The following is a 103,754-nucleotide window of genomic DNA, read 5'->3' as shown; positions in this document are numbered from 1 at the left end:
CGCCGCCTCCACGCCGGTTGCGAAGTCGACGCCAGAGAAGGTCTCGCCGACGTCGAAGGCGGAGCCGTCGCGGTTGTAGCTGCGGTGGTCCTCCGGAGCGAAGGTGGTCTCGGTCGTGTACCGGCCGCTGAGCAGGCCGGAGGCGAGCGGGACGCGGGCGAGGATGCCGACGCCGGCCTCGCGGGCGGCGGGCAACACCTCGTCGAGCGGCTTCAGGCGGAACGCATTCAGGATGATCTGGACGCTCGCGACGTTCGGGCGGGCGATCGCGGTGAGCGCCTCCTCAGTGCGCTCGACCGAGACGCCGTAGGCCGCGATCGCGCCCTCGGCCACGAGGGTGTCCAACGCGTCGTAGACCGCGTCGTCGGAGTAGACGGAGGTGGGCGGGCAGTGCAGCTGCACCAGGTCGAGGGTGTCGACGCGGAGGTTCGCGCGCGAGCGGTCGGTCCAGGCGCGGAAGTTCTCGAGCACGTAATTCGCGGGGATCTGCTCGGCGCGACGGCCCATCTTCGTGGCGACGACGACCTTCGCGTCCGGATGCGCTGCGCGGTAGGCGCCGATCGTGCGCTCGCTGCGGCCGTCGCCGTACACATCCGCGGTGTCGAAGAGGGTGACCCCCGACTCGACGGCGGCGTCGAGCACGGCGAGCGCGTCGGTCTCGGCGACGTCCCCCCAGTCGGCACCGAGCTGCCAGGTTCCGAGGCCGACGACGGAGACAGGGGCGCCGGTGCGTCCGAGGATTCGAGTGTCCATTGCTCCACCGTAGGTGCCGCCCGGGGAGCGGCGGACCCCCTTGCGCGTGCCCTAACGTCGAGGGCATGTCCCTCCTCGTGCTCGGTAGCGCCAACCTCGATCACGTCCACCGGGTCGCCCGCATCCCTGGGCCGGGAGAGACGGTACTCGCCCTCGACGCGCGCACTTTCCCCGGCGGCAAGGGGCTGAACCAGGCCGTCGCGGCGGCCCGCACCCAGCCGGGCACCGTCTTCGTCACGAGCCTCGGCCACGACTCCGCGGGCGACGAGCTCGCCGCAGTCCTCGACGCCGAGCCCCTGGAGCTGCGCGCGCGCCGAGGAGACGTCCGTACCGGCACCGCCCAGATCACCGTCGACGAGCGGGGGGAGAACGCGATCGTCGTCGACTCCGGCGCGAACGCCGCTCTGGTCGGGCTGACCGCGAAGGAGTCGGCGCTCGTCGCGGCGGCCGACGCCGTCCTCCTGCAGCTCGAGATCCCGACCGCGACGGTGACGGAGGCGGCCCGCGCCGCGCGCGCAGGCGGCGCCACGACGATCCTGAACGCCGCTCCGATCGGCCCGCTACCCGAGGAGCTACTGGCGGCGCTGGATGTGCTGATCGTCAACGAGCACGAGGCGCGCGAGCTCGCCGCCGACCGGGGCCTGGGCGGAGACGACGACGATGCACTCGCCGCGGCCCTCACCGCGCTGGTGCCGCTCGTGCTGGTCACACTCGGCTCCGACGGCGTCGTCGTGGCGGTCCGCGGCCGCTCGCCGATTCGCACCCCGGCCTTCCCGGTGGAGGCGGTGGACACCACCGGCGCCGGCGACACCTTCTGCGGCGCGTTCGCGGCCCGCCTCGCGGCGACCGGAGCCGATGACCCGGAGCACCTGGTCGCCCTCAGCCGCTGGGCGAGCGCGGCCGCTGCGATCTCGGTCACCCGGCACGGGGCTGCGGTCTCCGCGCCGACCGCGGCCGAAACGGAGGCGTTTCTCGCCGAGCGCCGCTGAGCGCTGCCGTCGATCAGTCGACCGCGGCGACCCGCACGCTCACCCGGGGCGATAACTGCGGATGCTCGCGGACGCACCACTCGCGCACCACGGCTCCGATCGCGCGCGCCACATCGGGCGCCGACGCCTCGTCCGTCACACAGAAGTCCACGGCCACCGCCACCTCCTCGCCCGCCACGCGGACCAGCACCGGAGCGGCGAAGGTCCCGCCGCTCGCGGTCCCGAGCGGCCCGACCACGACGCCCGTAGCGCTCAGCACCGCGGCCGCGTGAGCGAGCACGTCGCGCACCTCCGGCCGCGCGGGCACGAGCGCGGCGACACCGTCGAGGGCGCGCAGCTCTGCGGCGAGCGCCGTCACGGGATCAGCGGCCGACGCGGACTCGAGGCCGCTCACGACTCCTCCGGCCCGGGGACGTAGACGTCCTGCACGCGGACGTCGATCCTGACCACCCGCAGCTCGGTCTGGGTCAGCAGCCGCGAGTGCACGCGCTCGCGCACCTGCTGGGCGGCCTCGGCGATCGGGACGCCCCAGAAGACCGAGATCGTCAGATCCACCACGACCTCCGCGCCCGGTTCGGCGACGTCGCCCAACAGGCGGCAGCGGCCCACCAGCACACCGGCGACACTGTCGCCCGCCTCGCGCACCAGTCCGCGGACCGCGCCCTCAGTGATGGTGAGCAAGACGTCGGGCTGGACGCTCGCCAGCGGAATGTCGCGGCCGGCCCGCGCCTCGCGGCGCACCTGGGTCAGGATCGAGCCGAACCAGCTCTCGTGCGGAGCGGGCAGGCGCGCGGCGTCGTCGTCGATGAGCGCGCTGGAGAGAGCGCGCACCCGCTGGAGGGCGCGGAGCGTACGGCGGTGCTCGGGCGATTCCTCGATGACAGGGTCGTACGGCGAGCGCCCTCGGTCGAGGTAGTCGCTCAGCTCGTCGATGCCGATGCCGTCGCCCTCCTGGTCGGGCGCGGTCGGCAGCACGACATCGTGCTCCACCGCGCTCTCCTGCCCGTCGCCGGGACCCTGGTCCGCGTTCATCGCGTCTGCTCCCTCATCGCCAGTCCTCCATCGCCACGACCAGCGACTCGCGCGCGCGAGCGAGCTTGCCCCGCACGGCGGTCACCGTGAGACCGAGGTGATCGGCGATCTCGTGGTACGACTCTCCGCCGACCTCGCGCAGCAGCCAGCACTGTCGCTGCGACTCCGGCAGCTCAGAGAGGGCGTGCGCGAGCGCCCGCATGGCGCCGCTCTGCTCGGCGGCCTCGAAGGGGCCGGGCTCTCGCGACGCCGGGTGCTCCACGGCGTCGACGTCGTCGGTGGGGCGGCGCTGGCGCAGCAGGTCGACGCTGGCGCGGCTGACGATCCGCATCATCCAACTGCGCACGCTCGCCGGCTCCTTGAGCTGAGGCAGCTGCTCCCAGACCGTCATCAGGGCGTTCTGCACCGCGTCGGACGCGTCAGCCTGCGAGCCCGTGAACCGCCAGGCGTAGGCACGCAGGATCGACTGGTGCCGCTTGACGAGCACCTCGAAGGCGCGGACGTCGCCCTCGGCGGAACGCTCAGCGAGCAGCGCATCGCTCGCCGCTTCCAGTCCGGGCACGGCGCCTCCTCCCTGCTCTTGCAGCCTCGGGCCACTCTCAGGTGACGGTCAGGAAAAAGGTGATCCGACACCGTGACGAACGGCCTCCGGGCTCCGTCCCACCTATGAAAGCACAGCCCGAGCGGAATTCCGCCGGACTGAGAACCTCGGTCCGCCCCGTAGCGGCGGCCGCAGAGACGGTCAGGAGACACCATGAGCGACACCACGCGCACCCCCTCCACCCCCCGCGTCGACAAGGCGTCGGTCGATAAGACCTCCGTCGGCAAGACGTCGGTCGACACGGTCACGAGCCTCGGCGGCTCGCAGACCTCCGGTACTGCCCAGGGCACCACGGTCATCGACGACAGCGTCGTGGCTAAGGTCGCCGGCATCGCCGCCCGCCAGGTTCCCGGCGTCTTCGCCCTCGGTAACAACGCCGCCCGTGCCTTCGGCGCGATCCGCCAGGTCGTCGGAGGCGCCGACCACGCGCAGGGCGTCAGCGTCGAGGTCGGCGAGACCCAGGTCGCGGCCGACGTCACGATCGTCGTCGAGTACCCGGTTCCGATGCAGAAGGTGGCCGACTCCGTCCGCTCCGCTGTCTCCGAGGCCATCACCGAGCTGGTCGGCATGGCCGTCGCCGAGATCAACGTCGCGATCGTCGACGTGCACATCCCGGGCGAGGACAAGGACGACGAGGCCGCCGAGAGCCGCGTCCGATGAGCGACGTCCAGCGCCCCGCACCCGGTGGCCGCAGTACCGTCCTCGGCGTCGTGGTCGGCGCGGTCCTCGCCTTCGCGGCCCTGATGTTCGGCTTCTGGGGCTTCGTCCTCACCGCCGTCTTCATGGCACTGGGCATCGTGATCGCTCGCATCGCCGACGGCTCCCTCGACGTGCGCAGCCTCGTGGACGTGTTCCGCGGCCGCACTACCTCCCGCTAGGAGCCGCCGTGACCGCTCTCGACACGCCTTCCGCATCGCCGGTGGCGGGCACCGTCACCATCACCGTCCGCTCCATCGAGCGCGCGGCCGTCGCGATCGCGCACGAGGAGCTGGGCGTGGAAGTCTCGGCCATCCGCGTCCGCCTCTCGGACGATCACGGCGGCCTCGCGCTCGCGGTGACCGCCCCGGTCGTCCTCGAGTCCGGTGCCGTTCCCGCGGGCGGATCACTGCTCGAGCGCCTGCACGGCGACCGCGCCCGTATCGCCTCCCGGATGGAGGCACTGACCGGGCGCACCGTCAGCCGGATCGACATCCGGGTCACCGGCACCCGCACCCGGAGCACGAGGAGAGTCGTATGAGCCCGTCGGCCCCCACCACCCGCTACCGCCGCTACCTCCGCCGCGAGACCCATCGGTCTCGTTCGGCCGCGCAGATCGTCGTCCTGGTGCTGATCGCCCTGGTCGCCGCCTACGTCGGCACGGAGGCGGTTCTCGCCGTCCTCGGCGCCAGTGCTCTGCTCGCCACTCCCTCGGCGCTGCTCGGCGGGATCGTCGGAGTCGCGTCTCTTGCGAACACCGCTCTCATCGGGCTCGCGGTCGGCGCGGGCGTCCTCGCCCTCGTCCTGCTGGTGCTCGCGCTGGCGCCCGGCTCGCGTGCGCGCCACACCGTCGACAACGACCGCCTCGCCGTGGTCGTGGACGACGGCGTGATCGCCTCCGCGCTCGCCCGCACCGCCCGTACGGCCGCTCACTCCCGTCGCGAGGACACTCGCGCCTCGCTCGGTCGCCGCACGGCACTGGTCGACGTGACCCCCGCCTCGGGTATCGCCGTCGACCGCGATGCGGTGCAGAGTGCTGTCGACGACGAGCTCGGCCGCATCGCCGCCTCGCCCACCCCGCGCGCCACCGTCCGCATCTCGACGTCCGGGAGGATCTGATGACCACGAGCAACCGCTTCGTCAACCGCCTCGTCCTCTTCGTCGTGGGCCTCGTGCTCGCGGCCGTCAGCGTGGGGGCCGTCCTGATCGCCGTCGCGCAGCCGGTCCGTGACTCGATGCTCTCCTTCGCAGACGGCCAGGGCGCCGACCTGGTCTCGCGCCTCTCGCCAGAACAGGGCACCGCGTGGAGCGATGCGGCGGTCCTCTGGCCGCTCTACGCCATCGTCGGGATCTGCCTGCTCGGCATCGTCCTGGCGCTCGTGATGGCCTTCGCCCACGGCCGCGGCCGCACCACGACGGTCCTCCGCGAGGAGGCCGAGGACGGGCCTGCCGGCGGGATCGAGATTGCGACCGGCTTCGCCGAGGACGTGCTCGAGAACGCTCTCGCCGGACGCACCGAATTGCTCGATGTCACGGTCGCGGCCTACCGGCACGGCTCGGACACCGCGCTCAAGGTCCGGGTCCTCCCCCGCGCCGGGGTCTCGCCGCGGACCGTCGTCGACGCGGTGCATCACGAGGTGATCGCCCTCGACACCCTGCTGGGTGCTCGCCTGCCGGTTCTGCTCGAGATCGCGTCCAGCGCCCGGGCCGGGTTCTCGAAGGAGGATCGGGTCGCCTGACCCGCCACGCTCGTCGGTACCCACCGGCGGGCGATCATACGGAACAGACGCAGCCCTTGACGGGTGCAGACGACACGAATCGCAGCCGTGAATCGTGTCGGCAAGGCCAGGGAGGCCGTCGGCAAGCTGACCCACAGCGAAGGGGCCGTCACCGCATCAGCGGAGGCGGCCCCTTCGCTGTCACCGCATCAGATTCCCCAGAACGTGATCCGGGCGGCGGAGGCCGAGTCGATGCTCTGGTCGTAGTTGTCGGCGGTGTGCGAGGAGTAGAGGATCGTGTCGCCGTCGACTCTCGTCACAACGCCGGTGTGGTCCCAGTCGCCCGAGCCGTTCCAGTCGAACTGGACGATGTCGCCCGGCTTCACCAGGTTCCGCTCCGAGTTCGAGATCGGCGTCGCGCGCTCGGGATGCGCCTCGAGATAGGCGTGGAACGCGGTGGAGGACGCCCAGGCCGAGCTGTAACCGCGGGAGGAGGAGTAGCTCCACTCGCCGTCCATCTCCCAGCCGCGGGCGATCAGCGACTGCGAGGCGAAGTTGACGCAGTCGTTGCCCGGGATCACGCCGTACTGGGCTGAGTTGTCGTCGCTCCAGTAGGTGCGGAGGTAATCGAGCTGGGAGGCGAGGCGGCTCGCGTCGAGCGCGGCCTGCGCCTTCGCAGCCTCGATCGCCGGGTCGGGCGTGTAGGCGAAGGTGATCGCCGAAGCGACGACCTTCGTGCTGGCGAGCACGCCGATCGCGGCGGAGCCGGACGCGGCGGCGGGCCCGGCAGAGGCGGGCCCGGCGGCGGCGGGCCCGGCAGTGGCGCTCGCGGTCGGAGCGGCGAGGTCGGTCGAGGCCTGCGCCGTGGTACCCGCCGCGGAATCCGACGTGTCGACGGCGGGCTGCACCGCATCGGCGGGGGCGCCGTCGACGGTGACCGCGGCGGCGGAGTCGGTGACCGCGTCGAAGGTGATCGGGTGGCCGTCGGCGTCGAAGAAGGCAACCGGGACCTCGCCCGTCGCCTCGCCGTCCGCAGGCGGAGCCGTGACCGTGATCTGGTCCCGGTTCTCCACGGCCACACTGCCCTCGGCGTCGCCGAACCGAACCGTGGCGACCGCGTCGAGGTTCGCTCCCTCGAGCGTGACGCTGGTGCCGCCCGCGACGGTGCCGGAAGTGGTCGAGACGGAGCTGAGCACGACCCGCGCGGAGGCGGTGGTCGCGGGGAGCACGGCGACGCCGGCCGCCGTCGGGGGAGCGGACGCCGACGCGGACCCCGACTCAGCGGAGGAGCCTGCGCCGACCGTGAGGCTCAGGCTCGAGGCGACGGCCACGACGACGAGGCCGCCGGAGACGGCGAGCACCATCGTGCGCGGAGAGGGGCGAAAGGGGCGGACGAAGGAGGCGCCGCGGCGGGCGGACGCGGTGCGAGTCCGGTGCCCCTCAGCCTCGTGGCGGTCGCGGCGGGAGGCGAAGGACGCCTCGCCGGCGAGCTGCGGCCGGGCCGGGGCCGAGGGTCGCGCGGCGGTGGCGAGAGCAGCGGCGGGGCGGAGGCGACCCTCGCGCTCGCGCAGGTCACGACGGGTGAGCGGCGCTGCGGGGGTCTCGGGGTGGTCGGCGGGCAGGGCGGAGCGGGTGGAACGAGGGGGCACAGAGAGATCTCACGGTTCGGCGGCCCAGCGGGGGGACCGGGCTCGGGAGCAGGGGAAGCGGTGATGTCACCAGGCGGGGTGGGCGACCGGTATGACCAGCCTCCGAAATCGCTCCGAGTAACAGTACGGTAACGAGCGGCGCGTGTCACGCCCGGTCGTGTCCGTCTGTCACCACGAGACCGGCTAGGACGTGGTCCCCGGCGCGTAATCGGGCGCATCCGGAAGGCCGAAAGCTCGCTCGAGCGTCTCGATACCGGAGTCGTGCAGGTAGCCGGCGAGCGGGGTGCCGACATAGCGCAGGTGGTACGGCTCCGACTCGTACCCCGTGATCGAGGTGGTGTCCGGCTTGTACCGCACCAGGAAGCCGAACCGGTGCGCGTTCGCGCCGACCCACTGTCCCTCCGCAGTGTCAACCCAGCAGATCTCGAGCGCGCACTCTCCCGATGCTCCGACCACGTCCACCGCCCAGCCCGTCTGGTGCTCGCTGTGCCCCGGGCGCGCGCTGGTGGCATCCGCTCCCGCTTGCCCGCGCGAGGACACCCAGCCCGCGTAGACACGGACCTGCGTGTCGTAGGAGCGGTAGGCGCTCTGCACGGCGAGCGAGAGGCCCGCCTCACTTCTGGCCGCAGTGAAGAGCGAGACGAGGGCGTCGGCCGTGGCCTGGCGCATCGGCTGGCGGTTGACGTAAGGCACGTCGGGGAAGGTCAGGTCGGCCGGGACGTAGTCGACAGGCGAGAGTGTCCGGAGCTTGTTGACGACGACCCAGGTGCTCGCCGGATCATCGACGGACTGCGCGCCGAGGTCGATCCCCGAGGAGGAGGGCGTCGGGGTCGGCTTCGCAGCGGCGGTGGCCGAGGCGGTCGTCGTAGCGGTGGTGAGGGGCGACGGCGGCACGGGCGTCGACGACGGGGGCGCGGCGCCGTTCCCGATGGCGGCTCCCACGCCCAGCGCAGTCAGGCCCGCCGCCGCGGCGACTCCTCCGATGACTAGGGCTCGGCGGCGGACCGGGCGAGGGCCGGTCGGCTCGTTCTCGTTCAGCGTCATCCTCCGAGCCTAGACAGACCCGGTGTCACGGGCCCGGAACACAGCGGGCGAAAGCACCGGCGAGCGGATCTGTCCACCCATGCCCCTCCGCGCGAGAGGCGCATATCCTCTAAGGATTCACATAAGCGGACCCCTAGCTTGAGTGACAGACACGACTCCGCGTGCGACCGCCCCTTCCGGCCGCACGGCCCCCCGGAGTCGTCGACGAGAGGACACCATGCTCCGACCCCTCACTGCGCCTTCCGTTCCTCTCGCTGCACTCGCACGGACGCTCGAGCTCGGGGGCGACGACGACCTCACGACCGAGATCAGCGGAGTCACACTGATCGCCTCCGATGTCGAACCAGGCGACCTCTTCGTCGCACTGCCCGGCGTGAACCGTCACGGCACCGACTTCGTCAAGCAGGCCGCCTCGCGCGGGGCGGCAGCCGTGCTCACCGACGGCGCAGGAGCGGCGTCCGCCCGAGCGACCGGGTTGCCCGTCCTCGTGGTCGACCAGCCGCGCTCGCGACTGGGTGCGATCGCCTCCGCCGTCTACGGCACGGCTGAACGCTCCCCGGTGCTCCTGGGCGTGACCGGCACCAACGGCAAGACGTCGACCGTGCACATGCTCGAGGGGATCCTCCGCCAGCTCGGCGTCGTCCCGGGCTTGAGCTCGACAGCCGAGCGCCACATCGGCGATACGTCGGTGACCAGCGGTCTCACCACACCGGAGGCCACCGAGCTGCACGCGCTGGTCGCCCGAATGGAGGAGGAGGGCGTCGGCGCCGCAGCAATCGAGGTCAGTGCGCAGGCTCTCACCCGGCACCGCGTCGACGGCGTCGTCTTCGACGTCGCGGGGTTCACCAACCTCAGCCACGACCATCTCGACGACTACGGCGACATGGACACCTACTTCGGCGAAAAGGCGCAGCTCTTCCGGCCCGATCGGGCCCGCCGCGCCGTTGTCTCGCTCGATTCCCCCGCTGGTGCCCGCCTCTGCGAGGTCGCCGGCGTGCCGATCACCACGATCACCTCCGTCCCCGGCGTGGACGCCGACTGGACCGTGACCGTGCTCGAGCAGCAGTTCGGCCGCACCCGGTTCCGGCTCGAGAACCGCGAGGGCCGCGCGATCACGACGTCCGTCCCGATCATCGGCGTGCACATGGCGGCCAATGCCGGTCTCGCCATCGCGATGCTGATCGAAGCCGGCTGGCCAATCGGTGAGATCCGTGCCGCCCTGCACCGCGACGGCGGAGTGGACGCCTCCCTTCCCGGACGCACCGAGCGCGTCTCGGGCGAGCGCGGTCCCACGGTGTACGTCGACTTCGGCCACAGCGCCGACGCCTTCGCGCGCACACTCGAAGCGGTTCGCGAGGTCACCCCGGGTCGCGTGATCATGGTCTTCGGGGCGGACGGCGATCGTGATGCGCTCAAGCGTCCCGCGATGGCCGAGGCCGCGGTCCTGGGCAGCGACGCGCTGGTGATCACCGATCACCACCCGCGCTTCGAGGACCCGGCCTCAATCCGTCGAACCCTCGTCGACGCCGCCCGCGCTGCCCGCCCGGATGCCGAGCTCCACGAGGTCGACGACCCCAAGCGCGCCATCCGCGTCGCCGTCTCCCTGGCGCACGAGGGCGACGCCATCCTCTGGGCCGGTCCCGGGCACCAGAACTACCGCGACATCCTCGGTGTCCGCACCCCCTACTCCGCGCGAGCGGAGGCGCGTGCTGCGCTGCGCGAGGCCGGCTGGGCGGACGAGGCGGTCCCGGCCACGGCGTGACCCGCGACTCCGGCGGACCTGAGATACTGCTCAGGTTGATGGGACCCCCTGTCGCAAACTTCACACGCGATGTAACTTTGCGCAGCACGCAACGTTTGCGGCGGATTGCCGTGCCTGGACGCGTCCGCCAGACAAGGGGACCACCGTGGCCGACTCCGCCTCCGCTCCATCCGCCGCGACCGCGACGCCCTCCGGCGCCGTGATGTCGCACCGCCAGATCCTGTTCGTCATCTTCGGCCTGATGGCCGGGATGTTCCTTTCTTCGCTCGACCAGACGATCGTCGGCACCTCGATGCGCACCATCGCGGACGACCTCGACGGCCTCTCGCAGCAGGCGTGGGTGACCACTGCCTACCTGATCGTCTCGACGATCGCGACGCCCATCTACGGCAAGCTCTCCGACATCTTCGGCCGCCGGCCGCTCTACCTGATCGCGATCGTCCTGTTCCTGATCGGTTCGACTCTCGCGGGCTTCTCGACCTCGATGCTCGGCCTCGCCGGCTTCCGCGCCGTGCAGGGCCTCGGCGCCGGCGGATTGATGTCGCTCGCGCTCACCGTGATGGGCGACATCCTCCCCCCGCGCGAGCGCGCTAAGTATCAGGGCTACTTCCTCGCCGTCTTCGGCATCTCGAGCGTCGTCGGCCCCCTCATCGGCGGCCTGCTCGCCGGCACTCCCGAAATCCTCTTCATCACCGGGTGGCGCTGGGTCTTCCTGATCAACCTGCCGATCGGCGCCGTGGCGCTGTTCATCGTGGTCCGCTTCCTGCACCTCCCCAAGCCCGCCGGCAAGCGCTCGGTGCGGATCGACTGGTGGGGCGCCTCGCTCGTGGTCATCGCCGCCGGCCCGCTGCTGTTGATCGCGGAGCAGGGCCGGGAGTGGGGCTGGGGCTCGCCGATCGCCTGGGTCTGCTACCTCGTCGGCGCGCTGGGTATCGTCGGCTTCATCGCGGCCGAGCGGCTGATGGGCGACGACGCGCTGATCCCGCTCAAGCTCTTCCGCTCGCCCACCTTCTCGATGGCGACCGTGCTGGGCGTCCTGGTCGGCTTCGGCATGTTCGGCGGCATGATGGCGATCCCGCTGTACCTGCAGCTGGTCAATGGTGCCACGCCGACCGAGTCCGGCTTCCTGATGCTGCCGATGATCCTTGGCTTGATGATCGCCTCGATCGTCTCGGGGCAGATCATCTCGCGTACCGGCCGTTACCGGGCCTTCCCGATCGTCGGCACCTTCCTGATGTCGGCCGCGTTCCTCTACTTCAGCTTCGTGACGATCGACAAGCCCGTGATCTTCATGATGGGCGGGATGCTGCTGCTGGGCCTGGGGCTCGGGCAGATGATGCAGACCCTTACCCTGGCCTCGCAGAACTCGGTCGACGTGGCGAACATGGGAGTCGCGACCAGCGCCTCGACGTTCTTCCGACAGATCGGCGGCACGCTGGGCACCGCCGTCATCTTCTCGGTGCTGTTCAGCCGCATCCCCGAGACCATCGCCGCAGCGTTCAGGAACCCGGTGCTCTCGGCCGACCTGCAGCGGGCGGCCACCGACCCGGCCGTCGTCGCGGACCCGGCCAACGCCGACATCCTGAAGCTGCTCCAGTCGCAGGACACCGCGGCGATCGGCTCCGCTCTCGACGGAGACACCTCGTTCCTGAACACGGCGGACCGCGCCCTCTCTGCTCCGTTCCTGACCGGGTTCAACGACGCGACGGTGACCGTCTTCCAGGTCGCGCTGGGCGTCGTCCTGCTGGCCTTCGTGCTCTCGTGGTTCCTCAAGACCCCGCCGCTGCGGGCGAAGTCGGCCATGCAGGAGGCGCACGACCAGGCCGCCGAGGACAGCGCCGAGGAGCTGCGGCGCACCGATCCGCAGCTCGCCGCGCGCGCCGGTGCCGACCTGGCCGCTGGCAGCATCGAGCCGGACGTCCGAACGGATTCTGTCCCGACCGCCGGGCCGCGGGACGGGCACGGCGACCACCGCGGCTGAGCGTGCGGCGCCGACCGGTCGCCGCGCCTGGGTCCCCCTCCGAGGCATCGCCTTCGCCGCTCGGACACCGCGCTCATCGCGGTGTCCGGGCTCCTGGGCGGTGCCTCGCCGTCGTCCGGACCGAGATGTCTCAGGTTCCGGCGCGAGAGAGCGCTCCATCGGGGCCCTAGGATGGTCGAACCGCTGCCGAAGGAGTCCGCCATGAGCGCCGCCCCCACCCCCTCCCCCGTGACCCCGAATCTCTCGGAGCAGATCACGCGGGCCGACCGGCTCGCCACTCGCGACTGGCCCGCCGGCTTCCTCTGGGGATCCGCGACCGCTGCCGCCCAGGTCGAGGGCGCCGGGCACGAGGGCGGCAAGGAGGACAGCATCTGGGACGCGTTCTCGCGCGTGCCCGGAGCCGTCGCGAAGGGAGACACTCCCGAGGTCGCGGTCGACCACTACCACCGGATGCCCGCCGACGTGCAGCTGATGAAGGAGCTTGGGCTGGGGTCCTACCGCTTCTCGGTCAGCTGGTCGCGGGTGAAGCCCGGCGACCGCGCCGTGAACCCCGAGGGCCTCGACTTCTACTCCCGCCTGGTCGACGAGCTGCTCGGCGCCGGTGTGCTGCCGTGGCTGACCCTCTACCACTGGGACCTCCCGCAGGCCGTCGAGGAGACCGGCGGCTGGGCGAACCGCGACACCGCCGAGCGCTTCCGGGACTACGCCGAGGCTGTCTACGAAGGCCTCGGCGACCGGGTGCAGCACTGGACCACGTTCAACGAGCCGTTCTGCTCGACCCTGCTCTCGTACGGAGCAGGCGTGCACGCTCCCGGCGTCGTCTCGCAGCAGAAGGCCCTCGCCGCCGTCCACCACACGCACCTCGCCCACGGGCTGGCCGTCTCGACGCTCCGGCAGCTCGGCGCGCAGAACCTGGGCATCACGCTCAACCTCTCGAACGCCGTCCCCGACGACCCCGAGGACGAGGCCGACCTCGACGCCGCGCGCCGCTTCGACGCGCTCCAGAACCGCATCTTCCTCGACCCGCTGCTGCGCGGCGAGTACCCCGAGGACCTGCTCGAGGACGTCGCCGGGCTCGGCCTCGACGAGCTGATCGTGGACGGGGACCTCGACCTCATCTCGCTCCCGCTCGACTTCCTCGGCGTGAACCACTACCACGACGACAACGTCTCGGCCCACCCGCTGCCGGCCGGCGCCGAGGACTTCGCGCAGGCTACCGACCGCGAGGTCGGCTCCCCCTGGGTCGGCTCCGAGTTCATCACCTTCCCCTCGCGCGGGTTGCCGCGCACCGCGATGGACTGGGAGGTGAACCCGGACGGGCTGCGCTACCTGCTGACCCGCCTGGGCCTGGAGTACGAGAACCTTCCTCCGCTCTACGTGACCGAGAACGGCGCCGCTTACGATGACGTCGTGCTCGAGAACCGCGTCCCCGACGTGGACCGCACACAGTACGTGCTCGATCACGTCGAGAAGGTCGCCGACGCGATCGACCAGGGCGCCGACGTCCGCGGCTACTTCGTCTGGTCGCTCCTGGACAATTACGAGTGGGCGTGGGGCTACGAGAAGCGCTTCGGCATCGTGCGCGTCGACTACGGAACGCAGGAGCGGATCGTGAAGGACTCGGGCCTGGTCTACTCCCGACTGCTCGGCGGCAGCGCCGCGGCGACCCTCGGCTGACCCGTGAGTGAGGCGACGGGCATCCGCAGCGGGGGCCGCTCTCCCACCCTCGAGATGGTCGCGGCGCGGGCCGGAGTCTCGCGCGCGACCGTGTCGCGGGTGGTCAACGGGGCCCCGCAGGTCGCGGCCGAGATCGTAGCCGCCGTCCAGAAAGCCATCGGTGAGCTCGACTACGTGCCCAACCGCGCGGCCCGGATGCTCGCCTCGCGGCGCACGCAGTCGATCGCGCTGATCGTGCCGGAGTCGACAGCCCGAGTCTTCGCGGATCCGTTCTTCGCCGCGATCGTGCAGGGCGCCGCGATGCGCCTGGCCGACACCGACTACACGCTCTCGATGCTGATCGCCTCCGAGACCGACGGCGAGAAGACACGGCGCTACCTCCTGGGCGGCAATGTCGACGGCGCGCTCGTGGTCTCGCACCACTCGGGCGACCACTCCTACGCGGCACTCTCGGGCACGCTGCCGATCGTCTTCGGTGGGCGGCCGCTTTCGCCGGAGGAGCGCGGTTCCTACTTCGTGGACGTCGACAACGTCGAGGGCGCTGCCGTCGCCACAGCCCACCTGATCGAGCGCGGCCGGCGCAGGATCGCGACCATCGCGGGACCCGCTGATATGCCGCCCGGCGTGGATCGCCTGATCGGTTGGCGCGGCGCCCTGACCGACGCGGGCCTTGCCGACGACCTCGTCGAGTGGGGCGATTTCTCGCCCGCCAGCGGCACCGAGGCGATGCGCCGCCTCCTCGCCCGCGACCCCGACCTCGACGGCGTCTTCGCCGCAAACGACCAGATGGCGGTCGGCGCGTACGCCGCGCTGCGCGAAGCCGGACGACGGATCGCCGAGGACGTGTCGGTCGTCGGCTTCGACGACGACCTCTTTGCGCGAAACGCCGTGCCCGCGCTGACGACGGTGCGCCAGATCCCCGACGAACTCGGCGCCCGCATGATCGAGCTGCTGACCGCCCGGATCGAGGGCCTTCCCGTGGAGCACCGCACGCTGATGCCGACGACGCTCGTGGTGCGCGCGAGCAGCTGAGCCCTGCCCGCGAGACTCCAGAAGTTGTCGCAGTCGGCGTCGAGTGCGACAACTTCTGCGCTCTCGCGGGGACCGGTCGGTGGGGAGCGTCACGGTCGCCAGCCGTGGGCGTCGAGGGCAGCACGCAGCTCGGCGATTGTCCGAGCCCGGCCGCGAGCCAGACCCTCCGCGCGGACGACCACGACGATCCAGCCCGCGAGATGCAGGGCGAGGAGCCGCTCGCGGTCGCGGGAGAACTGCGCGTCGTCCGTCCGGTGCTGGCCGCCGTCGTACTCCGCCACAACCTTCCACCGTCTGAAGACCAGGTCGCCGATCGCCAGCAGGCGGCCATCGACTCTGATCTCGGCGTTCACCTCGGGCGCCGGCAGTCCCGCCTCCTGCACGAGCGCGCGAAGCAGCGTCTCCTTCCGCGAGGCGGCCCCCGTCGACGCGAGCTGCAGCGCCACCGTCAGCCCGCGTCGGCCTCGGCCGCCATGACCGGCCAGGCGGTCCTGCAGCTCCAGAAGCGTCACGAAGGGCCGAAGCTCGCCTCGGCGCGGAAACCGCGGTTCGAAGAGAAGGTGATCGGTGGCGGCGAGCAGATCACGCGCAGACAGCAGCGAACCGAGGGCGATCCACGTCGACGCCGCTCCCGTGACCGGGAGACCGTGCCGCTGGACTCTGTCGGTCTCCGCGAGGGTATGACCGATCACGCCCCGAGTCCTCGGGGGCCGGTGCGGCCTCGTCGCAGCGACGTGGATCGGATCGTCCTCTTCTGGTCGCGCCGGGAGCGGCACGCCCCACGCTTCGGCAGCGGTCAGGTGGGAGAAGAGCTGCCAGGGCCGAAGCCGGGGCAGGTAGGCGACGGCTCGTTCGAGATGCGTGACCGGCATCACGCGGGTGCGCACTCCGTGGAACGGGCTGGCCAGGGTAGGAGCGCGCAGCTGCGCATCCGTCGCCCCTGCGCGGAGCGCCGCGCGCCGGGTGAAAGCTCCGAGATCAGTACTGGACATGCCGCCACTCTGGCGCTCACGCCTCTCCCGCGGCGCCCGCACTCCACCATCAGTGGACGATCCGCCGATCCCGCCCCTGTGGAGGAGCGTTGCCCGCCGCCACTGTCCAAAAGTTGTCGCACTCGGCGCCGAGTGCGACAACTTTTGGACAGTGGGCGGAGGCCGCGCAAGGGCGGGGCCGAGCCCGCGTCAGAGGAAGAGGGGGGCCGGGGAGAGAGTGGCGAAGCGGCGGCGCATGACGGCGACCGCATCCGCGTGCTCGTCGACGAGGACGAAGCGGCGGCCCAGGGCGTGGGCGACCGCCCCGGTCGTACCCGAGCCGGCGAAGAAGTCGAGAACGGCGTCGCCCTCGCGGCTGGAGGCCTGCACAATGCGGCGGAGGATCCCCTCCGGCTTCTGCGTCGGGTAGCCGGTCTTCTCGCGGCCGGTCGGCGAGACGATGGTGTGCCACCAGACATCGGTCGGTCGCTTGCCGCGCTCGGCCTTCTCGGGGGTGACCAGACCGGGGGCCATGTACGGCTCACGGTCCACGGCCGCGGAGTCGAAGTGGTAGCCGCGTGAATCCTTCACGTAGACGAGGATCGTGTCGTGCTTGGTCGGCCAGCGGCGGGTGGCCTTCGCCCCGTAGTCGTACGCCCAGATGATCTCGTTCAGGAAGCACTCGCGGCCGAAGAGCGCGTCGAGCAGCACTTTGGCGTAGTGCGCCTCGCGGTAGTCGAGGTGGAGGTAGAGCGTGCCGTCATCGGCCAGGAGGCGCCATGCCTCGGCCAGCCGAGGCTCGAGGAACGACCAGTAGTCGTCGAAGTGGTCGTCGTAGCGGAGCAGGTCGCCGCGGATCCGCTCGTAGCTGCGCCCCTTGAAGCCGGCGATCGTGCCGGTGGCGGAGCGGACGGAGGTGGTCGAGGTCCGCACCTGCGCCCGGCCGGTGTTGAACGGCGGGTCGAGGTAGACGACGGTGAAGGCCCCGTCGGCGAGCTGCGGGAGGACCTCGAGGTTGTCGGCGTGGAACACTGCGCTCCGTGATTCCGGGACGCTGTCCGCGATCTGGATGGTCCTGGGCATCCGGCAATTGTGCCAGTGCGCGCGCGGCCGACGACACGCTCCGCGCGTCGCGGGCACTCGGCGGGGCACCGGGATGCTCCGGCGTAGAGTGGCGCGATGATCTCCGAGGTGCGCCACGACGAGGACTCGTCCCGCTACACGCTCTGGCTCGACGGTGAGAACGTCGGAGTGGTCGACTACGCCGTCCGCGGCCGCGACGTGGTGTTCCTGCACACCGAGATCGCTCCTGAGCATCGCCACGAGGGGCTCGGCGAGGCCCTCGTCGAGGCGGCTCTCGATGACGCACACGAGCGCTTCAACGGGCGCATCGTGCCGGCCTGCCCGTTCGTCGCCGAGTTCATCGCCGAGCACCCCGACTACCAGGAGCTCCTCGCCGGCTGAGCCGGGCTGAGCCGAGCCGAGTCGGGGAGCCGCCGCTCCCCTCCGACCCGCACGCCCGTCAGGGCACGCGCCGGAGCCACTCCGGAGTCGAGTACTTCGTCCGCACCAGCTCCTCGGCCGCCGCGTACTCCTCCTCGGTCAGCGTCCCCGGCTCGCCGCCGTGCAGCTGCACGAAGGTCGCCTTCATCCGCTCGATGATCTCGGCGCGACTGAGCCCGGTCTGGCTGCGCAGCGGGTCGACGCGCTTCACGGCGGAGGCGATGCCCTTGTCGGACAGCTTCTCGCGTCCGATCCGCAGTACCTGCACCATCTTCTCGGCGTCGATGTCGTAGCTCATGGTCACGTGGTGCAGCACCGCGCCGGAGCCCAGGCGCTTCTGCGCCGCTCCGCCGATCTTGCCGGAGGGCGAGGTGATGTCGTTGAGCGGTTGGTAGACCGCGTCGATCCCGAGCGACCGCAGCGCGCTCACCGCCCACTCGTCGAGGAAGGCGTAGGAGTCGGCGAAGGTCAGCCCCTGCACGAGGTCGCCGGGAACGTAGAGCGAGTAGGTGACGACGCTGCCCGCCTCCATGAACATCGCGCCGCCTCCGGAGATGCGGCGCACCACATCGACGCCGTACTTCGCCGCGTTGTCGAGGTCGACCTCGTTCCGCAGCGACTGGAAACTGCCGATCACGACGGCGGGTCGGTCCCACTCCCAGATCCGCAGCGTCGGTTCGCGGCGGCCCTCGCCCACCGCGGCGGTCAGCACCTCGTCGAGTGCCAGGTGGGTCGCCGGAGGAACGGCCCGGTCGTGCACGATCCGCCAGTCGTAGTCGCGCCAGCTGGTGGCCTGTTGCAGCGAGCGCCGGATCGCGACGGCGACGGCCTCGGGAGTGAAACCGAGGAGGACCGCATCGGCGGGGAGCGCCTGCCGGATGGCAGCGGCGAGGGACTTCGCGTCCGTCTCGACCGGGAGCCCGATGACCGCCCGGTCGATGTCGTCCAGTGCCGTGTCCGGCTCGAGGAAGAAGTCGCCTGCCAGCCGGAAACCGGCGAACCGTCCGTCGACCACGTCGAGGTCGACGACCACGAGCTTTCCGCCGGGGACCTTGTACTCGCCATGCATGACGCCAGCCTAGGCGCCGCTCGGTGCGGGGAAGCGCTCGCCCAGCCACTCCACCAGATCGGTGGTGACCTCGGCCCGGTTCAGCTCCTGGAAGAGTTCGTGCCGAGCCTCCGCGTAGACGCGCACCGAGACGTCCGTGTATCCCGCGCGGCGCCGGTAGGACCGGGCGAGCGCGCACACGGAGCGCTCGCCGCCGAGGGTGTCGTCGGCGCCCACCAGCAGCAGCAGCGGCAGCGGATGCGCGCGCCGGCGCTTCGGGCGCCCGACCAGCCGCAGGGTTTCGACCAGGCCGATCCGCTGCGCGAGCGGAGTGGTGAAGGTGAGCGGGTCGTCGTGGAACCGCTGCCAGACGTCCGGGTCGCGCGAGAGCCACTCGAGCCCCAGGCCGCCGGGAACGCGGTGCCGCTTCGTCAGGTCGCCCGCATTGATCCAGCCCGGGAGGCGGTAGGCCGTACCGCTGAGCACGAGCGCGGCGTAGTCGGCCGCGTGGTGGTCGATGATCCGCTGCGCCATCAGCGACCCCCAGGAGTGACCGAGCAGCACGATCGGCACGCCGGGGCTCTCCTCGGCGAGCAGCCGGGTCAGGCGGAGGATCGCCGCCTCCGTCGCGCGCAGGCCGCCCGGGCCCAGCAGTCCGAGCCGGGAGGAGTCGCCGCGGTGCTGCTGGAGCCCGGTCCGCCCGTGGCCGCGGTGGTCGTCCGCCGCGACGGCGTATCCCGCGGCGACCAGCGCCTTCGCCACCTCGAGGTAGCGCCCCGAGTGCTCGCCGACGCCGTGGGCGAGCTGCACGATCGCGCGAGGCGCGGGGTGCGGCCACCAGCGGTAGTGGATGGTGACGCCGAAGGCGTCCTCGAAGGTCCTGTCGACAGCGGCGTCGGTCATGCTGACCAGTGTGGTGCTCCGGCCGCTGAGCGCGAGGGACGCGCTGAGAACTGAGAAAATACTCATGATCCACCGGTGTGCACCCCGGTCGCCACTGCGGCTCGCTACCGTTTCCTCTGACGGGTTCCCCTGACGAGCGACCCCTACGACCGTCCCCCGACCCCCTTCTCGAGCGAGGCCAGCCCTTTCATGACCGTGTCGCCCCTGATCTGGACCCTGACGATCGTCTTTATCGTCCTGCTCCTTCTTTTCGACTTCTTCTTCCACGTTCGCAAGGCGCACGAGCCCACGCTGAAGGAGTCGGCGACCTGGTCGGCGCTCTATGTCGGCATCGCTGTGCTCTTCGGCCTCGGCGTCCTCGTGTTCGGCGGAGCGACTCCCGGCTCCGAGTACTTCGCCGGCTACATCACCGAGAAGGCCCTCTCGGTCGACAACCTGTTCGTCTTCCTGATCATCATGGCGAGCTTCAAGGTGCCCCGAGCCGACCAGCAAAAGGTCCTGCTCTTCGGCATCGTCTTCGCGTTGATCGCCCGCACCGGCTTCATCTTCCTCGGCGCCGCGCTGATCAACTCGTTCGCCTGGGTGTTCTACATCTTCGGCCTGATCCTGCTGCTGACCGCGTTCAACCTGGTGAAGCCGGGCGACGACCACGCCGGCGACAACGTGATGGTGCGCCTGGCTAAGCGGCTCTTCAAGACCAGCGACCAGTACGACGGCGACAGGTTCTACACCCGGATCAACGGCAAGAAGGTTCTCACGCCGATGATCCTCGTGATGGCGGCGATCGGCGGAACCGACATCCTGTTCGCCCTCGACAGCGTGCCGGCGATCTTCGGCCTGACCAGCGACGTGTACCTCGTCTTCACGGCGACTGCATTCTCGCTGCTGGGCCTGCGTCAGCTGTACTTCCTGATCGACGGCCTGCTCGACCGCCTCGTCTACCTCAGCATCGGCCTGGCCGCGATCCTCGCCTTTATCGGCGTGAAGCTGATCTTGCACGCGCTGCACGAGAACACCCTGCCGTTCATCAATAACGGCGAGCACGTGGACGTGTTCGAGATCGGCACCGGCCTCTCGCTCTCGGTCATCATCGGCGTCCTGGTGATCACCGTGATCGCCTCCCTGGTCAGCCCGAAGGGCCGCCGCATGGCCGCCGAGGCCGCCGAACGCCGCCGCGTGGCCGAGACCGCCGGAGCGGACGTCGACGCGACGCACTGACCCGCTGCATAACGAAGGCTGGGACGCCGTTCCAGGGCTGCAGGGCCCGGAACGTGCGTCCCAGCCTTCGTTGTGACGTCACCGAGCGCGGTACCGGTGCTCCGGGCGGCCGGTAGTGCCGTAGCTGAGGGTCATCTCGACGAGGCCGCGGCCCGCGAGGCCGGAGAGGTAGCGCTGGGCGGTGGCGCGCGAGATCCCGGCCCGCTCGGCCACGTCGAGGGCCGAGAGCTCGGCACCGGACTCAGCCAATCGCGCGAGGACCAACTGCTCAGTCGCCGAGCGTGACGGCTGCGCGGCGGAAGCGTCGCCCGAGTGCAGGATCCGCAGGGCCCGCTCCACCGCCTCCTGATCGGCCGCGCGGTCCTCCCGCAGCACGTTCCGAAACCGCACGTAGGCGTCGAGGCGTTCGCCGAGCAGCCGCGCCTCGAACGGCTTGATCAGGTAGCCGAGAGCCCCCGCGTGCAGGGCCCGACGCACCGTCCCCCCGTCGGAGGCGGCGCTCACCACGAATGCGTCGGTGTCGAGCTCCCGAAGCAGCGCGATCCCGCTCTGATCCGGCAGGTGGACATCGAGCAGCAGCAGGTCGGGGGCATGCTCGGCGACGGCCGCCCGCGCCGCCCGGGCCGTGTGTACCGGAGCCAGCGCGGTCAGACCCTGCCGCGCGTCCACCAGGTCCGCATGCAGCTGGGCAACCCGGAAGTCGTCGTCCACCACCAGCACTGTGCGCTCCTGCGCCGTGTCCGCGCTCACCAGTCACCCCCGTCCAGCTGCGGCGGCCTGACCGACCCGGGGAGCCGCGCGCAGAGCACGGCCCCCGACTCCGCCCCGCCTGCGTCCGCCAGCCAGACCTCGCCGCCGCGCCGAGCGGCCACCTCGCGGCAGAGCGGGAGCCCGAAGCCGCGCCCGTGCACCCGACCGTCGTCCGCGAGAGGGTCGCTCGCGCCCGACCGGTCAAACAGTGACTCCGGATCCACGACGCCGTCGCCGGAGTCGGCGACCGTCACGAAAAGAGCGTCGCCGTCGTCCAGCAGCTCGACCTCGACGAAACGCACGTCCCGCCGCCCCTCGACCGCCGCGCGCACCGCGTTGTCGACGAGGTTCCCGATCACCGTCGCGACGTCCTCCGGCTCGACAACGGTGCCGCGCACCAGCGTCTCCTCGCCGAGCGTCAGCAGCACGCCGCGCTCGGCCGCCTCGATCCCCTTCGCTCCGACGAGCGCCTGCAAGTACGGCTCCTGCAGCCGGTCGGCGTGCTGCACGGGGTACTTCAGCGGCCCGCGAGTCAGCACCTCGTCGAGGTAGTCGCGCGCCGAACCCGTCCGCCCCGCGTCGAGCAGGCCCGCGACCACGTGCAGGCGGTTGGCGAACTCGTGCCGCTGCACGCGGAGCGCGTTGGTCATCGCGCCGACCGCGTCCAGGCGCCGGCTGAGCGCGGCGAGGTCCGTGCGGTCACGGAGCACGACGACCACCCCCAGGTCGCGGTCGCCGCGGGTCACTCGGCGGATGTCGACGTAGACGATGCGCGAGCGGACCACGAACCCCTCCTCGCCGCCGGCCCGGGCCTGCTCCACGGAGTGCAGGGCGGCGCCGATCGCATCGGCCAGCGGAGTCGGCAGCTCCAGCGCGGCGAGCGGTCGCCCGTGCAGCGCCCGCCCGGTCGGGTCATCGGAGCCGAGGATTGCCGCGGCCCGTGCATTGCAGACGCCGACCCGCCCGTCGCGGTCGAGCGCGAGCACGCCCTCGTCGACCCCGTTGAGTACCGCGGCCTGGTCTTGGACGAGCGAGGTCAGCTCCTCCGGGGCGAGCCCGAGCGTCAGACGCAGCAGGCGGCGGCGGATGAACAGGGAGGCGACGGCGGCGAGCACGAGTCCGGCGAGCGCCGCGGCGAGGACCCCGAGCAGGGTGGTCGGCAGGTCGGTGAAGACACTGGAGCGCGCGAAGCCGATGCTGACCTCGCCGACGACCCGCTGCTCCCCCGCCGCGAAGACCGGTACCTTCGCCCGTGCCGACTCACCCAGCGTGCCGGTGCCCCAGGAGACGCTCTCGCGCCCGGCGAGCGCCTCGTCGGGGCTGGTCGAGACCCGCTCGCCGAGCCGGTCGTCGTCGGGGTGCGCGAGGCGGATGCCCTGGTCGTCGGTGATCACCACGAAGAGCGCGCCGGTGCGCTGCTCCACTCCGGCGGCGACCTCCTCCAGCGGGCCCTCGCGCAGCTCGGCGGCGTCCGGCGCGCCGGGCACAGCGGAGGAGGCGGCGACCGCGTCGCGCACGTCGGGGTCCTCGGCGACGGTGCGGGCGATGGCGAGCGCCGTCCCCTCCGCCTCACCGCGCAACTGCTGAACGCTGAGCGCCGTGACGAGGCCGGCGCAGACCAGGACGGCGGCCGAGACGGTGGCGAGTTGCAGGACGAGGACGTGCGTCGCGAAGCGCATCGCCCCTCCTCGCCGTCGTTGTGCGCAGAATGCGCAGAAGCCACACTATGCGCAGATGTCGCTGTAATGAGCGATACCGCGGCGAGGGCTCCGGGGCTGCCTAGGGTTTCCCCATCTCGCGTCCGGCTCTCCCGCCGAGCGCGGGCGGAGGCACCCGACGAAGGAGTCAGCTGTGTTGGTAGTACTCGGATTCACGATGATCCTGGCCTTCATGGCCCTGATCATGACCAAGCGGCTGACGCCGATGGTCGCCCTGATCGTCGTGCCGACGATCTTCGGCCTCTTCGCGGGAGCCGGTCTCGGCATCGGCGACATGGTGCTCGAGGCGATCGGCAACCTCGCGCCCACGGCCGCGCTGCTGATGTTCGCGATCATGTACTTCGGGATCATGATCGACGTCGGGCTTTTCGATCCGCTGATCCGCTTCATTGTCCGCGCGCTCGGCGACGACCCGGCGAAGGTCGTGCTCGGCACGGCGCTGCTCGCCGGCGCGGTCTCGCTCGATGGCGACGGCTCGACCACCTTCATCGTCACCACCGCCGCGATGCTGCCGATCTACCTCCGCCTGGGGATGAATCCGGTCGTGCTGACCTGCGTCGCGGGCCTGGCCAACGGCACGCTCAACATCGTCCCCTGGGGCGGACCGACGGTGCGCGCCGCCGCGGCCCTGCAGGTCTCGCCGAGCGAGATCTTCGTGCCGATGCTCCCCTCGCTCGCGGTGGGCCTGGCCGTCACCCTCGTCTTCGCCTGGTTCCTCGGCCTCGGCGAGCGCCGTCGCCTCGGCACGCTCGCGCTGGCTGAGCCGATGCTCGAGCAGGAGCTCGTCGGCGCCGGTCGCGGCTCCTCCTCCCGCTCCGGCGGAGCCCGCACGAGCGGCGGCCTGGCGGCGCTGACCGGAGGCATCCGCACCATCGCCCGGGAGCGTTTCTCCTTCCTCCGCGGCCCTCAGGCCCTGCGCGGGGCCCAGGTAGCGGTCGCCGCCCGCGTGCAGGCGGACGACGGCGACACTGCGATGGCCGACTCGATGCTGGACCCCGAGCGCGAGACGCTGCGCCCGACGCTGATCTGGGTGAACCTGGTCCTGACCCTCGCCGTGATGACGCTGCTCGTCGCCGACATCCTGCCGCTGCCCTACGTCTTCATGGTCGGCTCGGCGATCGCCCTGCTGATCAACTTCCCGACGATGAAGGACCAGGCGTCCGAGATCGTCAAGCACGCGCCCAGCATCGTCGGCGTCGTGTCGATGGTGCTCGCGGCGGGCGTGCTGATCGGCGTGCTCAATGGCACGGGCATGGTCGATGCGATGGCGGAGTGGGTCGTCGCGGTGATCCCGCCGGCTCTCGGCCCGTTCCTCGCCGTGATCACGGGCGTGCTGAGCATCCCGATGACCTTCTTCATGTCGAACGACGCGTTCTACTACGGCATCCTCCCCGTGCTCTCCGAGAGCGCAGCGAACTACGGCATCTCGCCGGTCGAGATGGCTCGCGCGTCGATCACCGGCCAGCCGGTGCACCTGCAGAGCCCGCTGGTGCCGGCGATCCTCCTGCTCGTCTCCCTCGCCGCAGTGAACCTCGGCGACCACCACCGCAAGGTGCTGTGGCGCGCGGTGATCGTCTCGCTGGTCATGCTGGCCGTCGGCGTGCTCGTGGGCTCGATCCCCTTCGGCTGACGACGAGCAGGCCCGAACGCTTCTGGCGGGATCGCGTGCTGCGGCGGGGTCCCGCCCGTGGGTGGACGCCGACGGCATCCGTCCTGCGGGGCCGCTACCGCAGCAGCGGCGCCAGGTTCTCGGTCCAGACGTCGGAGCCGACCTTGAGGATGAGGGCGCCGACGACGACGAGGAACGCGACGCGGATGAACCGGCTGCCGCGGGCCACGGCCATCCGGGAGCCGAGGTAGGCGCCCGCGACGTTCGCGACGCCCATCAGGAGGCCGAGCAGCCAGATCACGTGGCCGCCCGGCACGAAGTAGAGCAGGGCGCCGAGGTTGGTCGCGACGTTGACGATCTTCGCCTTCGCGCTGGCGAGCAGGAAGTCGTAGCCCAGCGCAGTGATCAGGGCGATGATCAAAAAAGTGCCGGTGCCGGGACCGATCAGGCCGTCGTAAAAGCCGATCAGGAGTCCGAGGACGGCCGCCGTGACGAGGTGCCGGCGGCCCGCGTGCTTGAGCACGGTGACGCTGCCGAGGGCCGGACGCGCGATCGTGACCACGGCGACGACGATGAGCGCAACGACGATGATCGGCTTGAACACCGTGGCCGGAAGCAGGCCGGCGAGCGTCGCACCACCGTAGCTGCCCGCGAGGGCGACCGCCGCCATCGGCACCGCGGTGCGCAGGTCCGGTCTCGCCCGGCGGTAGTAGGTGATCGCACTGGTGGTCGTGCCGAAGACCGACGCGAGCTTGTTCGTGGCGAGGGCCTGCACGGGAGAGATGCCGGGGACGAGCAGGAGGGCGGGGAGTTGGAGCAGGCCACCGCCGCCCACCACCGCGTCGATCCAGCCGGCCGCGAAGGCGGCAAGGATCATCAGCGCGAGAACGGGGAGGCCGAGATCCTCGGTGAAGGTCAGCATCGGGGGAATCCTACGGTGCTCCGACGCGTCACCGCGGAGCGATGCCCGCCCCTCCTACGCCTCCCGCGACCGCCCCGCAAGTCCTTGGGCGGCCCCGGCCCCGCGCCTACGGTCAGAGCATGGACGCACAGGACATCCGCTGGAACGACGAAGCCCGAGACAAGATCCTCGAGGACTCGGACAGAGTGCTCCGCGAGGCGGTACTCGACCTCGCGACGAGCAAGAAGGGTGAGCCCTGGGAAGACGTCTTCGCCGAGCTGAACGCGCGTCTGAAGGACCGCTTCATCGACTTCGAGCCCGGCCCGGACCTCCGCAAGTACGCCGAGGCCGTCTCCGCCGGGGAGATCGAGACCGGCTCGTGAGCGAGCACGACCGCGACGCGGCCCTCGACGACGAGATCACCTCGATCCATGCCCTCGGCGAGGGGCGCGTCGGCGAGACGGCTGGCCCGGAGGACGAGGACCACGAGCTCTCCCCCGAGCAGGACGCCCGGATCGAATCCGAGCTGAAGAATCGTGGCGGCGCGAGCTGATCGAGCCGCAGTATCTCGACCGAACGCGAGCGTCCAGCGGCGTCAGTGAAGCATGCCGGGCAATTCCGCCATCGAGGTGAAGACGGTGGCTCCCTCGGCTTCCAGCCACGAGGCGGGGGTCAGCCCGCCGGCGTAGCCGAAGACACGCATTCCTGCGGCGCGGGCGGCGCGGACTCCGTATTTGCTGTCCTCCACGACAACGCAGTTCTCCGGCTGGTGCCCCAACCGGTGAGCGGCGTGCAGGAAGATGTCCGGTGCAGGTTTGCCGTTGAGCACTTCCGAGGAGCTGAAGATGCGGCCCTCAAAGCGACGAAGGAGACCTGTGTGCCCCAAGGTCTTTCGGATCTTCTCGTGACTGCCGCTCGACGCAACGCAGGTTCGGAACTCGAGCTGGTCGAGAGCGGCCTCGATGCCGGGGACCGCCTGCAAATGGGCGTCGAAGGCCTCGTCGTACCACGGCTGGTACTTCTCTTCCCAGTCGAGCGGTAGCTTCCTACCCAGGTGCTCCTCGAGCTGCGAACAGAAGTGGGAAGCGGGTCTGCCGAGGAAGCGATCGACGACCTCCTCGGTGGACAGCTCCCAACCGAATTCTGCACAGATCCGCTTGTCGACCTCGACGGCGAGCACCTCACTGTCGACGAGAACTCCGTCGCAGTCGAATATCACGAGGTCGACGTGGTCAAGCATTGACATCCTTTACCCTTCCCTTAATTTTTCATTTCGTCGTGGATTTGCCGCACATGCATCAGCTAATATTGAAAGGGTGTCCACGGTTGTCCCGGGCCACATAATTCGATCATGCACCGCCAGGCGGACAGGGTGAAGCCCCGCGGTGAGCGCGCCGACAAGTTCGAAGTCTGAACCATCTCCGACAAAGATTGTTTCCGACGGAGTTGCGTTAAGCAAGGCAGCTGCCTGCTCAAAAATGGACGGCGCCGGCTTCATCCTTCCCGCTTCCGAAGAAAGTGTTATGGCCGCAAAAGAATCGGAAATACCCGAATCAGCGAGTAACGAGCGAACATCTGAACTGCAATTCGACACCAACCCGAGAAGCCGACCAGATCCGCTGATTTTTCCTAACTCTCTCGTGATTCTCGGCTGTGCAGCATAAAATTCTGCACCATGAATAGCGCGACGCGCAGCCAAGGCGTCGCGAACAGCAGTGCTCGACCATTTTTTATCTAGGTTCTGTGATAACTCGTCAAGGTATTGCTCGAGAGGCCTCGTCTCTCTTGCCTGCCGTGTTGCGTCCCAGGCCGTCCGTAATAACCTCGGATCCTCGTCGAGATGCTCGCAGAAAGCGTAGAATGCTTGCGCCTTCGTCGCTTGAGGTAGCGGGACTAATGTTTCCCATAGATCAAAGAGGATCCATTGAGCGTCGACTTCCTCCAAAAGCGATTGAACTGTGCGGGCAACCGGAATGACAGTTGGTGAATGCCACCGAGAATTATCGATGATAACATCCGCATGGTCCTGGGGGCGATTTTGCTGTAGAAAGAACCGTTGTCCCGGGATGTATTTTTCATGATACTTGCGTAGGACACTGAGTCCTTGATGTGGCACGTCCCTGCGATACGCTCGGTCGAGCATTTCCTGGGGCTCGACGTGCAGGAAAACCATGTAATCGATGAATTCCCGCACATCTTCTCGGAGTAAGAAGATTCCCTCGACTATCATGACGCCACCGGCGGCGACGACGTAATTCTTTTTTATGGAGAACGTATCGCTATCGAGGTCAAGGTGCTGAAGCTGAGCATTAAGCGTCCCCGTGTCGCGTAATGGTCGAAGAAGGCCGTCAATCAGCCGTTCCATGTCGATGCTTTTCTCGAGATACGCTTCTGATTCAGTGAGCCTTTCGTCGTAACGTATTTTTTTCGGGTTGTGAAAGTCATCGACGTGAACGATAGTAGCCGCAACCCCGGACTGAGCCAGCACTGCCTGCATCCGACTCGCCATCTGACTCTTGCCGGATGTATCTGGCCCGGTAATGCCGACAACTATTGGTGCGACATGAGTCCGTCTCTCGAAGACGCCGGCCAGGACCGCGTCGAAGGCAGGTATGGAAGTGCTCATGAGGGCCACCTCGTGGGACGCAGAATTTTCAGATGCTCACTCAGCCGAGTGGAGAGGTCTCGGTAAAGCTCTTGCCCATACTGAGCGTTGTCCTGGTACTCGGGCGGAGTCGGATCGAGCCGAAGCGCTGTGATGTCGTTTCGATGAGAGCCATCGATGAGAACTCGCCCTTGCCGATCTGCGGCGAGACGGAAAGGCGTGTCTGGCGCGCGAACCATCCGACCGGAGCTGTGCATAATTTTAGGAGTCCGGCCGACGTACCCGAGCGCCTGAACAATGAGTGCCGCCCGGTCATACAAATCGCGCTGATCTTGCAGCAAACTGATGGGCATCATTGAGACTTGAGAGATCTGCCCCTGAGACGCACGTAAGAAGATAGCCTTGGACTCATGTCGCAAGCCAGTATCCCGAAAGACATTTCCCGATGCACTGCACACTGCCGCGTCCGTCACCGGCACCTCTCGATTCAAATCCTGGTAAATACGAGCTTCCTCCCGCGAGGAGTAAAACAAGCGAGCTTTCGACCGTTGCAGTACCAAGATCTCTCGCTTTCCAAACTTTTGGGGAGCCCGCGCTCGAAGGGCCAGTAGGACGCGAAGGGCGGACATCGCAGAATGCGACGATCCGGCGACAACGATCGGCTTAGTAGGATGCATGTCAAGGGTGTCGAGCGTGCGCGCCTCTTCAGCCGGGTTGAGGAGATGTCCGGAGAGGATCGTTTTGTCGCGCCACATCTCGAGTGCTGGGTGGAGCAACTCATGTCGCCCTGTTGCGATCACGAGATGACGCGAGGTCAGCTCTTGTCCAGTGTCCAGCGTCACTCGAGGCGCGCCGCCGCAGACAACGATTTCTCGCCCCGCACACCCGGTCATAACCGCTTCCGCGGGAAGCGCTCCGGTGAGGACAGCGCCGACTCTGTCCAAGGCTGAAGCCAGCTGTCGAAGGTCGATTGGCCCTTTAGCGTTGGCGACTTTCCCTACGAGGTCGTCGCTGAGGAGGGGAGCAAAATCGGCCTTCAAATCAATATCTTTAAAGAATCTTGAGCCGATAGAAGTGCTTTGAATCGCGTAGCCGTGAAAATCACCACCCCCTACCCGGGTACGCTTCTCAACAATTCCGATGCGTCGCTTGAGCAACCAGGGGGCCGAGGCGAGGAACGTCGTCGTTCGAAAGCCACCTCCAAGGAAGAGGATTTCGAAATCTACGTCAGAAGTTGGCATGAGCTGCGAGGAGCCGTTCGAACCGGTCGCAGATGTCATCTGCTTGGGTCATCGTCAAGATGAGAGGCGGGCGGATCTTCAGGACGTTGCCGCGTCCGTACCGTGAAGTACGCATAATCAATCCGAAGTCCATCGCCTTTCGAGCAAGATCGTTGGTTAGGTCAACGTTCGGCGTTCCGTCTACGTCAGCGATTTCGATTCCGATCATCAGACCGACGCCTCTCACATCGTTAATCACCGCATATTTTCTTTTCATTTCGTTCAACCGCCCGAGGATACGGTCACCCGTCGCACGAACGTTAGCGAGGAATTCCTTATTGTCGATCACCTCGAGGGTCGCGATGGCCGCCGCCGCGGCCATGATATTAGAACCATATGTGAAGGAGTGCTGATCACTGGGCAGTCCGGCCATGTCATCGCTGGCGAGGATGGCCGCGACTTGCGCGCCGGAGCCGCCTAGACCTTTTGCGACCGTGATCGCATCAGGCTCAACGGCAAAATGTTCGGCCGCGAACATGCGGCCCGTCCGTCCTATGCCTGTCTGAATTTCGTCGAGAATCAATTTGACGCCAGTATCGTCGCAGAATTTACGCAACTTTTGGAAGTAGCCATCAGGCGGGACTATGTTGCCGCCGTTCCCGGAAATTGGCTCGACCATGAACGCCGCTACGCTTCCACTGCTGGCATACTCCATGAAGTCGTACAGGCGCTCGGTACATAGCGAGCCGCAGCTGGCTTTTTGCTGCCCATAGAAGCACCGGTGACAGTACGGATCGGGGACCTGAAGCGAGTTATGAAAAAGCGTCTGAAATGGCTCCCGGCGGAAAGCGTTGCCTGACATGCTCGTCATCATCATCGTCTGACCGACGTGCGCTCGAAAGAGCGTAATAACGTCTCGTTTTCCCGTTGCCCGCTGAGCCATCTTGATTGCGCCCTCGTTTGCTTCCGATCCACCGGCAACTTTAAGGTGCGTACGAGTAATGGACGCGGGAGCAAGGTCAGCGAGGCGCCGCGAGAGATGATTAATTTGATCTGTTTGGAAGCTGCTCGTGACGTGGATAAGTTGATCAGCCTGATCCTTAATCGCCTTGACGACGGCCGGGTGGGAGTACCCGAGACTCAGGTTGAAGGTCGCCGACGCACAATCGAGGAACGCGTTACCCTCGTCATCGAAGAGGTAAACGCCTTCTCCTCGGACCATCTTCTGCGCCGTAACTGGATAGTAGACAGCGCTTGGATCAGTTACCTGAGTATTTTCGATCGACAAAATTTTCTCACTTCCACGGTAAACTAATAACCGCCCCGGCAAGTAGAGCAGAACGCCGCGTGAGGCATGCCGCTCACGTTCCTCGACCCCTGGGCTAAATGTTCGACACGAACTTAGCAGGAGAAAATGAGGAAACCGCATCTGGCGCGCTTCGGCGCCTGATTGGCATTCGGCAGCGGGGTGGGCGACTGCACCCGTCCTGCTCGTGGCATAAGAGCAGACCTGCTGACTGGTGGCGAGGTGTCGTACCCGAGCGCGTGGCCCGCGGTATCCGCATCGCAGGGGCGGACTCTGGCACCGGCAAGGTCTCCGTTATTCAGGGCGCGACGTTTGTGACACCCCTGATCTCTCGGCGCTAGGGGTCCGGCGTCGCCCGCGTCCGACGGTAGTCCGCCCAGATCGAGGAAGAGCGCCTTAGCAGCCAACGGGCCGCAGCGGAACACGGAAGGCCCGCTCCCCGTCGAGGGAACGGGCCTTCCGGCTGTCTGGTGAGGACGGAACGTGCACCGACTACGCCGAGAGGCGCTCGTAGTCCGTGTAGCCCTCGGCTCCGCCGCCGTAGACCGTCTCCTGGACGACCTCGTTCTCGGGGTGCCCGCCCTGCCAGCGCTCGACCAGGTCGGGGTTGGCGATCGCCGGACGGCCGACCGCCACGGCGTCCGCGTGACCGTCGGTGATCAGCTCGGTCGCCTCCTCGCGGCTGGTCGGCGAGCCGAAGCCGCTGTTGGCGATGAAGACGCCGTCGAAGCGGGAGCGAAGGCTCTGGACCAGCTCGCCGGTCGGCTCGGCGTGCAGCACGCTGAGGTAGGCGAGCCCGAGCGGAGCGAGCCCGTCGACCACAGCCTCGTAGGTGGCGCGCACGTCGTCGGCGTCGGTCTCGACGACGTCCTGGATGTTGTGGGCCGGCGACAGGCGGATGCCGACGCGTCCGGCGCCGACCTCGTCGGCAATGGCGCGGGTGACCTCGAGCACGAACGCGGCACGCTCGGCCGGGGTCCCGCCGTACTGATCGGTGCGCACGTTCGAGACGGGCGAAAGGAACTCGTGCAGCAGGTAGCCGTTGGCGCCGTGCACCTCGACCCCGTCGAAGCCCGCGTCGATCGCGCGACGGGCGGCCGCGACGAACTCGTCCCGCACGATCGCCAACTCCTCGGTGCTCAGCGCGTGCGGCACCGGGAACGGCTTCTTGCCGGAGGGGGTGTGCACCTCGCCGTCGATGGCGACGGCGCTCGGGGCGACGATCCGCTCGGTCCCGGTGATCTCGATGTGCGAGACCCGGCCCGCGTTCATCAGCTGCATGACGATCCGTCCATCCGCGGCGTGCACGGCGTCGGCGACCGCACGCCAACCGGCCGCTTGCGCGTCCGTCTCGATGCCCGGCTGCCCGGCGTAGCCCTTCGACTCGGCGCTGGGGAAGACGCCCTCGCTGATCAGCAGGCCCATGCTGGCGCGCTGGGCGTAGTACTCGGCGACGATCGCGCCGGGCACCCCCTGCTCGTCGGAGCGCAAGCGCGTCATCGGAGCCAGGACGATGCGGTTGGCGAGATCGAGGTCGCCGGCGGTGAGGGGGGAGAACGGATCCACGGGATCGCCTTTCTAGGCAGCTGTCTCAGGAGCATCCCTGAGGGGGAGGCACGCGCACCTTGCGGCGCACTCCGAGCGTCAACCGCGAGCGGCGCGCGGCCATTCCTCCTCTCGGCGTTCTCCCATACCCCACACGAGGCACGCGGTCGACGGCCCGCCGCCTCCCGACCCACCTCGGACACCGGGGCTGTCTACACTCGGGAGGCGACGACGAAGGAGTGTGCGCGATGCCGGCGAGACCCCACCACCCCGTGAGTTCCCTGCGACTGCCGGCGCTCGTGGCCCTCCTGGTCGCCGCGACCCTTGCGCTGGTCCCGACGACCGCGGCGGTGGCCGAGTCGCCCGTCGCGTTCTCCTCCTCCCCTGTGCTCGACTCGGCCGGCGTGCTGAGCCCCGCTGAGACGACCGAGATCGAGCGGGCCTCGAGCGCCCTCAACAATCAGCACCGCGTGCAGCTCTTCGTCGCCTTCGTCGACACCTTCACCGATCCCTCCGACCGCACTGCTTGGGCCGATGAGACCGCAACGCGCAACGGGCTGGGCACCGACGACGTCCTGCTGGCCGTCGCGGTCGACGCCCGTCAGTACCAGGTGTCGGTGGCGCAGGGCTTCGCCCTCGACGAGGAGCAGGTCTCCTCGCTCCAGACCGACGACATCGAACCCAGGCTCGCCGCGGGCGACTGGGCAGGAGCCGCGGTGGCGGCCGCCGACGGCATCGGGCAGCGCCTGGACGCGCCCACCACCGGCGAATCCCTCGGCTCGGGACTGCTGATCGCGCTCGGGGTGCTCGCTGCCCTGGTCGTGATCGGACTCGTGGTGCTGTTCCTCGTCCGTCGCGCGCGGCGTCGCCGGGCCCAGGAGGCGGTGGAGGCCTCGATAGACGAGCTCGCCACCCGCGCGGGGTCGGCCCTCGTCCACACCGACGACGCCGTCCGCACCAGCGAGCAGGAGGTCGGCTTCGCGGAGGCGCAGTTCGGCGCCGACGCGACCGGCGCGTTCCGCGAGGCGCTGGTCACCGCGAAGCGCCTGCTCGGCGAGGCCTTCACCCTGCAGCAGCGGCTCGACGACGCGGAGCCGGAGACGGATCAGGAGCGCCGCGACGGCTACCAGCGCATCCTCCAGCTCTGCGCCGACGCCGAGCAGACCCTCGACGAGCGCGCGAGCGCCTTCGACGAGTTGCGCGACCTCGAGAAGAACGCCCCGCAGGTCGCCGCCGCACTCGCGGCCCGCGCCACCGAGGTCGGCGACCGCCTCCCCTCGACCCGCGCCCTGATCGCCGACCTCTCCGTCCGCTACGCGCCGACCGCGGTCGAGGACGTGAGCGACGACGCCGACCAGGCCGAGGACCGGCTCCGCTTCGCCCGTGACCAGCTCGCCGCCGCCCAGCAGGCGATGCAGGCCGGCGACTCCGGCCGCGCCGCCGTACTGCTACGCGCCGGGCAGCAGGCCGCCGAGCAGGCCTCGGGGCTCGCCGATGCCGTGGCCGCCCGCCGGGCCGACCTGCAGCGGGCGGAGGCGTCGCTCGCCGGCCGCCTCGCCGAGATCCGCGCCGACGTGGCGCAGGGTCGCGCACTCGCCGCGTCCGACGCTCCGGAGTCCGCCGCCCAGGCTCAGAACGTCGCCACCGCCGTCGCCTCGACCGAGGCCGCCCTCGACGGGGTCGAGCGCGCGGCCGGTTCTCAGCCGCACGACCCGCTCGCCCTCCTCGAGGCACTCGCCGCGGCCGACGCGACCATCGACGCGGCCGTCGGCGGGTTCCGCGACGCCCAGGCCCAGCGCGAACGCGAGCGGGCCGCCCTCGGCGCCGAGCTCACCGCCGCCCGCAGTCGCGTCTCGGCCGCCGAGGACTTCATCGCCGCCCGGCGCGGGGCCGTCGGCTCCGAGGCCCGCACCCGCATCGCCGAAGCCGCCCGCTCCGCCGAGTACGCCGAGCGGATGGCGACCATCGACCCGCGCGAGGCCCTCGCTTCGGCCCAGCGCGCCTCCTCCCTCGCCCAGCAGGCGCTGGAGCGGGCGCGCACCGACGCGGGCAGCTACTCCGCCCCGAATGCCGTCGGCAGCCCGTACGGCCACGGCACGGCGGGCGCCTTCCTCGGCGGGATCCTGGTCGAGTCGCTGCTGAGTGGGGGACGCAGCGGCGGCTACCGCTCGGGCGGCTTCGGCGGGGGCGGGCTCGGCGGCTTCGGCGGGGGCGGCTCGTCCCAGCGCTCCGGCGGCGGCGGGTTCGGCGGGGGACGCAGCGGAGGCGGACGTCGCGGCGGCGGCGGCGGACGCTTCTGATCCTCCCGCCGCACCACGGCTCACCATCCCGGCACCACCTACGACACAAGGAGAGACATCATGGCTCAGAGACAGTCGATCTTCGGCCGCATCGCGCAGCTCGCGAAGGCCAACATCAATGCGCTCCTCGACCAGGCCGAGGACCCGCAGAAGATGCTCGACCAGATGGTCCGCGACTACACCGACAGCATCCGCGACGCGGAGTCCGCGATCGCGACCACGATCGGCAACCTGCGCCTGCTCGAGGACGACTACCGCGAAGACGAGCAGAACGCCCAGGAGTGGGGGAGCAAGGCGCTCGCCGCGAGTCGCAAGGCGGACGAGCTGCGCACCTCCGGAAACGCGGGCGACGCCGACACGTTCGACGCGCTGGCCAAGGTCGCGCTGCAGCGCCAGATCCAGTCCGAGAAGGAGGCGAAGGACGCCGAGCCGACCATCCGCTCGCAGACCGAGGTCGTCGACAAGCTCAAGTCGGGCCTGAACCAGATGCGCGAGAAGCTGCAGCAGCTTTCCAGCAAGCGCGACGAGCTGATCGCCCGCGCGAAGACCGTCGAAGCGCAGAGCCAGGTGCAGGACGCCGTGAAGAGCATCGACCTGATGGACCCGACGAGCGAGGTGAGCCGCTTCGAGCAGAAAATCCGCCGCGAGGAGGCGCGCGTGCGCGGCGCGGAGGAGCTCGCCTCCTCGAGCCTGGACGCGCAGTTCGAGTCGCTGGAGGACCTCGGGGAAATGACCGAGGTGGAGGCGCGCCTCGCCGCGCTGAAGTCCGGCCGCCCGCAGGACTCGATCAGCTCCTGAGGCCCGCGCGCCTCCGACTGCTCGTTCCGTCGGAGGCGCGCGCCCCCGTTGCGCCACATCCGGGCGCGAGACTGGCAATCGCCCTGGTGCGCTGGTGCCCGCGTCCCCGTAGTGTTCACAGTAGGTTGCCCGTGACCCCGGCCGCCCACATGCCGCGTCCGGCCACTACCGACGCGGTGAACCATGAGCGGACCGCCCCCGTCGGGATCGCTCGCCGAGAGACTGTCGCCGCCGACGGTCACCACGAAGAGCGAGGCGCTGATGAGCACCCCCACCACCACGTCCGTCCCCGCAGGCGCCCCCCGCGTCGTGCGGACCCGACCCCGCGCCGACGGTCGCGTCAACCCGACGACCGAGTACTCCGGCCTCCTCAGCACGGTCCGCGACGCGGGGCTCCTGCGTCGCCGTACCGGGTTCTACTACATGATGTTCGGCGCGCTCGTCCTCGCGCTCGGCGGTATCGTCACCGGCTTCGTCCTCCTGGGCGACTCCTGGTTCCAGCTTGTGCTCGCCGCTGCCCTGGGCATTGTGCTCACGCAGTTCGCCTTCCTCGCCCATGAGGCCTCGCACCGCCAGGTGTTCGAGTCCGGCAAGGCCAACGACGTCGCAGGACGCACCCTCGCCAATCTCGTCGTCGGCATCAGCTACTCCTGGTGGATGACCAAGCACAGCCGTCACCACGCGAATCCGAACGTTCTGGGTAAGGACCCGGACATCGAGCGCGACGTCGTCTCGTTCACCGCCGAGGACGCTGCGCGCTCGCGCGGCCTCTACGCCTGGCTCACCCGCCGCCAGGGCTACGCGTTCTTCCCGCTGCTGCTGCTCGAGGGCCTCAACCTGCACCTGCACGGCTTCCGTACAGTGTTCGGCAAGGGCAAGGTCGACAAGCGGTGGGTCGAGATCTCGATGCTCGTCACCCGCGTCGGTCTCTACCTCGCCGTCGTCTTCTGGGCGCTCCCGCTCGGCATGGCGTTCGCCTTCGTCGGCGTGCAGCTGGGCGTCTTCGGCCTGTACATGGGCGCCTCCTTCGCGCCGAATCACAAGGGCATGCCGCTGCTGCCGAAGGAGGCGCGCGTCGACTTCCTGCGCCGCCAGGTCCTCACCTCGCGCAGCATCCGCAGCACCTGGTTGACCGACCTGTACATGGGCGGCCTCAACTACCAGGTCGAGCACCACCTCTTCCCGAACATGCCACGCCCGGCGTTGCGCCGCGCGCAGGTCATCGCCAAGGAGTACTGCGCCACCCACCAGATCCCGTACACCGAGACCTCGCTGATGGAGTCGTACGCGATCGTTGTGCGCTACCTCAACAAGGTCGGCCTCTCGGCCGGCGGCGACCCGTTCGACTGCCCCGCCGCCTCCGCCTACGGGCGCTGAGTCCCCGCCTTCGAGGGCCCCTCGCACCGATCCGGTGCGGGGGGCCTTCGTCGTCGGCGCGAGCGCAAGGGGGTGCCCCCGGCGGCGTCGGAGTCGTAGCGTCGGACCATGAGCAGCTCCGACTACGACATCGAGCCCACCCCGTCCGACGCGACCGACGACGCGCGCACGCCCGACCCCGCGACCGAGACCGGCACCTCCGCCGGTCTTGACGAGATCGGCGGCGCCTCCTCTCCTCTGGCCGACGGCGTCGGCGCCGACGGCGAGGAGCAGAACCCGCCGCTGCCGGGCTGGGGGCCCACCGACGGCGTCCACGGGACCGACGCCGAGACCGACGCTTCGGGTACCGAGCAGCGCTGATTCGTCCACGGCCGGGACCTTCTCGGCCGGTCGGCGAACGATCCGACTGCGTTCCGAGCAGGTCCCTCCGTGTTCGCCCGAGGGTCGACCGGCGGTGTGTCGCCGCGCCCTACACTGGCGAAATGCAGCCGACCGAACGCGCCCTCCGCGTGATCTCCTACAACCTCCGGGAGCACCGAGCGCACGCGGAGATCGCTCCTCTCGCCGCCCGCCATGACATCGACGTCCTCTGCCTGCAGGAGTGCGACACGACAAAGCTGCCGCAGGAGGTAGGCGCGCTCCGACTCGCCTCGGTCACCGCCCGCAACCGTCTGGGCCTGGCTGTCTACTACTCGCAGGATCGCTTCGAGCTCTCGGCAAGCGCTGCGTTCGAGCTCAGCAAGTCCATGCACGACCGGGTGATGTCACCGGCTCACGAGCGCTTGCTGGCCGTCCGCCTCGACGACCGCGACGGCGGCTCGATCGCGGTCTCCTCGTTCCACGCCGCTCCGCTGTCGGCCGGCAACGCCCTGCGCCGCAAGCAGATCGACGAGGCACTGAATCGGCTGCGGGAGTATGCACCGGACACCCCATCGCTCATGGTCGGCGATTACAACTACCCGTGGTTCTTCCGCGGACTCGACCGCCGGATGACCCGCAACGGCTACCTGGTCTCGCGCAGCGACTCCCCCACCTATGCGCGCTACCGCTACTTCAGCGGGCACTTCGACTTCGCCATCAGCGACTCCGTGCGGATCGAGCGTGTCTCGACGCTGCCCCAGGGCGTTTCGGACCACCTCCCGGTGATGGTCGACGCGCACTACACGGTGCCGGCCGCCTAAGCGCCTGCGTCGTCGCGGTCGCTAGGCTCGGGGGGTGACGACCTTGATCCTCGCCCGGCACGGAGAGACTGTCTGGCACTCCGAGAACCGCTTCGCGGGCTCCTCCGACATCGCACTGACCCCCCGGGGTCAGGACCAGGCCGCGACTCTGGCGGCCTGGGCCGTCGACGCCGACCTCGAGGCGGTGTACTCCTCCACCCTCGTCCGGGCCGTGCGCACCGCCGTGCCGGCCGCGCGCGCCGCCCACCTCGAGCTCCAGCCCGACCCGGCGCTGGTCGAGGTCGACTTCGGCCGCGGTGAGGGGCTGACGACCGAGGAGATGGAGAAGCGCTTCCCGGACGAGTACCACGCGTGGGTCGCCGCCCCGGCGATCCAACCGATGCCCGGAGGCGAGTCGGGCCTGGACGCCGTTGCCCGCGCCAACACCTCGCTCGCCCGGATCCACAGCGAGCACCCCGACGGCCGCGTACTCGTCGTCGCGCACGGCACGCTGCTCCGCTTGCTCCTCTGCGCCTACCTCGGCATCAACCCCGAGACCTATCGGCACACCTTCCCCGTGGTCGAGAACGTGTCGCTGACCACGCTGCGCTGGGACGAGACCGGCATCGGACTGCTCGGCTACAACGTTCCGCCCGTGCAGACCCAGCGGCGCTCCAGCTGAGCGCAGTGGCCGGGCCGGAGCGCCCTCCGGCGAGCGCGGGCTCGATCGGCCTCGTGCTCGGGTCGGTCGCGAGTGTGCAGCTCGGCGCCTCCTTCGCCGTACTGCTCTTCCCCGCCGCGGGGCCGCTCGGCACCGTGACGTTGCGGCTGGTGTTCTCGGCCGTCGTGCTGCTCCTGGTCTGCCGTCCGCGGCTGCGCGGCCACAGCCGCAGCGACTGGGCGACGGTCGCCGCGTACGGACTCGCCCTCGGCGGGATGAACGCCTGCTACTACGAGGCGATCGCTCGGATCCCGCAGGGCGCGGCGGTGACCCTCGAGGTGCTGGGGCCGCTGACGCTCTCGGTGATCGCCGGGAGGAGCCTCGCGAGCCTCGTCTGGGCTGTGCTCGCGCTGGCCGGCGTGGTGACGCTCTCGCAGGGCGGCTTCTCGGCGCTGGATCCGGTTGGTGTCGGCTTCGCGCTCGGCGCGGCGGTGCTCTGGGCGGCGTACATCGTGTTCGCGGGGCGCACCGGCGGGCGGTTCCAGGGGCTCGACGGGCTCGCACTGGCGCTCGCGGTCGGAGCAGTCGTCTCGCTGCCGGTCGGTGTCGCCTCCGCGGGTTCCGCCCTCGTGCTGCCGCCGGTGCTGCTGCTCGGGCTCGCCGTGGCGGTGCTCTCCTCTGCCGTCCCCTACGCGCTCGAGCTGCTGGCGCTGCGGCGGCTGCGCTCCTCCACATTCTCGATCCTGATGTCGCTCGCGCCCGGGGCCGCCGCGCTGTCGGGCTTCCTCGTGCTCGGGCAGCGGCTCAGCGCGGTCGAAGCGGTCGGGATCGCACTCGTGGTGGCCGCGAGCATCGGAGCGGTGCGGAGCGCGCGGACCCCCACATGAGGGGTATTAGTTTGTTAGCCTAGCTATGTGCCTTCGATCGGGACTCCGCGGAACGACCGCACTCCGACGACCCTCGCAGACGAGCTGCGGGCGGCGACCGGGCGGCTCCGGCGACGACTCCCCGAGCAGGGTCAGCACGAGCTCAAGGATCGGAGCCTGCTGTACTCTGCGGCGGCGGCGCGCGCGGTCGCCGACCGGTGAGCGCGATGTTCCGCTCCCTCGCGGTGCCGAACTACCGGATCTGGTTCGCCGGCGCGATGGTCTCGAATGTCGGCACCTGGATGCAGCGCACCGCTCAGGACTGGATCGTGATCAACGACCTCACCGATCACGATGCGACGGAGCTCGGCGTGACGATGGCGCTGCAGTTCGGGCCGCAGCTGGTAATGGTCCCCTTCTCCGGCTTCATCGCCGACCGCTTCGACCGTCGCACGCTGCTGATGGCCACCCAGGGCGCGATGGGGGCGCTCGGGCTCGGGCTGGGCCTGATCGTCGTGACAGGCGTCGTCCAGCTCTGGATGGTGTACCTCTTCGCTCTGCTGCTGGGCTTCGCCGCCGCGATCGACGCACCCGTGCGCCAGACCTTCGTCTCGGCACTGGTGGAGGAGCACGACCTCACCAACGCCGTCTCGCTGAACTCGGCCTCGTTCAATTCGGCCCGGATGATCGGGCCGGCTCTCGCGGGCGTGCTCATCGCCGCGATCGGTTCCGGCTGGGTGTTCCTGCTCAACGCGGCGAGCTTCCTCGCCGTGCTGCTCTCGCTCCGGGCACTGCACCGCGATCAGTTGCGCAGCGCCCCGCGCGCGACCCGCGAGCCGGGCGCACTGCTGGAAGGGTTCCGCTACGTCTCGAGGCGGCCGGACATCCTGGTGGTGCTGGCGATCGTGTTCCTGATCGGCACGTTCGGCCTCAACTTCCCGATCTTCGCCTCGACGATGGCGACCGTCGAGTTCGACCTGGGGGCGAGCGAGTTCGGCCTACTCTCCTCCGCGATCGCCGTCGGCTCGGTGCTGGGGGCGCTGCTCTCGGCTCGGCGGGACCGCCCGCGGCTCCGCCTTATCGTCGGCGCCTCGGCCGCATTCGGCCTCGCGCTCGCGCTGGCCGGACTGATGCCGACCGTCTGGGCGTTCGCGATTTTGCTCCCCTTCGTCGGGATCGCGTCGCAGACGCTGATGACCTCCGCCAACGGTTACGTGCAGCTCTCGACAGCGCCGGAGATGCGCGGCCGGGTGATGGCGTTGTACCTCGCGATCTTCGTGGGCGGGACGCCGGTCGGTGCGCCGCTGATCGGTTGGGTGGCGGACGCCTACGGGCCGCGCCAGGCGATGCTGGTGGGCGCCGCCTCCGGGATCGCGGCGGCCGCGATCGGGGTCGGCTTCCACCTCCGCCACCGCCATGCCGCCCGGTTCGCGGCGGCCGACGTCGAGCCCGGCTCAGGTACCGGGGCCCGCCCGCTCCTGAGCCCCCGCGCGTGAGAGCGCGCCGAACTGTACAGAAAATCGCGAGCAACGTACACTCACCGCATGGTCACGATCTCCGTCACGGATGCGCGCGCGAACTTCTCCGACCTCGTCGAGCGGTCCCACACCGAGGCCGTCATCGTCGAACGCCGCGGGCGAGCGGAGGCTGTCATCGTCAGTCCCGAGCAGTACGAGCGGATGATGGACGCCCTCGAGGAGGTCGAGGACGTCCAGGCCTTCGACGCCGCGATGGCCGAGGAGGGCGACGACATCCCCTGGGCTCAGGCCAAGGTCGATCTCGGCTGGGAATGAGCAGCTACCGCATCAATCTGCGGCCCGCGGCCGTCAAGGCTCTTCGGGGGATCGACCAGCGGGACCGGAAGCGGATTCAGGGCGTCATCGCACTTCTCGGTGAGGATCCCCGACCGCCCGGCGCCACGGCCCTGCGAGGACGGCCCGGACTCCGGGTCCGCGTTGGCGACTACAGAATCCTTTACACCGTCGACGATGGCGTGCTCCTCGTCGTGGTCATCACGCTCGGCCACCGCCGCCAGGTCTACGAGCGATGATCCTCTCACCCCTCACGCCTCGCGCGTGATCTCGACGCGGACGAAGAGCTTCGACGAGCGCGGACCCGCGAAGACCCCGCGCAAGGGCGCGATGTCGTTGTAGTCGCGGCCCCGGCCCACGATGACGTGGCGATCGCCGATGTCCATCAGATTGGTCGGATCGTAGCCGCGCCACGCGCCTCCGCAGAACCACTCCACCCAGGCGTGCGACTCCCCCACCACGGTTTCGCCGATCTCGGCGTGCGGCTTGGGGTGGAGGTAGCCCGACACGTAGCGCGCCGGGATACCCACCGAGCGCAGCGCCCCGAGGACGATGTGGGTGATGTCTTGGCAGACGCCCTCGCGTGCGGTCCACGACTCCGACGCCGTGGAGTGCACGCCGGTAACGCCCTGCCGGTACGTCATCGCCCGACCGATCGTCTCGGCGATCGAGAGCGCGGCCTCGCAGGGGCCGGAGGCGTCGTCGGCGAGCGACCGGGCGAGTGCCGCGAGATCCTCCGCGGGCGCGGTGCGGTGGGTCTGCTTCGACTGCTCGACGTACTCCGTGCGCGTCTCGACCTGCTCGGACAGCTGCTCCCAGCCGGTGGGGTGGTCGGGATGAGGCTTCGGCCGGATCTCGACGAGCGAGGTCGCCGTCAGCGAGAGCTCACGATGGGCGTCGAGCACGTCGAACGACGAGACGCGGGTGCCCCAGTAGTCGGTGTAGGCGTGCACCGAGGTCACCGGCCGGATGTCGAGGTTCGAGAACAGCACCAGCTGCCCGTCGGAGGAGGCGGGCAGCATCCGCGCCTCGTTGTACGACGCGACCACATCTCCCGCGTAGGTGAAGCCCGTGGTGTGTCTGATGCGCAGCCTGCTCACAATGCCTCCCCGATCCAGCTCGGCATGACGTTGGTGGGGAAGTACCGCTGGCGAATCGCCTCGGACGCGGCCGACGTCGCCTCCTGCACGCTGTCCATATGGCGCGGCAGGTCCACGAGGATGTCGGTGATCGGCCGGAACTCCAGCTCGCTGCGGATCCGCCCGAGGACGCGCTGCGCATCTCCCGAGTGGCCGATGCGGCCGGTGCGCGGCTCGATGTCGCGCATGCACGCCTCCGCCCGCGAGACCGAGAAGAGGATCGAGCGCGGGAAGAGCCGGTCCAGGAGGAGGAACTCGGCCGCGTTCCGCGCGCTCGGCACGCCACGGTAGGTGCGCAGGTAGGCCTCGTAGGCGCCGCAGGAGCGAAGGATCGTGGTCCAGGAGGGGCCGCTCGCCTCGGTGAGCGACCGGGTGGCGAGGAGCCGGGCGGTCATGTCGGCGCGCTCGATCGAGCGGCCGAGGGTGAAGAACTGCCAGGCCTCGTCGCGCGAGGTCGCCGACTCGATGATGCCGACGGCGAGGGCGGAGCGCTCGCGTACCCAGCTGAAGAACTCCGAGACGCGCTCGCCCGACACGCGGCGCGGCATCCGGGTGCGCGTGGTGTTCAGGCACTCCCAGAGCTCGGTCGAGACGATTTCGCGGGCGCGGCGGGCGTTCTCGCGGGCGGCGCCGAGCGAGTAGGCGATCGAAGCGGGGTTTGCGCGGTCGATCGCGAGGATGCTCAGCACGTCGGCGCGGGTGATGTCGCGCATATCGTCGGGCGGGGTCGAGCCCATCACCGACAGGAGCGAGCGACAGGCCGTGTCCTCGTCGATCCACGGATCCTCGAGGAGGAGCTGGAGGTGGACGTCGAGGATGCGGGCGGTGCCGTCGGAGCGCTCGATGTAGCGGCCGATCCAGAACAGCGACTCGGCGATCCGGGAGAGCATCAGTCGTCCTCCCCTGCCGCGAGAGTCTGCTGCTGCTGCTGCTGGTCCTGGTCGTTGGTCGGCGCGTCCTGCGGCGAGTGGTCGGGGGTGTGGTTGAGCGGGTAGACGATCGGGATGGAGCTGGTGACCGCGGCCTGCTCGGCGACGAGCGCCTGGATGTCGCGTGCCTCGGGCTCGGCGGTGCGCGGATCCTCCAGACCGACCACCCAGGTGTCCTTCGATCCGCCGCCCTGCGACGAGTTGACGACGAGCTGCCCCTCCGGGAGCGCGACGCGGGTGAGACCGCCGGGCAGCACCCAGACGTCGGTGCCGTCATTCACGGCGAAGGGCCGCAGGTCGGCGTGGCGGGGACGCATCCCGTCGTCGACGAGGGTGGGGATGGTGGAGAGCTGCACGACCGGCTGGGCGATCCAGCCGCGCGGGTCGGCCTGGAGGCGCGAGCGCAGCTCGGCCAGCTCCTTCGCGGACGCGGCCGGCCCCACGACCAGCCCCTTCCCGCCGGAGCCGTCGACCGGCTTCACGACGAGCTCGTCCAGGCGGTCGAGCACCTCCTCGAGCGCGCCCGGGTCCTCCAGCCGCCAGGTGTCGACGTTCTTGATCACCGGCTCCTCCGAGAGGTAGTAGCGGATGAGGTCGGGCAGGTAGGTGTAGACGAGCTTGTCGTCGGCCACGCCGTTGCCGACAGCGTTGGCGATGGTGACGGTCCCGAGCCGGGCGGCGAGCATCAGGCCGGGGGAACCGAGCATCGAGTCGGCGCGGAACTGCAGCGGATCGAGGAACTCGTCGTCCACGCGGCGGTAGATCACGTCCACCCGGGTGGGGCCGGAGGTGGTGCGCATGAACACCTTGCCGCCGGTGCAGAACAGGTCACGGCCCTCGACCAGCTCGACGCCCATCAGGCGGGCGAGCAGGGTGTGCTCGAAGTAGGCGGAGTTGTAGACGCCCGGGGTGAGCACGACGACTGTCGGGTCATCGACTCCCTCCGGGGCCGAAGCGCGCAGGGCCTGCAGCAGCTTGTTCGGGTAGTCGCCGACCGGGCGCACGCGCATCGAGACGAACAGCTCGGGCAGGGTCTGCGCCATCATCCGGCGGTTCGAGATCACGTAGGAGACGCCGGAAGGCACCCGCACGTTGTCCTCGAGGACGCGCCAGCCGCCCTGCTCGTCGCGGATCAGGTCGATGCCGGACACCTGGATCCGCACGCCGTTGGCCGGGACGATGCCCGCCGCCTGACGGTGGAAGTGGTGAGAGCTGGAGATCAGGCCCGCCGGGATCACTCCGTCGGCGACCGCGTTCTGCGGGCCGTAGACGTCGGCGAGGAAGGCCTCGAGGGCGCGGACTCGCTGCGTGATGCCGCTCTGCACCTCGTTCCACTCCGCGCGCTCGATCACCCGCGGCACGGCGTCGAGGGGGAACGGACGCTCCTCCCCCGCGAAGTCGAAGGTGACACCCTGCGCGAGGTAGGAGGAGGCGAGCGCGTCGGTGCGGCCGCGCAGCTCCTCCTGGGTCATCCGCGCGAGCGAGGAGTAGATGTCGCGGTAGGCGCCGCGGACCCCGTCGGGGCCTCCTGCAGACGCCACGTCGGCGAACATCTCGTCCCAGGGGGCGGCACCCGAGACGGGCCGCGCGACCTTCTGGGACCCGTATCCGTCGAAAAGGTCACCCATGACACGACTCTAGTGTGGGGCGCATTGCCGGGATGTTCCGGGGAGCGCGGGCTGTCCGGCTCGCGGTCACGGACGACATCAGACCTTGCACGCGGCACTCGTCCCGTGAACGCTGTAACCTTTCAGTGGCATCGCTACATGGGTGCGCTCGGTTACACTGCAAGCAGTACCCGATGGGTTACATTATGGTATGTAGCCGTACGGTTACACCTATGGAGGAGGCGGACGATGTTCAGTGGAGTGAACGACCTGAGGCAGCTCGTGGTCTCACTGCGAGAGAACGCGGGCCTCAGCCAGGCCGAGCTCGCCCAGCGTGCAGGACTCTCCAGGAAGTGGGTGAACGAGTTCGAGCGAGGTAACCCCAATGCGAGAGTCGGTGCGGTGCTCGACGTGCTCCGAGCACTGGGTTACGGCCTCGAAGAAACAGCGCTCGATGCCCGCCGCGCGTGAGCTCGTCGCCTATCTCGACGGCAGAAGAGCCGGAACCTTTCTGCAGGAAAGCACGGGCAACACCGTCTTCGTCTATGACGAGGAGTACAGGCGCGACCCGCTGAGCACCCCCCTCTCCTTATCGATGAGCACAGCAGTGGAGCGACACAACAAGCGGAAGGTCCTGCCCTGGCTCAACGGGCTCATCACCGACAACGACGCAGCACGAAGCGCCATTGCTCAACGCTTCGACGTCAATCCCAAGAATCCATTTGCCATCCTCGAACACACAGGAGCCGACACCCCAGGAGCCGTTCAACTTCTTCCTCCTGGAAAAGGATCTACCGACGCGGACAGTGACCGGACCGCGGTAGAGAGATTGGCAGACGAGGACGTCGCCGAGCAGCTTCGATTGGTCATCGACGAGTACCGCGATGGGACTCCGGACGCGCGCCTCGATCAGCGGTTCTCTCTCCCTGGAGCGCAACCCAAGATCGCGCTCGTTCGCGACCGAGGCGAGTGGGCACGTGCGTTGGGCGCAACTCCGACAACCCACCTCCTCAAGCCGGTCCCACCGGACGGATTCCGGCGCGTCGACGTCGTCGAATACTTGACATTGACCGCGGCGAGCAACCTGGGTCTCACGACTGCCGAGTTCTGGATTGAGCAGATCGGGCCACACCGAGTCTTCGTCTCGAAACGCTACGACCGAGAGCCCGGAGCAGACGGAATCATCCGGCGATTACATCAGGAAGACCTAGGACAGGCCCTGTCAACGGATCCTGCGAAGAAGTACCAGCGACGGGATGGTGGACCAGGGATCGGCGCCGTCGCGACCCTCATCCGCGCTCTTGCACTCAGCGACAGCCAGAGAGTGCAGACCGGATGGGAGTTCTTCCGTGGTGTTGCCTTCAACAGCGTCGCCTACTGCACCGACGCGCACATCAAGAACTATTCGATGATGCTCGACGGCGCCCACTCTCAACTAGCACCCCTCTACGACCTGAACACCATCGCCCCCTACCTTGACGATCGGTCGCGATTCGGGGCCAGGGGTGAAGCACCACAGGCGGCAATGTCGATCGACGGTGAATACCGCTTCGATGCGATGTCCGACGCAGGCTTCGCGAAAGAAGCGAAGAAGCTCGGGGTGGACGGCGGTCGAGCCGTCGATGAGGTCCGTCGGCTTCGCCGCGACCTGGTGGGAGCCTTCGAGATCGCCCGCGACTCCCTCGTCACTGTCGATGACGACACGACGAGCTTCGCCCAGGAGGTCGTCGACGGGGTGGCCCGCATTCCTTCCCTGACGCGCTCCTGAGCAGCCAAACGAGGGCCGGGAATGAATCCGGCTGCGCGCGGTTGTATGCCCTTGTACATGCAGACGCATAGACCAGGCCCCGCCGGGCCGGAGGACAGAAGGAGCGCCCGATGCAGTTCGGCATCTTCACGGTCAGCGATTCAACGACCGACCCCACGACCGGACGGACACCGTCGGAGTCCGAGAAGATTCAGGCGACCCTCGCGATCGCGCTGAAGGCCGAGGAGATCGGCCTCGACGTCTTCGCCCTCGGCGAGCACCACAATCCGCCGTTCTGGTCCTCCTCCCCCACTACCACGCTCGGCTACCTCGCGGCGAAGACCGAGAGGATCCAGCTCTCGACCGCGATGGCGCTGATCACCACGAACGACCCGGTGAAGCTCGCCGAGGACTACGCGATGCTTCAGCACCTCGCCGGCGGCCGCGTCGACCTGATGCTCGGCCGCGGCAACACCGGCCCCGTCTACCCGTGGTTCGGCAAGGACATCCGCCGCGGCATCGAGCTGACGATCGAGAACTACGACCTGCTCCATCGCCTCTGGACGGAGGAGTACGTCGACTGGGAGGGTCACTTCCGCACCCCCCTCCAGGGCTTCCAGTCCACCCCGCGCCCCCTCGACGGCGTCGCGCCGTTCGTCTGGCACGGCTCGATCCGTTCGCCCCAGATCGCCGAGCAGGCCGCGTACTACGGCGACGGCTTCTTCGCGAACCACATTTTCTGGCCCGCCTCGCACACGCAGAAGATGGTGGAGCTCTACCGCCAGCGCTTCGAGCACTATGGCCACGGCACCGCGGACCAGGCGATCGTCGGGCTCGGCGGGCAGATCTTCCTGGCGCAGAACTCGCAGGACGCCCTCTCGCAGTTCCGCCCCTACTTCGACAACGCCCCCGTCTACGGCCACGGCCCCTCTCTCGAGGACTTCACCGAGCAGACCCCCCTCACCGTCGGCTCCCCGCAGCAGATCATCGATCGCACCCTCGGCTTCCGCGAGTACGTCGGCGACTACCAGCGCCAGCTGTTCCTGATGGATCACGCGGGCCTTCCGCTGAAGACCGTCCTGGAGCAGATGGACATGCTCGGCGAGATCCTCCCCGCTCTGCGCGCCGGATTCGCCGAGGGCCGCCCGGCGCACGTGCCGGACGCGCCCACCCACTCCTCCCGTGTCGCCGCGCGCGACGCGCAGCCCGAGCCCGTCACCGTCTAGTCAGGAGCCCGCATGGACACCCGCAGGATCACCGTCCTCTCGGCCGGCCTCAGCCAGCCGTCCTCGACCCGTCTGCTCGCCGACCGCCTGGCCGACGCCACCGAGTCCGCCCTCGTCGAACAGGGCTTCGCCGTCGAGCGGAGCGTCGTGGAGCTGCGCGACCTCGCGCACGACGTCACGAACAACCTCCTCACCGGCTTTGCGAGCCCGGCACTGCAGACTGCGCTGGACGCCGTCGCCGGCGCCGACGGGCTGATCGCCGTGACGCCGATCTTCACCACCAGCTACAGCGGGCTCTTCAAGTCGTTCGTCGACGTCCTCGACACGGAGGCGCTGCGCGGCCTACCCGTGCTGCTGGCCGCCACGGGCGGGTCACCCCGCCACTCCCTCGCTGTCGACTACGCGATGCGTCCGCTGTTCAGCTATCTGCACGCGGCTCCACTGGCGACCACCGTGTTCGCGGCGACGGACGACTGGGGCGGCGCGACCGAGGACGGACGGGCGCTGCCTTCGCGCACTGAGCGCGCCGGACGCGAGCTGGCCGCCGAGGCCGCCCGCTCCTCCCGCTCCGGATCCGCCCCCGACCCGTGGGCGCTCGACGGATCGTTCGAGGGGATGCTGGGCCGCCGCAGCTGAGCGTCCGGCGGGCCGTTTTTTCGACGACCCGCTCCGGCCGGCCTGGGCGTGGAGAGTGCGGGGTGACCACCCCTGTGTGCCACCGGGGGTGTCAATCCCCCCGTCCAACCGACCGGGCCGGTACCGACTCGCGGTACGGTCATCGCAAGCGCCCGTCCTGTGCGCCTGGAGCGCACCGTTCGAGCGGAAGGCGGGATCGCCGTGAGTGCTATCGCCGCGAATGCCGCCCAGCAGAAGGTCGCGGGCCGTTACTACCTGATTGAGCGGATCGGCTCCGGCGGGATGGGCTCGGTCTACCGGGCTCGTGACGAGTCGGTGCAGCGCGATGTCGCGGTGAAGGTGTTCCGCGCGGAGGCCTCGGACCCTGAGGACGTCGCCCGTCAGGAGCGCGAAGTGCGGATGCTGAGCTCCTTCGCCCATCCCAATATCGTGAACCTGTTCGACGCCGGCCTGCACAACTTCGGCGGCGACGTGCGCCGCTACGTCGTGATGGAGCTCGTCGCCGACCCCACGATGGAGGCGCGGCTCGAGGCCGGCCCCCTCCCCGCGGGTGAGGTCGCTGCGATCGGCGCGCAGCTCGCCGAGGCGCTGGCCTACCTGCACGAACGGGGCGTCGTGCACCGCGACGTGAAGCCCGCGAACATTCTGGTCAGTGACGTCGCGTCCAGCGGCTACGACCGCACGGCCAAGCTCACCGACTTCGGCGTGGCCCACTTCATGGACGGGTCGCGCCTGACCAGCGACGGCGTCGTGATCGGCACCGCCAGCTTCGTCAGCCCGGAGCAGGTTGCGGGCGAGCAGATCAGCGGAGCGAGCGACGTCTTCTCGCTCGGGCTGGTCCTCCTCGAGGCACTGACCGGGCACCGCGAATATTCGGGAACGGTCCTGGAGGCAGCGATCGCTCGCCTGCACCACAGCCCCTCCGTGCCGGACACGCTGCCCGCGGAGTGGAGGACGCTGCTGTTATCGATGACGCAGCGGAATCCGGACAAGCGGCCGACCGCTGACGAGGTGGCACACAGTCTGCGTGGAGGGGTGGCGGCGGGGTCCGCTTCGAACTCGCGCGCGGCTCGGATGCGGCGCACGGTGATCATCGGCTCGAGCGTGGTGGGCGTCAGCGCGATCGCGGCGCTCTCGTGGATGCTGGGAGTGCTGACCGGGCGCTGACCGCCGTGCGGTGCGGGGACCGCGCGATCTGCAGGCGCCCGTGCGATTCGCAGGTCACGCGTGCGATTCGCAGGGGACGGTGCGATTCGCAGGGGCTCGTCGGCGGAGAGCGCTCTCCGCCGCGTGGCGCCGGTCCGGAACGACGGATCTCCTGCACATCGGACTCGCCCTGGCTCGGGGTGCTGTGGTCTTGGACGTGCGCCGTCTGTCGGGAGCCGAGCGATGTGCAGGGGGCCGTGCGATGTGCAGGGGCTTCCAGGCGGAGAGCGCTCTCTTCCGCGTGACGCCGCTTGGGCATGACGGATCCCCTGCACATCGGACGGTGGGGACGGAGGAAGGCCTACGCCTCGCCGGGGAGCGCGAGGCGGAGGACGATCCGGGTCCAGGCGCCGAGGTAGATCCGGTCGCCCTCCTGCACTTCACGCCGCTGACCGGCCGCGATCGGCGTCTGTGGGAGGGGTGCGCCGGCCGCCGCGAGGTAGGTGCCGTTCGCCGACTGCAGGTCCTCGACCCACCAGCGGTAGCCGTCCGTGCTCAGCTGACAGTGCCGGCGTGAGACTCCGGAGTCGGAGCCGCAGTCGACCTGAGGCGAGATGCCGCGCGAGACGGAGGGCCGCCCCACCAGCTCGGTGCGCTCGCGCAGGACGACCGTCGCGGGCGGTCCGGGCGAGGGCATCGGGTCGTCGGCGCGCTGCTCGGCGTACCACTCAGGATCGACCCAGAGCTCGGCGATCCAGGGGCGGTCCGGATCGGCGGAGGCGGCCGTGCGGGCGGACCCGGTGGCCGTGCGGGCGGACCCGGTGGCCGTGCGGGCGGACCCGGTGGCCGGCGCGGACGTGGCCTTCTCCGGCGGCGCCACCTCCGGAATCACCTCGGTCGGCGGGGCGGCATGCGGAGCAACAGCCGCGGCAACAGCCGCGGAGCCGGCCGGCGGCACCGTCGCGACCGGCGTGTCAAAGCCCGCCTCCTGCTCCGGAATGAGCTCGGTCGGAGCCGCGGGGTCGACCCGCGGCGCAGGGGCCTCCCCCGGGTGCTCGGCCGGGTCGCCGCCCGGTGTCGCCGATCCGCCGACCTCGCCCGGCGCGCGCACGGCGCCCGAGGCGGTGAACGGATCGGCCTCGGGCAGGGAGCCGGTGGTGAAGTCGTAGCCGCAGTTCTCGCAGAACAGCGCACCGGCCTCGTTGGGGAACGAGCAGTGCGGGCAGACCGAGGGTCCGGTCGGGATCGCCGTGGTCGGCGCGGCGGGAGCGGGAGGCGTGACCGGCGCGGCTCCGATCGGCGCCCCGCAGACGTCGCAGTAGTCGCCCGACTGGGAGGTGTGCCCCTCGGGGCAGCGGAAGCTCACTTGCGCACCCGTGTGGTCTTGGTCGACGCGGTGTCCAGCGCCATCTCGTCGAGACGGTCGACACCGCGCCTGAGCCGCACCGTCCCCTCGTTCGGGTTGTCGATCTCGACGACCTTGCGCAGCTTCGCGGTCGCCTCGTCGTTCCCGGTGACGGACGCGAGCTGCACGGCGCGGCCAAGCTTCACCGTCGCGGTCGCCTCGTCGCCCCGGGCTTTCGCCGCGAGTCCGTCCTGGATCGCCGAGGCGAGCTCGGTCTGGCCGGTGTAGTGCGCGACGGCCGGGTCGATACGGGCGGTCAGAGCGGAGTCGTCGGTCCAGCGAGCCTTCACCAGGGCGGAGGCGACCACCTGGTCGCGGACACTGAGCTGCACCCGCGCGGCCAGCTGCTCCGCACCGACCGGCTTCGATGCGACCCGGACAGCCACGTGGTACTCCCGAGACTCATCGCCCCAGGCGCCGGTCGGGTAGGCGCCGGTGAGCGGATTCACGGCGGAGCGCCGGACGCTGAGGTCCTCGAGGTTCGGCGCCACCTGGCGGACGAAGAGCAGCTGCGCGCCCTGCGGCGTCCACACCCGCAGCTCGCCGTTGGCGACTCCGCGGCCCATCGACGCCCGCATCAGCGTCTCGAAGTCGGCGGCCATGTCGGCCGGGTTCGCGATCAGGCCCACGGTACCCAGCAGGGCGCTCGCGATCGTGCGCGCCTCCTCGACGATCCAGCGCGAGCCGACGCCGCGCACGTCGCACTGGAACTCGCCGCCCGCCGCTCGGATCGCCGCATCGAGCTGCATCCGCGACTCGTGCTCGTTCTTGCCGTCCGTGAGCAGGATCGCGTGCCGCTGGGTCGCCTCCGGAACTGTCGCGAACAGCTGGCGGGCGAGGGTCAGCCAGGTGCCCATCGCGGTGCCGCCGTCGGCCTGGAGGTAGCCGATCGCTTCCTTCGCCGCGGCACGCGCACCCGGCTCCATGCGCACCATCGACACCGTGGCGTTGGGGTAGGGGAAGGCGCGGTCGGCACGCTCGGAGCCGGCGACGATCGCGAAGAATGTGCCGTCAACGATCTGGTCGACGGCCACGGCGGCGGCGCGCTTGGCGGCCGTCATGTTCTCGCCCGTCATCGATCCGGAGCAGTCGACGATGATGATCTCGGCTGCGGCACCGTCGGACCCGGCGGCTCCGGTGCCGGACGCGGTCACCGTGACAATGGCGTGCACATCAGTCGCGCCGTCCGAGAGGAACTCGTTCTGGAAAACCGTCGCGCTGAACTCCGCCATTGCGTCAGTTTATGGGGACGCCCGACGCGGCGGGCCCCGGCACCACGATGGTGTACCGCGTGCACCGCGGAACGCACCGGATGCCGTTGCTCGTGGCGTTCACGCTGGTCGCGCTCTTCATCGGGATCGCCGAGAGCATCGCGACCTCGGCGGGGGCCTGGCTCTACCCCGATCAGGTCGTCGGCTGGCAGCCCGTGTCGGCGTCCACGCTGGTCTCCTGGTTCCTGCTGATGATCGTCTCCGTCCTGCTCGCTCGTCCACCTGCCGCGCGCACCGGACGCGACTGTGCCCGTCGGCCCCCGCGGGCGGACCACCGACGCCTGACCGCCGAGCGCCCCCCGTCCGGGTTCGGTGGCGACGCCGAGGCAGTCGAGGAATCCGCGGTACGACCGGGCCGCAGCGATCCTGACGCGCGCCATCGTTGCCGGATTTGACGTCGTACTGCCCGTGCGGGACAGGGGAGAGGGATACAGTGCAGAGCCGACCCGCTGTGCCGGGTCTCAGGAACCTCATTGATCGGGCACCACCGCTGCGGCCCTCCGGACAGAATCGGCTGCTTCCATGCCACACCACGACAGCGCCCAGGGGCACCACGACAGCGCCCAGGGACATCTCGACAGCGCCCCCGGTGCTCTGCGCCCTCGGGCGGACCGGCGACCCACCGTCTCGGTCGTGATCCCCGCCTTCAACGAGGAGGTGATCATCGCCAGATGCCTCGAGGCGCTCGCGAATCAGAGCGATCCGGCCGACGAGATCATCGTGGTCGACAACGGCAGTCGCGACGCAACGCTCGCGATCGTCGCTCGATTCGCGCGGGTTCGGGTCGTGCACGAACCGCGTCGCGGCGTCGGCCACGCGCGCTCGAGCGGTTTCGACGCCGCCAGAGGAGACGTCATCGCCCGGATCGACGCCGACTCGCTCGTCCGCGCCGACTGGGTCGAGAGCATCCGCATGATCTTCGCGACCGAGGACATCGATGGAATCGGCGGGGGCGCAGCGGTCGCCGAGCTCTCCCCCCACGGCCGGTTCTGGTTCAGTTGCTGGTACCGGGGCTTTCGGGCGTGGCACCAGCGCAGCATCGGTGTGCGGCCCATGCTCTACGGCTTCAACAGCGCGTTCCGCCGCAACGCGTGGCTCACGGCCCGGCCCCTGGTCGGAGCCGACGACGAAGGGATCAGCGAGGACGTCGATGTCACCATCGCCCTCCTGCGCACCGGCCACTCCCTCCGCTACGCACCGACGGCGATGGTGAAGGCCCGGCTGTTCCGCTCGATCGACCGCGACAAGCTCTCCCGCTACTACCGCACCGACACGCTGACCCTCGCGCGGCACGGCTACGGCAACCCGGCCCGGCGACGCACGTGCTCGGCGCCGGTGGCCGCACCGCCCGCGTCCGTGACGTCCCCAGCGGATCCGTCACCTCGATGAGCGAGGTTGTGAGTACGACGCCCGCCGCGGTCGTTCCCCGCCCGCACTGGTACCAGTCCCCGCGCTTCTGGCTGAGCGCAGCGACGGCTGTCATCGTTGCGCTGATCGTGTGGAGCGCCTGGCCGACCGTGGTCGACGCCGTGGGGAACCTGAACCGGATCAACCTGTGGATCCTCGTGCTGCTGGTGCCCCTGCAGCTCGCGAGCTTCGCTGCCACGGGTGAGGTCCTCTTCTCCTTCCTCCGCTCCCAGGGCGAGATCTCGCGGGTGGGTCCACTCACGGCCATGCGGATGTCGCTCGAGTTCAACTTCGCGAATCACATGTTGCCCGCCGGCGGCTCCGCCGGCATCGCCTATACGGCGTGGAAGCTGAGCACCCTCGGCGTGCCAGTGAGCCGCGCCACGTTCGCCCAGCTCGCGCGCTTCGCCGTGACCTTCGCCTCCTTCCTCCTCCTGCTCCTCGTCGCGGCCGGCTCGCTCCTGTTCTCGGGCGATCCGGCGCCGGGAGTGCTGTGGCTCGCCGCCCTCATCGGCGGCCTCGCGATCGGCGCCACGATCGCCGGCTTGGTGCTGCTGCGCCGCCGCCGCCTGCTGCACCGGTTCGCCGGATTCGTCGCCTGCGCGGCCGATCGCGCCGTACGGCTCTTCCGGCGCCGCTCGAGGATCGACACGGTAGCGCTGGTGCGCTTCTTCGACGGTTTGCATCTCGAGCTGCGTCGTGTCCTGACCCGGCCGCGCGCCCTCATCGCTCCGTTCGCCTGGTCCTTCGCGGTGAACGCTCTCGATGCCGGGCTGTTCTGGGTGGCTCTCGCCTCGTTCGGGACGGCCGCCGATCCCGCACTCGTCTTCGTGGCCTACGGCGTGGCCACGGTCGCCAGCATGGTCATCGTCACACCCAACGGTGTGGGCGGCTACGAGGTCGCGATGGTGGGAACCCTCGTCGCCGGCGGCGTCGATGGCACGGTGGCCATTGCGGCGGTGGTCCTCGCGCGAGTCATCCTCCTCTTCGGGACCATCGTGTTCGGCTGGCTCTTCTACCAGCACAGCATCGCGACGGCCGGAGCACCGCGCGTGACGGCGGCCGGTCGCCGCTGAACCGCACCGGCGCCCGCCCCGCAGGCCCGTCAAGCCCGGCGCGGACACCGCCGGAGCCTGAGAGGCTGAGCACGTGCCTGCGTGGACCCTCGCCCTCATCAGTGGCGCCATCGGTGGCGCCACCCTTCTGATCGGCGCCTTTCTCGCCTGGTTCGTGCGCGTCCCTCCCAAGCTCACCGCCGCGATTTCGGCGTTCGGCGCGGGCGTGCTGATTTCGGCGCTCGCGTACGAGCTCGTGCAGGAGGCGGTGGACGACGGCGGGCTGCTCGCGACGATCCTCGGGACCCTCGCCGGAGCCGTGGTCTTCGTCGGCGCCGACGCGCTGCTCACGCGAGCGGGGGCGGGGAACCGCAAGAGCGCCAAGGGGTCGGGCGGCGGCGCGGGAGCGGCGATCGCCGCCGGCGCGCTCATCGACGGCATTCCGGAGTCGATCGTGCTCGGCCTCTCGGTCGCGCAGGGCGGGACGGGAGCGGCGATCAGTGTGCCGATCGTCGCCGCGGTCGCGATCTCGAACCTGCCCGAGGGCCTCTCCTCCACGGTCGGCATGAAGACGGACGGCCGATCCGCCCGCTACGTCTTCACCGTCTGGGGCGGGATCGCGGCGCTCTCGGCCGCGGCCGCGCTCGTCGGCTTCCTGGTCTTCGCGACGGCACCGGGAGCGGTGGTGGCGTTTGTGACGACCGTCGCCGCAGGCGCGATCCTGGCGATGATCTCGAACACGATGATCCCGGAGGCTTTTGACCGGGACAACGTGCTCACGGGGCTCTACGCGGTACTCGGGTTCGTGACGGCGTTCGCGCTGCATAGCGCTTCTTAGGACGCCACTTCTTATTGCTGCGCTTCTGAGAATCCCGCTCCGCGCGCGGCGGTGTGGACATCCTCAGCCCGAGATCGGCCTTCCCCCGACAGTCCCTGCCAGCCTGCCGAGGACGGAAGAGGACCTCGATGACTGCTCATTTTTCTGCTCGGCGCCACCGGCTCAGGCGGCGACTCGGCACACGGATACTGCTCGCCTGCATCGGCGTCGGTGTCACGCTCGGAATGCTCAGCGCGGGCGCTGCGCCGGCGAGCGCTGTCTCCGAATTCCGCGAGCAGATCCCCATTCAGGCCGGGAGCCACGTCGCAATCGGGACATTCCGATGCACCGTCGGCGCCGTCCTCATTTCCACGACCTGGTACGGGTCGATGGCTCCGTCGGCCCGGGCGACGCGCTACATCGTCACGGCGGGACACTGCGGCCACGTAGGCGACCCGGTCAGAGTGAACCTCCAGGGCATCATCGGCTCGGTGATCTGGGAATCGCCAATACTCGACGCGGAGATCGCGCGGATTGACCCGATCGCCGAGAACAACTTCGGCTGCGATCCCAGCTCGGCGCTCCACCGCTGTACCGTCGCCACGGCCTATACCCGGCGAGCAACCGGCCGAATCTTCCTGTTCGACAACGGCGGACGCTACGCAAGCCTGCCCGTCACCGGAATGGGCGTCCCCGGCGTCAATGAGGTCTTCTGCACGAGCGGCGCCTACTCCGGCGTGAACTGCACCTGGGGTGTCCATCCGCTTCCGCCCGGTTCTCCGCCGTACATCCTCGGCGCGAGGACTTTCCGCAACCAGGTCGAAGACGGTGATTCGGGAGGACCGGTGGCGAGCAGGAGTGGGACGCTGTACGGAATCATCAGCGAGGGCATGTATCCGGTGGACCCGGATCCCGACTTCATGACCTACGTCCCCCTCAGTCGCATTCTGCAGGAGCAGTCCGGCTATGCCCTCGCACCGCCCACCTGACGCGGTGGTCGCCCGGCAGCGGTCGGCGGCGTCCTGCGTCCGATCAACCGCTGAAGGCGGTGAGGGCGTCATCGAGGATGCTGAGGCCGCGAGCGACCTCCGCGGGGGTGATGACAGCCGGGGGAACGACGTGGATCCGATTGTCGGCGGTGAAGGGCAGCAGGCCTCGGGCGAGCAGGTCGGCCTTGAGGCGGGCGACGGCCGCGGCGGGCAGCGGAGTGCGCGCGGCCCGGTCGGTGACGAGCTCGAGCGCCCAAAAAACTCCTGAACCGCGGACCTCACCGATCAGGTCGTGCTTGGCCTCGAGAGCGGCCAGGCCGGGTGCGAGGTGTTCGGAGCCGATGATCCGCGCGTTCTCGACGATGCCCTCCTCCGCCATCGCTTCGAGCGTCGCGACGACGCTGGCCGCGGCGAGCGGGTGGCCGGAGTAAGTGAGGCCGCCGGGGAAGACGCGCTCGTCGAAGTGGTGGGCGATCGGATCCGAGAGGACGACGCCGCCGATCGGGACGTAGCCCGAGTTGACGCCCTTCGCGAAGGTGATGAGGTCGGGACGCACGTCGAAAGCGTCGAAAGCGAACCACTCGCCCGTGCGCCCGAAGCCGGCCATGACCTCGTCGAGGATCAGCTGGATGCCGTACCGGTCGGCGATCTCGCGCACACCCGAGAGGTAGCCGGGCGGCGGCGTGAGCACGCCCGCGGTGCCGGGGATGGTTTCCAGCAGGAACGCGGCGATCGACTCCGGCCCCTCTGCCTGGACAATGCGCTCGAGGTGGTGCAGGGCGCGCTCGCACTCCTGCTCGATCGTCTCGGCCCAGAACTCGGTGCGGTAGAGGTACGGTCCGAAGGCGTGCACGTGACCGCGGGCGTACTCGTTGGGGATGCGCCGCCAGTCACCGGTGGACACGATCGCCGCGCCGGTGTTGCCGTGATAGGAGCGATACAGCGACACGACCTTGTCGCGGCCGGTGACCAGGCGGGCCATCCGGATCGCGTTCTCGTTCGCGTCCGCTCCGCCGTTGGTGAAGAAGACCTTCGCCATGCCCTCCGGCGCCCGCTCGATGATCAGGCGCGCCGCCTCTGCACGGGTCTCGTTCGCGGAGGCGGGGCCGACCGTGGCGAGAATGCCGGCCTGCTCCTGGATCGCGGCGACGACCTTCGGATGCTGGTAGCCGATGGTGACGTTGACCAGCTGGCTCGAGAAGTCGAGGTAGCGGGTGCCGTCGACGTCCCAGACCTCGGCGCCGAGGCCGCCCGCGATCGGCAGCGGATTCAGGGCGCCCTGGGCCGACCAGGAGTGGAACACGCGGGACCGGTCCGCAGCGGTGACCGAGGCGTTGTCGCGGACGGCGGGAAGGGGCGAGGACGTCATGGAGTCCATCGTGCCGCGACCGGTGCACCTCCGCGCGGGCGGATCCGTCGACGCGCCGCCTCCGACCTGGCCGGAACGTCGAGGCCTGTGCGGATCTCCTCAGCGCCGAGCCGTGTCTCTCTCGACTCGCGCTGGCACTCTCTGTGCAGGGACGGCCCCGAGGCCTGATCGGGAACGGCTCGATCGTGCCCTTCCCGCCACTCGCTCCACGACTCTCACCAGGAGATCCCTTGACCGCCTATTTCTCGCTGCGCCACAGGCTCGGACGACGGTTCCGAAAGCGGAGGCGAATCGTTCTCGCGTCGCTCGCGGTCGCCGTCGCGCTGATCGGCGCAGGAACAGCGCCCGCGAACGCCGTCTCGGAGTTCCGCGAGAAGACCCCCCTCCAGGCCGGGAGCCGGGTGGAGCTACCGCGCGCGTACTGCACCGTCGGTGCCGTCCTCAGCTCGACGAGCTGGTACTCCCCGATGTCGCCCGGGATCAGGAAAACCCGATACGTCGTGCTGGCCGGGCACTGCGGGAACGAGGGTGATTCCGTCAGCGTGGCTGATCAGGGCGTGATTGGGAGGGTGATCTGGGAATCAGGAACCTCCGATCTCGAGATCGCCAGGATCGACCCGATACCCCGAACCAACTGGAACTGCGCTAGCGGGTCGATGATCCGCCACTGCGACCCTTACACCACCTACTCCCCCCGCGCCATCGGCAATATCTTCCTCCGCGACCACACGGGACGGTACGTGAGCATGCCCTTCGACGGCATGGGAGTCCCGGGTGAGAACGAAGTCTTCTGCACCAGCGGAGCGGTGTCCGGGGTGAACTGCACGTGGGGTATCGCGCCGCTTCCGCCGCGCTCGCCACCCTTTCTGCTCGCAGCGACGACGTGGACGGCGTCGACGGTCAGCGGCGACTCGGGCGGACCGGTAGCAAGCCGGGGCGGACGGCTCTACGGAATCATCACCGATGGCGCCCTGCCGGCCAGCTCGCGACCCGACTTAATGGCGTACGTCCCCATCTCCCGCCTCTTCGAGGAGCAGCGCGGCTACGTGCTCGCGCCTCCCGGCTGAGCCCGCTGCGAGCCCGTCGGCACCACACCGGATGTGAGGACGCTACGGCCACCGCCGGTGCGGAGCCCTCACGTGCGGATCTCCTCATCCGGGGCGCGCCCTCTTCTCGGTCGCCGCCGCCATCCTCCCCCTGGCCCGCCGCCACCAGAGACAAAGGACTGACATGACCCTCACCACTCTCAGCGGAGCGCGCACCGCGCTCCGAGCCCTCAGCATCGGAGCCGTCCTCGCGGCGACCGCTGCCTTCGTTCCCACCGGCGCCGCCACTGCCGCGGATGCCCCGCAGGTCTCCCTCCTCGCCCTGGGAGACTCGACCACTCGAGCGTTCACCGCTTGCGGATCCTTCGCGGACTGCCCCGATCGCAGCTGGTCGACGGGCAGTGACCCTGCTGTCGACTCCTTCGCCCGACGTCTGCAGGACTCTCGCCCGTGGACGACGGTCAGCACCGCCAACTTCGCGCAGAGCGGCAATACCGTCTCTCAGGTCCCGGCGCGAGTCGCGGCCGCGGTCTCGGCGGGCGTGCATCCGAATGTCATCACGCTCCTGGTCGGCGGCAACGACCTCTGCGGCCCGAACGTGCCGGTGGCGAGCGACGGCTACACGATGACTCCGGTCGACACCTTCCGCCAGGGCGTGGACGCCGCAATGAGCGCGATCCGCAGCTCGTGGCCGACGGCCGGGATCGTCCTCGCATCGGTGCCGAACAACGCCTCGCAGTGGCACTCCGTTCGCGGGACCTCCGGCGCTGGGCGCTGGGCATCGGCTGGAGTCTGCCGCACCACCCGCGGAGTCAGCGCGACAGGCGCCCCCCTGAGTCCGGCGGCGGCTGCGGCCTCGGGCGCCGCCGCGGCGAAGCGCCTCGAGGACTTCAACACGGTCCTCGAGAACGCGTGCGCAGCGCAGGGCTCGCTGTGCCGCTGGGACGGCGGTGCGCTCAGCAGGCTCGACTTCACGCCCGACCTGCTCAGCACCGTCGACCACTTCCACCCCAACATTGCCGGGCAGGCGAGAATCGCCGAGGTGGAGTGGAACGCGTCGTCGTTGGCGACCGGCTGAGCGACCCGACAGCCGGTGCGCGCGGCACAACGTCAGCTGCGGGTAGGTCTCATCGACGATGGTGGATAAGACGTGCTCTCAGCTGACGTTGTGCGGCGCCGACGCTCGCTCCGGGTCCGCACGTCGGCCGGCGCGACCCTGCGCCTACGATGGACGAGTTGTGGAAGGGAGCCGCGCATGCCCGCGACCGTCCGCGATCTGCTGGCAGAGCCGGCCTTCCGCCTCCGGGTGCTCGCCGGCGTGCACAACGAGGCCGACCTCGACGCCCCTCTGACCTGGGCGCACTCCTCCGACCTCGTCGATCCGACGCCCTGGCTCGAAGCGGGGCAGCTGCTACTCACTGACGGCGTCCACTTCACCGGACACGACAGCGCCGAGTTCTCGGAGGAGTACGTCGCCCGGCTGCGTGGCCGCGGCATCCGCGCGCTCGGCTTCGCTACCCGGATCGTGCACGACAACGTGCCCGCCGCGCTGATCGTGGCCTGCGAGCGTCAGGGCCTGCCACTGGTGGAGGTGGCGGACCTCACGCCGTTCATGGGGATCATCCGTTTCGTCGCGGACGTGATCTCGCGGGAGCAGCGTGAGCGGCTGGAGTGGTCGCTGGAGGCCCAGCGGCGGGTCGCCCGCGCAGCACTGCGGCCGGACGGGCTCGCGGCGATCCTCACCGAGCTGGAGCGTCAGTTGGGGTGCTGGGTCGCCCTGTACGACGCGGTGGGGCAGCGGGTGCGCCTGCCCACGCGGCTCTGCGTGCCGGCGGAGGAGGCGGTCGCCGCGGCCGCGAGGCATGCGCTGAGCCGCGGCACCCGCGCGGGGCTGCGGCTGGACGACGGAGGAGGCGTAACGCTCCAGACGATCGGGCGCCGCGACCATCTGCGCGGGGTGCTCGCGGTGGGGACGGGCACGCCGCTGGATCCGGCGGGCAACGACCTGGTCGCGAGCGTCATCGCACTGGCGAGCATCGCCCTGGAGCAGCGGCGCGCCCTCGACTCCTCCCGCCGACAACTGCGATCGGGGCTGCTGGAACTGTTGGCCGCGGGCGCGTTCGACGTGGCCGAGAGCACGGCACGGCGGCTCGGGAGCCCGCTGCCGGACGAGCCGGTGAGGGTGATCGTGCTGAGCGCACCCGTTCAGGGCGACTCGCTCCTCGACGAGCTGGAGGTCGTGGCGGACGAGGACGACGCGACGCTGTTCTTCGCGGAGCGGGACGGATCCCTCGTCGCCATCACCGGCGCCGACGGGCTCGACCCGCTGATCGCGGTACTGGAGCGGCACGGAGCGGCGGGCGGCGCCTCCGCTCCGCTGGGCTGGGCCGACCTCGAGCGAGGCCTCGAGGAGGCGCGGCGGGCGGCGACGCGGGCGAGCGGCGCGCGTCTGATCCGCTTCGAGGACGTCGCCGCTGAGGGAATGCTCGGGCTGCTCACCGCGTCCGGAGGCGCCCCGCTCGCCCGCCGGATGCTCGCACCGCTGCTGACCCCGGACGGTGCGGTGTTGCTCGAGAGTGCTCGCGCGTGGCTACGCCGCAACGGCGCCTGGGAGCCGGCGGCGCGTGACCTGGGCGTGCACCGCCACACGCTCCGCAACCGCATCACCGCCGTAGAGCGCGCCCTCGGCATCGATCTCGGCGACGTCTCCGCCCGCACAGAACTTTGGACGGCGCTGCGGCTGATCCACTAGGACTGCCGCGGGAAGCCGAGATCGATGCCGCCGTGGGAGGGGTCGAGCCACCGGCTCGTGATGGCCTTCTGCTGGGTGAAGAAGCGGACGCCCTCGGCACCGTGAGCCTTGGTGTCGCCGAACAGTGACGCCTTCCAGCCGCCGAAGGAGAACGTCGCGACCGGCACCGGGATGGGGACGTTGATGCCGATCATTCCGACCTCGACCTCGTTCTGGAAGCGGCGGGCCGCTCCTCCGTCATTCGTGAAGATCGCCGTGCCGTTACCGAAGGCACCGGCGTTGATGAGCGCGACGCCCTCCTCGTAAGACGCGACGCGGACGATCGAGAGGACCGGTCCGAAGATCTCCTCCGTGTAGGCGCGGGACGTCGTCGGCACGCGGTCGAGAAGGGTCGGGCCGAGCCAGAAGCCGTTCGCGTCACCGTCGACCTCGATGCCGCGGCCGTCGATGACCACCTCGGCGCCGTCCTCCTGCGCGATCGCGATGTAGGAGGCGACCTTGTCGCGGTGCGCCTCGGTGATCAGCGGGCCCATGTCGCAGCCGCGGCGGCCGTCACCGGTGCGGAGGGCCGCGGCCCGCTCCCGGATCTTGTCGATCAGCTCATCCGCCACGGGTTCGACCGCGACGACGACCGAGATCGCCATGCACCGCTCCCCCGCCGAGCCGAAGCCGGCGTTGATCGCGGAGTCGGCGACGAGGTCGAGGTCCGCGTCCGGGAGGACCAGCATGTGGTTCTTCGCCCCACCGAGCGCCTGCACCCGCTTTCCGTGGCGGGTGCCGGTCTCGTAGACGTACTGGGCGATCGGCGTCGAGCCGACGAACGAGATCGAGCGGACGTCCGGGTGCTCGAGCAGCCCGTCGACGGCGACCTTGTCGCCGTTCAGCACGGTGTAGACGCCGTCGGGGAGGCCTGCCTCCTTCCAGAGCGCGCCGAGCCAGATCGCCGGTGACGGGTCCTTCTCGGAGGGCTTGACCACGACGCTGTTGCCGGCAGCGATTGCGATCGGGAAGAACCACATCGGCACCATCGCGGGGAAGTTGAACGGGCTGATGATCCCGACGACGCCGAGAGGCTGCTTCACCGAGTAGACGTCGACGCCCGTCGAGACCTGCTCGGAGTACTCGCCTTTGAGGTGGTGGGCCAGGCCGGTCGCGAACTCCACGACCTCCTGCCCGCGGGCGATCTCACCGAGTGCGTCCGAGACGACCTTGCCGTGCTCCGAGGTGATCAGCTCGGCAAGCTCCTGCTTCCTGGAGTCGAGCAGCTCCCGGAAGCGGAAGACGATCTGCTGCCGCTTCGCGAGCGACGTGTCGCGCCAGCCGGGGAAGGCGGCCTTCGCAGAGGCGACGGCGGCGGCAACCTCGGCGCGGTCGGCGAGGGCGACCTCCCTGGTCACGATTCCCCGGGCCGGGTCGTAGACCGGGGCGGTACGGCCGGACGAGGAGACCGAGGGAGCCCCGTCGATCCAGTGGCCGACGACGGACAGGGCGGTGGCGGGCTCAGCGATGCTCATGGCGACGACTGTAGGGACGGAGGCGGTCGCGGAGGTGCGCGGATCCGTCCAGCGCGGGCTGGGGGTACTGGACGAACGGGGAACACCGGACGGACCGGGGAACGCTAGTCCGCAAGCACGAAGCGGGCCAGCGCGACCGTGATGTTGTCGTGCCCGCCGCGCTCGTTCGCCCAGGCGACCAGCGCCTCCGCGAGGGTCACCGGATCGGCGCCCACCCGCTCCTGCGCCTCGCGGAGCACGCGCGCGAGGTCGTCTGCGGCCGACGCGTAGTTCCACAGCCCATCGGAGCAGACCAGCACCCAGCCAGCCTCGGTCAGCTCCTCGGAGGCGACGCGCGGCTCCTCGTCGTGCGCGTCGGCGCCGAGCCACCGGGTGATCGCGTGCGCGTCGGGCGCCGTCTCGGCCTGCTCCCGCGGCACTCCCGACGCGATCTGCTCCTGCGCCCACGAGTCGTCGACGCTCAGTTGCCGGGGCTCGCCGGCATCCGGGATCCAGTAGCTGCGGCTGTCCCCCACATTGCCGGTGACGAGGAGCGCTCCGTCGAGCACTGCCACGGTGAACGTGCACGAGGGCGGATTCGCCCGCTTCCCGGGCAGGGCGGCGTCGATCGCTCCGGAGGCGCGCGCGGTCGCCATCTGCAGGAGCGCACGCCAGCGGTCCGCTCCTTCGCTTTCGCCGCCGACCTCGGCCTGCAGCGCGCTGAGCGCGGCCCGGGCCGCGGCGAGCGACGCTCTGTCGGAGTCGGGGGTCGACGAGACTCCGTCGCACACGACGAGGAGCGCCGTCCGCAGAGTGCCGTCCTCGCCCGCGGTCGCTCCGATCGCCATCGCGTCCTCGTTGGCGGGGTGGCGGAGCCCGCGGTCGCAGACGCCGCCGACGAGCGGGTGCGGCGCCTCGGCCCAGTGCTCGCGCTCGCTCGGCGCGGGGCGGCCGCACTGCTCGCAGTAGCCGTCCTCGGCGACCACTCCGCCACAGAAGACGCAGCTCGCGGGCGCCGCGACGGCGACGGGCGGAGTGGAGGCGGCGGCCGCGACGATCAGCGGCGTCCCACAGGCTTCGCAGAACGCGTCACCCGTGGTGACCGGCTCGCCGCAGGTCGGGCAGGGAGTCGAGAGCGCGGCGCTCATGTCAGCGTCCAGCGTCGGACCTCGTTGGCCCGGTCGACGAGACGCACGCGCTCATCGCGCTCGCGGGTAGAGGCGGCGAGCGCGCGGTAGGAGGCCTCGAGGCCGTCGCGGATCGCGGCCTCATTCGCCTCGACTCCGCCGAGGTTCGCACCCTCGGCAGGACCGTCGCGGTGCACCAGCTCGAGCGCGGAAGCGAGGACCTGCGTCGTCAGCTCCAGGCGGGTCCGCTGGTCGATGGACACGGAGTCGACGCTCGCGAGGGCGGCCGAGAGCGCGGGCAGTCCCCGGTCCGACTCCGCCAGTAGCTCCGCTCGGCGGCGGCGCGCGTCGGCGTAGGAGGAACGAGTGGGCGCGACGATGTCGAGGGCGTCGAGTGCTCCGTCGAGGTCGGAGCGCAGCTGCCGCACCCGGGCGAGGCCGAAGGCGGCCGGAGCGGTGTAATTCGCATCCGCGCGGGCGCAGATCACGTAGAGCGACTCGGCGACCTCGGGCTCACCGCTCGCCTCGCAGGCTGCGGCGAGCGCGAGCTTGGGGGCGAGCTCGCCGGGGACCTGCCCGTAGACAGTGTTGAAGGAGGCACGAGCGCCGACATCATCGCCGCGCGCGAGCTGCGCGAGGCCGCTCATCCACACCGCCCGCCACTCCCACGGATCCTCGGTGAGGATCTCGCCGGTCGCGCGCGCCGCCTCCTCCCAGCGCTGGGCCTCGATCGCCGCGCGGGCGCGGGCGAGGCGCACTTCGACGGTGACGGTGGGCGCGAGCGCGAGGGCACGCAGACGCACGATCGGGTCGGCGACGTTGACGCCTGCGAGCCACGACCGGGCCGGGTCGGACTCGTCACGGCGCAGCGCCGGCAGTGCGTCCCACGGCGGGACGCGGTCGACCACGTCGGCCACGGGTGCCTCGAACAGGGCCGACTCCGTCGAGTGCAGCGCGGGATGCCCGGGGCCGCGATCGGTAGCGACGACCTCGCGCAGCACGCCGAGCAGCTGGCCGCGCATCTCGTCGACGGTCGCGAAGCGGTCCTGCGGGTCGGGAGCGCAGGCCTTCGAGATCAGGCGGTAGAAGGAGTCGTAGCGCTGGAAGAGCGGCGTCTCGGAGACCGGCGGTAGCGACGCGACGAAGGTGGTCTGGTTGCCGCGGAAGTCGAGCACGAGCGAGGCCAGTGTGCGGCCGATCGTGTAGACGTCGGAGGCGACGGAGGGCCCGAGGTCGGCGACCTCGGGGGCCTGGTAGCCGACGGTGCCGTAGATCGCGGAGTCCTCATCGTCGATCCGGCGCACTCCACCCAGGTCGATCAGCTTGACCTGATCGCCGACCTGAATCATGTTGTCGGGCTTGAAGTCGCAGTAGAGCAGGCCCTGATCGTGGAGGTAGGCGAACGCGGGCATCACCTCCAGCACGAACGCGAGCGCCTGATCCACCGGCAGCGGATCCGCGGCGCCGCCGTTCGCGTCCAGCCGCTCCTTCAGGATCTGCTTCAGGCTCGGCCCGCCGACGTACTCCATCACGATATAGCCGGCGCCGTCGTGCAGAACGAAGTTGTAGATCTCGACAATGAGCGGGTGCTCGACCTCGGCCAGGAACCGGCGCTCGGTGACGGCCGCCGCGTAGGCGTCGGGGTCACCGGAATTGAGAAGGCCCTTGAGCACGACCCAGCGTCCCGAGACGTTCCGGTCGCGCGCGAGGTAGATCCAGCCGAGGCCGCCGTAGGCGAGGCAGCCGACCACCTCGTACTGCCCGCCGACCACGTCGCCCCGCTTCAGCTGCGGGGTGAACGAGAAGGGCGTGCGGCAGGTGGGGCAGAAGCCCTCTGTGCGTCCGGGCCGCCCGTCGCGTCCGCGGCCGACGGCCGTGCCGCAGTGCGAGCAGAATCGCTTGCGCTCGGGGAGAACCGCCTCGGTCATCAGCGCGGCCATCGGATCGGCGGCCGGGCGGGAGGGGACGGTGGTCAGTCCGGCACCCAGACGCGGGCCGCGGAGGCGGGTCGAGGTGGTGCCGACACGGCGGGTGACCCTCGAGCCGGTCTGCGCCGTGCGGGCGGAGCCGAGGGCCGCGGTGGCGAGGCGGGCGGAGGAGGTGCGGGTGCTTCGCGCGGTGGCCGGCTCCTCCACGGGGCCGGATGCGGCTGCGCGGGGGGTGCCCTCGGCGAAGCCGGTGCCGAAGGCGCCGGACGCGGTCGCCGGAGCGGGTGCCGGAGCGGGCGCGGCGCGACGGGCGGTGGGAGCGGACGCGGCAGCAGCGTCCTCGGGTGGCAGGCCGCAAACGTTGCAGTAGCCGTCCTCGATCGTTCCGGTGCAGCCGGGGGTCGCGGTGCAGGGGGCGCCGTTCATGGGGTGGCCTTCCGGTGGTGCGCGGGCTCGTGGTGCGGGAGGTCGCGGGTGACGACGTCGTACTGCTCGACCAGATGGCGGGCGAGCGGGACGGAGCAGGGCACCGCCTCAAGTGCGGCGCGCACCTCCTCCGCGGCCGCGAGTCCGACCGGGGTGGCAGCTCGGCCGTTGCCCTCGGCGCGCTCCCGCAGCGCCCGGAGGCGGAAGCCCAGGGCGGCGCGCTCGCGCAGCGGCGATGTGTAGGCGGCCTCGACCGCGTCGAAGGCTCGGCCGACGGCCGTGAGTCGGACGAGGTGCGCGTCCAGTTCCTCGCGGTTCAGCGGAGGCTCCCCGAGGCGCGAGACGTCGGGCACGGCGAGGCGAGGCGGGTCGGCGATCTCGCGGCGGCATCGGGCCACCAGCTCCCGCAGCGGTACTTCACGGCGCTCGGCCGCCTCGGCCAGCTCGCGGGCTCGACGGCGATCGCGCTCGAGCCCGCGCCGCTCCGACGCAGCGATGATCAGGTCGCGTTCGAGCCGGGCGGAGTCGCTCTCCAGCTGTCCGAGCGGCCCCGACACGTCGGCTCCCCGACCCGCCCTCTCGGCGAGCGCGTCGAGCCGGGAGCGCAACACGTCCACCCGTTCCGCTCGCGCGCGATCGACGGTGCCTCCGCCGTCGCGGGTCAGGTCGCGGCAACGCTCGATCTCGGCGCGCACCCCCACGATCCGTCCGGCGACGTCCGTGCCGCTCGGGTCGAGCTCGAGCCGGGAGCGCAGCTGGCCGACGACCGCGTCGCACAGGCGCACAGCCTCCACCAGCGACACGGCGCCGCTCCCGGAGGCGTCCAGGCGCCCCCAGATCAGCTGCGACATCCGCTCTCGCGCGACCACGTCGACGCGACCGGAGTCCCAGACGACCTCGAGTTCGGCGAGACGCCGGGTGACGGATTCACGCAGCGACTGAGCGAGCACCACGTCGGCCGTGTAGTTCTCGGCCTGCGGAGACGCCAGCGCGGCAGCGTCCACACGCGAGAGCTCGCGCGTCGTCCGCTGCAGCCAGCGGGTGAGCGCGGCGAGATACTCGAAGAGTTCGCGCTGCGGCGCGGCCTCCCCGAGCCGACCCGGGGCGGCGGGCGTCCCCTCCGCGAGACCGGTGCTCATCGGCCGTACACCGGAGCCGGAGGCGAGGCGTCGCCGAGGACACCAAGCCAGCGCCCGTAGATGCTCTGCCAGCGGCCGTCGCTGCGCATGGTCTCGAGCGCGGCGTTGACGAAACGCACGAAGTCGGGATCGTCGGCAGGCAGCCCCAGGCCGTAGGGCTCCGAGCTCAGCGCGTCGCCGACGACCTTCGCGTACGGGTCCTGCGCCACGAAACCCGCGAGGATCGTGTCGTCGCCCGCGATGGCATCGACCTCGCCGGCCTGGAAGAGCGCGAGGCACTGCGAGTGCGTGGCGGCCTCGACGGCGTCCACCTCCGGGTAGTCGTTCTGCATCCGGCTGAGCGTCGTCGTGCCGCTCGGCGCGCAGACCCGCTTGCCATCGAGGTCACCGATGCCGGTGACCGGGACGCCCTCGGGGTCGTCCGAGACGAGCACCTTGAGACCGGCGTCGTAGTACTCCGCCGAGAACGCGATCGAACTCCAGCGGTCGCAGGTCATCGTGAGAGTGCGCGCGACCATGTCGACCTGCGGGGCGCCGTCGCCGCCCGTGAGCGCTGGGAGGCGCTGGGCGGAGGTGATCACGACGTAGTCGATGGCATCGGTGCCGAGGATCGCGCGGGCGACCTCTCGGGCGATGTCGACGTCGAAGCCCTCGATCGCTCCGGTGATGGGGTTGCGGGCACTCATCAGCAGCGTGTCGGCCGAGACACCGACGCGCAGGGTCCCGCGTCCGCGGATCTCGGCGAGCCGGGTGCTGTCGGTCACGCCGGTCGGCGCGTAGGAGGTGACGGCCGAGGGCGAACAGTCGGCGGCGGCAGGAGCGGCAGGAGCGGCGGAGCTCGCTGTCGGAGTCGGAGACGCGGCGGCCAGGGGCGCGCCCAGGTCGTCGGCCCCCGTGCTGCACCCGGCAAGGGCGAGAGCTGCGGCGGTGACCAGGGCGAGGGCGGCGGCGCGCAACCGGTTCATCGGTACTCCTCCAGTCGCTGGGCGACGCCCCGCCAGGCGAACACGGCGCCCGCGAGACCCGACGCCAACAGCACCCAGGAGACCAGGGAGGAGAACTCCGCGCCCCGGTCAAGCGTCGTAGCGGCGGCTACAGCCTTCTCCTGCACCACCTCGCGGGCGTCGCTGGAGAAGGTGCTGAAAAGGTCGTTCGGCGTGCCGGTCCCGGTCGCCGTGGCGACGCGGACGGCTTGATCCCACTTCCCGGCCTCGTCCGCCTTCCGAATCTCCGTGTGGAACGACTGCCACTGCCCGAACTCGTCGACCAGCCGCGTCCGCGCCGACTCGTCCCGCAGGTCACCCGAGAGCTTGTCGCGCGCCGACGCGACCGCCTGCGTGTACCGCTCCTCGAGGGCTGCACCGGACCCGCGTGTGATCAGCGTGAAGCTCTCGAGCGACTTGGCGTCGCTCGCCGCGATAAGGGCGTTCGAGACGGTGAGCGCTTCGCGGTACGACTCGACGCGGGCCGTCCCCGCGTCTGCCGCGACCGATCCGTAGGCGAGCGCACCGCCGATGCCCAGGACGAGCAGGAGGGCGGTGCCGGTCGCGAGCGGACGGTTGAGGTAGCGGTGGGTGCGCCGGGCCAGCCAGACCTGCGCCGCCAGGAGGAGGACCAGCATCACGAGCGAGCCGATCAGCAGCAGGACGCTCCAGCGGACGGCGTCGTAGGCGGACGCCACCCGGTCGGCGCCGGAGCTGACCAGCCCGTCGAGGTCCTCGAGGATGCCGCCGTCCCCCGAGAGCGCCGCCGACGCCTGATCGAGATACGCCGACGCAACGGGGAAGCCCTGGCGATTGTTGGCGCGGGCCTGCTCGATCAGACCGCTGTAGGTCGTGATGCTGCTCGCGACACGGGCGAGGGCTGCGGTGTCGGCCGAATCGGCGGCCGACAGTCCGGCGATCGCCGACGCGGCGCCCGTGAGGCTCGACACGTAGGACGCACGCAGCTCGGTCGGCTCGAGCCCGCCGACGAGGAAGGTGTTCGCCGCGATCGCATTCGCGTCGACGAGCATCGTGCGCACGTTCTGCACGCCGAGGAGCTGAGCCGACTGCTCCCTGGCCGTCGTCGCGGCACGCGCCTGCATCGCTCCGGCCTGCTGCGCGAATACGCCGAAGAGGACGGCGGCCAGCGCCGTCAGCGCGAGGAGGAGGCGCAGCGCGCCCGGTGTGGTCGCGGTCGCACGGGCAAGGAGGGAGGGTCTGCGCGGAGCAGGGCGGTGGGCGACCTGGACGGGAGGCGACTCGGGGAGCCTCTGCGCGGGGGGCGCGGCCTGGGCGGTGCTCATGGGGACTCCTCCTCGGGGCTGCCGGGGGCGGGGGGCTCGGTGCCGCTGTCGGTGGTCGTGGCGTCGGAGGCGTCGGAGGCGTCCCCAGGGCTCCCGCCGTCCTCCGGGCTCTCCACGATGTCTTCCGGGAGCAGGATCCGCAATTCGTCGAGCGTCGGCTCCTCCACGTCGCGCAGCCGCCAGGCATGGCGGGCGATCGCGGCGTCGAGGACGTTGCGTACCCAGCGCCCGTTGCCGAACGCCTCCGTGCGCTGCTGCGCCGACGCGAGCTCGGCGAACGCGGCAAGCGCCGTCTCCGTCGGCTCGAAGTCCGCGGAGGCGGCCAGCCGACCGAAGATCGCCGAGAGCTCGTCGTCGGAGTAGTCGGCGAAGTCGATCGTGGTCGAGAAGCGGCTAGCGAGGCCGGGGTTCGTCTCGAGGAAGCTCTGCATCGGACCGGAGTAGCCGGCGACGATCACCACGAGGTCGCCCCGGTGGTCCTCCATATCCTTCACGAGCGTGGTCACCGCCTCCGCCCCGTACTGATCGAGCGCGAGCGCGTACGCCTCGTCAATGAAGAGGACCCCGCCGCGCGCCGAGGCGATGACCTCGGCCGTCTTCGTCGCGGTCTGCCCGAGATAGCCGGCTACCAACTCCGACCGGTCGACCTCGACGAGCACCCCCTTCGAGAGGATGCCCAGCGAGCGGTAGATCCTCGAGACCAGCCGCGCGACGGTCGTCTTCCCCGTGCCGGGATTCCCCGTGAAGACGAGGTGGCGCGTGAGTGTGGGCGTGCTGAGCCCGGCGGCCTGGCGCAGCGTGTCGATCCGGAGCAGCTGAGTCTGCCGCTTGATCTCGCTCTTCACCCGGTCGAGCCCGGTCAGGGCGTCGAGTTCGGCGAGCAGGTCGTCGATGGATTCGGGCGGGTCGAGTGGCTCCGCTTCGGGCGCGGGCTCGGTGACGGCCGCGGCGGTGCGGGCCGCCTCGTCCTGTGGGCCGTCGTGCTCGGTCCGGCGCAGACGGGCAATAATCTCGTCGACCCCGGGAACGCCTGCGGGAAACCCGGCAGAAGTGGCCCCGCCGATGCCGTCCGCGGGGCCCGCGACCGTCGCTGCTCCGCTCCCCGTCGGGGTCGTCCCGCGGGCCCCCGGGACCGCGGCGAGCTGGGCTGCAGCCGTCGCGGAGGCGGAGGCGATACCCCCGATGCCGGGGTCGCCGAGTGCGCTCGCGGCGGAGACGACCTCGGTCAGGGCACGCGCATAGGCCACGGCGTGCGAGGAACCCGCGCCGGCCAGCGCGAAGAGCTGATCGGTCGGCGCCGACCGCCAGCGCCGACCCCTCGAGGCGGCGGTGAAGAAGGCCTCGAGGCCGCCCGTCGCGCCGGTGGCAGCAAGCCAGTCCTGGCCGGCCCCGCGGATCGACTCGGCGACGGCGGCGGCCAGCCGCGCACCCTCCTCGCGGACGACGGCGGCGTCAAGACCCGCGGCTACCCCCGCGAGCACGAGGGCGTCGAGTGCCGGCGCGAGCGTGGTCACGAGGCACTCGGCGGGGTCAGCGAGCCGGGCCCGGACGAACTGCCGGGCTGCGGGGGCGCGTCGAGACCACTCGGCGAGAGCGAGGAGTCCGTGAACTTCTCCGCCAGGAACTGCCCGTGTGCGATCAGCGCTGAGGCGTCTTGGCGCGAGACGGCGTCCGAGATGCGGTCGAGCGTGCCCCCGAGGAGGTCGAGCTGGTCGCAGAGGATCATCAGCGAGGTCTTCCCTTTGTGCACGGCGCGGCGGTCGGCGAAGTCCCTCGGCAGTCGGAGGTACCCCTCGACCGCCTCGGGGAGGTAGCTGGTCGCGGTCGCGACGACGGTGTGGCCCTGCCTGCTCATCCCGCCGAGGCGGTCGAGTCGGGGCACCATCTCGCGCACGGTCTCGTCGATCCGCTGGATGCGAGCCGCGACGATTCCGGGCACCTGCCCCTCGGTCCGGCTGCTCACCCGGTCGAGCGCCGCGAGGATGTCCTCGCTTGTCGGGACGCGCGGCAGAGCGGGCGCGGTCTCCTCCGGCTCAGCGGGGGCGCCCGAGAACAGTCGGGAGAACCAGCCCATCGGCTAGCGGCCGAGATCGAGCGAGGACGCCGCGTCGATGTCCGAGTTGCTGCGGCGAGCGCGCTCCACGTAATCGCCCGCCTTGGCCGTCTCGGTCTGGAGGACCCCGACGGTCTGGGCCATGCTGTCGAGCGCCTTGATCTTGAAGTCCGAGATCGAATCCATCGTCTGGTAGATGTTCGCGAATGCGGCCTGCAACTGCGGCAGCCCGACGGTGGCGGAGGCGGCCTGCGATTGGATCGAGGCCGACTGGTCGGCGAGCATGCGCGAGGTGGCCTCGATCATGTTCGACGTCGTCGTGTTGAGCGCGGTGATCTGATCAAGGACGAGACGCTGGTTGGCGAGCGCCTGCGCGACGATGACCGCGGTACGCAGCGCCGACACGGTGGTGGTCGTCGCGCGGTCGACACCCTTGATGAGTTCGACGTTGTTCTTGATGACGACATCGATCGCGAGGTACCCCTGAATCGACACGGCGAGCTGAGTCAACAGGTCCTGGTGCTTCTGGCGCGCGTAGAAGAGGACGTCCTCGCGCAGCGCCCTCGCCCGCTCCGGGTCGGACGCATCGAGCTCCGCAATCTTCGCCGAGAGCTTCACGTCGAGCCGCTCGGCGACGTAGATGTATTCGTTGAGACGCGACATCGTCTCCCAGAGGTTCTGCTTCTCGAGGTTGAGCGCCGCGTTGTCCTTCCGCAGCTCGTCCTGCCCGTCGTACAGGGCCTGGATGATGGCGTTGAGGTGCGACTGGGCGCTCTCGTACCGGCGGAAGTAGTCGGTGATCCTGTTGCCGAAGGGGATGAAGCCGAGGATCTTCTTCTGCACGTTGTCCTCGGACGGATCCAGATCCTCCACCGTGCGACGCAGTTCGAGCAGCGTCTTGCCGATGGTCGATCCCTCCGAGAGCCCGCCCTCCTTCAGTGCACGCACGGGCGTGCTCAGCAGCCGGTTCGACGAGTCCGCGGCCGAGCGGATGTCGGCGTCGCCCATCGTGCGGATGTCGTTGGCCCGCGTCGCGAACTCGGGGCTGCGCGCCTCGGTCGACAGGAGGGTGTCGAGGTAGCCGTCCACCTTGGCCTCGAGGCCGGGCAGGGCCGCCTCCGGGACCTTCGGCGCGATCGACGGCGCCGAGGTGGTCGGCACCGCCGCCACCGGCTCTGGCGGTGTGAGCGAGAGGGCATTCTGGACGGGCGGCTGCAGGGCCTCGGTCATCGGGATCCTCACCGTTCCTGGCGCTCAGCGCCGACTGGGATGGACGTCCCACAGCATATCCCGGGCTCTCCCGGTCGATCCGCGGGAGCGGCGAGGACGGACGAGTCGACGTGATCCGGTGGCTGTGGAGGAGCATCTGTCGACGCTCAAGCCGCTGTCGGACGCCTCCGCAGCGTCGCCACGGCGACTCCGGCCAGGGCGAGCGCACCGCCGAGCAGTGCGGCGAGAGGTGGAGTCTCGCCGAGGACGAGCCAGGACAGTAGGACGACCACCGCGGGCACCGCGTACGTCGAGGCGGCCGTGCGCCCCGCGCTGGACCGGGCGAGGACGTAGCCCCAGGTCGTGAAGGCGACCGCTGTCGGGAAGATCCCGAGATAGACGACTGCGAGAACGGAGGAGACCGGCGCGGTGCGGAGCGCCTCGATCAGCTCCGGCGCGAAAGGCAGGCACGCGAGCGTCCCTGCAAGGCAGCCCAGCCACGTCATCGTCGGCGCATCGATCCGGTCCAGCAGGCGCTTCTGGAGCGTCGCGGCACTCCCGTAGACGACGGCCGCGACCAGGCCCAGGACGACCCCGATCACGTCGAACTGCCCGGTCGAGGTGGAGAACGCGATCACCGCGACACCGGTCAGCGCCACGAGCATCCCCGCGATGAGCCGTCGCGGGAAGCCCTCGCCGAGCAGCAGCCCCGCGAGCACCGCCGTGATCATCGGCGCGATGTTGACCAGCAGCGCCGCCGTTCCCGCATCGACATGCCGTTCCGCCGCGTTCAACGAGAGGTTGTAGACCCCGAACCACGCGACTCCCCAGGCCACCACGAGGACGAGGAGGCGACCGCGCGGGACCTTGGTGCGCGGATCGGGAGCAGCGGCCAAGCGGCGCCGGCGAGCGGAGAGGACGAGCCGGACGACAGTGAGCGCCAGCGAGCCGACCACGATACGCCCCAGGGTGAGCGAACCAGGCCCGAAATCCCCGGTCGTCGCGCGGATCCCGACGAAGGCTGACGCCCAGAGCAGGACGGTCACCACAATCGCCGCCCAGAGCAGGACGGCGTCCCTGGTGGAGGGTCGCGCGGAGGAGGCAGTACGGGTCATGAGGCCATCGTGGCGTCCGCGGGAGGCGTGCACCATTCCTCGTTCGCCTGCGCCGCGCGGAGCCCGCCTGGCGCATCAGGGCTGCGAAACGGGCGAGCTCGCAGCGCGCGGGAGCACGATGGCCGCGTGATCTCTGTCGAACCCGTCACCCGTTCCGCGCCTCCGCTCGGCGGAGCGCGCATCCTGCGGCAGCGCTGGACCGAGGCGACCTTCCTGCACTGGCGCGTCGACCCCGCACTGGTGGCGCCCCACCTGCCGCCCGGGACCCGGCCGGACGAGCACGACGGTTCATCCTGGGTAGGCCTCATCCCGTTCCGGCTCTCGCGGACGGCCTTCCTCGGCGGACCGCGGGTGCCGTGGCTCGGCACGTTCCCCGAGGTGAACGTGCGCCTCTACTCCGTCGACGAACACGGGCGTCGGGGCGTCGTCTTCGTCTCACTCGACGCGGCGCACCTGGTGCCCGTGCTGACGGCGCAGGCGGTGTTCGGGCTCCCCTACCGATGGGCTCGGATGAGCATCGAGCACCGTCACGGCGCGGTGATCTACGACACCATCCGGCACACGAACGCGACCGCCCACTCGCGGATCGTCGTGCGCCCCGGAGAGCCCACGGGCGACGATCCGCTGGCCTCGTTCCTCACCGCACGCTGGGCCTACCACGAGCGACACGTGGGCTCAACCTGGTACGGACGGAACCTGCACCGTCCGTGGCCGCTGCACCGAGCGGAACTGCTGGCGCTCGATGACGGTCTGCTCGAGACGGCCGGCTTCCCAGGGCTGGCGTCGCGGGCGCCGGACTCGGTGCTGTACTCGCCAGGAGTCGAGACGGTGTTCACACTGCCGCGGCGGGTGTGATGAGAAGAGCCCCACGGAAGGGGGTCGCGCTGACGACATTCATCGGAGAACATTCGTTTGTATCGATGTCAGCTTCACCTGGGGGAACCGTGGAATTCACCGAACGACTCATCGCTCTGGCGACAAAGGTCCATCAACAACGCGAGATCATCCAGACGGAGGAGGCGACGAAGAACGCCTTCATCATGCCCTTCATCTCGACGATCCTCGGCTACGACGTCTTCAACCCACTCGAAGTCGTCCCGGAATTTATCGCGGACGTCGGGGTGAAAAAGGGCGAGAAGATCGATTACGCCATCGTTCACAACGGCGACGTGCAGATGCTGATCGAATGCAAAAAGTCCACGGAACCTTTGCGCATCGAGCACGCATCGCAGCTGTTCCGCTACTTCGCGGTCACCACTGCGAGGATCGCGATCCTCACCAACGGCGAGCAGTACCACTTCTACACCGACCTCGACGCTCCGAATCGGATGGATGCGAAGCCGTTCCTCGTGTTGGACCTGACGGACATCGACGAGACACTCATCCCCGAGCTGACGAAGCTGACCAAGGAGGTCTTCGACCTCGATTCGATTATCAGTGCGGCGGGCGAACTCAAGTACATCGGACAGCTGAAACGGGAGCTCGGCACCCAGTTCGCTGCCCCCAGCGACGAGTGGATCAAGTTCTTCACCACCCGGGTCTACGAAGGCGCCTACACGCAGAAAGTGCGAGAGCAGTTCTCGGCACTGGTGTCGAAGGCGTCCAAGCAATTTCTCAACGAACAGGTCAATGAGCGGCTGAAAACCGCTCTCGGTGCGCCCAACTTCCCTCGCACCGAGGCGATCGCAGCAGAACAGTCGCTCACCAGCCAGGCCGTCGTCGAGGAGGAACTCGAGGAGCAGAGTGACATCGAGACAACTCTGGAGGAGCTCGAGGCCTTCCAGATCATCAAGGCCATCGCCTGCAGCGAGGTGAAGGTGAACCGGATCGCGCAGAGAGACGCGAAATCGTACTTCGCCGTGATTCTGGACGACAACAACCGCAAACCGGTGGCCCGCCTACACTTCAACCGTAAGCAGAAGTACCTCGGCACCTTCGACGCGGAGAAGAACGAGACCCGGCACCCGATCGCAGCCCTCGACGAGATCTATGAGCACGCCCAGACGATCAGGGAGACCGTGCGCGCCTACGCGTAACGCTGCGTCGGCGTAGGCTCCTCCACAACCTGCAGATCTCCCGTTCCTCTGATGGGGTGACTGGAGCACCACCGACAGTCGACCGGTGCGTACTTGGCTGTCAGCATGACCCCTCGGAACGGCCCTGACCACTTCGACAGCGATCTACTGTCGTCGGTGAAGAACGTGAGCGGACGGCATGCTGAGCGCTCCGCCATCGAAGCTTCGCGGTACCAGGCGATCGAGGAGACGCGCCGCATCGCGATGAGCGCGTCGGCCGCGCTCGCGGGCGAACACGTCCAGGTGGAGGTAGACCGGGCGGAGGCGGCACACCGCGCGCTGATCGCGGAGCTTGCGACGGGTCTGCGCGTCTCCGAGGCGCACGCGTCGGCACTCGTCGACGAGGCCCGCCTACTGGTCAATGATCTCCCCGCGACGCTGCGTGCACTCGCCAACGGAACACTCTCGCCCGAACACGCGCGGATCGTGGTGCGAGCAGCGCTCGACGTACCGGCCGACGTCCGGGGACGCTTCGACGAAGAGGCCGCGACGATGGCGGCCACCTGCACGCCGCCCCAGTTGCGGCGCGCGCTCCGGTCACTCCGCGAACGGCTGCACCCCCAGACGCTCAGCGAGCGGCATGCTGACTGCGCTCGCCGCCGATCCCTGTGGGTCGAGGGACTCGACGATGGGATGGCGATCCTGCATCTCTACGCTGCAGCTCCCGACGTGCTTGGTGCACTGGACAGGATCGACCGGGCCGCGCGCTCACTCGCAGACCTGCCGGACGAGGAGCGGACGCTCGGACAGTTGCGTGCGGACGTCGCGGCAGCGCTGCTACTCGACGGCGACACTCCCGGCGAGCGGAACGGGACACGGATGCCGACGGGCATACGGGCCGAAGTCGCCGTCACTGTACCTGCGCTGACCCTCCTCGGACGGTCCGACCAGCCGGGAACGCTCGACGGATACGGACCCGTCGATCCCGAGACAGCGCGACGTCTCGCTGCCGGGGCGCCGTCCTTCACGCGGCTGCTCACCCACCCCGAGAGCGGAGCGGTGCTCTCCGTCGGACGCGACTCCTACCGAGTACCGGCGGACCTGCGACGCCACCTGCAGCATCGCGACGGGACCTGCCGGTTCCCCGGCTGCACCCGCAGCACGCGGCACGCGGACATCGACCACACGAGGGAATGGCAGCACGGAGGAACCACCTCCGCCGACAACCTCGCGCACCTTTGCCGCCACCACCACCGGCTCCGCCACACAACCACGTGGACCAGCGAGCAGGAGGCGGACGGGACTCTCCACTGGCTGAGTCCGACGGGGAGACGGCACACGACGCGGCCCGAGGACGCGGGGCAACGCCAGAAGGAGGAACCCGAACGGACCGAAGACGGCGGGCCCTGACGGGACGTGCAATCCCAGCCGTGCCGAGCAACGCACTACGAGGTCAAGGGGCCAAGCCGCTTCTGCGCGCCCGCGTAGCGTGAAGAACTCCGGGCGGAAGGCGCGGGATGGAGCAGCAAGGAGCAGCGATATGGCAGCAGCGAAGAACCGTGTCGAAAAGACCACCGGGACCGCGGCGGTCCTGTTCGACATCGACGGGACGCTCGCGGACACGAACTTCCTCCACGTCGAGGCATGGTCACAGGCTTTTTGGCAGTGCGACCTCGTCGTCCCCGCCTGGCGGATTCAGCGTGCAATTGGCGCCGATTCATCGGAACTGCTCGACATGCTCCTCGAAGACGACGTGAACGACGACCGACGTGCTCTAGTGAAAGTGCTGCACACGAAGAATTACGCCGAGACGACAGCGCGGATCACTCCCCTTCCGGGGGCACGAGAACTCGTCGCTACGCTCGTAGGCCATGGGCTTCACGTCGTCCTCGCGACGTCGGCGCCGCAGAACGAACTCGACGTTCTTCTCGACGTCCTCGACCTCGGCGGCTCCGTTTACGCAGTCACCAGCGGTGCTGATGTCTCGACCGCGAAGCCCGCCCCAGACCTGATCGCGATCGCCCTTGAACGAGCGGGCGTCTCGGCGGACCGTGCGATCATGGTGGGCGATGCGACCTGGGACGTCATCGCTGCCGAACGGGCCGGTCTGGCGACCGTCGGTGTCCTCTCCGGCGGCACCTCCGAGCACGATCTTCGAGAGGCCGGTGCCGTCGCTGTCTATGATGACGCCGCGACGGTCCTCACCGGTCTCCACGAGGGCCCGCTCGCAAGCCTCCTGAACTGATCATCAGCCCGCTCAGGAGGCCTGGGAGTCTCAGCTGCGGGGCCGCCGGCGAAGCACGAGAAGCGTGCCTCCGATGACGGCTGCGACAGCGGCGAGTGCGCCGCCGATCCAGAGCACGTCGCCGAGCAGCGCGGGGTTCGATCCGGACCGTGCCTGAGCGTCGTCAGCCGACCCGAGACTTCCCGAGACCGCGATGGTCCCATTGCAGTCCGGGATCGAGCTTGATCCTTCGGCAAGCGTGGTGCCCTCTGTCGGCGCCCAGTCGAACGCGTACTGCCCAGACACGGGGTGCCCATCCGTCGACACGACCTGCCAGGTCACCTCGTAGTGACCGGCCACGCCGAGCTCCAGCGGCATCGAGGCCTCCGGCCCGACGACGGCGACGCAGCCGTCTCCGTAGTAGAGCCCGTCCGGCCCGACGACGCGCAGTGCGGCCGCCGTCCCGTCCGTCCCCAGCACGAGGAGATCGTCGTTGGTCGTGAGTTCCAGTGCCCCCGGCTGCTCGGTCACCGTGGAGTCCGCAGCCGGAGTCGTCGAGACGAGGTAGTTGTGCGCACTCGCGGGCGCCGCGACCGTGATCGAGCTGAGGAGCCCGATCACGGCCGCGGAGACAACGAGTTTACGACGAGTCACTCCGACGCCTGAGGGTCGCGGCGGCGGGATGCGAGACCGACGGCGACGCCTACCGCGCCGACGACGAGGCCTCCGACGCCGAGGATTCGGGCGAGGAGGTCGTCCCCGCCCGTCGCGGTCGTCGTCGAGGCTGTCGTCGCGACCTCGCCGTCCCCATCGTCGTGGCCTGCTTCGCCGTGGTGTCCGCCGCCGTGGCTGGAGCCGGCCTCCGCAGCGGTCACTGCGACCGTGGGTGCGGGTAGCTCGGGCTCGTCCTGGCCCTCGACGGTCGGCTGGTCCCAGGTGGTGCTACCCGTCTCGCAGGTCTGCAGCACTGGGAACTCCAGAGTGGAGCCGGCCGCGTCCGCGGGGAGCTGGAGCTGGAGGGAGACCGTGTCGCGGTAGCCGTCGGCGAGCGGAGTCTTCGCCGTGTAGACCACGTCCGAGACGCGCTTCGTCGCGGTGTTGCCGTGGGAGTCCGTGACCGGTTCCGCGATCGCGACTTCGTTCTTCACGACGTCCCAGTTCGGGTTGACGGTCGGGCTGACCGAGTTGATCCCATCGGGCATCGTGATGGTGAGACCCGTCGTGGGTGAGCCCTCGCAGCCGTGGGCGAGCGAGAAAGTGACGACGGAGTAGGAGCCCGCGGCGGTGCTGCTCGCGGCAGCGGTCACGTGGGCGCTGGCTGCGGTGGGGGCGGCGAGCGCGAGCGCGAGCGCTCCGGTGGCGACGAGGGCGCCGCTGCCGGCGATGCGCAGGCGGGAGAAGGATGAAGGAGAGCAAATCATGGCGGTCGTGTCCTCTGAGGTGTCCGGCCCAGTGCCGGGGTTCAGGACGCAGCGCGGGTTCGCGGTGCGCGCGGGTGCGCCGACCGGGGCCGCTCCCACGCGGGAGGGACGTCAGGCGGCGCGAAGAGCGCGCGCGGGCGGTCCACGGTGTCGGAGGACCGAGAGGACCGTATCGAGCGTGCGGGGTGCTCGTGGCTCGGGAGCGCCCGTCACCGCCACGCCCGGGCTCTGCGGGAGCGCCAGGGCGGATGCTTCGGCGACGATCCGCACGACGACGCGGTGCAGTTCTGCGCCGAGGGTCCAGAACAGCCGCTCTCCGTGGCGGAGTGCGGCGATGGTGAGGCCTGCGGCGGCGAGGTGGGCGACAAGCATCAGGGGCCTGTGGGCGGCGTGCCCGCCTTCGCCAGCTATCAGCTCGATGGTCGATCCGTCATGGAAGTGCGCGGCGCGGCCAGTCGTGCCGATCACGCTCACCTCTCCTCCGGTGCCTGTCACGAGGAAGAGCCCGTGGTAGGCGATCTGGCTGAGCAGGACGGAGGCGGTCAGGCGCGGGAGGGAGAGATGGCGTCCCGAGAGGAGCACGCAGACGACGACCGCGAATGCCGCGGCGAGGGCGAGGACCGCGGGAGCAGGAGTGACGGCGCCGGCGAGCGTGTGGGAGGCGGCGGCGGTTGCGGTCGCGGCGAGAGCGGCCGAGGCACCGCGTGCCACTCGTACGCCTCGGGTCTGCACCGGCTCGTCCTCTCGTCCTCGCGTCCCGCGTGCGCGTGACGACTCCAGGATAATCGACGTAGAGGCGAGGCTCACTGACCTTCGGTTCTGCGCCGTTACGAAGCCGTTACCTAGATCGCCGAAAGAATTCCAAACCCTCTCCGTGAGGGCTCCGAACACTTGTCAACGGCCGCGAAACGGTCCACACAGAACAGGTCCACCGCGTCACGTGGGGGCCGTCTCACGAAGGAGAAATCCCATGCGATCCACCAAGCGTTCCGCCCTCGCCGCATTCGCCCTGTTGGGCACCGCCACCCTCGGCCTCACCGCCTGCTCGAGCGGTAGCGGCTCGACCACCACCTCCAGCGACACGGCGACCCAGATGTCGACCCCGATGGCGACCTCGTCCTCCGCTTCGTCCACCCCGATGGCCACGATGGACCCTGCCGCGAACCTCGTCGGCGCCGGCTGTGCCGCTTACGCCGCCCAGGTTCCGGACGGTGCAGGCTCGGTCGAGGGCATGTCGCTCGACCCCGTTGCAACTGCCGCGTCGAACAACCCGCTGCTGACCACGCTGACCGCTGCGGTCTCCGGTGGCCTCAACCCCGATGTGAACCTGGTCGACACCCTGAACAGCGGCGAGTTCACGGTCTTCGCCCCGGTCGACGACGCGTTCGCGAAGCTCGATGCAGCCACCGTCGAGACCCTCAAGACCCCCGAGGGCGCACCCACGCTGTCCTCGATCCTGACCTACCACGTCGTCCCCGGCCAGATCGCCCCTGACGCGATCGCCGGCGACCACGCCACTGTCCAGGGCGGTAACGTCACCGTCACCGGCTCGGGCGACGACCTGAAGGTTAACGACGCGTCGGTTATCTGCGGTGGCGTCAAGACCGCCAACGCGACCGTGTACCTCATCGACACCGTGCTGACCCCCCCGGCCAGCTGAGTCCCTCGGCGGTGAGAGCCGCCGATCACGCCGAAGGGCGGACACCGCGAGGTGTCCGCCCTTCGGCGTTCCTGCGTTCGTGACGTCAATGACGGGAGGCGTGGACCCCGGTCAAGGGATCCACGCCTCCCGTCATGCGCGGGCCTGCTACTCGGCGGGTGTGCTGATCTCGCGAAGGATGCGATCGCCGGGGCGGGCCTCGACCATCTCCGCCTCGATCTCGGCGCGGTCGAGCAGCTCTTCCATCCGGCGACGGCGGTTGCGCGTGATCAGAGTGACGACCGTGCCCTTCTTGCCGGCCCGGCCGGTGCGGCCGGAGCGGTGTAGGTAGGTCTTGTACTCGTCGGGGGCGTCAGCCTGGATCACGAGGTCGATGTCGTCGACGTGGATACCGCGCGCGGCGACATCGGTCGCGACGAGGACGTCCACGCGTCCGCTGGTCAGCAGGGCGAGGTTGCGCGTGCGGCGGGACTGATTGAGATCGCCGTGCAGGCTGGTCGCGGGGATGTCCGCGTGGTCGAGCTGCTCCGCCAGCTGTTCAGCGAAGGCGCGGGTGCGGGCGAAGATCAGCGTCTTGCCCCGGCGGGCGGCGAGCTGCTCGATGATCTCGGCCTTGTCGCGATGCTCGATCAGGAGCACGCGGTGGTCGATGGTCGAGGACGCCTGGTCCTCGCCGGCGACTTCGTGGACGCTCGGATCGACCAGGAACTCGTTGACGAGCGTCGCGACGCCCTTGTCGAGCGTGGCCGAGAACAGCAGGCGCTGACCGCCGTCGGCAGTCTGGCGAAGGATCCGTTGCACCGGCTCAAGGAAGCCCAGGTCGCACATGTGGTCGGCCTCGTCGAGCACCGTGATGGTGATATTCGAGAGGTCGAGGCGGCCCTGCTCGACGAGGTCCTCGAGGCGGCCCGGTGTCGCGATCACGATGTCGACACCGCGCTGGAGCGCGCCCACCTGCTTGTACTGGGGGACGCCTCCGTAGATGGTTGTCGTGAACAGTCTGACCGAGCGGGCGATCGGCTGGATCGTGCGGTCGATCTGCATCGCGAGCTCTCGGGTAGGAGCCAGGATGAGCGCACGCGGAGCGCGGCCCGGCTTGCGGCCCTTGGCTCCGTTGTTCTCCATCAGACGCTCGACGACAGGGGCGCCGAAGGCGATCGTCTTGCCGGAGCCGGTCTTGCCTCGTCCGAGAACGTCTTTACCGGCGAGCACCTCAGGGATGGTCGCGGCCTGGATCGGAAACGGTGACGCCGCTCCCAGCTCGGTCAGCATCCGGACAATGTTGCCGCCCAGACCGAGGTCACCGAACGTGACGCCCTCGACGTCGACGGCGAGCGTGGCCGTCGCCTCGAGGCGCTCGAGCACGACGTCATCACCCTGGTGCGGTACGCGGGCGTCGCGGCTGGGGTAGAAGTCCGAGCCGGAGTCGCGGCGCGAGGGCCGGGAGTCACGGTCGTAGGAGCGAGCCGGGCGGTCGCCGCGGTCGTGACCGCGCGAGGGACGCGAGTCGCGGTCGAACGAGCGGGCGGGACGCTCACCGCGGTCGTAGGAGCGCACCGGACGCGCATCGCGGTCATTCGGGCGGGCGGGCCGGTCATCGCGTCCGGAAGAGCGCGCCGGACGGTCGTCGCGGTCGAACGAACGCACCGGACGTGCATCGCGGTCGTACGAGCGAGCCGGACGGTCATTCCGGTCGAAGGAACGCGCCGGACGTGCATCGCGGTCACCGCCACGCACCGGACGAACATCACGGTCGTACGAGCGAGCCGGACGGTCATTCCGGTCGAAGGAACGCGCCGGACGTGCATCGCGATCGCCGCCACGCGCCGGACGGGCATCACGGTCGTACGAGCGGCCGGGCCGTTCGTCGCGATCGCCGCCACGCGCCGGACGTGCATCACGGTCGTACCCGCGCGCGGGCCGCTCGTCGCGGTCGTACCCGCGGGCCGGACGCTCCGTGCGCTCCGTGGCGCGCGCCGCGCGCTCGTCGGCGTTCCAGCGCGCCTTCTTGGGCGCGTTCTCGTCGATCGGGCGGAAGCCGCGGTGGCCCTCGCTGCGGGAGCCGGGCTTGGCCGCGGGGAAACGCGAGCGTCCGCCGAGTTGTGACTTCCCGCTGGAGGCGCCGAAGCGGTTGGGTTCGAAGTTCTTGGCCGGACGTCCGCCGGCGGGCTTCTTGTTCTTGGGCATGGCAGTTCTTCCTGGGTTCAGGTCGTGCGCGAGGAAGGCGACGCCGGAGCAGCCCCGTCGTGGAGAGCGTCCGTGCGCTGGACTGCTGCGGGGCAGCAGGGGAAGAACCCGGGCGAGTCGTTGACCGGGGCCGATTCACACAGGTGATTCGCCTCACGACGACTGTCGGAGGCTCGGCTCACGTGACGAACAAACCCATCCGCACGAGAACGCGCGGTGTCAAGAGCCGACCGAGCGAGTCTACACGCGGCTCCACGCCCTGGCTAGGCCGCCGGTCAGCAGCACAGCGACCGCCCACTACTGCGAGGCGCGCCGAGCCCGGTACGCCGCGACGTTGGCGCGGTTCCCGCAGTTCCCCGTGTCGCAGTAGCGCTTCGAGCGATTGCGGGAGAAGTCGACGAGCACCGCCTCGCAGTCCTCCGCGGCGCAGACGCGGATCCGCTCGCGCTCATCTCCGCGAACCACGTCGACGAATGCCATGGCCGCCTCGACCACGATGCGGGTGGCGAGCGGGCTCTCGTCGCGCGTCGCGTGAAGGTGCCAGCCGTAGGGTCCGTGCCGCACCAGTTGCGGCAGCGCGCGTCCGGAGTCGAGCATCGCGTTCACCACGGGCACGAGGTCCTCCTCGGCCCGGGTGAGCCAGAGAGTGCGGAGGGAGGAGCGGATCGCCCGCACCGCCTCCAGCTCGTCGGCCGACCCGTCGCGGCTGCCGGTGTAGCGGTTCTCGAGAAGGAACTCGTCCAACTGCTCGAGTGTTGCCATCTCATCGTCTCCGGACGCCGAGAGTTCGGGGAGCGTGTTGACCAGAGAGGCGGTTGAGGTCAGCGACGCCTCGATGTCATAGGCGAACACCATGTTGACTCCTGACAGTGCGGCTCAGTAGTGTGCGATCAGCTCGTTGTCACGAGTGTAATCATCTTGACTCCTGAAGGGACGGCCATGACCGCCGAGAGTACTGCTGCCCTCGCCCTCCCCGCCGAGACAGCGCCCAAGCCAGCGCGCCATCTCGGCTCCGGCCTCGTGGTCGCCGTGGCCGCGTCGGCGGCGTTCGGTCTGGGCGGGCCCTTCGTGAAGCCGCTGCTCGAGGCTGGCTGGACGCCCGCGGCGGCGGTCCTCTGGCGGGCCGGCGGCGCGGCCGTGATCCTCGCAATCCCCGCCATACTCTCCCTCCGCGGCCGTCGGCGCGTGCTCCGGCGGAACCTCGGCACGATCGCGCTCTACGGAGTGTTCGCGGTCGTCGCCGCTCAACTCTGCTTCTACAGCGCGATCGAGCACCTCTCCGTCGGCGTCGCCCTGCTGATCGAGTACCTCGCCCCTGTCTTCCTCGTCCTGTTCTCTTGGGCGCGCACCCGCCGCCACCCCGGCCGCTTCACCCTCGTCGGCTCGGTGCTCGCACTCGGCGGCCTCGTCCTCGTGCTCGACCTGTCCGGCGAGTCCTCGCCCGAGCTGATCGGAATCGCGTGGGCGTTGACCGCCTCGCTCGGCCTCTGCGTCTACTACGTCATCGCCGGGCGCGTCGATCCCGAGCTGCCGCCGATCGCGCTCACCGCAGGGGCGATGGTCGTCGGTGCGGTGATCCTGCTGGTCCTCGGGGTGCTCGGAGTCACGCCGCTGCGCGCGACCTTCGGCGACGTGCTGTTCGTCGGCGCCGAGGTGAGCTGGCTCCTGCCCGCGGGCGTGATCCTGGGCATGTCGACGGTGCTGGCCTATCTGCTCGGGATCGAGGGCGGACGTCGGCTCGGGACCCGCATCGCCTCCTTCGCCGGACTGACAGAGGTGCTGTTCTCGATCGCGGCCGCGTGGCTGATCCTCGGCGAGCTGCCCGCGCCGATCCAGTTCGGCGGCGGCGCGCTGATCCTCGCCGGAGTGGTGCTCGTGCGTCTCCAGCGAGAGCCCGGCACCCCCTGATTGCGGGGTACTGCATCCGCAGTGCCGGGCACTCCGTACGCTGATCGCACTCCTGCGCGAGCCCAGCCGATCCCCGCGACGCGTAGCCCCACTCCTGCCCGGCGACGTCGCCGAGCTGCTGCAGCTCGCGGTCGCCGGTGCTCCGGCGACGACACGGTGCGCTGCTTCGCTCGGCCCGCCTGAGCCGACGCCGATCAGTCCAGCGAGCAGCCCGGCTCGTCCGACAGCGCCCGCTCGATCCGGGCACGGTGATCCCCGGACATCGGCGGCAGGGCATCGGGCGCGAACCAGCCGACCTCGGTCGACTCGTCGTCGGCGACGTGGGCCTCCCCCGAGATCCACCGGCAGCGGACCACGTGGTCGAGGTACTGCGAGCGGTCCCCGTGGGGATACTGCATCGGCGGGAGCGTGTGCACCTGCACGAGGCGCTCGACCTCGATCTCGACGCCCGCCTCCTCCTGCGCCTCCCGGCGGGCGGTACCGGCGACGGTCTCGCCCGGGTCGATGATGCCGGTGACGGCTGTCCAGGCACCGGTATCGGCGCGGCGCACGAGCAGGACCTCGAGCGCCGGCTCCTCACGGAGGATCACCGCGGTCACTCCCGTGAGCCAGAGCAGCTCGGTCCCGATCCGCTCGCGCAGCCGCAGGACGAACTCGGGAGTGGCCATCAGTGAGCCTCGGGCCGGAAGTCGAACGCGACAATGCCGGCCGTGTCGACGAACGGGCCGACGAACTCCTTGAACGCGTCGTGCGCCGGGTCCCAGTGGGCGGGATCCTGCACCGCGGGCCGGCCGAGGTAGTAGTGCAGGTCGCCCTCGGACGAGAAGGTCAGCAGGAACGCGCGGTCGAACCCCTCGCCCGCGCCCTCGATGCTCAACTGCGGCCCGGTCTCGATCGACTCGATGTAGGGTCGCCCCTCGCGCACACACTCGTCGGCCAGGGCGAGGAAGCGTCGGACGACCTCCTCGGCCTCGGCGGCCAGTGCCGTCGGGCGGAAGCGGATCAGGACGATGTGCCGCAGCGTCCCGGGGCGGAAGTCCCGCGCGACGAAGCGCTCAGGGCCGATCTCGTCGAGGACCGCTGCGGCCCGCTCCGGTCCGCTGCGCCAGCGCGAGCCGACCGTCTCAGCCGCGTCCCTGATGTCCGTCATGCCGACGCCTTCCCGGCGCGGGCGGCACGCCGCCGCTCACGATACCCCTCGACCAGGTTGTAGACGACGGGCAGCACCACGAGCGTCAGCACAGTCGAGGAGACCAGGCCGCCGATCACGACGATTGCCAGCGGCTGCGAGATGAAGCCGCCGTGGCCCGTGATCCCCAGCGCCATCGGCAGCAGGGCGAAGATCGTCGCCAGGGCGGTCATCAGGATGGGCCGGAGCCGCCGCTCCGTGCCGTGCAGCAGCGCCTCCCGCACCGGCATCCCCCGATCGCGGTACTGGTTCACCAGGTCCACGAGCACGATCGCGTTCGTGACCACGATGCCGATCAGCATCAGCACGCCGATCAGGGACGGCACGCCCAGCGGCACGCCGGTGATCACCTGCAGGAGGATCGCGCCGGTCGCCGCGAACGGCACCGACACGAGCAGCAGCAGCGGCTGCAGGAGTGAGCGGAAGGTCGCCACCATCACGACGTAGACGATCAGGATCGCAACCAGGAGCGCGATGCCCAGCTGCGAGAACGCATCGGCCTGATCGGCCGTGACTCCGCCGAGGGAGGCGTCGACGCCGGCCGGCAGGGTGGTCGCGTCGATCGCGTTCTGCACGGCGATGTTCGCCGAGGCGAGGTCGTCGCCCTCCGGGGTGACCGTGATGGTCGCGGTGCGTTGGCCACGCTCGGTCGTGATGGTGGCGGGCCCGTCCGTCTGCTCGACGGCGGCGAGGCTCGAGAGCGGGACGGTCCCGGTGACGGTCGGCACCTCGAGGGTCCGCAGCTCATCGATGGTCGCCGGCGGCTGCGCGTCGGCGAGGTAGATCGAGAGCGTGCGGTCCTCGATCACGACACTGCCGACCTGAGTAGGCTGCAGCGCCTGGCTGACGAGCGTGCCGACGGCCACCTCGCTGAGCCCGGCCCGCGCGGCGGCATCGCGGTCGACGCGCACGGCGATGTAGGGCAGCGCGGAGGAGAGGTTGCTCTCGGCCTGGCTGATCCCATCGGTTCCGCGCAGAGCCTGGAGCAGCTGGTCGCTCGCACTCTGCAGGTCGCTCTGCGAGGCGGTCGAGAGGTCGACCTCGATGTCCGAAGAGGCGCCGAAGCCGGACGAGGCGGCGACGCTGATGTCCTCGGCCGAGGCGACGCGTGAGAGCGCATCGCGGACGTCGGCCTGCACGGCCTCCTGGTCGGCCGATTCGTCAGTGGTGACGGAGTAGCGGATCGAGGTGCCGCCTCCGCTTCCCCCGCCGAAGGCGCTCTGCAGCCCGCCGGACGAGCCCACGGTGAGCTGCACGGTCTCGACGCCGCCGACGCCGAGGATGGCCGTGCTCGCCTGCTGCGCCGTCGCGTCCTGCGCGCTGAGGCTCTGCCCGACGGGAACGTTCTGGGTGACGGTGAAGGTGTTCTGGCCGCTCGCACCGAGGAAGTTCGTCTTCATCAGCGGGTACAGCGCACCGGTCCCCACCAGCACGAGCAGCGCCAGGAGCACGGTGACGACCGAGTGCTTCAGCGTCCAGTGAATGATCGGGCCGTAGACCGACTGCAACCCGCGCGCCCTGCGAGGCGCAGCGTGGGCACCGTGGAGCGGTGCTTCCTCGACGGGAGCGGCGGTGTCGGGAGCGGCGGTGTCGGGAGCGGCGGTGTCGGGAGCGACGCTCGCCGCGAGGGGCCCGCCCGCAGCAGCACGCTCCTCCGCGAGCGCCGCCTGCGCCGCCTGACGCACGGCCGGCCGCTTCGAGGGGCGGAGGAACCAGTAGGCGAGCACGGGCACGATCGTCAGGGCGACGACGAGCGAGGCGAGCAGCGCGATCGAGACGGTCAGTGCGAAGGGCCGGAACAGCTCGCCGGTGGTGCCGCCGACGAACGAGATCGGCAGGAACACCGCGACCGTGGTGATCGTCGACGCGGTGATCGCCCCGGCGACCTCGCGGACGGCCACTGCAATGGTCCGGGCCCGGTCCTCACCCGCGTCGAGGTGTCGCTTGATGTTCTCGATGACGACGATGGAGTCATCGACCACGCGGCCGATCGCGATCGTGAGCGCGCCGAGGGTCAGGATGTTCAGGGTGTAGCCGGCCGTCTGCAGACCGATGAACGTGATCAGCACCGAGGTCGGGATCGAGATCGCCGTGACCAGGGTCGAGCGCACCGAGAGCAGGAACAGCAGGATCACCAGCACGGCGAAGACGAGGCCGAGCGCCCCCTCCTGCGCGAGCGAGGCGATCGACTCCTGGATGTACGGCGCCTGGTCGAAGACCGAGGTGAAGGTGGCGTTCTCGCCGATCGAGGCCTCGAGGTCGGGCAGCAGCGCGCTCACGCCGGTCGACACGTCAACCGTGTTCGCTGCCGGAAGTTTGGTGATGGAGAGGGTGAGGGCGGGCTGGCCGTTCACTCGCGAGATCGAGGTGACGGGGGCGTCGGTGATGGCGACCGTGGCGACGGAGCCGAGGGTGCTGACGGCGGGGACCGCTGCCGCTGCGCCTGCGGCCGCCGACGGCAGCAGCGGCAGCGCCGCGATCGCGTCGGTCGAGGCGAGCTTGACGCCCGACTGCACCGAGAAGGTCGAGCCGTCCTGGGTGATCCGACCACCGGCGACCAGGACGCCGTTCTGCTGCAGCGCCGAGCGGATGTCGCTGGTCGAGAGTCCGGCCGCCGCGAGCGCCGCGTCGTCGGGCGTAATCGTCACGCGCTGAGCACTCTCGCCGACCAGCGCCGCCTCGCGGACGCCGTCGACCTCTTCGATGTCGGGGATGACCGTCGTGCGTAGCCGCTCGGCCAGCGCGTTCGCATCGCCGTCGCTCGACACGGCGAGCTGGAGCACCGGCAGATCGTCGAGGGAGCCGGTGACCACCTGCGGGTCGACGTCGTCCGGGAGGGTGCTCCTGATCCGGTTGATCGCCTGCAGGATTTTCTGCTCGGCGGTGGCCAGATCGGTGCCGTAGGTGAAGGACGCCGCGATCAGCGAGGAGTCCGTCGAGGACGTCGCGCTGGTCGCCTCAAGGCCCGGTACTCCCTGGATCGCGGTCTCGATCGGCGTCGAGACGTCGTCGTTGACCACCTCCGGAGCAGCGCCCGGGTAGGACGTGACGACGGCGAGCTGGGGGAAGGAAATCGACGGCGCGAGCTCCTGCTTGAGCCCGGTGAGTGCGACGGCGCCGAAAACGGCGATGACGACGGTGACGAGCGCGATGAGCGCCCGGTTCTTCATGCTGAGGACCGCGAGGAGATGCACCCTCCGAGTCTTCCATCAGCCCACTGAGTATTGGGCGGGACGTCATGTCCCGGATCGACAGATCGCTGCTGCGCCTCAGCCCAGTCGCGTCTGGGCCCTCGACCGTCCGACCGGCAGTCCGAACCGGGCGAACCGGGCGAAGATCGCTCTCAGCTGCTGGCGCAGCGCTCGCATCGGCGGGGTGGCGCACCCTCGGGGGCACGACCCAGGAAAAACCCTGGCGCGCCTCCGAGGTCGCCGGACCCTCCTGGGCACGATGGATTCTCGATTGACTGGAGGAAGAGTCACTATGACCGAAACCGCACGACTAGGCCCTCGTCGGCTACTGATTGCTGCCGCCGCCCTTCTGATCGCGACAGTGGCGGGCGCGGGCATCGCGCTGTCCAGCTCGGCCTCTGACAGCGGAGCGCCCGGTGAGACGGACGTGCTCCGCGACACGGGGGCGCTGATCGTGCGGCGCATCGACCTGGCCGACCCGGTCGCCCGCTCCAAGTGGCTCAGCGGGACGCCGATCGACGACGCGCAGCGCGAGGAGGTCGTCCTCGACGAGGCCGCGCATCGCGCATCGGAGCAGGGCACCGACACCGACCTCGTCCGCCGCGTCTTCCGCGCGCAGATCGACGCCAGCAAGACAGTGCAGCGCGGCCTGATGGAGCAGTGGAAGCAGCATCCGGACGCAGCACCCACGTCCGCGCCTGACCTCACCACCGTCCGGACCGAACTCGACGAGATCGGCGGCTCGCTGGTGAGTGCCCTCGGCCGCGCCGCCGACGTCGCCGGGAGGCCCGAGTGCCCCGACCTCGTCGCCACGGAGCGCGAGCGCGACGCGGCGGGCCTGGATGATCTGCATCGGAGCGCGGTCGAGACGGCCTGGCAGACGTTCTGCGCCGGATGAGCTCCTCGCCGACGGCCTCGGATTCAGACCACGTCGGCGAGGTACCCCGGATCGGCAGCCGGGTGCCGGGCGACCTGAGCCCACGCCGTCGCGAGCGCCTGCACGGCCCGATCGGTCGCTTCCGGCGAGTAGCCGATCGGGATGCGCAGGAAGCGTTCGAAGGCGCCGTCGATCCCGAACCGCAGACCCGCGGTGATCAGCAGGCCCACCGTCCGGGCGGCGAGCGCCAGCTGCGAACTCGCGGGCCGGCCGAGCCCGACCCAGGTGGAGAGGCCGCCCGAGACCCGCGGCACACTCCACTCCGGGATCGTGTTCGCCAGCGCCACCTCGAGGTGGTCGCGGCCCGCCCGCAGCTGCGAGCGGCGCAACTCCAGCACCCCGTCCATCCGCCCGAGCATGTCCGCGACCAGCAGCTGCTCCAGGATCGGCGTGCCGAGATCGCTCGCCGAGCGCGCGAGTGCCAGCTTGCGGATCACCGCCCGCTCAGCGCGGATCCAACCGATCCGGATTCCGCCCCACAGCGTCTTGCCGACGGAGCCGATCGAGAGCACGGTGCCCTCGGGCCCGTAGGCGGCGAAGGGCAGCGGCGTCATCCGCCGGTCGATGTCGAGCTCGGCCGTCGTCTCGTCGGCGATGATCAGGGTGCCCTGCCGGGCGGCCGCGCTGATCGCCCGCTCCCGCAGTTCGGGGGCCATCGAGCGGCCGGTCGGATTGTGGAAGTCGGGCATCAGGTAGGCCAGGCTCGGGCTCGTCCCGCGCAGCGCGGCGATCAGCCCCTCCCCGTCCCAGCCGTCGGCGCCGTCGACGTTGACCGACACGAGCCGCGCACCGGCCAGCCGTAGTGCCTCGTACGCGTGCGGGTAGGTCGGCGCCTCGATCAGCGCCCGGTCCCCTCGGGCGAGGAGGGTCCGCGCGACGAGCGCGATCGCGTGCTGCGCGCCGATCGTCACCATGATCTGGCCGGGCTCGGTGCGCAGGCCCCGCGCGGTGTAGCGCTCGGCGATCGCCCGGCGCAGTACCGGCAGGCCGACGATGTCGTAGGAGCCGGAGTCGAAGTGCTCGGGAGCCAGCTGCGCCGCCCGGGTGTAGGCCTCGGCCAGCTCGGGGACGGCGGGCAGTGTCGCCTTCGTGAAGTCGAGAAAGTCCGGCGCGAGCGAGGGCACGGCGTGCACCGCCGCTCCGGGGAGACGCGTCACGCTGCCGGAGCCGCGCACGCTGACGAGGTACCCACTCTCGCGCAGCTCACGGTAGGCGGCGGCGACGGTCGTCCGGCTGACACCGAGGCGGGCCGAGAGCTCGCGCTCGGCCGGGAGGCGGCTGCCGGCGGGGATGCGGCCGTCGATCCCGAGCAGGCGGATCCGGTCGGCCAGCGCGAGGTACGCCGGGCGGGTGCCGCGCTGCTCGCGCCAGTCGCCGAGGAGGGTCTGCAGGGCGCGAGCGCCGAAGTGGACATCAGCCATGCGTCCACGGTAGCCGGATTGGACCGCGCGAAAAAGGCCAATGGCGCGGTCGGATGTTCTCCATGACGATGATCGCACCGGCCGAGGCAGCCGCTCCTCCAGCGGGCCAGTGGCGCCTCCAACCCGTGCCGCGGCTGCTGAGCGGGCTGGTCCTGTATGGCTTCGCCGACGCGATGATGATTCGCGCGGCCATCGGAGTGGATCCCTGGACGGTCTTCGCCCAGGGCCTCGCTCACCAGACCGGCCTCGGGATCGGACTGCTCACGAACGTGATCGGCCTGCTCGTCCTGCTGCTGTGGATCCCCCTCCGGCAGAGGCCCGGCCTCGGCACGGTGCTGAATGTGCTCGTGGTCGGCACGATGATCGACGTCGGCCTGCGCGTGCTGGCGACGCCGGAGGAATGGTGGGCGCGCGGGCTCCTCTTCGCGGGCGGGCTGGTACTGCTCGCGGTGGCGAGCGGGATCTACCTCGGCGCGCACCTGGGCTCCGGGCCTCGCGACGGGCTGATGCTGGGCCTGCACACTCGCACGGGACTGCCGATCTGGATGGCGCGCTCCGGAGTCGAGCTCACGGTGCTGATCCTCGGCTGGGCCCTGGGCGGCGACGCCGGCCTCGGCACTCTCCTCTTCGCGGTGCTGATCGGGCCACTGTGCTCGGTGACGCTGCCCCTCCTCGGGGTGCGCAGGCACTGACAGCGCGACGGGCCCGCCCCCGGATCGCTCCGGAGACGGGGCCGTCCATGCGGTCGGGCTAGCGCTTGCCCGCGATCTCCGCGCGCATCCGGGCCGCCTCGTCCGAATCCTGGATCGAGGCGATCCCCTCGGTGATCGACGTGCCTGACGCCGGAGCCTCGTGCTCCTCCGCGCCGAGGGTCGTCTCGTCGAAGGGCGAGCGTCCGCCGAGAACCTCGCGGACCTGCACCATATCGATCTGCTTGGTCCAGGTGCCCACAAGCAGAGTCGCAACCGCGTTGCCGGTGAAGTTGGTGACCGCGCGGGCCTCCGACATGAAGCGGTCGATGCCCACGATCACGCCGACGCCGTTGACCAGGTCGGGGCGGAAGGACTGGAGGCCGCCGGCCAGCGTGGCCAGACCCGCTCCGGTGACGCCGGCGGCGCCCTTCGAGGCGATCATCATGAACAGCAGGAGGCCGATCTGCTCCGGGATCGACATCGGCGCGCCGGTGGCCGAGGCGATGAAAAGGGACGCCATCGTGAGGTATATCGCGGTGCCGTCGAGGTTGAAGGAGTAGCCGGTGGGCACAGTGATGCCGACGACGGGCTTGGAGACTCCGAGGTGCTCCATCTTCGCGATCAGGCGGGGCAGCGCCGCCTCCGAGGAGGAAGTGCCGACGATGAGCAGGTACTCGCGGGCCAGGTACTTCATCAGCGAGAAGATGCTGACGCCGGTGACCAGGCGCAACAGCAGGCCCAAAACCACGATCACGAAGATCGCGCAGGTGATGTAGAAGCCGATCATCAGGGTGGCGAGCGCGACGACCGCGCCCCAGCCGGTCTTGCCGACGACGGCCGCGATGGCCCCGAATGCGCCGATCGGAGCGACCCAGAGCACCATCGAGAGGATCCGGAAGACCAGGACCTGCAGCTGCTTGATCACCCCGAGGATCGGCTGGCCCTTGGCGCCCATCTTCTGCAGTGCGAAGCCGACGAGCAGCGCGACGAAGAGGGTCTGCAGGATGCTGCCGTCCACCAGCGAGGAGAACAGCGAGACGGGGATGATCCCGAGGATGAAGTCGGAGGTGCTCTCGGCCTTCAGGTCGCTGGTGTCGTAGGTGGCGCTCGAGATGTCCAGGCCCTCACCCGGGTGCAGGATGTTGCCGACGACGAGGCCGATCGCCAGAGCAAAGGTCGACATCACGATGAAGTAGCCCAGCGCGAGACCGCCGACCTTGCCGACCGTGGCAGCCTTCGCGATCGAGCCGATGCCGATCACGATGGTGCAGAAGATGATCGGCGCGATCATCATCTTGATCAGCCCGACGAACGCCTTACCGACGGGCTCCAGGGTCGCCGCGAAAGCGGGGGCGACAAGCCCGACGATGATGCCGGCGACCACGGCGATGATCACGGCGATGTACAGCCAATGATTGCGGTCGATCCGCCGCCGGGTCTTCGGCGGGGTGACCGCAGGGAGCAGCCGGTCGTGCGGCGTGCGAGGCGTCTTCGCCATGAGGTGTCCTTCTCTTCGTCGAGGTCAGGGGGTAGAACGATGGTGGCTCCACCGCCGACGCGCGGCACGGTTGCGTTCATACTGTTCACGGCCGAGGCTGTCCACGGCGGGGCAGTTCACGGCCGAGGCTGCCCACGGCGGGGCGCTGCGGGCGCTCGCTCGCGAGGGGGTGGCATGGTCAGGACGACGAACGCACACGGGCCGCGCGGCAGCATCGCAGCCCGCCTCTTCGTCGTGCAGCTGCTCTGCATCCTGCTGATCGCGGCCGCGGCCGTCGCCGTGCTGGCACTCGACGCGCGCGGCCGAGCGGGCGAGGAGGCAGCGCAGCGAAGCCTCGTGGTGGCGCGCACCGTGGCCGACAACCCGTTCGTGCTGCAGGCCGCGGGCGAGCCGGATCCGGCCGCGACTCTGCAGCCCTACGCCGAGGAGATCATGCGCGACACCGGCGTCGACTTCCTCACGATCATGAATCCGGACCGCACCCGCTACACCCACCGCGACCGCGACCAGATCGGCCTGCCGTTCCGCGGCACGATCCAGCCAGCGCTGGAGGGCCGCACGTTCACCGAGACATACACCGGCACGCTCGGCCCCTCGGTGCGCGCCGTCGCGCCGATCGAGAACGCCGATGGCAGGGTGGTCGCGCTCGTCTCGGCCGGGGTCACCCTCTCGAGCGTGGACGCCTCCTTCGCCGCCCGCGTGCAGGTCGTCGCCTGGGGTGCGCTCGGGGCGGTCGCCCTCGGCGCGCTCGGCTCGTGGCTCCTGGCCCGCTACCTGCGCCGCGTCACCGGCGGCAGGGGCCCCGAGCAGATGGGCCAGGTCTTCGCCTACTACGAGTCGGTGCTGCACTCGGTGCGGGAGGGGCTGCTGCTGGTGGACGACCGCGGCCGGCTGGTGCTCGCCAACGACCACGCGCTGGAGCTGCTGGGGCTCGAGGGCGTGCGGACGCCGGTGCCGGTCGCCGAGCTCGACCTCCCCGACGCGCTGCGCGAGCTGCTGCAGGACGACGAGCCCGTCTCGGACCGCCTGATCGTGGCCCGCGAGCGGATCCTCGTGGTGAACGAACGGCCGGCCGCCTCCCCCGGTGCCCGGCCGATGGGCACGGTCATCACCCTGCGCGACCGCACCGAGCTGCAGCGGGTGAGCGGCGAGCTGGAGTCGCTGCGCACCCTCTCCGATGCGCTGCGCTCGCAGACCCACGAGTTCTCGAACCGTCTGCACACCATCGCCTCGCTGATCGAACTCGGTCGACAGGACGAGGCGCTCTCCTTCGCGGCCGGCGAGCTGAACCTCAGCCAGCGCCTGGCCGACCGGGTCCTCGGCTCCGTGCAGGAGCCGGTGATCGCCGCGCTGCTGCTGGGCAAGGCCGCGCAAGCCCGCGAGCGCGGCGTCGAGCTGCACTTCGAGACCCACCTCAAGCCCGGCACGCAGGGGCTCGAGCCGGGGGATCTAGTGACCGTGCTCGGCAACCTGATCGACAACGCCCTGGACGCCGCCGCGTCCTCCGCCCCCGACCGCACGCCGTGGGTCGAGGTCTACCTCGGCCTCGCGGAGGGCGAGCTGGTCGTGCAGGTCTCCGACAGCGGCCCCGGAGTCGAGGGCGCCGCCGACGTGTTCGCGCGCGGCTACTCCACGAAAGAGTCGGACGGCTTCGGCCGCGGCATCGGTCTGGCGCTGGTGCAGCAGGTGGTGGAGCGGCTCGGCGGCACGATCGAAGTGTCGCGCCACGTCGGCGCGGTGTTCACCGTGCAGCTGCCCTTGCCCGCGCGGGTGGCGTCATGATCCGGGTCCTCGTCGTCGAGGACGAGCCGCTGACCGCGAGCGCCCACGCCGACTACGTCCGCCGGGTCGAGGGCTTCGAGGTGGCCGCGGTCGCGGGCAGCGGGGCGGAGGCGATCCGGGCCCTGCGCGCGGATCCGGGGATCGCGCTGATCCTGCTCGACATGAATCTGCCGGACATGGGTGGCCTCGACCTCTGCCGGGCGGTCCGGGCGGCGGGTCTGGACGTCGACGTGATCGCAATCACCGCCGTCCGCGACGCCGCGGTCGTGCGCGCCTCCGTCGCCGCCGGGGTCGTGCAGTACCTGATCAAGCCGTTCGTCTTCAGCGTGTTCGCGGCGAAGCTCGCCAGCTATCGGGCCTACCGCGAGCGGATGCACAGCGCCGACGTCGCCAGCCAGCACGAAGTCGACGGCGCCTTCGCGGCGCTGCGCACCTCTAACGCTCCGGGCCTGGCGAAGGGTCTCTCCGCCGAGACGCTCGAGGCCGTCACTGCACTGCTGGGCCCCGTCGGCCTCTCGGCCGCCGAGCTCGCCACCCGCCTCGATATCTCGCGGGTGACGGCTCGCCGCTACCTCGAGCATCTCGCCGACTCCGGAGTCGCGGACCGCGCGCCCCGCTACGGCTTCCCCGGCCGCCCCGAGCTCGAGTACCGCCGCCGCTGAGCCGGAGTCACGCGGCCCGCACCGCCTGAGCGATCTCCTCCTCGATCAGGTCGTGGTTGATCGCCGCGCCCACGCGCAGGCCGTCGGCGGCGGAGGCGACCACCTGCGACATCGGCTCGACCAGGGAGCCCGCGGCGAACACCCCGGGCACGCCCGTCCGGCCCATCGGGTCGACGGCGAGGTGCCGCGCGACGCCCGACGCGTGGTCCGCGAGCTCCAGCCCGAGCCCCTCCGGAAGCCGCCCCTGCACCCGCGGGCCGACGACGACCGCGTCGAGCTCGTGCCGCCGCCCATCGATCACGACCCCCACTAGGCGGTCCTGCTCCACGAGGACTCTCTCGACCAGGCCAGGCAGGAGGGCGATCCCGCGCGCGGCGAGCGCCGCCGCCTCCTCACCCGTCGGCGCGGGCGCCCCGTTCAGCAGGACCGATGTCCGCTCGCTGAGCTGCCGGAACATCTGCGCCTGATGCGCCGCGAACGAGCTGCCGAGCACGCCGATCCGCTGCCCGCGCACCTCGAAGCCGTGGCAGTACGGGCAGTGCAGCACGTCGCGTCCCCAGCGGTCGGCGAGCCCGGGAACGTCCGGCAGCAGATCGCGGACGCCGGTCGCGAGCAGGAGTCGGCGGGCACGGAGGACCGTGCCGTCGGCGAGGGTCGCCGTCACCCCCTCCGGGCCCGCGGAGGCGCGCACCGCGTCGCCCGCAACGACCCGGGCTCCGTAGCCCTCGGCCTCCGCTCGGGCCAGGCGCACCAGCTCGGTCGGTGACGTGCCGTCTCGGGTCATCACGTTGTGCGCGCCGGGCGAGGGCGCGTTCCGCGGCGGTCCGCCGTCGACCAGGAGGACGTCGCGGAGACTGCGGCCCAGGGCCGTGGCGGCGGCGAGGCCGGCGAAGGAGGCGCCGAGGATGAGGACGTCGGCGTGGGCATCGGTGGAGGGGCCGGTAGAGGCATCGGCGAAGGTCATGCCCCCGATGCTCCGCCGCCCTGCACGAACCCGCGAGGATCCGTGCTGTTCCGGCACGCGCCGCGACTCCCCGTGCCAGGATGGCGCTGTGTCCGAGACCCCGCCCGCCCCCTCCGACGACGAGATCGTCGCCGCCGTCGGACCGCGCCTGCGACGCCTGCGTGCCCGCCGCGACCGCACTCTCGCCTCGCTCGCCGCCGAGACCGGCATCTCGGCGAGCACCCTGTCGCGGCTCGAGAGCGGCGGCCGGCGCGCGACGCTCGAGCTGCTCCTCCCGATCGCACGCGCCCTCGGAGCGCCGCTCGACGAACTCGTCGGGGCCGCGCCGGAGGATCCGCGAGTGCACGGGCGGCCGGTGCGCCGGAACGGCATGCTGATCCAGCCGCTCAGCCGTGATGCGGGGGCGCTCCAGGCGTTCAAGCACACGCTCCCGCCCGGGCCGGTGACGGAACCCGGTGAGCAGGGCATCCACGAGGGCTTCGAGTGGCTCTACGTCCTGAGCGGTCGGCTCCGCCTGCGCCTCGGCGAGCACGACCTGGTGCTGCCCGCGGGTGAGGCCGCCGAGTTCGACACCCGCGTGCCGCACTGGTTCGGCCGCGCCGACGAGCAGCAGGTCGAGTTCCTCAGCCTGTTCGGCCGCCAGGGCGAGCGGATGCACGTGCGCGCATCGACGCGCCGGTAGACGCCCTCACCCCTCGCCGAGCACCTCGGTCGATCGCCGCCCCCACCGCCCCACTACCCCGATAGTGGGGCGGGTTGTACCGGCAGGTTCTACTAGACCTGAGTTTCCCTCCGCCCTACGCTGCAATCACAGAGGAAACGCTTGTTTCCACATGATGAAAGAGGAACCCTACAGTGCGCCCAACAGCCCTAGTCGGCATCGCCCTACTCGCCGTTCTTACCTGTACGGTAACAGCCGCAGCGACGCCCTCTCCCCCGCCTCCATCGCAGTCCGACCAGAAACAAGAAGATCCCTGGCACTTCTCTCCCGAGGTGCAGGACTTCATCGATCGCGTCGGCTGGAATCGTCTGGACTACGAGCGCGGAGCCGGGTCTCTTCTCGATTGGCTCGATGAGAACAAGGCACAGGATCAGGGCTTCCTCTTCGGGGCCGTCTCCGCAGACAACCGAAGCTACGAATTGTACTGGAGCGGAGCGTCACCGCTCAGCGCCGCTGCGGTCGCCAGAGGCAAAGAGTTGAACCTCGACGTGACGATTGTCGACCGTCCCTTCGCCTGGAAGGACATTGACCGGCAGGCCCGAGCAACGATGGCTGCCGCCGAGGAATTCCGGAAGCTCGGGTTCGTCATCAGTGCGGTCAAAACTCTGAGTAAGGACACCGCGGATCTTGTGGTTGTCGGGTCTTATGTCGACCCGACAACAGCACAGAACGCGAACTCCCTCGGCGAAAAAGCGCGTTCCCTCATTCAGGACAAGCTTTCATCCCTCGGGCCGATTTCGACGCAGATCACGTCCGACGTGAAGGCTGTGAACCACGCCACAGCATCGCGCAATGACGACAACGCTCCGTACTACGGCGGCGGGTTCATGTACTCGTACTTCGGCGTTCAGGCGAACAGCGCAGTCTGTTCATCGGGGTTCTCACTGCGATTCGACTCGAACAATGCGACGACGACGGCGCGTCATTGTCAACCGCCCGGCGGCTCCTGGACATCGTATGACAACTACTCGTCCCATCTCGGCGGCATCGTCGCAACGTCTCCTGACTATGGGGCTGCTCGCCTCGAATCCGCAGGCTCGGGCAGAGTCTTCGACGGCGGGGTGAACTCCTCCTCAAGCGTTCCCGTGAAGGGACATCAAGCTATCGGAATCGGGAATGAAGTGTGTTCCGAGGGCGGAAATACCGGTGTATCCTGCGGTGGCGTCATCGATAATATGGCGGTTCTCTGGAATGATGGACAAGGCGACCCCTTTTACAACATCCAAGCCGAAAAGGACGATTGGATCAACGCAGGAGGGAACAGTGGCGGACCAATGGTCGTGCCCTGGTCTGACGGATTCGGGGCAGTCGGGATGATTCAGTACGGCAACACTCCCACCTCGTGCCCGTCATTGGCGCATTCGGAGGATGTCGACTGCTATCGAGGCGTCGGCTTCACCTCGATCCAGAATATTGCGGAGGCCTGGGGAGCGGGTCTCGTCACAGGATAGACCTCAGAGAGGAGGACGAGGCGAATCCGCGCCTCGCCCTCCTCATCGGTGTCAAAGACGACGGAGGTCGGGCGTTGCTCTGATCATAAGAACAACAGTGCGCACCAGGACGAGCAAGGCCGAGATCCCCGCGCAGAGGCTGATACCGAGCAGGACACTCACTGGCCCAGCCAACGGTGTCATCTCTGTAGCCCATGCGGCCGCTGCCATTCTAGCAAAGTTCAAGAAACCGAACGCAAAGAAGGCGTGCTGTATTTCTTTAGCGATTACTGTGGCGCCACCGGCAAGCGGCCATATAACAGAGAGGAAGAGTAATCCTAGGCAGACTCCTATCCGGAGTAGGTGATTCTCTGCGATCTGCAACCCGAAGAGCAGCAACAGGGAGATTCCGATTCCTACCGCCGCGAAAGTCCACTTCGACGTCCGGCGAACGAAGACAGCGGCAAGCACAGCCCACCCCAGTGCAGATGCGACTACTCCTGCAATTCCGATGGCTCCCATTCCGCTCGCCATCGTAGCGATGTTGTCACCTTGTTCGGACTGCACTGCTCGGATCAGCCTCTGAGCCAAGTCGATCACGGTGAGAGACGATCCGCCAAGGAGGAGAACACTTGCGAGGATCGCTCCCCATCCCGAGGCCGCGAAGCTCAAACGCACGTGTTCGTGAGCGCCGCTTATACGGCTCATCACCCGTTCCGCAGTGGTCGATCTTTTCATGCGAGATTCTCCCTTACAACGACGCTCATTTTCTCCACAACGATGCTCTCCTCCGTGAGTGCTGCCACCCGCGGACGTGAGCATAGAATACCGACGTCATCGGCCCGCGAGAGCCCATCGATGTCCGACGACACCGGCCGACAGTTCCCACTCCAGACGCCCATCACCGCCGCGCGCGTCCTCCGCTGCTCGGGAGGAGCGCGCTCCCGAGCCCAGGCCGGGATCAGCCCAGGTGGGCGACGGCCTCCTGCGGAGCCTGCGCGAGGAACTCCTCCTTCTTCACCCGGATCATCGCGACGGCGACGACGGAGGCAACGACCAGTCCGATCGCGGCAGCGACGAAGACCGCGGAGTAGCCAGCGACGAACGCGACGGGCGACTGCTGCTCTCCCGCGACGCCCGCGTAGAGAGTGGTGAAGATCGAGAGTCCGATCGAGCCGCCGATCTGCATGGCGGCGTTCGCGGTCGCTCCCGCGGCCCCGGCGTCGTGCGCCGCGACTCCGGTGAGCGCGAGATTCTGCAGCGGCACGAAGACCATCGCCATGCCGATGCCGAGCAGGATCAGCGCGGGCAGCACCTCGACGAGGTAACCGCCACCCGGGGTGATCCGGCTGAGGTAGAGCAGGCCTGCGGCGGCGATCAGCGGGCCGACGATCATCAGGACGCGCGGGCCGGTGCGCGGCAGCAGCTTCGCGGCGACTCCCGCGACGACCATGATCGTCACCGTCATCGGCAGGTTCGCCAGGCCGGCCTCGAGCGGCGGCAGGCCGAGGACCAGCTGCAAGTGCAGGGTCAGGTAGAGGGTGGAGCCGATCATCACGCTGCCGACGATCGCCTGCACCAGGAACGCTCCACCGCGGACACGATCGGCCACGATGCGCAGCGGCAGCGAAGGGTGGTCGGAGCGAGCCTGGATCCGCACGAAGAGGGCGAGCAGCAGGACGCCGACCAGGAGGAACCCGAGCGTGTCGACACGGAGCCAGCCCTGCTCGGCGAGGGTGAAGCCGTAGACGACGCTCGCGAGGCCGAGCGCGACGGTGATCGTCCCCGCGACGTCGAAGCGGTTGCGCCCCTCCGCGCGGCTCTCGGTGACCAGCAGCTGACCGGCGATCGCGCCGACCACCACGACCGGGACGTTGACGAGGAGGCACCAGCGCCAGTCGGCGAATTCGGTGAGCAGTCCGCCCAGCACGAGGCCGACGGCGGCACCCGCTCCGGCAACCGCGCCGAAGACGGCAAAGGCCGTTCCCCGCTCGCGGCCGGAGGGGAAGGAGACGGTGAGCAGGGCCAGCGCGGCCGGGGCGAGCAGCGCGGCGAACGCACCCTGCAGACCGCGCGCGGCGATCAGCTCGGTGCCGGAGGAGGCGAGGCCGCCCCACGCCGAGGCGGCGCCGAACCCGATCATGCCGATCAGATACGTGCGCTTGCGGCCGGTGTAGTCGGCGATGCGCCCGCCGAGCAGGAGGAGCGCGCCGAACGCGAGCGCGTAGGCGGTGACGACCCACTGGCGTTCGACATCGGTGAGGCCGAGGTCGGCCTGCGCGGCGGGAAGGGCGATCGTGACGATGGTGCCGTCGAGGACCACGACAAGCTGTGTGAGCGCGAGGATCACGAGTACCCACCAGCGGCGGGCGGAAGAGGGAGCGGACGGGGAGGGCATGGCGGCCTTTCGCACAGGAGCGGAGCGGGACCGGCGGGTCCGGATCCGAGCCGCGTCGTCGGGGCCGAACCACCCCAACCAGTTGGTTGGGTGAAGAAGAGTGTATCGTTCGAGCGCCCGGAGGTGCACCATGAAGCCGATATCCGATCTGGCGGTACCCGCGCGCGAGCGGATCCTGCGCGCCGCCTCCGTCGAGTTCGCCGCCCACGGTTTCGCCGGCGCTCGAGTGGACCGGGTGGCCGCTGCCGCGGGCCTGAACAAGGAGCGGCTGTACGCCTACTACGGCGGCAAGCGCGGGCTGTTCGTCGCGACCATCGTCGAGGCCCTCAGCGCCCTCGACGAGACACTGCTCGCCGACGCGGCAGACCTGCCCGACCTCGCGGGCCGCATGTTCGACCGCGTCTGGGAGCACCCGGAGTTCCTCCGCCTGCTCACCTGGGCGCGCCTGGAAGGCGCCGGTGTCTGGGAGGAGGCCGGCGAGCGGCTCGGCGGCGTCCCCGCCCCGGAAGCGCGGGTCCTCGAGTGGCAGCACGCGGGAGTCGTCGATGCGAGCTGGTCGGCCGACGACCTCTTCATCGCGCTCCTCGGCCTCTGCGAGATCTGGCACCTCACCCCCTTCGCCTCCCGCGGCGACGAGGAGACGCGGGACCGCCGTCGCGCCTTCGTCGTGCACGTCGCGCAGCTCGTGGGCACTCCGCGCTGAGGCGGCTCAGCCGGTGGGCGGCGGCGCGGTCGGGGTCGAGGTCGGCTGGCCCAGTCGAGGCTGCGGCGCGATCCCCTCATCGCCCGGCAAGACCACTCCCGCCGCTCGTTGAGCGTTGTCCTCGAGAAGAAGCGATTCGAAATCGCCCGGAGCGCACGGCATGACCGCGTCGATCAGGTACTGATCCTCTACGGCTCCGGTGTGAAAACTCGCACGCAAGACCGGCCCA

The 103,754-nt window shown here is 69.9% G+C and carries 100 protein-coding genes; 52 read left to right on the top strand and 48 right to left on the bottom strand.

Annotation, left to right across the window (positions count from 1 at the left end; translation table 11 throughout):
• A partial coding sequence (locus C5D07_RS06135) for an aldo/keto reductase (protein WP_104258941.1) occupies positions 1 to 753 on the bottom strand: 753 nt, incomplete at its 3' end.
• A 65-nt stretch (positions 754 to 818) separates the two neighbouring features.
• Between C5D07_RS06135 and C5D07_RS06130 the strand changes: the two genes are divergently transcribed.
• On the top strand, positions 819 to 1,742 hold the full coding sequence (locus C5D07_RS06130) for a ribokinase (RefSeq protein ID WP_104258940.1): 924 nt from the start codon (positions 819 to 821) through the stop codon (positions 1,740 to 1,742).
• Between the two features lie 13 nt (positions 1,743 to 1,755).
• Here C5D07_RS06130 and C5D07_RS06125 read toward each other — a convergent pair whose 3' ends face one another.
• From C5D07_RS06125 to C5D07_RS06115, 3 genes are read right to left on the bottom strand one after another with little or no spacing between them, the layout of a single operon-like run.
• Positions 1,756 to 2,136: a hypothetical protein gene (locus C5D07_RS06125; protein ID WP_068251334.1), complete on the bottom strand. Its 381-nt coding sequence runs from the start codon at positions 2,134 to 2,136 to the stop codon at positions 1,756 to 1,758.
• Positions 2,133 to 2,774: an Asp23/Gls24 family envelope stress response protein gene (locus C5D07_RS06120; RefSeq protein ID WP_084415768.1), complete on the bottom strand. Its 642-nt coding sequence runs from the start codon at positions 2,772 to 2,774 to the stop codon at positions 2,133 to 2,135. The genes C5D07_RS06125 and C5D07_RS06120 overlap by 4 nt, the downstream gene beginning before the upstream one ends.
• Positions 2,775 to 2,787: 13 nt before the next feature.
• A complete protein-coding gene (locus tag C5D07_RS06115) occupies positions 2,788 to 3,336 on the bottom strand; it encodes an RNA polymerase sigma factor (protein ID WP_068251331.1) in 549 nt (182 codons plus the stop codon).
• 192 nt (positions 3,337 to 3,528) lie between these two features.
• Here C5D07_RS06115 and C5D07_RS06110 point away from each other — a divergent pair, with 192 nt between their 5' ends.
• The 5 genes from C5D07_RS06110 to C5D07_RS06090 are packed head-to-tail and all read left to right on the top strand — an operon-like array spanning position 3,529 to position 5,810.
• Positions 3,529 to 4,035: an Asp23/Gls24 family envelope stress response protein gene (locus C5D07_RS06110; RefSeq protein WP_068251328.1), complete on the top strand. Its 507-nt coding sequence runs from the start codon at positions 3,529 to 3,531 to the stop codon at positions 4,033 to 4,035.
• A complete protein-coding gene (locus tag C5D07_RS06105) occupies positions 4,032 to 4,253 on the top strand; it encodes a DUF2273 domain-containing protein (RefSeq protein WP_068251326.1) in 222 nt (73 codons plus the stop codon). Before C5D07_RS06110 ends, C5D07_RS06105 begins: the two co-directional genes overlap by 4 nt.
• 8 nt (positions 4,254 to 4,261) lie before the next feature.
• Positions 4,262 to 4,612, top strand: a complete 351-nt coding sequence (locus tag C5D07_RS06100; RefSeq protein ID WP_068251323.1) for a hypothetical protein — start codon at positions 4,262 to 4,264, stop codon at positions 4,610 to 4,612.
• Positions 4,609 to 5,190, top strand: a complete 582-nt coding sequence (locus tag C5D07_RS06095; protein ID WP_068251320.1) for a DUF6286 domain-containing protein — start codon at positions 4,609 to 4,611, stop codon at positions 5,188 to 5,190. The genes C5D07_RS06100 and C5D07_RS06095 overlap by 4 nt, the downstream gene beginning before the upstream one ends.
• Positions 5,190 to 5,810, top strand: coding sequence for a hypothetical protein (locus C5D07_RS06090; protein WP_068251317.1), 621 nt, complete (start codon positions 5,190 to 5,192; stop codon positions 5,808 to 5,810). Before C5D07_RS06095 ends, C5D07_RS06090 begins: the two co-directional genes overlap by 1 nt.
• 188 nt (positions 5,811 to 5,998) lie before the next feature.
• Here the strand turns inward: C5D07_RS06090 and C5D07_RS06085 are convergent, their stop codons facing one another.
• Both C5D07_RS06085 and C5D07_RS06080 read right to left on the bottom strand, forming a co-directional pair.
• Positions 5,999 to 7,438: an amidase domain-containing protein gene (locus C5D07_RS06085; protein ID WP_104258939.1), complete on the bottom strand. Its 1,440-nt coding sequence runs from the start codon at positions 7,436 to 7,438 to the stop codon at positions 5,999 to 6,001.
• Positions 7,439 to 7,621: 183 nt separating this feature from the next.
• Entirely contained in the window at positions 7,622 to 8,482 is an 861-nt protein-coding gene (locus tag C5D07_RS06080; protein ID WP_104258938.1) for a M15 family metallopeptidase, read from the bottom strand.
• 217 nt (positions 8,483 to 8,699) lie between these two features.
• On the opposite strand from C5D07_RS06080, the gene C5D07_RS06075 reads away from it, so the two are divergent.
• The 4 genes from C5D07_RS06075 to C5D07_RS06060 all read left to right on the top strand — a co-directional run bounded on the left by C5D07_RS06075 (position 8,700) and on the right by C5D07_RS06060 (position 14,934).
• A complete protein-coding gene (locus tag C5D07_RS06075; RefSeq protein WP_104258937.1) occupies positions 8,700 to 10,244 on the top strand; it encodes a Mur ligase family protein in 1,545 nt (514 codons plus the stop codon).
• Between the two features lie 202 nt (positions 10,245 to 10,446).
• Positions 10,447 to 12,225: an MDR family MFS transporter gene (locus C5D07_RS06070; protein ID WP_104258951.1), complete on the top strand. Its 1,779-nt coding sequence runs from the start codon at positions 10,447 to 10,449 to the stop codon at positions 12,223 to 12,225.
• 201 nt (positions 12,226 to 12,426) lie between these two features.
• Entirely contained in the window at positions 12,427 to 13,902 is a 1,476-nt protein-coding gene (locus C5D07_RS06065) for a GH1 family beta-glucosidase (RefSeq protein ID WP_104258936.1), read from the top strand.
• 54 nt (positions 13,903 to 13,956) lie between these two features.
• Positions 13,957 to 14,934 (top strand): LacI family DNA-binding transcriptional regulator, encoded by a 978-nt coding sequence (locus C5D07_RS06060; protein ID WP_068251303.1) that lies wholly within the window; start codon positions 13,957 to 13,959, stop codon positions 14,932 to 14,934.
• A gap of 89 nt (positions 14,935 to 15,023) precedes the next feature.
• On the opposite strand, the gene C5D07_RS06055 is transcribed toward C5D07_RS06060, so the two are convergent.
• Both C5D07_RS06055 and C5D07_RS06050 read right to left on the bottom strand, forming a co-directional pair.
• Positions 15,024 to 15,926: a hypothetical protein gene (locus C5D07_RS06055; protein ID WP_068251300.1), complete on the bottom strand. Its 903-nt coding sequence runs from the start codon at positions 15,924 to 15,926 to the stop codon at positions 15,024 to 15,026.
• Between the two features lie 189 nt (positions 15,927 to 16,115).
• The gene (locus C5D07_RS06050; RefSeq protein WP_104258934.1) at positions 16,116 to 16,988 is read right to left on the bottom strand and encodes a DNA-methyltransferase; all 873 of its coding nucleotides are present in this window, start codon (positions 16,986 to 16,988) and stop codon (positions 16,116 to 16,118) included.
• Positions 16,989 to 17,084: 96 nt separating this feature from the next.
• Between C5D07_RS06050 and C5D07_RS06045 the strand changes: the two genes are divergently transcribed.
• On the top strand, positions 17,085 to 17,369 hold the full coding sequence (locus C5D07_RS06045) for a GNAT family N-acetyltransferase (RefSeq protein ID WP_068251295.1): 285 nt from the start codon (positions 17,085 to 17,087) through the stop codon (positions 17,367 to 17,369).
• 58 nt (positions 17,370 to 17,427) lie between these two features.
• On the opposite strand, the gene lplAB is transcribed toward C5D07_RS06045, so the two are convergent.
• Together lplAB and C5D07_RS06035 are read right to left on the bottom strand one after the other, a co-directional pair.
• Positions 17,428 to 18,477 (bottom strand): lipoate-protein ligase LplAB, encoded by a 1,050-nt coding sequence (gene lplAB / locus C5D07_RS06040; RefSeq protein WP_104258933.1) that lies wholly within the window; start codon positions 18,475 to 18,477, stop codon positions 17,428 to 17,430.
• A gap of 9 nt (positions 18,478 to 18,486) precedes the next feature.
• Positions 18,487 to 19,359 (bottom strand): alpha/beta fold hydrolase, encoded by an 873-nt coding sequence (locus C5D07_RS06035; protein WP_104258950.1) that lies wholly within the window; start codon positions 19,357 to 19,359, stop codon positions 18,487 to 18,489.
• A gap of 189 nt (positions 19,360 to 19,548) precedes the next feature.
• Between C5D07_RS06035 and C5D07_RS06030 the strand changes: the two genes are divergently transcribed.
• A complete protein-coding gene (locus C5D07_RS06030; protein ID WP_084415765.1) occupies positions 19,549 to 20,577 on the top strand; it encodes a TerC family protein in 1,029 nt (342 codons plus the stop codon).
• 78 nt (positions 20,578 to 20,655) lie between these two features.
• On the opposite strand, the gene C5D07_RS06025 is transcribed toward C5D07_RS06030, so the two are convergent.
• Positions 20,656 to 21,327, bottom strand: a complete 672-nt coding sequence (locus C5D07_RS06025; RefSeq protein WP_068251287.1) for a response regulator — start codon at positions 21,325 to 21,327, stop codon at positions 20,656 to 20,658.
• Positions 21,324 to 23,006 (bottom strand): sensor histidine kinase, encoded by a 1,683-nt coding sequence (locus tag C5D07_RS06020; protein ID WP_068251284.1) that lies wholly within the window; start codon positions 23,004 to 23,006, stop codon positions 21,324 to 21,326. The genes C5D07_RS06025 and C5D07_RS06020 overlap by 4 nt, the downstream gene beginning before the upstream one ends.
• Positions 23,007 to 23,202: 196 nt before the next feature.
• On the opposite strand from C5D07_RS06020, the gene C5D07_RS06015 reads away from it, so the two are divergent.
• Positions 23,203 to 24,675 (top strand): CitMHS family transporter, encoded by a 1,473-nt coding sequence (locus C5D07_RS06015; RefSeq protein ID WP_084415764.1) that lies wholly within the window; start codon positions 23,203 to 23,205, stop codon positions 24,673 to 24,675.
• A 94-nt stretch (positions 24,676 to 24,769) separates the two neighbouring features.
• Here C5D07_RS06015 and C5D07_RS06010 read toward each other — a convergent pair whose 3' ends face one another.
• The gene (locus C5D07_RS06010; RefSeq protein ID WP_068251278.1) at positions 24,770 to 25,576 is read right to left on the bottom strand and encodes a sulfite exporter TauE/SafE family protein; all 807 of its coding nucleotides are present in this window, start codon (positions 25,574 to 25,576) and stop codon (positions 24,770 to 24,772) included.
• A gap of 119 nt (positions 25,577 to 25,695) precedes the next feature.
• On the opposite strand from C5D07_RS06010, the gene C5D07_RS06005 reads away from it, so the two are divergent.
• Both C5D07_RS06005 and C5D07_RS15730 read left to right on the top strand, forming a co-directional pair.
• Complete coding sequence (locus C5D07_RS06005) at positions 25,696 to 25,938, top strand: hypothetical protein (protein ID WP_068251275.1); 243 nt, start codon at positions 25,696 to 25,698, stop codon at positions 25,936 to 25,938.
• Complete coding sequence (locus C5D07_RS15730) at positions 25,935 to 26,108, top strand: hypothetical protein (protein ID WP_157593777.1); 174 nt, start codon at positions 25,935 to 25,937, stop codon at positions 26,106 to 26,108. The genes C5D07_RS06005 and C5D07_RS15730 overlap by 4 nt, the downstream gene beginning before the upstream one ends.
• A 42-nt stretch (positions 26,109 to 26,150) precedes the next feature.
• On the opposite strand, the gene C5D07_RS06000 is transcribed toward C5D07_RS15730, so the two are convergent.
• The 5 genes from C5D07_RS06000 to C5D07_RS05985 form a co-directional block, all read right to left on the bottom strand.
• Positions 26,151 to 26,795: an HAD family hydrolase gene (locus tag C5D07_RS06000; RefSeq protein ID WP_068251273.1), complete on the bottom strand. Its 645-nt coding sequence runs from the start codon at positions 26,793 to 26,795 to the stop codon at positions 26,151 to 26,153.
• A gap of 9 nt (positions 26,796 to 26,804) precedes the next feature.
• Positions 26,805 to 28,181, bottom strand: a complete 1,377-nt coding sequence (locus C5D07_RS05995) for an HAD family hydrolase (protein ID WP_084415763.1) — start codon at positions 28,179 to 28,181, stop codon at positions 26,805 to 26,807.
• A complete protein-coding gene (locus C5D07_RS15285; RefSeq protein WP_146076669.1) occupies positions 28,178 to 29,440 on the bottom strand; it encodes a hypothetical protein in 1,263 nt (420 codons plus the stop codon). Before C5D07_RS15285 ends, C5D07_RS05995 begins: the two co-directional genes overlap by 4 nt.
• Positions 29,388 to 30,668 (bottom strand): aspartate aminotransferase family protein, encoded by a 1,281-nt coding sequence (locus C5D07_RS05990; protein ID WP_208855043.1) that lies wholly within the window; start codon positions 30,666 to 30,668, stop codon positions 29,388 to 29,390. The genes C5D07_RS15285 and C5D07_RS05990 overlap by 53 nt, the downstream gene beginning before the upstream one ends.
• Positions 30,669 to 31,178: 510 nt before the next feature.
• Positions 31,179 to 32,252 (bottom strand): alkene reductase, encoded by a 1,074-nt coding sequence (locus C5D07_RS05985; RefSeq protein WP_104258932.1) that lies wholly within the window; start codon positions 32,250 to 32,252, stop codon positions 31,179 to 31,181.
• 227 nt (positions 32,253 to 32,479) lie between these two features.
• On the opposite strand from C5D07_RS05985, the gene C5D07_RS05980 reads away from it, so the two are divergent.
• The 11 genes from C5D07_RS05980 (at position 32,480) to C5D07_RS05935 (ending at position 41,443) form a co-directional block, all read left to right on the top strand.
• Positions 32,480 to 34,531, top strand: coding sequence for a TPM domain-containing protein (locus C5D07_RS05980; protein WP_104258931.1), 2,052 nt, complete (start codon positions 32,480 to 32,482; stop codon positions 34,529 to 34,531).
• A gap of 60 nt (positions 34,532 to 34,591) precedes the next feature.
• The gene (locus tag C5D07_RS05975) at positions 34,592 to 35,329 is read left to right on the top strand and encodes a PspA/IM30 family protein (RefSeq protein ID WP_104258930.1); all 738 of its coding nucleotides are present in this window, start codon (positions 34,592 to 34,594) and stop codon (positions 35,327 to 35,329) included.
• A 261-nt stretch (positions 35,330 to 35,590) separates the two neighbouring features.
• Positions 35,591 to 36,706 (top strand): fatty acid desaturase family protein, encoded by a 1,116-nt coding sequence (locus C5D07_RS05970; RefSeq protein WP_104258948.1) that lies wholly within the window; start codon positions 35,591 to 35,593, stop codon positions 36,704 to 36,706.
• Positions 36,707 to 36,814: 108 nt separating this feature from the next.
• Positions 36,815 to 37,066, top strand: a complete 252-nt coding sequence (locus C5D07_RS05965; RefSeq protein WP_104258929.1) for a hypothetical protein — start codon at positions 36,815 to 36,817, stop codon at positions 37,064 to 37,066.
• Positions 37,067 to 37,188: 122 nt separating this feature from the next.
• Positions 37,189 to 37,887: an endonuclease/exonuclease/phosphatase family protein gene (locus C5D07_RS05960; RefSeq protein ID WP_104258928.1), complete on the top strand. Its 699-nt coding sequence runs from the start codon at positions 37,189 to 37,191 to the stop codon at positions 37,885 to 37,887.
• Between the two features lie 34 nt (positions 37,888 to 37,921).
• The gene (locus tag C5D07_RS05955; protein WP_104258927.1) at positions 37,922 to 38,548 is read left to right on the top strand and encodes a histidine phosphatase family protein; all 627 of its coding nucleotides are present in this window, start codon (positions 37,922 to 37,924) and stop codon (positions 38,546 to 38,548) included.
• Positions 38,549 to 38,553: 5 nt separating this feature from the next.
• Positions 38,554 to 39,414 (top strand): EamA family transporter, encoded by an 861-nt coding sequence (locus C5D07_RS05950; protein WP_211286351.1) that lies wholly within the window; start codon positions 38,554 to 38,556, stop codon positions 39,412 to 39,414.
• A 27-nt stretch (positions 39,415 to 39,441) separates the two neighbouring features.
• Positions 39,442 to 39,615, top strand: a complete 174-nt coding sequence (locus C5D07_RS15725; RefSeq protein ID WP_157593776.1) for a hypothetical protein — start codon at positions 39,442 to 39,444, stop codon at positions 39,613 to 39,615.
• Between the two features lie 5 nt (positions 39,616 to 39,620).
• Positions 39,621 to 40,889: an MFS transporter gene (locus tag C5D07_RS05945; RefSeq protein ID WP_104258946.1), complete on the top strand. Its 1,269-nt coding sequence runs from the start codon at positions 39,621 to 39,623 to the stop codon at positions 40,887 to 40,889.
• A 48-nt stretch (positions 40,890 to 40,937) separates the two neighbouring features.
• The gene (locus C5D07_RS05940) at positions 40,938 to 41,186 is read left to right on the top strand and encodes a type II toxin-antitoxin system Phd/YefM family antitoxin (protein ID WP_068251239.1); all 249 of its coding nucleotides are present in this window, start codon (positions 40,938 to 40,940) and stop codon (positions 41,184 to 41,186) included.
• Positions 41,183 to 41,443, top strand: a complete 261-nt coding sequence (locus C5D07_RS05935) for a type II toxin-antitoxin system RelE family toxin (protein WP_068251237.1) — start codon at positions 41,183 to 41,185, stop codon at positions 41,441 to 41,443. The genes C5D07_RS05940 and C5D07_RS05935 overlap by 4 nt, the downstream gene beginning before the upstream one ends.
• 12 nt (positions 41,444 to 41,455) lie before the next feature.
• On the opposite strand, the gene C5D07_RS05930 is transcribed toward C5D07_RS05935, so the two are convergent.
• The 3 genes from C5D07_RS05930 to C5D07_RS05920 are packed head-to-tail and all read right to left on the bottom strand — an operon-like array spanning position 41,456 to position 44,900.
• Positions 41,456 to 42,304 carry a transglutaminase family protein gene (locus C5D07_RS05930; protein WP_068251235.1) on the bottom strand — a complete coding sequence of 283 codons (849 nt, stop codon included), beginning with the start codon at positions 42,302 to 42,304 and terminating at the stop codon, positions 41,456 to 41,458.
• Positions 42,301 to 43,233 carry an alpha-E domain-containing protein gene (locus C5D07_RS05925; RefSeq protein ID WP_068251232.1) on the bottom strand — a complete coding sequence of 311 codons (933 nt, stop codon included), beginning with the start codon at positions 43,231 to 43,233 and terminating at the stop codon, positions 42,301 to 42,303. The genes C5D07_RS05930 and C5D07_RS05925 overlap by 4 nt, the downstream gene beginning before the upstream one ends.
• A complete protein-coding gene (locus C5D07_RS05920) occupies positions 43,233 to 44,900 on the bottom strand; it encodes a circularly permuted type 2 ATP-grasp protein (RefSeq protein ID WP_068251228.1) in 1,668 nt (555 codons plus the stop codon). The genes C5D07_RS05925 and C5D07_RS05920 overlap by 1 nt, the downstream gene beginning before the upstream one ends.
• Positions 44,901 to 45,128: 228 nt before the next feature.
• On the opposite strand from C5D07_RS05920, the gene C5D07_RS05915 reads away from it, so the two are divergent.
• From C5D07_RS05915 to C5D07_RS05895, 5 genes are all read left to right on the top strand, one after another.
• A complete protein-coding gene (locus C5D07_RS05915; RefSeq protein WP_068251225.1) occupies positions 45,129 to 45,350 on the top strand; it encodes a helix-turn-helix domain-containing protein in 222 nt (73 codons plus the stop codon).
• Positions 45,334 to 46,647, top strand: coding sequence for a HipA domain-containing protein (locus C5D07_RS05910; protein ID WP_068251223.1), 1,314 nt, complete (start codon positions 45,334 to 45,336; stop codon positions 46,645 to 46,647). Before C5D07_RS05915 ends, C5D07_RS05910 begins: the two co-directional genes overlap by 17 nt.
• Positions 46,648 to 46,757: 110 nt before the next feature.
• Entirely contained in the window at positions 46,758 to 47,852 is a 1,095-nt protein-coding gene (locus C5D07_RS05905) for an LLM class flavin-dependent oxidoreductase (RefSeq protein WP_068251220.1), read from the top strand.
• A gap of 12 nt (positions 47,853 to 47,864) precedes the next feature.
• Complete coding sequence (locus C5D07_RS05900; RefSeq protein ID WP_068251216.1) at positions 47,865 to 48,488, top strand: FMN reductase; 624 nt, start codon at positions 47,865 to 47,867, stop codon at positions 48,486 to 48,488.
• A gap of 201 nt (positions 48,489 to 48,689) precedes the next feature.
• The gene (locus tag C5D07_RS05895; protein ID WP_146076670.1) at positions 48,690 to 49,655 is read left to right on the top strand and encodes a serine/threonine-protein kinase; all 966 of its coding nucleotides are present in this window, start codon (positions 48,690 to 48,692) and stop codon (positions 49,653 to 49,655) included.
• Between the two features lie 340 nt (positions 49,656 to 49,995).
• Here the strand turns inward: C5D07_RS05895 and C5D07_RS15720 are convergent, their stop codons facing one another.
• Positions 49,996 to 51,000 carry a double zinc ribbon and FHA domain-containing protein gene (locus tag C5D07_RS15720; RefSeq protein WP_170063515.1) on the bottom strand — a complete coding sequence of 335 codons (1,005 nt, stop codon included), beginning with the start codon at positions 50,998 to 51,000 and terminating at the stop codon, positions 49,996 to 49,998.
• Positions 50,997 to 52,271, bottom strand: a complete 1,275-nt coding sequence (locus tag C5D07_RS05885; protein ID WP_104258926.1) for a VWA domain-containing protein — start codon at positions 52,269 to 52,271, stop codon at positions 50,997 to 50,999. The genes C5D07_RS15720 and C5D07_RS05885 overlap by 4 nt, the downstream gene beginning before the upstream one ends.
• Positions 52,272 to 52,282: 11 nt before the next feature.
• Here C5D07_RS05885 and C5D07_RS16310 point away from each other — a divergent pair, with 11 nt between their 5' ends.
• The 5 genes from C5D07_RS16310 (at position 52,283) to C5D07_RS05860 (ending at position 56,578) form a co-directional block, all read left to right on the top strand.
• Positions 52,283 to 52,705, top strand: coding sequence for a DUF817 family protein (locus tag C5D07_RS16310; RefSeq protein WP_104258925.1), 423 nt, complete (start codon positions 52,283 to 52,285; stop codon positions 52,703 to 52,705).
• 127 nt (positions 52,706 to 52,832) lie between these two features.
• Positions 52,833 to 53,699 (top strand): glycosyltransferase family 2 protein, encoded by an 867-nt coding sequence (locus C5D07_RS05875; protein WP_104258924.1) that lies wholly within the window; start codon positions 52,833 to 52,835, stop codon positions 53,697 to 53,699.
• Positions 53,696 to 54,793, top strand: coding sequence for a lysylphosphatidylglycerol synthase transmembrane domain-containing protein (locus C5D07_RS05870; RefSeq protein ID WP_146076671.1), 1,098 nt, complete (start codon positions 53,696 to 53,698; stop codon positions 54,791 to 54,793). Before C5D07_RS05875 ends, C5D07_RS05870 begins: the two co-directional genes overlap by 4 nt.
• 73 nt (positions 54,794 to 54,866) lie before the next feature.
• The gene (locus C5D07_RS05865) at positions 54,867 to 55,610 is read left to right on the top strand and encodes a ZIP family metal transporter (protein WP_068251194.1); all 744 of its coding nucleotides are present in this window, start codon (positions 54,867 to 54,869) and stop codon (positions 55,608 to 55,610) included.
• A gap of 128 nt (positions 55,611 to 55,738) precedes the next feature.
• Complete coding sequence (locus tag C5D07_RS05860) at positions 55,739 to 56,578, top strand: chymotrypsin family serine protease (RefSeq protein WP_146076672.1); 840 nt, start codon at positions 55,739 to 55,741, stop codon at positions 56,576 to 56,578.
• A 43-nt stretch (positions 56,579 to 56,621) separates the two neighbouring features.
• Here C5D07_RS05860 and C5D07_RS05855 read toward each other — a convergent pair whose 3' ends face one another.
• The gene (locus C5D07_RS05855; RefSeq protein WP_068256888.1) at positions 56,622 to 57,947 is read right to left on the bottom strand and encodes an aspartate aminotransferase family protein; all 1,326 of its coding nucleotides are present in this window, start codon (positions 57,945 to 57,947) and stop codon (positions 56,622 to 56,624) included.
• Between the two features lie 230 nt (positions 57,948 to 58,177).
• Between C5D07_RS05855 and C5D07_RS05850 the strand changes: the two genes are divergently transcribed.
• From C5D07_RS05850 to C5D07_RS05840, 3 genes are all read left to right on the top strand, one after another.
• On the top strand, positions 58,178 to 59,014 hold the full coding sequence (locus tag C5D07_RS05850; RefSeq protein WP_104258922.1) for a chymotrypsin family serine protease: 837 nt from the start codon (positions 58,178 to 58,180) through the stop codon (positions 59,012 to 59,014).
• A 163-nt stretch (positions 59,015 to 59,177) separates the two neighbouring features.
• Positions 59,178 to 60,071: an SGNH/GDSL hydrolase family protein gene (locus C5D07_RS05845; RefSeq protein WP_104258921.1), complete on the top strand. Its 894-nt coding sequence runs from the start codon at positions 59,178 to 59,180 to the stop codon at positions 60,069 to 60,071.
• Between the two features lie 177 nt (positions 60,072 to 60,248).
• Positions 60,249 to 61,745 carry a PucR family transcriptional regulator gene (locus tag C5D07_RS05840; RefSeq protein ID WP_068251183.1) on the top strand — a complete coding sequence of 499 codons (1,497 nt, stop codon included), beginning with the start codon at positions 60,249 to 60,251 and terminating at the stop codon, positions 61,743 to 61,745.
• Here the strand turns inward: C5D07_RS05840 and C5D07_RS05835 are convergent.
• The 10 genes from C5D07_RS05835 to C5D07_RS05790 form a co-directional block, all read right to left on the bottom strand.
• Positions 61,742 to 63,259: a CoA-acylating methylmalonate-semialdehyde dehydrogenase gene (locus tag C5D07_RS05835; protein ID WP_068251181.1), complete on the bottom strand. Its 1,518-nt coding sequence runs from the start codon at positions 63,257 to 63,259 to the stop codon at positions 61,742 to 61,744. The two genes, C5D07_RS05840 and C5D07_RS05835, sit on opposite strands and share 4 nt — an antisense overlap.
• Positions 63,260 to 63,363: 104 nt before the next feature.
• Positions 63,364 to 64,386: a PP2C family protein-serine/threonine phosphatase gene (locus C5D07_RS05830; RefSeq protein WP_104258920.1), complete on the bottom strand. Its 1,023-nt coding sequence runs from the start codon at positions 64,384 to 64,386 to the stop codon at positions 63,364 to 63,366.
• Complete coding sequence (locus C5D07_RS05825) at positions 64,383 to 66,719, bottom strand: serine/threonine-protein kinase (protein ID WP_104258919.1); 2,337 nt, start codon at positions 66,717 to 66,719, stop codon at positions 64,383 to 64,385. Before C5D07_RS05825 ends, C5D07_RS05830 begins: the two co-directional genes overlap by 4 nt.
• A complete protein-coding gene (locus tag C5D07_RS05820; RefSeq protein ID WP_104258918.1) occupies positions 66,716 to 67,858 on the bottom strand; it encodes a hypothetical protein in 1,143 nt (380 codons plus the stop codon). The genes C5D07_RS05825 and C5D07_RS05820 overlap by 4 nt, the downstream gene beginning before the upstream one ends.
• Positions 67,855 to 68,823, bottom strand: coding sequence for a glutamate ABC transporter substrate-binding protein (locus tag C5D07_RS05815; RefSeq protein WP_104258917.1), 969 nt, complete (start codon positions 68,821 to 68,823; stop codon positions 67,855 to 67,857). Before C5D07_RS05815 ends, C5D07_RS05820 begins: the two co-directional genes overlap by 4 nt.
• Positions 68,820 to 70,145 carry a hypothetical protein gene (locus tag C5D07_RS05810; protein WP_104258916.1) on the bottom strand — a complete coding sequence of 442 codons (1,326 nt, stop codon included), beginning with the start codon at positions 70,143 to 70,145 and terminating at the stop codon, positions 68,820 to 68,822. The genes C5D07_RS05815 and C5D07_RS05810 overlap by 4 nt, the downstream gene beginning before the upstream one ends.
• Positions 70,142 to 71,659, bottom strand: coding sequence for an AAA family ATPase (locus tag C5D07_RS05805; RefSeq protein ID WP_104258915.1), 1,518 nt, complete (start codon positions 71,657 to 71,659; stop codon positions 70,142 to 70,144). Before C5D07_RS05805 ends, C5D07_RS05810 begins: the two co-directional genes overlap by 4 nt.
• Positions 71,656 to 72,219 (bottom strand): hypothetical protein, encoded by a 564-nt coding sequence (locus C5D07_RS05800; protein ID WP_068251162.1) that lies wholly within the window; start codon positions 72,217 to 72,219, stop codon positions 71,656 to 71,658. The genes C5D07_RS05805 and C5D07_RS05800 overlap by 4 nt, the downstream gene beginning before the upstream one ends.
• A 3-nt stretch (positions 72,220 to 72,222) precedes the next feature.
• Positions 72,223 to 73,428 carry a toxic anion resistance protein gene (locus C5D07_RS05795; RefSeq protein WP_068251159.1) on the bottom strand — a complete coding sequence of 402 codons (1,206 nt, stop codon included), beginning with the start codon at positions 73,426 to 73,428 and terminating at the stop codon, positions 72,223 to 72,225.
• A gap of 146 nt (positions 73,429 to 73,574) precedes the next feature.
• The gene (locus C5D07_RS05790) at positions 73,575 to 74,522 is read right to left on the bottom strand and encodes a DMT family transporter (protein ID WP_068256882.1); all 948 of its coding nucleotides are present in this window, start codon (positions 74,520 to 74,522) and stop codon (positions 73,575 to 73,577) included.
• A gap of 126 nt (positions 74,523 to 74,648) precedes the next feature.
• Between C5D07_RS05790 and C5D07_RS05785 the strand changes: the two genes are divergently transcribed.
• The 4 genes from C5D07_RS05785 to C5D07_RS05770 all read left to right on the top strand — a co-directional run bounded on the left by C5D07_RS05785 (position 74,649) and on the right by C5D07_RS05770 (position 78,782).
• On the top strand, positions 74,649 to 75,377 hold the full coding sequence (locus tag C5D07_RS05785) for a YqjF family protein (RefSeq protein WP_104258913.1): 729 nt from the start codon (positions 74,649 to 74,651) through the stop codon (positions 75,375 to 75,377).
• An 89-nt stretch (positions 75,378 to 75,466) separates the two neighbouring features.
• Positions 75,467 to 76,558, top strand: a complete 1,092-nt coding sequence (locus C5D07_RS05780; RefSeq protein WP_068251155.1) for a type I restriction endonuclease — start codon at positions 75,467 to 75,469, stop codon at positions 76,556 to 76,558.
• Between the two features lie 105 nt (positions 76,559 to 76,663).
• The gene (locus C5D07_RS05775) at positions 76,664 to 77,947 is read left to right on the top strand and encodes an HNH endonuclease signature motif containing protein (protein WP_068251154.1); all 1,284 of its coding nucleotides are present in this window, start codon (positions 76,664 to 76,666) and stop codon (positions 77,945 to 77,947) included.
• Positions 77,948 to 78,077: 130 nt separating this feature from the next.
• Entirely contained in the window at positions 78,078 to 78,782 is a 705-nt protein-coding gene (locus C5D07_RS05770) for an HAD family hydrolase (protein ID WP_068251151.1), read from the top strand.
• Positions 78,783 to 78,812: 30 nt separating this feature from the next.
• Here C5D07_RS05770 and C5D07_RS05765 read toward each other — a convergent pair whose 3' ends face one another.
• The 3 genes from C5D07_RS05765 to C5D07_RS05755 form a co-directional block, all read right to left on the bottom strand.
• Entirely contained in the window at positions 78,813 to 79,415 is a 603-nt protein-coding gene (locus C5D07_RS05765; protein ID WP_167542334.1) for a copper resistance CopC family protein, read from the bottom strand.
• Positions 79,412 to 80,182, bottom strand: coding sequence for a YcnI family copper-binding membrane protein (locus C5D07_RS05760; RefSeq protein ID WP_068256880.1), 771 nt, complete (start codon positions 80,180 to 80,182; stop codon positions 79,412 to 79,414). The genes C5D07_RS05765 and C5D07_RS05760 overlap by 4 nt, the downstream gene beginning before the upstream one ends.
• A gap of 111 nt (positions 80,183 to 80,293) precedes the next feature.
• Positions 80,294 to 80,914: a hypothetical protein gene (locus C5D07_RS05755; RefSeq protein WP_146079787.1), complete on the bottom strand. Its 621-nt coding sequence runs from the start codon at positions 80,912 to 80,914 to the stop codon at positions 80,294 to 80,296.
• A 238-nt stretch (positions 80,915 to 81,152) separates the two neighbouring features.
• Here C5D07_RS05755 and C5D07_RS05750 point away from each other — a divergent pair, with 238 nt between their 5' ends.
• On the top strand, positions 81,153 to 81,842 hold the full coding sequence (locus C5D07_RS05750; protein ID WP_104258912.1) for a fasciclin domain-containing protein: 690 nt from the start codon (positions 81,153 to 81,155) through the stop codon (positions 81,840 to 81,842).
• A gap of 147 nt (positions 81,843 to 81,989) precedes the next feature.
• Here the strand turns inward: C5D07_RS05750 and C5D07_RS05745 are convergent, their stop codons facing one another.
• Both C5D07_RS05745 and C5D07_RS05740 read right to left on the bottom strand, forming a co-directional pair.
• Positions 81,990 to 84,029: a DEAD/DEAH box helicase gene (locus C5D07_RS05745; RefSeq protein WP_104258911.1), complete on the bottom strand. Its 2,040-nt coding sequence runs from the start codon at positions 84,027 to 84,029 to the stop codon at positions 81,990 to 81,992.
• A gap of 297 nt (positions 84,030 to 84,326) precedes the next feature.
• A complete protein-coding gene (locus C5D07_RS05740; protein WP_104258910.1) occupies positions 84,327 to 84,884 on the bottom strand; it encodes a CGNR zinc finger domain-containing protein in 558 nt (185 codons plus the stop codon).
• 84 nt (positions 84,885 to 84,968) lie between these two features.
• Here C5D07_RS05740 and C5D07_RS05735 point away from each other — a divergent pair, with 84 nt between their 5' ends.
• A complete protein-coding gene (locus tag C5D07_RS05735; protein WP_068251131.1) occupies positions 84,969 to 85,937 on the top strand; it encodes an EamA family transporter in 969 nt (322 codons plus the stop codon).
• A gap of 194 nt (positions 85,938 to 86,131) precedes the next feature.
• Here the strand turns inward: C5D07_RS05735 and C5D07_RS05730 are convergent, their stop codons facing one another.
• The 3 genes from C5D07_RS05730 to C5D07_RS05720 are packed head-to-tail and all read right to left on the bottom strand — an operon-like array spanning position 86,132 to position 90,320.
• A complete protein-coding gene (locus tag C5D07_RS05730) occupies positions 86,132 to 86,605 on the bottom strand; it encodes an NUDIX hydrolase (protein WP_068251128.1) in 474 nt (157 codons plus the stop codon).
• A complete protein-coding gene (locus tag C5D07_RS05725; RefSeq protein ID WP_068251125.1) occupies positions 86,605 to 87,087 on the bottom strand; it encodes a Dabb family protein in 483 nt (160 codons plus the stop codon). The genes C5D07_RS05730 and C5D07_RS05725 overlap by 1 nt, the downstream gene beginning before the upstream one ends.
• On the bottom strand, positions 87,084 to 90,320 hold the full coding sequence (locus C5D07_RS05720; RefSeq protein WP_068251122.1) for an efflux RND transporter permease subunit: 3,237 nt from the start codon (positions 90,318 to 90,320) through the stop codon (positions 87,084 to 87,086). The genes C5D07_RS05725 and C5D07_RS05720 overlap by 4 nt, the downstream gene beginning before the upstream one ends.
• A 289-nt stretch (positions 90,321 to 90,609) precedes the next feature.
• On the opposite strand from C5D07_RS05720, the gene aroQ reads away from it, so the two are divergent.
• Positions 90,610 to 91,215, top strand: a complete 606-nt coding sequence (aroQ, locus tag C5D07_RS15715; protein WP_170063514.1) for a gamma subclass chorismate mutase AroQ — start codon at positions 90,610 to 90,612, stop codon at positions 91,213 to 91,215.
• A gap of 23 nt (positions 91,216 to 91,238) precedes the next feature.
• On the opposite strand, the gene yczR is transcribed toward aroQ, so the two are convergent.
• Complete coding sequence (yczR, locus tag C5D07_RS05710; RefSeq protein ID WP_104258909.1) at positions 91,239 to 92,675, bottom strand: MocR-like transcription factor YczR; 1,437 nt, start codon at positions 92,673 to 92,675, stop codon at positions 91,239 to 91,241.
• Between the two features lie 173 nt (positions 92,676 to 92,848).
• Here yczR and yczE point away from each other — a divergent pair, with 173 nt between their 5' ends.
• Positions 92,849 to 93,367 (top strand): membrane protein YczE, encoded by a 519-nt coding sequence (gene yczE / locus C5D07_RS05705; RefSeq protein ID WP_104258943.1) that lies wholly within the window; start codon positions 92,849 to 92,851, stop codon positions 93,365 to 93,367.
• A 58-nt stretch (positions 93,368 to 93,425) separates the two neighbouring features.
• Here the strand turns inward: yczE and C5D07_RS05700 are convergent, their stop codons facing one another.
• Complete coding sequence (locus tag C5D07_RS05700) at positions 93,426 to 94,865, bottom strand: cation:dicarboxylate symporter family transporter (protein ID WP_104258908.1); 1,440 nt, start codon at positions 94,863 to 94,865, stop codon at positions 93,426 to 93,428.
• Positions 94,866 to 95,039: 174 nt separating this feature from the next.
• Here C5D07_RS05700 and C5D07_RS05695 point away from each other — a divergent pair, with 174 nt between their 5' ends.
• Entirely contained in the window at positions 95,040 to 96,647 is a 1,608-nt protein-coding gene (locus C5D07_RS05695; protein ID WP_104258907.1) for a sensor histidine kinase, read from the top strand.
• Positions 96,644 to 97,309 (top strand): response regulator, encoded by a 666-nt coding sequence (locus C5D07_RS05690; RefSeq protein WP_104258906.1) that lies wholly within the window; start codon positions 96,644 to 96,646, stop codon positions 97,307 to 97,309. The genes C5D07_RS05695 and C5D07_RS05690 overlap by 4 nt, the downstream gene beginning before the upstream one ends.
• Before the next feature lie 7 nt (positions 97,310 to 97,316).
• Here the strand turns inward: C5D07_RS05690 and C5D07_RS05685 are convergent, their stop codons facing one another.
• Entirely contained in the window at positions 97,317 to 98,273 is a 957-nt protein-coding gene (locus C5D07_RS05685) for an NAD(P)/FAD-dependent oxidoreductase (protein WP_104258905.1), read from the bottom strand.
• A gap of 88 nt (positions 98,274 to 98,361) precedes the next feature.
• On the opposite strand from C5D07_RS05685, the gene C5D07_RS05680 reads away from it, so the two are divergent.
• Positions 98,362 to 98,955: a helix-turn-helix domain-containing protein gene (locus C5D07_RS05680; protein ID WP_249028183.1), complete on the top strand. Its 594-nt coding sequence runs from the start codon at positions 98,362 to 98,364 to the stop codon at positions 98,953 to 98,955.
• Positions 98,956 to 99,266: 311 nt separating this feature from the next.
• On the top strand, positions 99,267 to 100,445 hold the full coding sequence (locus C5D07_RS05675; RefSeq protein WP_104258904.1) for a chymotrypsin family serine protease: 1,179 nt from the start codon (positions 99,267 to 99,269) through the stop codon (positions 100,443 to 100,445).
• Positions 100,446 to 100,496: 51 nt separating this feature from the next.
• On the opposite strand, the gene C5D07_RS15275 is transcribed toward C5D07_RS05675, so the two are convergent.
• Complete coding sequence (locus C5D07_RS15275; protein WP_146076673.1) at positions 100,497 to 101,162, bottom strand: hypothetical protein; 666 nt, start codon at positions 101,160 to 101,162, stop codon at positions 100,497 to 100,499.
• Between the two features lie 223 nt (positions 101,163 to 101,385).
• Positions 101,386 to 102,822: an MFS transporter gene (locus C5D07_RS05670; RefSeq protein WP_068251086.1), complete on the bottom strand. Its 1,437-nt coding sequence runs from the start codon at positions 102,820 to 102,822 to the stop codon at positions 101,386 to 101,388.
• A 130-nt stretch (positions 102,823 to 102,952) separates the two neighbouring features.
• Here C5D07_RS05670 and C5D07_RS05665 point away from each other — a divergent pair, with 130 nt between their 5' ends.
• The gene (locus C5D07_RS05665; RefSeq protein ID WP_104258902.1) at positions 102,953 to 103,525 is read left to right on the top strand and encodes a TetR family transcriptional regulator; all 573 of its coding nucleotides are present in this window, start codon (positions 102,953 to 102,955) and stop codon (positions 103,523 to 103,525) included.
• Between the two features lie 6 nt (positions 103,526 to 103,531).
• Here the strand turns inward: C5D07_RS05665 and C5D07_RS15940 are convergent.
• A partial coding sequence (locus C5D07_RS15940) for a hypothetical protein (RefSeq protein ID WP_211286349.1) occupies positions 103,532 to 103,754 on the bottom strand: 223 nt, incomplete at its 5' end.

Source organism: Rathayibacter tritici (assembly GCF_002932875.1).
GTDB classification, from domain to species: Bacteria; Actinomycetota; Actinomycetes; order Actinomycetales; family Microbacteriaceae; genus Rathayibacter; species Rathayibacter tritici.
The sequence above is the reverse complement of the archived record's forward strand: the minus strand, read 5'-3'. Positions and strand labels throughout refer to the sequence as shown.

Coding starts and splice junctions, on each gene's coding strand:
- aroQ (WP_170063514.1), top strand. CDS start 90,610: ATGACCGAAACCGCACGACTAGGCCCTCGTCGGCTACTGATTGCTGCC.
- C5D07_RS05725 (WP_068251125.1), bottom strand. CDS start 87,087: ATGACGGACATCAGGGACGCGGCTGAGACGGTCGGCTCGCGCTGGCGC.
- C5D07_RS06095 (WP_068251320.1), top strand. CDS start 4,609: ATGAGCCCGTCGGCCCCCACCACCCGCTACCGCCGCTACCTCCGCCGC.
- C5D07_RS05925 (WP_068251232.1), bottom strand. CDS start 43,233: ATGCTCTCCCGGATCGCCGAGTCGCTGTTCTGGATCGGCCGCTACATC.
- C5D07_RS05905 (WP_068251220.1), top strand. CDS start 46,758: ATGCAGTTCGGCATCTTCACGGTCAGCGATTCAACGACCGACCCCACG.
- C5D07_RS05875 (WP_104258924.1), top strand. CDS start 52,833: ATGCCACACCACGACAGCGCCCAGGGGCACCACGACAGCGCCCAGGGA.
- C5D07_RS06005 (WP_068251275.1), top strand. CDS start 25,696: ATGGACGCACAGGACATCCGCTGGAACGACGAAGCCCGAGACAAGATC.
- C5D07_RS05775 (WP_068251154.1), top strand. CDS start 76,664: ATGACCCCTCGGAACGGCCCTGACCACTTCGACAGCGATCTACTGTCG.
- C5D07_RS05795 (WP_068251159.1), bottom strand. CDS start 73,428: ATGACCGAGGCCCTGCAGCCGCCCGTCCAGAATGCCCTCTCGCTCACA.
- C5D07_RS05945 (WP_104258946.1), top strand. CDS start 39,621: ATGTTCCGCTCCCTCGCGGTGCCGAACTACCGGATCTGGTTCGCCGGC.
- C5D07_RS05980 (WP_104258931.1), top strand. CDS start 32,480: ATGCCGGCGAGACCCCACCACCCCGTGAGTTCCCTGCGACTGCCGGCG.
- C5D07_RS05935 (WP_068251237.1), top strand. CDS start 41,183: ATGAGCAGCTACCGCATCAATCTGCGGCCCGCGGCCGTCAAGGCTCTT.
- C5D07_RS06060 (WP_068251303.1), top strand. CDS start 13,957: ATGGTCGCGGCGCGGGCCGGAGTCTCGCGCGCGACCGTGTCGCGGGTG.
- yczR (WP_104258909.1), bottom strand. CDS start 92,675: ATGGCTGATGTCCACTTCGGCGCTCGCGCCCTGCAGACCCTCCTCGGC.
- C5D07_RS06055 (WP_068251300.1), bottom strand. CDS start 15,926: ATGTCCAGTACTGATCTCGGAGCTTTCACCCGGCGCGCGGCGCTCCGC.
- C5D07_RS06045 (WP_068251295.1), top strand. CDS start 17,085: ATGATCTCCGAGGTGCGCCACGACGAGGACTCGTCCCGCTACACGCTC.
- C5D07_RS05825 (WP_104258919.1), bottom strand. CDS start 66,719: ATGAACGGCGCCCCCTGCACCGCGACCCCCGGCTGCACCGGAACGATC.
- C5D07_RS05910 (WP_068251223.1), top strand. CDS start 45,334: ATGCCCGCCGCGCGTGAGCTCGTCGCCTATCTCGACGGCAGAAGAGCC.
- C5D07_RS05750 (WP_104258912.1), top strand. CDS start 81,153: ATGCGATCCACCAAGCGTTCCGCCCTCGCCGCATTCGCCCTGTTGGGC.
- C5D07_RS05770 (WP_068251151.1), top strand. CDS start 78,078: ATGGCAGCAGCGAAGAACCGTGTCGAAAAGACCACCGGGACCGCGGCG.
- C5D07_RS05730 (WP_068251128.1), bottom strand. CDS start 86,605: ATGGCCACTCCCGAGTTCGTCCTGCGGCTGCGCGAGCGGATCGGGACC.
- C5D07_RS06075 (WP_104258937.1), top strand. CDS start 8,700: ATGCTCCGACCCCTCACTGCGCCTTCCGTTCCTCTCGCTGCACTCGCA.
- C5D07_RS05835 (WP_068251181.1), bottom strand. CDS start 63,259: ATGAGCATCGCTGAGCCCGCCACCGCCCTGTCCGTCGTCGGCCACTGG.
- C5D07_RS06010 (WP_068251278.1), bottom strand. CDS start 25,576: ATGCTGACCTTCACCGAGGATCTCGGCCTCCCCGTTCTCGCGCTGATG.
- C5D07_RS05940 (WP_068251239.1), top strand. CDS start 40,938: ATGGTCACGATCTCCGTCACGGATGCGCGCGCGAACTTCTCCGACCTC.
- C5D07_RS05915 (WP_068251225.1), top strand. CDS start 45,129: ATGTTCAGTGGAGTGAACGACCTGAGGCAGCTCGTGGTCTCACTGCGA.
- C5D07_RS05855 (WP_068256888.1), bottom strand. CDS start 57,947: ATGACGTCCTCGCCCCTTCCCGCCGTCCGCGACAACGCCTCGGTCACC.
- lplAB (WP_104258933.1), bottom strand. CDS start 18,477: ATGCATGGCGAGTACAAGGTCCCCGGCGGAAAGCTCGTGGTCGTCGAC.
- C5D07_RS05665 (WP_104258902.1), top strand. CDS start 102,953: ATGAAGCCGATATCCGATCTGGCGGTACCCGCGCGCGAGCGGATCCTG.
- C5D07_RS05845 (WP_104258921.1), top strand. CDS start 59,178: ATGACCCTCACCACTCTCAGCGGAGCGCGCACCGCGCTCCGAGCCCTC.
- C5D07_RS05995 (WP_084415763.1), bottom strand. CDS start 28,181: ATGAGCACTTCCATACCTGCCTTCGACGCGGTCCTGGCCGGCGTCTTC.
- C5D07_RS05760 (WP_068256880.1), bottom strand. CDS start 80,182: ATGATTTGCTCTCCTTCATCCTTCTCCCGCCTGCGCATCGCCGGCAGC.
- C5D07_RS05830 (WP_104258920.1), bottom strand. CDS start 64,386: ATGAGCGCCGCGCTCTCGACTCCCTGCCCGACCTGCGGCGAGCCGGTC.
- C5D07_RS06015 (WP_084415764.1), top strand. CDS start 23,203: ATGATCCTGGCCTTCATGGCCCTGATCATGACCAAGCGGCTGACGCCG.
- C5D07_RS05685 (WP_104258905.1), bottom strand. CDS start 98,273: ATGACCTTCGCCGATGCCTCTACCGGCCCCTCCACCGATGCCCACGCC.
- C5D07_RS05870 (WP_146076671.1), top strand. CDS start 53,696: ATGAGCGAGGTTGTGAGTACGACGCCCGCCGCGGTCGTTCCCCGCCCG.
- C5D07_RS06030 (WP_084415765.1), top strand. CDS start 19,549: ATGACCGTGTCGCCCCTGATCTGGACCCTGACGATCGTCTTTATCGTC.
- yczE (WP_104258943.1), top strand. CDS start 92,849: ATGATGATTCGCGCGGCCATCGGAGTGGATCCCTGGACGGTCTTCGCC.
- C5D07_RS05840 (WP_068251183.1), top strand. CDS start 60,249: ATGCCCGCGACCGTCCGCGATCTGCTGGCAGAGCCGGCCTTCCGCCTC.
- C5D07_RS16310 (WP_104258925.1), top strand. CDS start 52,283: ATGGGGACGCCCGACGCGGCGGGCCCCGGCACCACGATGGTGTACCGC.
- C5D07_RS06105 (WP_068251326.1), top strand. CDS start 4,032: ATGAGCGACGTCCAGCGCCCCGCACCCGGTGGCCGCAGTACCGTCCTC.
- C5D07_RS05810 (WP_104258916.1), bottom strand. CDS start 70,145: ATGAGCACCGCCCAGGCCGCGCCCCCCGCGCAGAGGCTCCCCGAGTCG.
- C5D07_RS06035 (WP_104258950.1), bottom strand. CDS start 19,359: ATGACCGACGCCGCTGTCGACAGGACCTTCGAGGACGCCTTCGGCGTC.
- C5D07_RS05800 (WP_068251162.1), bottom strand. CDS start 72,219: ATGGGCTGGTTCTCCCGACTGTTCTCGGGCGCCCCCGCTGAGCCGGAG.
- C5D07_RS06120 (WP_084415768.1), bottom strand. CDS start 2,774: ATGAACGCGGACCAGGGTCCCGGCGACGGGCAGGAGAGCGCGGTGGAG.
- C5D07_RS05885 (WP_104258926.1), bottom strand. CDS start 52,271: ATGGCGGAGTTCAGCGCGACGGTTTTCCAGAACGAGTTCCTCTCGGAC.
- C5D07_RS06070 (WP_104258951.1), top strand. CDS start 10,447: ATGTCGCACCGCCAGATCCTGTTCGTCATCTTCGGCCTGATGGCCGGG.
- C5D07_RS05965 (WP_104258929.1), top strand. CDS start 36,815: ATGAGCAGCTCCGACTACGACATCGAGCCCACCCCGTCCGACGCGACC.
- C5D07_RS05960 (WP_104258928.1), top strand. CDS start 37,189: ATGCAGCCGACCGAACGCGCCCTCCGCGTGATCTCCTACAACCTCCGG.
- C5D07_RS05735 (WP_068251131.1), top strand. CDS start 84,969: ATGACCGCCGAGAGTACTGCTGCCCTCGCCCTCCCCGCCGAGACAGCG.
- C5D07_RS05860 (WP_146076672.1), top strand. CDS start 55,739: ATGACTGCTCATTTTTCTGCTCGGCGCCACCGGCTCAGGCGGCGACTC.
- C5D07_RS05815 (WP_104258917.1), bottom strand. CDS start 68,823: ATGAACCGGTTGCGCGCCGCCGCCCTCGCCCTGGTCACCGCCGCAGCT.
- C5D07_RS05790 (WP_068256882.1), bottom strand. CDS start 74,522: ATGACCCGTACTGCCTCCTCCGCGCGACCCTCCACCAGGGACGCCGTC.
- C5D07_RS06000 (WP_068251273.1), bottom strand. CDS start 26,795: ATGCTTGACCACGTCGACCTCGTGATATTCGACTGCGACGGAGTTCTC.
- C5D07_RS06065 (WP_104258936.1), top strand. CDS start 12,427: ATGAGCGCCGCCCCCACCCCCTCCCCCGTGACCCCGAATCTCTCGGAG.
- C5D07_RS15275 (WP_146076673.1), bottom strand. CDS start 101,162: ATGAAAAGATCGACCACTGCGGAACGGGTGATGAGCCGTATAAGCGGC.
- C5D07_RS06110 (WP_068251328.1), top strand. CDS start 3,529: ATGAGCGACACCACGCGCACCCCCTCCACCCCCCGCGTCGACAAGGCG.
- C5D07_RS05700 (WP_104258908.1), bottom strand. CDS start 94,865: ATGGCGAAGACGCCTCGCACGCCGCACGACCGGCTGCTCCCTGCGGTC.
- C5D07_RS05970 (WP_104258948.1), top strand. CDS start 35,591: ATGAGCACCCCCACCACCACGTCCGTCCCCGCAGGCGCCCCCCGCGTC.
- C5D07_RS05900 (WP_068251216.1), top strand. CDS start 47,865: ATGGACACCCGCAGGATCACCGTCCTCTCGGCCGGCCTCAGCCAGCCG.
- C5D07_RS05670 (WP_068251086.1), bottom strand. CDS start 102,822: ATGCCCTCCCCGTCCGCTCCCTCTTCCGCCCGCCGCTGGTGGGTACTC.
- C5D07_RS05975 (WP_104258930.1), top strand. CDS start 34,592: ATGGCTCAGAGACAGTCGATCTTCGGCCGCATCGCGCAGCTCGCGAAG.
- C5D07_RS05920 (WP_068251228.1), bottom strand. CDS start 44,900: ATGGGTGACCTTTTCGACGGATACGGGTCCCAGAAGGTCGCGCGGCCC.
- C5D07_RS05740 (WP_104258910.1), bottom strand. CDS start 84,884: ATGGTGTTCGCCTATGACATCGAGGCGTCGCTGACCTCAACCGCCTCT.
- C5D07_RS06050 (WP_104258934.1), bottom strand. CDS start 16,988: ATGCCCAGGACCATCCAGATCGCGGACAGCGTCCCGGAATCACGGAGC.
- C5D07_RS15285 (WP_146076669.1), bottom strand. CDS start 29,440: ATGACATCTGCGACCGGTTCGAACGGCTCCTCGCAGCTCATGCCAACT.
- C5D07_RS06080 (WP_104258938.1), bottom strand. CDS start 8,482: ATGACGCTGAACGAGAACGAGCCGACCGGCCCTCGCCCGGTCCGCCGC.
- C5D07_RS05745 (WP_104258911.1), bottom strand. CDS start 84,029: ATGCCCAAGAACAAGAAGCCCGCCGGCGGACGTCCGGCCAAGAACTTC.
- C5D07_RS06090 (WP_068251317.1), top strand. CDS start 5,190: ATGACCACGAGCAACCGCTTCGTCAACCGCCTCGTCCTCTTCGTCGTG.
- C5D07_RS05695 (WP_104258907.1), top strand. CDS start 95,040: ATGGTCAGGACGACGAACGCACACGGGCCGCGCGGCAGCATCGCAGCC.
- C5D07_RS06020 (WP_068251284.1), bottom strand. CDS start 23,006: ATGCGCTTCGCGACGCACGTCCTCGTCCTGCAACTCGCCACCGTCTCG.
- C5D07_RS05820 (WP_104258918.1), bottom strand. CDS start 67,858: ATGAGCACCGGTCTCGCGGAGGGGACGCCCGCCGCCCCGGGTCGGCTC.
- C5D07_RS05690 (WP_104258906.1), top strand. CDS start 96,644: ATGATCCGGGTCCTCGTCGTCGAGGACGAGCCGCTGACCGCGAGCGCC.
- C5D07_RS06130 (WP_104258940.1), top strand. CDS start 819: ATGTCCCTCCTCGTGCTCGGTAGCGCCAACCTCGATCACGTCCACCGG.